Consider the following 104642-nt stretch of genomic DNA (forward strand, 5'->3'; position numbering starts at 1 on the left):
TTCAGAGGCTCTTGCCCGTCGGACGTGAAGTCCGCCGTGCATCCTGAATCCGGCTTTCCGATTTCACTAAGCGTATTCACAGCCGCCCTATGCGCCCCCGGGGAGATACAAAAGAACCCGGCCGCCCGGGGAGACACAAAGACGCTCCCGGACGCAGACATCCGGCCGTCCGTTGAGCCGGGACTCCCACAGGCCGCCCTTACGACTGCCCGCTCCTACTTTACTACAACCTGATATTCGAGTTTCAAGCACCATGTCTAGGAAGCCACAGATCATGCCGGAAAACTACGCAAGAAGGCAAAAACCTCGCCCTAATCTAACCCAGTCCAACCTGAACATGGAACCCAGCATGCTGTAACAAAGGGAGGAGAGGAACGGGGCGGGGCCTTGGGGGCAGGGGGCGGATTCCGCGGGGGAAAATCGCTTGAGGCCGGGCCTTAGAACAGGTTACGCAGATGACGGGAGAACCTCGCAGTTACCTGTTCTTAGGCCCGGCCGAAGCGATTTCCCCCCGCGGAATCCGCCCCCTGCCCCCAAGGCCCCGCCCCGTTCCTCTCCTCCCGCCCCCTTCAGCAAATCCGAAAATTGTCGATTGGCTTCCCTAATAGGAGTGTGCTATAATCAGAAATAGAAAGTGAGGTGCCTTATGGAGTTTACGCATTTGCACGTCCATACGGAGTATAGTCTGCTGGACGGTTCGAATAAGATAAAAGAGTATGTGGCCCGGGTGAAGGAACTGGGGATGGACAGCGCGGCGATCACGGACCATGGGGCGATGTATGGAGTGATCGATTTTTACCGGGCGGCACGGGAAGCCGGGATTAAGCCGATTCTGGGATGCGAGGTATATGTGGCTCCGAATTCCAGGTTTGATAAGGAGACTACCGGCGGGGAAGACCGGTATTATCATCTTGTCCTGCTGGCGGAGAATAACCAGGGATACAGTAATCTGATGAAGATTGTTTCCAAGGGGTATGTGGAAGGTTTCTATTACAGGCCCCGGGTGGATATGGAGGTGCTGCGGGAATACCACGAGGGGATTATCGCGCTGAGCGCGTGCCTGGCCGGCGAGGTGCAGCGGTATATTCAGAAAGGCCTGTATGAGGAAGCGAAGAAGACCGCTTTAAAATATGAAGATACCTTTGGCAAAGGGAACTTTTTCCTGGAACTTCAGGATCATGGGATTCCGGCTCAGAAGACGGTGAATCAGCAGCTAGTCCGGATGAGCCAGGAACTGGGAATAGAACTGGTCGCTACCAATGATGTGCATTATACCTACGCGGAGGATGAAAAGCCTCACGATATATTGTTGTGCATCCAGACCGCTAAGAAGCTGGCGGATGAGGACAGAATGCGCTACGAGGGCGGACAGTATTATGTCAAATCTGTGGAGGAGATGGAGGCGCTATTCCCCTATGCCAAACAGGCGCTTCTGAATACCCATAAGATCGCAGAGCGCTGTAATGTGGAGATCGAGTTCGGGGTTACGAAGCTGCCGAAATACGATGTGCCGGAAGGGTATACCTCGTGGGAGTACCTGAATAAGCTGTGTTTCGACGGCTTTGCCAGGAGATACCCCGACGATGACGGGACCCTGAAAAAGAGGCTGGAATATGAGCTGGATACGATTAAAACCATGGGGTATGTAGATTATTTCCTGATCGTGTGGGATTTTATCAATTATGCGAAAAAAAATGACATTATGGTGGGGCCGGGGCGCGGCAGCGCGGCCGGCAGTATCGTCTCCTATTGCCTGGAGATTACGAATATTGATCCGATCCGCTATAATCTTCTGTTCGAGCGGTTTCTGAATCCGGAACGGGTATCCATGCCGGATATAGATATTGACTTCTGTTTTGAACGAAGGCAGGAGGTTATCGATTATGTGACCAGGAAATACGGGAAGGACCGGGTGGTGCAGATCGTTACGTTCGGTACCATGGCGGCCCGGGGCGTGATCCGGGACGTGGGCCGGGTCATGGACCTGCCCTATGCCCTGTGTGATACCATAGCGAAGGCGATCCCCATGGAACTTGGGATTACGATTGATAAGGCGCTGAAGACGAACCCGGAGCTTCGCAAGATGTATCAGGAGGACGACCAGGTGCGAAACCTGATTGACATGTCTAAGAGGCTTGAGGGCCTGCCCCGCCATACCTCCATGCATGCGGCCGGAGTGGTAATCAGCCAGAAATCGGTGGATGAGTATGTACCGCTGTCCCGGGCGGCGGACGGTTCCATTACCACGCAGTTTACGATGACGACGCTGGAGGAGTTAGGGCTTCTGAAGATGGATTTCCTGGGCCTCAGGACCCTGACGGTGATCCAGAACGCAGTGAAGATGGTGGAAAAAGGCCGGCATCTTCAGCTGGATATGGAAAAAATAGATTACAATGATCCCGATGTGCTGGCCTCTCTGGGGACCGGCAAGACGGACGGGGTGTTCCAGTTGGAAAGCGGCGGGATGAAGAGCTTCATGAAAGAGCTTAAGCCCAGGAGCCTGGAGGACATTATCGCCGGTATATCGCTGTACCGGCCCGGGCCTATGGATTTTATCCCTCTCTATATTAAAGGAAAGAATTCGCCTGAGAGCATTACCTATGACTGCCCGGAGCTGGAATCCATTCTGGAGCCCACCTACGGCTGTATCGTCTACCAGGAGCAGGTTATGCAGATCGTGCAGAAGCTGGCCGGTTATACGCTGGGGCGAAGCGACCTGGTGCGCCGGGCCATGTCCAAGAAAAAAGTGGCGGTCATGGAGAAGGAGCGCAAGAACTTTGTCTACGGAAATGAGGAAGAAGGGGTTCCCGGCTGTATCAACCGGGGGATCCAGGAGAAGACGGCGAATAAAATATTTGACGATATGATCGATTTTGCCAAATACGCGTTTAATAAGTCCCACGCGGCTGCTTATGCGGTGGTGGCCTACCAGACCGCGTATCTGAAATATTATTATCCGGTGGAATTCATGGCCGCACTGATGACGTCCGTCATCGATAATCCGGGAAAGGTATCGGAATATATCCTGACCTGCCGCCAGATGAATATCCAGATTCTGCCGCCGGACGTGAATGAGGGCGAGACGCATTTCTCTGTTTCAAACGGAAAGATCCGCTATGCGCTGTCCGCAATCAAAAATGTGGGCCGGCCGATCATTGACGCGCTGGTGGAAGAACGGGAACAGAATGGCACCTTCGCGAACCTGAAAGATTTTCTGACCAGAATGGCCGAAAAGGACATGAACAAAAGAGTAATTGAAAATCTGATCAAGGCAGGCGCGCTGGACAGCTTAGGCGGCACCAGAAAGCAGTTTATGATGATCTACGTGCAGGTGTTGGACAGTGTCAATCAGGAGCGGAAGTATTCCATGACCGGCCAGATGTCCCTGTTTGATCTGGTGGAGGAGGAAGATAAAGAGGCGTTTGAGATTCAACTTCCGGATGTGGGTGAATATTCCAAGGAAATGAAGCTGGGATTTGAGAAGGAAGTGCTGGGCGTGTATATTAGCGGCCATCCTTTGGAAGAATATGAGGAGAAGTGGAGAAAGAACATTACCCAGGTTACGACGGATTTTATGCCCGATGAGGAATCCGGCGCGGCGAAGGTGAGGGATGGGGCGAAAGCGATTATCGGCGGTATGATTACCGGTAAAACCGTAAAGCCTACCAGGACCAATACCATGATGGCTTTTATCCAGATCGAGGATCTGGTGGGCACAGTGGAGGTTATTATCTTTCCCAGGGATTATGAAAAATATAGCTCATTACTCATAGAGGACAGCAAAGTCTTCGTCTTGGGACGTATTTCCGCGGAGGAGGAAAAAGCCAGTAAGCTGATCTGCGAGAAGATTATTCCCTTTGACACCATACCCAGAGAGCTTTGGGTGAAATATCCCGATCTGGACGCCTTCCGCGCGGGGGAACAGGACCTGTATGATACGCTGCGGGATTCCGACGGACAGGACCGGGTGGTGATCTACGTGGAGAACCCCAAAGCGGTAAAACGGCTGCCTCCGGCCAGGAATATCAGGATCAATCCGGATCTCCTGAGCAGTTTAACTACAAAATATGGAGAAAATAACATTAAAGTTGTTGAAATGAGTATTGAAAATAAAAAAGAAATCCTTTAGAATGGAAAGGAAATGTGAACAAATTAACGAAAGATAGTTCGAAATATATGGGAGGAATTCAGCATGGCAAAAGAGTTATCCTCCGGGTCCGCAATGCCCGGTATTGAAGGCAATAAGGAAATCAAAACAATCGGAGTCCTGACCAGCGGCGGCGACGCTCCCGGAATGAACGCGGCGATCCGTGCGGTTGTCAGAAGGGCAATCGACCAGGGAAAGACAGTCAAGGGCATTTTAAAAGGATATAACGGCCTGTTAAACGAAGAAATTATCGATATGGATAAAAGAAAAGTGTCCGACATTATCCAAAAGGGCGGCACCATTCTCTATACCGCGCGCTGTTCTGAGTTCCGGACTCTGGAAGGGCAGCAGAAGGGGGCAGAGGTATGCCGTAAGCACGGCATCGAGGGCCTGATCGTCATCGGCGGGGACGGTTCCTTCCAGGGAGCCCAAAAGCTGTCCGCGCTGGGGATTAATACCATCGGTGTGCCCGGAACCATCGATCTGGACATCGCATGTACGGAATACACCATCGGATTCGACACCGCGGTGAATACCGCCATGGAAGCCATCGATAAGGTGCGCGACACCTCCACGTCCCACGAGCGGTGCAGCATCATCGAGGTAATGGGCCGTAACGCAGGATATATCGCGCTGTGGTGCGGGATCGCCAACGGAGCGGAAGACATCCTGCTTCCTGAAAAATATGACTATGACGAACAGAAACTGATCAATAATATTATCCGCAACCGGAAACGGGGCAAAAAACACCACATCGTAATTAACGCCGAGGGCATCGGACATTCCGAGAGCATGGCGAAGCGGATCGAAGCGGCTACCGGAGTGGAGACCAGAGCCACCATCCTGGGCCATATGCAGCGCGGCGGCAGCCCGACCTGCAAAGACAGAATGTACGCGTCCATCATGGGAGCCTACGCCGTGGATCTTCTGTGCGCAGGCAAGACCAACCGGGTCGTTGGTTACAAAAACGGCGATTATGTGGACTTTGATATAGACGAAGCCCTGGCCATGAAAAAAGATATCCCCGCTTACCAATACGAAATCAGTAAGGCGCTGTCAAGATAATGATAACAAGTACGCATAACCAGCAAGTCAAACATGTCATGCAATTAAATAAAAAACCCCGGCTTCGGAAGGAAGAAGGGGTTTTTGTCGTAGAAGGTTTTAAGATGGTAAAGGAGGCCCCGAAGGACCGTATCGTGAAGGCCTATGTAAGCGCGTCGGCGCTTTCGGACCCGTCTGGCCGGACCCTTCTTGCGGATCTCCCCTTTGAGGAGGTGGAGGACCAGGTGTTTACGCAGATGTCCGATACACAGACGCCTCAGGGCGTCCTGGCCGTCATCAGGCGGCGGGAACCGGATCTCGAGCAGATGTTGAAGCAGCCGGATCCATTTTTATTGCTGATCGAAAACCTTCAGGATCCGGGCAATTTGGGAACCATGATCCGGACGGCGGAGGGGGCTGGCGTCACCGGGATTCTGATCAGCCGCGAAAGTGTGGATCTGTACAATCCCAAGACCATCCGTTCCACGATGGGATCGATTTACCGTGTCCCCGTCCATATCACGGACAGCCTGACCGGTCTCGTTCCCCTGCTGCATCAGCGCGGAATTCGGACCTACGCCGCCCATCTGCGGGGTACGAAGTCCTACACGGAGGCTGACTATCGGACGGGAACGGCTTTCCTGATCGGCAATGAAGGCAACGGACTGACAGAAGAGTTAGCCGATGCGGCGGATCAGTATATCCGAATTCCGATGGAGGGACAGGTAGAGTCCCTGAATGCCGCCATGGCTGCCGGAATATTGATGTATGAAGTTAAGAGGCAGAGAACGGGTAGAAATCTGTAGGAAACGGCAGGAGTGAGATGATATAAATACTTGTTTCTTCCTATATAAGATAGTCTATATAAAAGGTCAGAATCTGATTGGTGGAATAATAATTTGGTAATTTATGTCAACTAAACTTTCGGTTACCCTGATCCGGCACTTACGGGATCGAGAGTAGTAGTTTAACCACTTAAAATTGTAAATTTTTATGGTTTAAGAACCTGACAGGAATTAAAAAATATATTAAAAATAGAACATCATAAAATAGCATGTATATAGTCATGTTCACTATTTAAATATATTACATATAGGCGGTATGCTGTCAGTGCGTAAGGACTTTCCGCCAGACAAAATGATAAGGGGGGATACAAATGGCAACTGGTTTCTTATTTATAGCATTGATTATTTTTGTGATCGTTGCGCTGGGCTGCGCCGGAATAGCGATATATTTTTCAAGAAAAAAATAAAGCGGGATTATTCGCCGGAATGATTTCAGGAAAAGCTACTTTATGCCATATATTTACGGATAAATTTCATATTATGTTAACAATTAACAAAGGCCCATAATTGGGCCTTGTCCTGTCTTTCTGTATAAGTCCGTATAATAAAATTTGCGGAATATTTGTAACACATTTAGAAACCAATCATTTTAGAATCTGGATTTTTCATAATTGTAAGGAATACTGGTGCCTACTACTACGTCCTCTATCTTATCAAGAATCAGCCAATCATCCATATTTCCCTGGTGGTCAAATTCCATAGACGGTATGGCCCGGACGTCTTCAAACGAAACAAGACACAAACATTTTTTATGCCAGCGGGCCTTTTGTTTTTCAGTTAAATTCAGCATAGACTGATACTCATCCAATATTCTGGAAATCTCCTCATCAGACAATTTTACATAATTTTTGACATCCTTCACTACCGCGCAGGCGGTAATCTGTTTTGTCCCCTTCTCCATAAAATAGAGCTTTTCTCCGGGAAATACCCTGCTGTGAGGAATTTTTCTACCCGCCGCCCCACGGACTACCATTGTTTTTGTACCGGCTAAAATCTTATCCAGAACTTTTTCGCCCTTTGGGCCGGCGTTATCACAATAAACCAAGTGAACCATTTTTTGCCCTCCTTTCCACCACGATACATTCGCTGTTGATATTCCAAAATCGAATCAGTATGATTTAGCTGCAGTTCACAATATTTATATCGTACCACCAATTTAGCTGAATTTCCTCTCATTTTCTGCACGATATAGATAGTATCAAATAATTGACTTAAGAATCATATTTCCCAAAATCTTAAGAATCATCCATTTGAAAATAAATAGCGGCGGCCGGTAAGATCGCTTCTATTCGTCTTAATACCCTCAAAATCCGCAAAATTCCCGCCCGCAAAAACGTACAATCCCATCCTAAAACAATCGGCTTTTCTCTTTTCTGTTATTACCCCTCCCCCAGCCAGTGCATTGAAAAAGAACGGGCCAAACCTGCCCGTCCGGTATCCGTTTTGTGATTCAGCCGGAACTTCATTCCGACAGCTTCCCAAAACGAGCGCTCGTTTTTTGTAGATAATCACCCCTTGACAAATAAATTTAACTTTGCTATTATAAGTCCGTAATAAATTTAATAAAATTGTAACAATTGTAATAAAAACGCAATTGTTCAGGAGGACACAATGAAAGCGAAATGGACGAAAACCCTGGCTTGTGTGATGGTTTGCACATCCTGCCTTGTGGTTCCATCTATGGAAGCGCTGGCATCCGGGGGATTGGCCGGAATCCAGAGAGATCTGGTTTCGGTCAGCACATCAGATATTACGCCGAAAACTGTGGTACTACCGACAGCAACACCAGAAATCAAACCAACCGCGTCACCGGAGACAGAGAACGGTGATAAAGTTATGGCCCAGGCAGGGGTGGCCGCCGAACTTGCTCAAAGCACACCGGCTCCCCAGGACGCGCAGGTTCCCGCACCAACAGAAACGGGCGGCCCGGCGGACGGGGCTGTGACAGGAGCAGAGGATGCGCCGGCCATAGAACCGGCGGGAGAGACATCCGAATGGTCCAACCGCCTGATGGCGAAAGTGGACGAGTCGCTGAATATCCGAGCAGAGGCCAGTGAGGAATCGGAACTGGTCGGCAAATTATTCAAAGGCGGAGCAGCGGACATCCTGGAGCGGGGAGATGAATGGACGAAGATCTCGTCCGGGTCGGTGGAAGGCTATGTAAAGAATGATTACGTAGCGTTTGACGCTGAGGCGGAAGCTTTAGCGGAAGAGGAAGCAGTTACAACGGCAACGGTCAATACCGAAACCCTGAAAGTCCGTTCCGAGGCCAGCACGGAAGCATCCGTACTTGGACTTGCGGCAAACGGGCAGCAGTATACAGTTACCGGTCAGGATGATGAGTGGGTAACCGTAGAATTCGGATCAGAGCAGACCGGTTATGTGGCGAAAGAGTATGTTACCGTAGAAGTAAAGCTCGGTGAAGCGAAATCTGTAGAACAGATCGCAGAAGAGCAAAGAGCTGCGGAAGCAGAAAAAGCAAAACAAAACGGGAAAAACGTAACGCAGAAAGAAGCCGTATCCGCAAACGCAGATGAAGCGACCATACTGGCGGCGATCATACAGATGGAAGCCGGGAATGAAAGCTTCGAAGGCAAGCTCGGTGTGGCAAGCGTAGTGATGAACCGTGTGAGAAGCGGCAGATATCCGGGATCTATCAGCGGAGTCGTATACCAGAGCGGACAGTTCCCTCCGGCGCACAGCGACCGGATGCAGAGCATCATCGCCAACGGACCCAGCGGTTCCTGTATGGAAGCAGCGCAGGCAGCCATCGGCGGGGCCGATAACGTAGGAGGAGCCACCCAGTTCCGTCCCGCAAGTTCCGGAGCAGATGGAACGGTTATCGGGAATCACGTTTTTTGGTAACGCTTTGAAATATAAATAATAAAAATTGGAAACCCTATAGAAACCAACACTGGTTTTTATAGGGTTTTTTCAGTCTTAAGAAAAGCGCACGCCCTGTATCCGGGCATCTCTCAATTATGTAAAGTCTTATTTAAAAACATTGTAATTCAAAACAAATTATAGTAAGATAAGGGGAAAGGAGTGATGGACATGGACGCAATTATTTGGCTGGCATTATTTGTGGTACTTTTGGTCATCGAGATCATTACGCTGGGGCTTACTACGATATGGTTTGCGGGCGGTGCGCTGGTAGCTTTTATCGCGGCGGCGCTGGGAGCGAATCTGGGGATCCAGCTGGCCCTGTTTTTTATGGTATCACTATTCTTACTGTTTGTCACAAGGCCGATCGCGGTAAGGTATTTTAACAAGGATCGGGAGAAAACGAATGTGGATAGTCTGATCGGCGAGAAAGGCGTTGTGCTGGAGGCGATCGATAATATACACGGTTTAGGGGCTGTCTCGTTAAATGGCAAAGTATGGACGGCCAGAACCACGGATAACGCGGTCACGATAGAGAAGGATGAAATCGTTACGGTGAACGCTATTGAGGGTGTGAAGCTCATAGTAGAAAAAATAGAAAAGAAAACGGAGGAATCAACATGCCAGGAACAGGAGTAGGAGTAGGAATTTTAATTGTAGCTATTGTTATCATATTGTTGCTTGTTTTAGCATCCTGTGTAAAGATTGTGCCGCAGGCTCAGGCCAGGGTTCTGGAACGTCTGGGGGCTTATCAGGGTACTTGGGGCGTGGGCATTCACTTTAAGGTGCCGTTTATCGACCGCATCGCCAAAAAGGTGACATTGAAAGAGCAGGTTGTGGATTTTGCGCCGCAGCCGGTTATCACGAAGGATAACGTAACAATGAGAATTGACACGGTCGTATTTTTCCAGATTACGGATCCGAAGCTGTTTGCTTATGGTGTGGAGAATCCGATTATGGCGATTGAGAATCTGACCGCTACGACTCTGCGTAATATCATTGGTGATCTGGAACTGGATCAGACCCTGACTTCCAGAGAGATCATTAACGCGAAGATGAGACAGTCCCTGGATGAAGCCACAGACCCGTGGGGCATTAAGGTAAACCGTGTGGAACTCAAGAATATCATTCCGCCGGATGCGATCCGCGACGCCATGGAGAAACAGATGAAGGCGGAGCGTGAACGCCGTGAATCTATCCTTCGTGCGGAAGGTGAGAAGAAGTCCGCGATCCTGGTGGCGGAAGGCCAGAAGGAATCTGTAATCCTGCAGGCGGAGGCGGAGAAGCAGTCCGCGATCCTGCGGGCGGAAGCGAAGAAGGAAGCCACCATCCGCGAAGCGGAAGGCCAGGCGACTGCGATCCAGAAGGTACAGCAGGCCAATGCCGATGGTATCCGCTTTATCAAGGAAGCCGGAGCGGATCAGGCGGTTCTTCAGATCAAGAGCCTGGAAGCATTTGCCAAAGCTGCAGATGGAAAAGCCACAAAGATTATCATTCCGTCCGAGATTCAGGGAATTGCAGGGCTGGTAAAATCGATTACCGAGGTTGCCGGTGACAAAATACCGGAATAAAAACGTAAGCTTAAGGGGTGTTCCGAAATTTGCAGCCGCATATTTTGGGACGCCCCTGTTTTAGATTCTGCAAAGGTCTGTATAGTTGCGCGTAAAGGAGGCGGCATCATGGTACCGGTGATAGATCTGACGAAAGAGTATGGTATCGTACTGGAGGGCGGCGGAGCCAGAGGGGCTTATCAGGTGGGAGCCTGGCGGGCGTTGGCCGAGGCCGGGGTGAAGATCAGCGCGGTGGCGGGAACCTCGGTGGGGGCGTTAAACGGAGCCCTGATCTGTATGGGGGATATCGATAAGGCGGAGCATCTGTGGAGGGAGGTCTCTTATTCCCAGGTTATGGATGTGGACGATGTGTTGATGTCGCAAATATTTATGGGGACCGCGGATCCCATAGAGACCATGAAGGAAATGATGCGTCTGCTGAAGGACGGCGGCGCGGACATCACGCCTCTTCGCAAACTGATCGAAGAAAATGTGGACGAGGAATATATTCGAAAAAGCCCGGTAGCGTTCTATCTGCTTACTTTTTCCATCTCAGAGTTAAAGGAACTGGACCTGGGGATCGATGAGATCCCGCCGGGTATGTTAAACGACCTGCTCATTGCCAGCGCATATCTGCCGGTGTTCAAGACGGAGCGGCTCCACGGGAAGGTGTATATGGACGGAGGCATGTTTAACAATGTACCGCTCCCGTCGCTGGTCAACCGGGATTATAAGGATATTATCATGATCCGGATCTTCGGCCCGGGCAGAGAGAAGAAGGTGAAGATCCCGGAAGACACAACGGTTTACAGCATTGAACCCCGGGTTCATCTGGGGAACATCCTGGATTTCGACCACCGCAAGAGCGTCCGGAATATGAAAATAGGGTATTATGACGCGAAACGGCTGCTCTATGGCCTGAAAGGAATGATTTACTATATTGAACAAACACAGGAAGAGTGTTATTATTTAAAGCAATTGGTGAATTTGAAGCCGGAGACGCTGTACTTTGTATCGGAGGCTTACAAACTGGACAAGGACCCGGCGCTGCTTCACAGGAATTTATTTGAAGTGATACTGCCGGTGGTCGCATCGGAGTTAAAGCTTGCGAAGAACTGGACCTATGACGAGCTCTATCTCACGATGATGGAGGCCACGGCCAAGCTGTTCCGCATTCAAAAATATAAAATATATACCGATACGGAGCTTCTGGAGTTGATTCGCAGCAGAGCCGGGAAATTAGACACACTAGAAGAAATTCCGGTATTCGTCTATCTGATACTGGACATACCGGGGGAAGAATAGGAAGGAGAACACGATCATGGATTTAAAAGGAAGAAATTTTTTAACGCTGAAAGATTTTACGCCGGAGGAGATTCAATACCTGATCGACCTGGCAGCTGATTTAAAAGCGAAGAAAAAGCAGGGAGAGACGGGAGAAAGCCTGAAAGGTAAAAATATAGCGCTGCTGTTTGAAAAACCGTCCACCAGGACCAGATGCGCGTTTACGGTGGCCTGCGTGGATGAAGGAGCCCACCCGGAATATCTGGGAAAGGACGATATCCAGCTGGGACACAAGGAAAGCGTGGAAGATACGGCCCGGGTTCTGGGACGTATGTTTGACGGCATCGAATTCCGTGGATTTAAGCACGAAACCGTAGAGAAACTGGCGCAGTACAGCGGCGTGCCGGTATGGAACGGCCTGACCGATACTTATCACCCGACCCAGATCCTGGCCGACTGCCTGACGATGCAGGAGCATTTCGGTTATCTGAAGGGATTGAATTTTGCCTATCTTGGGGACGGAAGAAATAATATGGCCAACAGCCTGATGATCGGCTGCGGGAAGCTGGGCATCAACTGTAAGATCGTGGCTCCGAAGAGCTTGTGGCCGGAAAAAGAACTGGTGGAGTTATGTCAGGGCTATGCCAAAGCCGCGGGAAGCACATTGGAAGTCACCGACCAGGCGGACGCCGTTCAGGGAGCCGACGTGCTGTACACCGATGTATGGTGCTCTATGGGAGAGGAAGAGAAAGCGGCCGAGCGGGTCGGCCTGCTGAAACCCTATCAGATTAACAAAGCCATGATGGAAAAGACAGGGAAAGAGTCTACCATCTTCATGCACTGCCTGCCGGCGGTAAAAGGCAATGAGGTGACGGAGGAGGTATTCGAATCTCCCGCGTCCGTGGTATTCGATGAGGCGGAGAACCGGATGCATACCATAAAGGCAGTCATGGTGGCGACTCTGGGAGAGCGGTAACGGATGAGCGGTACAACCAGAAGCAGAGTGCTGGCGGCACTGCGGGAAACAGAAGGATATCTATCGGGCCAAGAGCTTTGTGAACGCCTTCAGATCTCACGGACAGCCGTGTGGAAGGCGGTTCAGAAACTGACCGAAGACGGATACCGGATAGAGGCTGTGCAGAATAAGGGTTACCGGCTGTTGTCCCTGCCGGAGACTCTGTCGGCGGAGGAACTGGAAAGCCGCCTGAAAACCCGTTGGCTTGGGAAAAAAGTTTACGCGTATGAAACCGTGGATTCCACCAACAACCGGGCCAAACAGCTGGCCATGGACGGGGCGCTGAACGGCTCGGTGGTGCTGGCCGAGATCCAGACGGCAGGCAAGGGAAGACGCGGCAGAAGCTGGTGCTCCCCTCCCGGCAGCGGAATCTGGATGTCTTTGATCCTGAAACCGGAATTCATGCCGGAGTGCGCGCCTATGCTGACGCTGGTCATGGCCCACAGCGTGGCTATGGGAATACGGGAGACCACAGGGTTGGAAGCGTTTATCAAGTGGCCCAACGATGTGGTAGTGAACCGGAAAAAAGTCTGCGGCATTCTGACGGAGATGAGCGCTGAGGTGGACTACATCCATCACATCGTGATTGGCTGCGGCATCAATGTCAATATCGCCGGCTTCCCGGATGAGATCGCACAGACGGCGACTTCCCTGTTGAACGAGGCTGGCAGGACATTTTCCCGGGCTGCGGTGGCGGAGCGTGTTCTGGAATGGTTTGAAAAGGATTATGAAATCTTTATAAAGGACCTGGACCTGACCGGCCTGAGGGACACATATAACGACCTGCTGGCGGGGCGAGACGGTATGGTCCGCGTACTGGATCCCAAAGGGGAATATAACGGCATATCCAGAGGCATCGATGCGCGGGGGGAACTGCTGGTGGAACAAGAGGGCAAGACGCTTCGGAAGGTGTACGCCGGGGAAGTGTCTGTCCGCGGAATCTATGGATATAGTTGAGAGCGGAAGCTGTGGAGATAGAAGGAGAGTAGTCATGGGACAACCGGAAAATGTAGTTCTGTGCGGCGCAAGCGCCTATGAGAGGAAATACTACCTCAATGAGGAATTCGAAGCGCTGCCGGACTCCATCAAAGACGAGTTAAAAATCATGTGCGTCCTGTTTACGGAAGACGTGGGCGGGATTCTGACTCTGCGTTTTACGGAGGAGGGATCTCTGGAATTCGTGGTGGACGCGGACGAAGGAGACCTGCTGTACGACGAGATCGGCAGCGCCCTCAAGATCAAAGATATACGGCGGACCAGGCAGGATCTGCTGGAATCGCTGGAACTGTTCTATAAAGTATTCTTTCTGGGACAGGGAATCGATATGGAAGTGGAGGAGTAAGGCCTATGCTGTTAGTAATCGATGTGGGAAATACAAACATCACCCTCGGCGTATTCGACGATGATGAGCTGATCGGTACGTTCCGAATGACGACCAAGCTGCCCAGGACATCCGACGAATACGGAATCTTTATCTGCAGTCTGATCGAGCACCGGAACCTGAAAGTACCGGATATCACCGACATCATCATCGCGTCCGTAGTGCCGGACATCATGTATTCCCTGACCAGCGCGATCATCAAATACTTCAAAGTAACCCCGATCGTAGTGGGCCCCGGAATCAAAACAGGCATCAAAATCGTAACGGAAAATCCAAAAGAAATCGGCGCCGACCGGATCGTGGATGCGGTGGCGGCCTATGAACTATATGGCGGTCCGGTCCTGGTCCTGGACTTCGGCACGGCCACGACCTACGACCTGATCACCGGGGACGGCGCGTTTATCGCCGGCGTCACCTCCCCCGGAATCCGGATCTCCGCAAAAGCGCTGTGGGAAGACGCGGCTAAGCTTCCGGAGATCGAGATCAAGAAACCCGAATCCATCCTGGCCAAGGAAACCATAACCAGTATGCAGGCCGGGCTGGTATACGGCCACATCGGCCAGACGGAATACATTATCCGGCACATGATCCGGGAATCGGGGCTTAACAATGTAAAAGTGGTAGCCACCGGCGGCCTGGGCAAACTGATCGCCGACAGCACCGAATGCATCGACATATACGAACCAATGCTGACCTTACAGGGATTGAGATTAATCTATGAAAAATGTAAAAACAGATAACACAGCGTTCATAGCAGGCCAAACGGAACAGGGAGGCTCTTGCGTTAACAAAAAGAAAAAACTGCTCATCGGAAATGTAGAGCTTAAAAACAATTTGATTTTGGCACCAATGGCAGGGGTAACAGACCTGCCATTTCGATTGCTTTGCAAGGAGCAGGGCGCCGGTCTTCTGTGCATGGAGATGGTCAGCGCCAAAGCCATCTTCTATAAAAATAAAAACACGGAGAACCTGCTTCGGATCCATCCCGACGAGCCTCCGGTATCCCTACAGCTCTTCGGTTCCGATCCGGTGATCATAAGCGAGATGGCCAAAAAGATCGAACACCTGCCATTTTCCATCCTGGACATCAACATGGGCTGTCCGGTACCCAAAGTAGTCAACAACGGGGAGGGCTCCGCCCTGATGAAAAACCCCGCTCTCGTAGAGCAGATCTTAAGCCGCACGGTGAAAGCGATTCAAAAGCCGGTCACCGTGAAGATAAGAAAAGGTTTTGACGACGCCCATATAAACGCCGTGGAGATCGCCAAGATCGCGGAATCCTGCGGGGCCGCCGCCATCGCCGTCCACGGCCGCACCCGGGAACAATACTACTCCGGCAAAGCCGACTGGGATATCATCCGGCAGGTCAAAGAAGCCGTCCGCATCCCCGTCATCGGCAACGGCGATATTACCACCCCAGAGAGCGCCCTGCAGATGCAGAAGGAAACCAACTGCGACGCCCTTATGCTGGCTCGCGGAGTCCGCGGCAATCCCTGGCTCTTTCGCCAGATCCTCACCTTCCAGGAGACCGGCGTGACACTTCCCAAGCCTACCCAGGAAGAAATCAAAACCATGATCCTGCGACACGCAGCCCTGGCCTGTGAATACAAAGGCGAGAACACCGCCATCCGCGAAATGCGCAAACACGTGGCCTGGTACACTGCCGGAATCCCTCATTCCGCCGAGCTGCGCCGCCACTCTAACGACATGGAGACTCTGGACGACCTGAAACGTCTGTTGGCGTTCTGAACATTCTACACATATAATCCCCTCCGGACAAATATACTAGCAGTAATAAAACGATCCGGAGCATGATAGAATGACGAACGGCTATGCTTATACGTATCTGATAACGGCCGGGCAGAATCAGGATATCCCGGTCCCTGCTTATCTGGAATGGCTTCCGGGAAAGCTTGGGAATTATTTTCGGGAAAAATATCTATACAAAAAACTGCCGGTGCGAAAGGAACAGATGGAAGTTCTGCAAGTGGAAGGGCAGAAGCTGACCCTTCCCTATACATACGAGAGCTTGAAAAAATTTCCAAAGGAAGATATCACCAATATTTTAAACCGTATAATAATGCGGGAAGGCGTGCAAAATATCGTGGTGGAAAAAAAGCTGGAACCCTATCTGGACGATTCCCTGCTGATCGACGGCCGGCTGCTGCCCTATCTCATGATCCGGGAAGGGACGGAGTGGATCTGTAACAGGCACCATATTGACCGGAGAGGATTTCAGCCGGTGGTAGTGGACTCCGGGGACTCGGATACGGAATACGTGCTGGCGCAGATTGGACAGGACCTGAACTTTTTGACGATCTTAACCAGCCGGCCCGAATTCTTCGAAGAATATGTGGAACAGCTATACGCCCAGACCGGCCTGATGGCAAGCGTACTTACGAAACCGCTGTACGGACAGATCCAGGGTAATGTGGTATTGGACCTTAATAAGGCTGCGGACCGGGATTACCGCTACTATCCGCAGAACGCCATTGTGTTAGAACTGACCGGGATGGAGAAAAAGCGGCGGGATATTATGGCGAAACGGCGGGATATCACCTTTTACAACCGTTTTGATATCGCGGACCGGGATAAGATTATCGACAACCGTCTGCTGCAGGCGGCCCTTTGCGGGGAGTGTACCTGGATCAGCAAATGCGAACTGGAAAGCATGCGCCCGGAGGCGGAGGAGTTCCATCTGAAGATACGAAGGTTAAGTTCGGAAATGCGTTAAAACATTGGCTTGACAAGGGTTAGTCTATGGGCTATAATATCATGATTGTTAAAGTAAAATAAATGCAGTTGCGGAGCAAAAATCAACAAGTTAGATAGATACAGGAGGGTGTAGATTACGATGGAAGAAAAGAAGAACCTACTAACCTATGCAGGTCTTAAGAGCCTGGAAGAAGAGCTTCAGGACCTGAAGGTGGTGAAGCGTAAAGAAGTAGCGCAGAAAATCAAAGAGGCCAGAGAGCAGGGGGATTTGTCTGAGAACGCAGAATATGACGCAGCCAAGGACGAGCAGAGGGACATCGAGGCCAGAATTGAAGAGATTGAGAAAATCCTCAAAAACGCGGAAGTAGTCGTGGAAGACGAGGTGGATCTGGATAAGATCAACGTAGGATGTAAGGTGAAGGTCTACGACGTGGAGTACGAAGAAGAGATGGAGTTCAAGATCGTAGGTTCCACGGAGGCTAACAGCCTGGAAGGCAAGATCTCCAATGAGTCCCCGGTAGGAAAAGCGCTGCTCGGCGCTAAGGTTGGCGAGACGGTATCCGTGGAAGCCCAGGCCGGATGTATCCAATATAAAATATTAGAAATCCAGAGATCCAACTAAGGAGTGAAAAATTTTGGCTGAACAAAAGAATATACAGGAACAGGACATCAATCAGCTGCGGAAGATCCGCCGGGAAAAACTGGAAGAATTACAGACGAACGGAAAAGACCCGTTCCAGATCATGAAATATGATGTAACGCATCATAGCCAGGAAGTGAAAGAACATTATGAGACGCTGGAAGGCACGCAGGTATCGGTGGCGGGCCGCATTATGTCCAAGCGGGTAATGGGAAAAGCGTCTTTTTGTAATGTGCAGGATCTGAAAGGTAATATCCAGTCTTACGTAGCCAGGGACAGCATCGGGGAAGAGGCCTATAAAGATTTCAAGAAGTATGATATCGGAGATATTGTAGGGATCAAAGGGGAAGTCTTTACCACGAAGACCGGAGAGATCTCCATCCATGCGGCGGAAGTAACCCTTTTGTCCAAAAGCCTGCAGATTCTGCCGGAGAAGTTCCACGGGTTAAAGGACACGGATATCCGTTACCGCCAAAGATATGTGGATCTGATCATGAACCAGGAGGTCAAGGATACCTTTATCAAGCGGTCGAAGATTATCAGCACGATCCGCAGGTTCCTGGACGCCCAGGGATTCATGGAAGTGGAGACTCCCATGCTGGTATCCAATGCCGGCGGCGCGGCGGCCAGACCTTTCGAGACGCATTTTAACGCGCTGGATGAGGACTTAAAGCTTCGGATTTCCCTGGAACTCTATCTGAAGAGACTGATTGTGGGCGGGCTGGAGAGAGTCTACGAGATCGGAAGAGTATTCCGTAACGAGGGGCTGGACACCAGGCATAACCCGGAATTTACCCTGATGGAGTTATATCAGGCATACACGGACTACAATGGAATGATGGACCTGACGGAGAACCTGTACCGCTATGTGGCGCAGGAAGTGCTGGGCACCACGAAGATCGTTTATAACGGGGTCGAGATGGATCTGGGCAAGCCTTTTGAACGGATCACCATGGTCGACGCGGTTAAGAAATATGCGGGTATCGATTTTGACGAGATTAAGTCCGAGGAAGAGGCGAAGGCGCTGGCGAAAGAGCGGGGGATCGCTTTCGAAGCCCGCCATAAGAAGGGCGATATTTTAAGCTTGTTCTTCGAGGAGTACGTGGAGGAACACCTGATCCAGCCTACCTTTGTGATGGATCATCCGGTGGAGATTTCACCGCTCACCAAGAGAAAACCCGGCAACCCGGATTATGTGGAGCGTTTTGAGTTCTTCATGAACGGCTGGGAGATGGCCAACGCTTATTCCGAGTTAAACGACCCGATCGACCAGAGAGAACGGTTCCGGGCGCAGGAGGAACTGCTGGCCCAGGGCGATGAAGAGGCGAACCATACGGATGAGGATTTCCTGAACGCGCTGGAGATCGGTATGCCCCCTACAGGCGGGATTGGGTATGGGATTGACCGGATGTGTATGCTGATGACGGATTCTTCTGCGATCCGGGATGTATTGCTGTTCCCCACGATGAAGTCCTTAGATGGTGTAAAATCTAAAAATGATGTAAATACACAGGCTGTTAAAGAAGATTCTATATCAAAAGCAGAGCCGGAGAAGATTGATTTTTCAAAGGTAAAAATAGAGCCGTTATTTGAAGAAGATGTCGATTTTGAAACATTTTCAAAGTCAGATTTCAGAGCCGTAAAGGTACTTGAGTGTGAAGCAGTTCCGAAGTCTAAGAAACTGTTAAAGTTCGTTTTAGATGACGGTTCAGGCGAAAACAGAACGATTTTAAGCGGTATTCACGAGTACTATGAGCCGGAAGAACTTGTTGGAAAGACTTGTATCGCAATCACAAACTTACCTCCCCGTAAGATGATGGGCATTGATTCCTGCGGTATGCTGATTTCAGCAGTTCACGAAGAGGATGGCAGAGAAGGGCTTAACCTTTTGATGGTTGACAATAGAATACCGGCAGGTGCAAAACTGTACTAAAACGTGAAGCCCTTCGTTTGCTAACAAATTTATAGCAAATTTATAGCTAATGATGTAGGAATGTGTGCAGAGGTATAAAAATCGCATATTTTATAAAAGTTACAGCGACAATTTCGTAGAGGAGTTGTCGCTGTTTTTAAAACTTTGAACTTTAAGGAGAAGGTACATATATGAATATTTTTCAGATTGGAACGATTGTAGTTCTTGCAATATTTTATATGGTGTACATAGGAAAAATGCTTTCCCAAAGGAAAAAGGGAATCCAAACAGACCAGATAGCAAAAGGGAAAAAACATACATCGGTATTTCTCATCGAAGTAATTATGAAATGTGCAACTTACGGTATCGTACTTGTGCAGCTAATTAGTGTCATGATTGATTGGAACTGGATGCCGGCAGGTGTAAGATATATTGGATTTGTCATTGCATTACTTGGAGATGTGATCTTTTCAATATCCGTCCGGACAATGAAAGACAGTTGGAGAGCAGGAATTCCGGAGAATGATAAGACGGAAATGGTTACAGAGGGAATATATGCAATCAGTAGAAATCCTGCGTTTTTGGGATTTGACCTGATGTATATAGGAGTAATGCTGATATATTTCAATCCGATTATGATTGCTTTTACTGTATTTGCTGTCATAATGCTCCATTTGCAAATATTGAGCGAAGAAAAGTTTTTGCCGACAGTATTTGGGGATGAATATGAGGAATATAAAAAAACGGTATTTAGATATTTAGGCAGGAACTTCTCAAACCATATTAGCCGCCAAAAATGAAAAAACATTGATTTTGGCTAATAGAATCGATATAATATGGCGGGTTCCTATCTTTATAAAGATCAGGAAGATAAGTATGATTATGTGGCTGAAGTATTTGATACGTTGATTGTGAGGGATATACGGAAAAAATATAAGATAAGAAATACAGCTTATGGATAGAATTGTGGATTTTCTTATGGATAATGTATCGAATCTTTCCTCGGCACGTAACATTACAAATATCTTGGGAAGTCTGCATGAAAAGACAAATCATACAACAGTCGGCATGTATATGCAGTATCTTTGTAATGCTTTTGCGTTTTATAAAGTCAGAAGGTATGATATTAAGGGCAAAAAATATTTTTAAAAATAAATAAACGAGCCAGCTGGTTGCAAAGACGCCAGATGTCTCGTTTTTTGTCTTTCATAGATCCCGGCCTGCCCTGGCCTCAAATAAAAAAGCGGGGTTAAATTAAAAAATTCAAAAAGCCATCATATGCTGACCGCGGCATAAGGCTGCCGGAAAGAATCTTAGCTCAGATCGGCCATACATAAGAGGCCGATTTCGCTCTCTTCATTATCTACGGCATAACCCTGTTCACAACTTTTTCGTAAATCAGATATATTCGAAATTTAGAGAGTTAAACTTTGAGTGGGAAAATATTGGAAAGTATGATATATTATGAAGCGATGAGTGGTATTAGTATTCATAGGGTAGACGTAAGACAATGACAATCTCATATAAGGGACTATAAAAAATTTAGATTGACAAAAATTTGCAAAGAAAAGCTTGGATTGTAATATTGGAGATGTGTTAAGTTTAAATAAGGATAATGAATCTTAAATTTTCAAGTAGCTATAAATGTGTAATTGGGTAATTGATGTTTACCCAATTCAAAAAATGTTGGGGGGTATCTTATGCAGAACAATTTTTTGAAAAAGTAGGACGAATATTGGAGCAGGCTCGTTCTAATGCAAAAACTGCTGTATTTGTCGATGGTTTATGCTTATTATGAAATCGGAAAAAATATTATTGAAGAAGAGCAAAAGGGTAATGAAAGAGCCGATTACGGAAAATATATATTAAAGGGCTTGTCTGAGTATTTGACGGAAAATCATGGTAAAGGATTTTCGGTTGAAAATTTAAAGCTGATGCGTAGATTTTACAATGTATATTCAAAAGATATGATCGGAGAAACAGAGTTTACCCAATTCAAAAATCTGCCTGCAACGGATAACGGAAGAAAGTTTTTCCTAAGTTGGTCACATTACATTAAGTTGATGAGAATCGAAAATGTTGATGAAAGACATTTATATGAAATAGAAGCTGCTAGGAATGACTGGAGTCTTACGGAGTTTAAAAGGCAGTTTGATACTTCGTTGTATGAAAGGCTGGCACTTAGCCGGGATAAAGAAGGTGTGAAGAAATTATCTACAGAGGGACAGGTTATAGAAGAACCTCAGATTTGGTAAAAGACCCTTATGTGCTTGAGTTTTTAGGGCTGCCGGAATTAGTACAGTACTCAGAAACAGAGTTGGAGAAGCATATTATTGATAATTTGCAACAGTTTCTTCTTGAATTGGGTAAAGGTTTTACTTTCGCTGGCAGGCAGGTTCGATTAACATTTGAAGAAGAGCATTTTAGATGTGACCTTGTATTTTATAATCGTCTGTTGAAGTGTTTTGTATTGTTTGATTTGAAAATTGGTGAATTGAAGCATCAGGATATCGGGCAAATGCAGATGTATGTGAATTATTATGATAGAAAAGTAAAGTTGCCGGATGAGAATAAAACAATCGGTGTGATTTTGTGTAAAGATAAAAAGAAGTCTATTGTAGAAATGACTTTACCGGAAGATAACACACAGATTTTCGCAAGTAAATACCAGACGGTATTGCCAAGTAAAGAGGAGTTACAGAGACTCTTGAATGCTACCAACTAAATAGTGTCTCAGAGGTGGAAGGATGTATTTAATATGGTAGAAATTTCAAAACATGATTGGAAGTTGTTTCGGGAGAGAGTTCCGCAGTGGCAGGAGCGTTACATGGAGCGGCTGACAAAGGAATATATCGATCTGCTAAGTTCACCGGGAAATGCATCTGATCATTTCTGGGAACTTGAGAAAAGGATAAAACAGGACAAGAAGAATCCAGGTGTATTGATTGAAATGAGAAGATCAACTGCTATCTGGGATATAGCAATCTATGTTGGGAACAAAGTTATTACATTAGATGAGCTGGAGGGCTTCAGTGAGGATCTGATTGATGCGGTGAAGCTGATCTTAAGCAGATAGGTATTATTTATACTTTTAAAAACAGTTTGCATGTTATGAACGACGTATAGCATTCGAAAGGATTTAATTATGAATATACAGATTTTCGGTACAAAGAAGTGCAATGATACAAAAAAAGCGGAGCGTTTCTTCAAGGAGCGTGGCATCAAGTATCAGTTTATTGATATGAAAGAAAAGGGTATGAGCAAAGGAGAGTTTACTTCTGTTGCTCGGGCTAATGGCGGAATAGAAAAAATGATTAACTGGGAAGGCAAGGATCAGGATACGCTCGCATTGCTCAAGTACATTGCCGATGAGGATAAATTGGAGAAGATTCTGGAGAATCCTCAAGTGATCAGGACACCGGTTGTCAGAAACGGAAAGCAATCCACGCTAGGCTATCGGCCGGAAGTGTGGAAGGGATGGAGCTAACCAGGAAGTACTTCTGGCCCCAAGTTAAGCCGGCGGTGAATCTAACGTATCTCGGCAGGACGCAGCTGTATTAAGCGGTCGCGGGAATATATTTTATAAAAAAAATAAACGAGCCAGCTGGTTGCAAAGACGCCAGTTGGCTCGTTTTTTGTCTTTTCATAGATCCCGGCCTGCCCTGGCCTCAAATAAAAAAGCGGGGTTAAAATAAAAAATTCAAAAAGCCATCCCCCTCATAACTTCTCAGACACCTCATGGGCAATACGCTTTAAAGCAGCCAGGTTCCGCTCGTGATTCTTCCACATACGCGGCGCGGGACCGGATATGCTGATCGCGGCATAAGGCTGCCGGAAAGAATCGTAGATCAGATCCGCCATACATACGAGGCCGATTTCGCTCTCTTCATTATCGACGGCATAACCCTGTTCTCTGATTTTCTGGATTTCTGCAAACAGCGCGTTCCCAGAACTTATCGTTGTGTCGGTAAGCCGGGTAAACTCGGTCTCATTGATATACTCCTGAATGCGCTCATCGGAACACACGGACAGCAATACCTTTCCCGAGGCGGTGAGGTGAGCCGGCCTGCTGTAGCCGATATAAGAGCCCATCTGCAAAGAAGTATTGGTACTGACCACCTTGTCAATAAACACAATATTCAAACGGTCTTTCCATATAGAAATGTGGGCGGTTTCTTCCGCTTCGTTTGACAACCGTTCCAGATAAGGGTGCGCCAGCTGAATGATCCCGCAATCTTTCTCCACAATCTTACCCAGGGAAAAGAGCTTGAGGCCCAGCCGGTATCTGCCGGTTTCCATACGTGTAATATAATTTCGGCTTTCTAATGTATATAAAATTCGAAAAACTGTACTTTTCCCGATGCCGGACAAATCTACAATTTCATTAATTCCACTCTCAGGATTCTGCGCAATGATCTCTAATACAGTAAGCGTATTTGCCGCGGATTGAAGTAAATACCGGCTGTCATTTTCAGTCGCGTCCATGAAATCATCTCCTATTTTTTTAAATGTCTGTAATTATAAATATATCTGATTTACGAAAAAGTAGCAAGCTAATTGCGGAAATATATTGAAAAATGTCGCCTGGAGCGGTTCTTCCTCGGGTTTGGGTATGCCCGCTGCTTAAGGCAGGAATGCGTATCGGTGTCCCGGGATGCTCCGGGCAGCCGGATTCATTTGTGTTTCACGGGGAGCGCGGAGGGCTTGCGCTGGCACCCGCTAAGTGGAATCGAAAAGCCGGGTTCAGGAACCGCGCCTATTCACCAGGAACACCTGATGTGTTCCCGGTTCAGAGGCTCTTGCCCGTCGGACGTGAAGTCCGCCGGTCATCCTGAACCCGGCTTTCCGATTCCACTAAGCGGGAGCACAGTCGCCCTATGCGCTCCCGGGGAGACACAAATGAATCCGGCTGCCCGGTACATCCCGGGACACCGATACGCATTCCTGCCTTAAGCAGCGGGCGTACCCAAACCCGGGGAAGAACCCCTGGAGTGGATCTGCCCCTTTTTAGCAAGTTCACTCTCATTTTCCCCGGCAGCCGGAAATAAAATGAAGGGAGGCAATAAATAGAAGAAATAAATAGTTGAAATCTATCTAAGAATATGCTATTCTGAAACAAAAGATTCGAATAAAGAAATATAAATTCGCATAAAGAAATAATAAAAGAAAAAAGAATTTAAGGAGGATAAAACGGATGAAAAAAATTGTAGCCATTAACCTGGGTTCTACGTCGACGAAAATTGCCTATTATGAAGATGAGAACTGTGTCTTCAAAGACAATATTAAGCATAGCCCGGAGGAACTGAATGATTTTGCGACGATCTGGGATCAGCAGGATTACCGGACGGAGAAGATCGTAAACTATCTGAATGAAAAAGGGATTCACATTTCCGGCCTGGATGCGGTCGTGACCCGCGGAGGACATACGGAGCCGATCGTGGGCGGGGTATACCGGGTCAGTGAAAAAATGCTGGAACAGTCCGGCAGCGAAAAATACGGGAATCACGCCACGGATGTGGGCCTTCGCATCGTCAAGGAATTTTCAAAACAAGGCCCCCAGGCCTTTACCGTAGATCCTCCCACGACGGATGAGTTTGAACCGCTGGCCCGTTACAGCGGTATTCCCTTTATAGAGAGACGCAGCAGCTTCCATGTATTGAACCACAGGGCGGCCGGCATGCAGTACGCCAAAGATATCGGGAAAAACTATGAGGATTTGAATCTGGTCGTAGTCCATATGGGCGGCGGGATCAGCATCGCGGCTCATAAAAAGGGAAAATTGGTAGACGCGAACAATGCCATCGACGGCGACGGTCCGTTCTCAACGAACCGGTGCTGCACGGTGCCCATCGGCGATTTGATCAAGCTGTGTTATTCCGGGGATTATACCTATCCAAAGATCCGCAAATTAATCAACGGGCAATCCGGCCTGATGGGCTATGTGGGGGAAAATGACGCCAAAATAGTACAGGACCGGGCATTGGCCGGCGATGCGAAGTGCAAAGAGGTCATGGAAGCCATGTGTTACCAGATCGCAAAAGAAATTGGCGCGGATGCCACCGTCCTGAAGGGGAAAGTAGACGCGATCGTATTTACCGGAGGGATGGCCTATTCGGACTGGATCGTGGGAATGGTTTCCGACTATGTCGGTTATATTGCGCCCATAGCGGTATATCCGGGCGAATATGAGATGCAGTCTCTGGCTTTGAATACATTAGCTGCGTTAAACGGTGAAAAAGAAATTAGAGAATTAAAATAGGGGGCGTCGTTATGTTTCATAATTTTAAAGAAGTTGAAAAGTATATTTTAGACCAGGGGATAAAAAAGCGTCTGGCGTTAGCCAATGCCCATGATGAGGATGCATTGGAGGCAGTCGTCATGGCCGTAAGAAAAGGGGTCGCAGATGCAACTCTCATCGGGGTATCGGAAAAAATACTGGCTATCCTGGATAAACTGGGGGAGGATTCTGCCAGGTATGAGATCATCGACTGCAAAAATGAGAGAGAGGCGGGACAAATGGCCTGCCAGATGGTAAAGGAGCAGAAAGCGGATATGCCCATGAAAGGCTTAATGCAGACCGCCACCTTTATGAGATGCATTCTGGATAAAGAAAGATATGGTTTCGTTCCCGAGGGCTCCCTGTTAAGCCAGGCGACCGTGATGGAGTATGAGGACCGCCTGATGATCGTCACTGACTGCGCGGTGAACGTATCGCCGGATTATAATGATAAAGTGAAGCTTGTTAAGAACGCGGTGAAATTGGCAGGGAAGCTGCGCATCGATTGTCCGAAGGTAGCTGTGGTGGCGCCTGTCGAGACCGTGAATCCCAAGATGCCCGCCACGGTAGACGCGGCGCTTTTGAGCAAAGCTGCCGAACGGGGACAGATCAAAGGCTGTATCATCGACGGGCCTTTGGGAATGGATAACGCCATATCGGAAGAGGCAGCCAGGCACAAGGGAATTCACAGCCCGGTGGCCGGCCATCCGGATATTATCCTCATGCCGGATCTGTGCGCCGGAAATATATTTACAAAAACCATTTATTACTTCGCGCATCTTATATCGGCAGGGACGCTGACAGGTACTTCCTGTCCGGTGGTTATGACCAGCCGGACGGATTCTCCGGAAGATAAATTTAATTCCATATTAATCGCGATTATGCAGTGCTGATAAGACCGATTTCAAGGCCGGGTTTTTACCCGGTCTTTTTTTGTGAAAAAGAGCATAGAGTATCCCAGGCGCAACTGTTATATTTGACTTAAAAACGATATAATTCTCTATACGAATTAAAAAATCAACAAATGAAACGCCTGAATCTTGTAAAAATTATCTAATGACATATTTTACCTATTATATTATAATAACCATAAGTTCAAATAACGAAGTTAAAATTCGTATAAAGAAATAAAGGAGGCAATAAAAATGCACAAGGTGAAATTTTACGGAATAGGGGGGCAAGGCGCGGTTACAGCTGCCAAGATTTTATCCATAGCTGTATCACTGCATCAGAATGAGTACGCAATTACGGTTCCTGCCTATGGTCATGAACGAAGGGGAGCTCCGGTGTTTGCGCACATTATTGTGGATGATAAACCCGTTTTGCTGAATTGCTATGTGTACGAACCGGATATCGTAGTTGTATTTGATGAAAACCTGATCGATATGGGTGTGAATGTGGGCGAAGGCTGTACGGAAGATACGGTATTGGTCATCAATTCAGGCAATGAGGAAATGATTCAGCGCTACAAAGATACATATGGATTTAAAAAAGTATACGCATGTAATGCGACGGAAGCGGCCATGAAAAATATCGGATTAAACATACCGAACAGTGCAATGCTGGGAGCCCTGGCTCATAGCGGCGTGGTTGAGATCGAGGCGGTCATCAGCGCCGTAACGGAAAGTTTTGGAAAGGTTGGTGAAAAGAATGGAAAAGCAGCAAAATATGCCTACGAACACACCCGCGAAGCGTAGAGTACTGGGACCCTGCTCCCACATTTTGGTAGCGGCGAATACCGGAAGCTGGCGAATGGAACGGCCGCAGGTAGACGAAGAAGCCTGCATCCGCTGCGGTATCTGCTCGAAGTACTGTCCTACCGCATGTATCACGGTTAACAAAGAGGGGTGTCCTCTGGAATTCGACTGGCATTACTGTAAGGGCTGCGGTATCTGCGCAAATGAGTGCCCGCGGCAGGCATTGTCCATGATACCGGAAGGGAGTGGTGAATAATGGGAATTAAAATGTTTGACGGCAATGGCGCCGCGGTGGAAGCGATCCGTCTGGCCCGTCCGGGAGTGATAGCGGCTTATCCGATCACCCCCCAGAGTTCCATTGCGGAGCATCTGGCGGACGCGGTGGCGGAAGGGGCGATTAAAGCAGAATATATCCGTGTGGAATCCGAGCATTCCGCCATGTCTATTTCTATCGGAGCGCAGCTGACCGGTGTCCGGGTGGCGACAGCCACCGCTTCCGTAGGTCTGGCGCTGATGCATGAAGTATGCGGCGTAGCGGCCGGATGCCGTGTACCCATCGTGATGCCGGTGGTGAACCGTTCGCTGGTGGCTCCCTGGTCTTTGTGGTGCGATCACTCCGACACGATGGCGGAGAGGGATACGGGCTGGCTTCAATTCTACGCATCCACGGTACAGGAAATTCTGGATCTGCAGCTTTGCGCGTACCGGATCAGCGAACATGAAGATGTGATGATCCCCTCGATGGTCTGTTTCGATGGATTTTATCTGTCCCATTCCATGCAGAGAGTGGATACCCCGTCTGATGAAGAGGCATGGGACTTTGTGAAACCGTATGTGAAGAAAAATATGTACCTGGATACGAAGGATGTGATGTTTATCAATGATTTGTGTCCAACCGTCGAGCATACGGAGATGAAATATCAGCAGATGATGGGCTTTCAGAGTGCGGCTCAGGTATCGGATGAGATATTTGAGGAATATGAGAAACGGTTTGGCAGAAAACTTCAGCAGGTGGAAGCCTACCGCCTGGAGGACGCTGAGGTGGCTGTGGTGACGATCGGTTCCATGTCCGGCACCGGAAAATATGTAGTGGAGCAGCTGAGAGAAAAAGGGATAAAGGCCGGTCTTCTGAGAATCTGCATGTTCCGTCCGTTCCCGGACCGGAAGATCCATGAAGCCCTGAAGAATATTCCGGTAATCGGCGTAATCGACCGATCCTGCGGTCTGGGCGGCGCCCAGGGCCCGGTTTGTTCGGAAGTAAAAGCGGCGATGTACGGTGAGAGTTCGAAGATTTACGGTTATATCGGCGGGATTGCCGGACGTGATATATCAGACGGTTCCTTTAGGAAGATTTTTAATGAGCTTCTAAAGATCAAAGATGGGAAAGCCGATACGGTTTCTACCTGGTTTGACGTAGAAGAGAATGCCATGAATATAAGGGAGGTGGAGACAAATGCTAACGTATAATACGCAGCCAAAGGGCTCGGTTTCACAGGGCATCAATACCTGTCAGGGCTGTATGATTGATGTCATATTCAGAAATGTCCTGGAGATTATGGGTGAAGATACGGTACTGGTGATCCCTCCGGGATGTTCCGCACAGTTTTCCGGCTGCGGTCCCGAGGCCTCCGTTACGGTACCCGGTATTCAGGGAAATCTGGAGAATTCCGCGGCGATCGCCGCCGGAATCGCCGCCGGATTCAAATATCAGGGAAATGACCATACACAGGTCGTGGCCATCGCCGGCGACGGCGCAACCGTAGATATCGGGCTTCAGTCCCTGAGCGGAGCCATGGAACGTAATGATAACATTCTGTATATCTGTTATGATAATGAAGCGTATATGAACACCGGCATTCAGGGGAGCAGTTCGACGCCTCTTGCGGCAAGCACCACAACGACTCCGGCCGGAAAGCCTGTCAACAGCAAGGATCTGATGCAGATCGTGATGGCTCATCATGTACCGTACGCGGCTTCCGCCTCCATCGCCAACCTGCCGGATCTTCGGAAAAAGGTAAAGAAAGCAAAAGAGATCAAAGGGTGCCGGGTTCTGCATATTATGAGCCCTTGTCCTACCGGCTGGGGATATAAAATGTCCAAAACCGTGGAGGTCGCCCGGGAAGCCATACAAAACGGGGCCTGGGTCCTTATGGAATATGAGGACGGTAAAGTAAAGCTGGGTAAAAAGCCTTCTCAATTAGGTGATGTTGAAAAGTACTTCTCCATGCAGAAGAGGTTCAAAGGGGTAACGCCAGAGGAGAAGGATGAAGTCGGCAGGCATCTCATCGAGAGATACGAGTACCTGGAAAAGCTGGCGGCACTTTAAACGATTCGGAGGGTTTTAAGTATAGGAGGAGGCTCATATGAGTAAAGCAAAAAAAATATATCTTCAACTGATTATTGTGGTCGTTTTTTATGTGATCTGTTCTCACATAACGCCGCCAAACGGACTGACAGATACCGGCTGGAAGGCATTGCTTCTTATGATCTGCTGCGTGTATACCTGGGTTACGGAGTTTATCCCAATCGGTATATCCGCGTGTTTCCTATTGATGCTACCGGCATTTTTACATATCGACAGTACCTCAAACGTACTTGTGAACTTTGGAATCACCACCATGTTCTTTGTCATGGGCGCATTGATTATTGCGAAAGTATTTATTGATACGGGCCTTGGGTACCGGATATCTCTGTATATCACCCCATTGCTTGGACCTAAAAGCAAAATGGTTCTCTTAAGCCTGATGCTCTGCGGCGGCCTTATTTCTTCCGTATTGGTTGATATCCCCACCGCCATCATTCTTGCCGGAATTGCCCTGCCGCTGTTAAAAGAAAGCGGCTGCGAGCCCGGAAAGAGTAAATACGGCAAGGCGGTTATGATGGGTATTCCGATCGCAGCTGCTCTTGGCGGTATCGCAACGCCGGCGGGAAGCGGGCTGAATATCCTGACCATTAACCTGTTAAACAATGTGGCGGGCGTAAATATTACCTTCGCCCAGTGGACTCTGATCGGAGCGCCGATCGCGCTTGTGCTGCTGTTTGTGGCATGGTTCGTTATCTGCCTGATCTACAAGCCGGAGATCGAAACGGTGAAGGGTCTGGATGATATTAAGAAGAAAAGAGCCGAGCTTGGCCCTATGTCCAGGAACGAAAAGATTTTCCTGATAATCTTCATATGCGTTATGGTTCTCTGGTTTACGCAGTCCATGACCGGTATTGAGACGGCCTTTGTATCCCTTCTCGCCGTGTGTATTTTCTTCCTTCCCGGAATTAACCTGATTAACTGGGAAACAGCCAGAGACGCGGTCAGCTGGGAATCTGTCCTGCTGATGGGATCGGCAAACGCGCTGGCCATGGTTCTGAGTACCCAGGGTACCGCGGAATGGATCTCCAACAGCATTTTGGGAGCGGTCAGCGGAGCCTCTCTGGCGGTATTGCTGATGGTGGTGACCGCATTTGGCATCTTCAGCCATCTGCTGGTTCCGGTAGCCAACGCGGTACTGGCCGTATGTGTTCCGATTGTAGTGGTACTGGCCGGTTCTATCGGCGTGAACCCCTTATACTTAGTTCTTCCTTTGGGATTTACGGCATCGGCGGTATTTATCATCCCGCTGGATCCGATTCCGCTGACCACTTACGGATACGGATATTGGAAACTGTCGGAGATGGCGAAACCAGGACTTATTATTTCCCTGATCTGGATACCTGTATGTGCCGTCGGCATATTGCTTGGCAGAGCGATCGGAATTATTTAGGCCGTACTAACGGCATTTGAGGAGATTGAGGGGAACCCCAGTCTCCTTACTTTTTCAGATTACAGACACTTGATTAGGAACAGCCGCCACGACATTAGAAAAGAGGTTCCGGCTGAACGATAAAATGGAGGAAACTATGTCAGAAATAAAGATAAGGGATCTGCGCTCAGCGCTGGACAAATTACGGCGCATGGAAAACGAACTGATGGAGACCGGCGTACAGGTGGACCCGGAAGCGGAGCTGTCCGGTGTCTACCGCTATGTAGGCGCGGGCGGAACAGTTATGCGTCCGACGAAAAAAGGCCCGGCGGTGATATTTAACAATGTAAAAGGCCACCCGGACGCGCGGGTGGCGATAGGCGTTCTGGCCAGCCGGGAACGGGTGGCGGCCCTGCTGGACAGCAGACCGGAGGATTTGGGACATTTACTCCGGGACAGCGCGGACCATCCGATTGAACCGGTTTTGACAGAGGAGAAGCCGGCCTGCCAGGAAGTGATACATTATGCGTCGGAAGAGGATTTTGATTTATACAAATTAATTCCCGCGCCGACCAATACACCGGATGACGCGGGGCCTTACATCACGCTGGGCATGTGTTACGCGACCCATCCGGACACGGGCAGATCCGACGTTACGATTCACCGCTTATGCATCCAGGGGAAAGACGAATTAAGCATTTTCTTCACCCCGGGAGCCAGACATATCGGCGCCATGGCCGAGAGAGCGGAAGCATTGGGACAGAGACTGCCGATATCCGTCAGCATAGGCGTCGATCCGGCCATTGAGATCGCGTCCTGCTTCGAGCCGCCTACCACACCGTTAGGATTTGACGAGTTATCCATCGCGGGCGCGTTGCGAGGAGAGGCGGTTAAGCTTACCAACTGCCTGACCGTGAAGGAGCGCGCCATCGCCAATGCGGAGTATGTCATAGAAGGAGAGGTGCTTCCGGGAATCCGCGTGCGGGAGGACCAGAACCGGAACACCGGATACGCCATGCCGGAATTTCCGGGGTATACGGGAGCCGCCAGCGACCAGTGCTGGATCATTAAGGTCAAAGCGGTTACGCACCGCCGGAATCCGATTATGCAGACCTGTATCGGGCCAAGCGAAGAACATGTCTCCATGGCCGGCATTCCGACGGAGGCAAGCATCATTGGAATGATTGATAAGGCAATGCCGGGAAAACTTAAGAATGTCTACTGCGCGTCCGCGGGCGGAGGCAAATACATGGCAGTCCTGCAAATTAAAAAAACAGTGGCGTCAGACGAGGGAAGACAGCGTCAGGCAGCGCTGCTGGCGTTCTCCGCCTTCAGCGAACTGAAGCACATTTTTCTGGTTGATGAGGATGTGGACTGTTTTGATATGAATGATGTGCTCTGGGCTATGAATACCAGGTTCCAGGGAGACGTAGATATCATTACCATTCCGGGAGTGCGATGCCACCCCCTGGACCCGTCTAATTCTCCGCTTTGTACGCCCTCTTGCAGGGATCAGGGCATCGCCTGTAAAGTCATTTTCGACTGTACCGTGCCGTTTGACCAAAAGGAGAGATTTATCCGTTCCCGCTTTATGGAACTGGACCCGGCGGACTGGATACCGGAATAGGTAATAAAGAGAAAGGCAACACCGGAAACGGACAAAATAAAAAGAGAAATAAAAAAACCGGGGGACAGATAACATGAAAGAGATTATCGTGGGCATTACAGGAGCCAGCGGAATAGAACTGGGACTGCATATACTGCGGGCCCTAAAGAGGCAGAACGCGCAAGTCCATCTGATTATATCGGAAGGCGCCCGCTGCACCATGCGGGAAGAAAGCAATCTGACGGAAGAAGAGTTTCTGCGTACCGCGGATTACATATATGAGGAAAAGGAACTGGGAGCCGCGATCGCGAGCGGCAGTTTTGTAACCGATGGCATGATTGTGGCACCGTGCAGTATGAAGACTTTATCCGGCATTGCCAATGCCTACGATGAGAATCTGATCATCCGCGCCGCGGACGTCTGCCTGAAGGAAGGGAGAAAAGTAGTCCTCCTGCCAAGAGAGATGCCCCTTGGAAGAGCCCATCTGAAAAATATGCTGGCCTGCGCGGAATACGGATGCAGTATCATCCCGCCTATGCTGAGTTTTTACATGAAAGATACCTCGATGAGGGCGCAGTTAGATCACATCACAGGAAAAGTGCTGATGCAGTTCGGAATGACCTATGAAAAATTTCATGGCTGGCAAGGCCCTGTCCAGGGATAAACATACAATACAACATAAGCACACAACACAAGCATAAAACACAAGCATAGGAGAAGACGCATGCCGCAAGCAGAATTTCGATATGAAGAAGAACAGCTGAAAATAGAGATACAGTGGATGGGAGAAGATCTCTGCATCCGGTTCTATGGAGGCGACCGGGGGCACATAGGCAGCATAGCCATGGCGGAGCCCAGGCCCAGCCTGACCGGAAGCGGACAGACATCCGCCACCGTTTCCGTCTACACATATTCCGGGCACAAGGATGACATCGTCGCGTCTTCCGTGGCCCGGGAAGTAGCGGCGGAATTAAACAGAAAATGTGTTGTGATAGTCGGCATACATTATGACCATTTTACCCAGGAGCGCCTTGCGGCGGTGAACAGGATAGCCGCCCAGATACCGGTTATGGCAGAAGAAGCCTATGGGGCAATCCATTGACTAAGCCAGTGCGAATGGCTGCAAAAATCAACAGGGTACTTGATAAAATCAAGTACCCTGTGTATAATTTACTTAGAAATAATCAAAAGACATATTCCGGTCTGATGATTGCGCTTCGGATAACTACATAATTTATAGTTATGCGCTATCCTCTATGCAGGTAGAGGATAGCTATTTTTATATAGCTATGAACACTCAGTGCCCGCATTTTAGGCAATTACGTGCGATGCATAAAAAAATGTCAGTTAGATTTTTTCGGGCGCTGCTATTTAATCTGCGTGTTAGCAATATAAGCAAGTGCCGCAAAAACCACCAGTATTAATGGCAAATATGAAGAGAGAAGGCATTACATGAAAAAAGTATGGAACAACAAGCTGATAAAGAACAAGTATGGGCAGGTACGATCCGGGTGGCTTATTCTGGCTGTAATGGCTGCATACAACCTCATCATGTATGCCCTAAGCTACCTATTGATCGAAACCCTAAGAAAAATCCTGACCTCCACAGGAGACATCAACGCGGCCACGGGAGAGCTATCACAGTTCGCGGGCTGGATCGACAGCACAGCATTGCCGATCCTATTACAAATCATAACCGAAGCTGTGCTGATACTGGTCCCCATCATCATGTGGAGAAATATCATGAAACGTCCGACCCGTGAATTAGGCCTGACTACCGCGGGGACTCCCAAAAAAGACTGCCGGGCAGGGATGTTGCTGGGCATAATCTCCTGTACAATCGTATTTCTTATCACGATAACGGTCGGCGGAGGCCATGTAGTTTCATGGGTACCCCGTATCACAGGACCGGCAATCATATGGATCCTGATCTTTATCCTGGTAGCATTTGGAGAAGAGATCCTAACCCGGGGCTTTATCATGAGCACCCTGAGGCGAACCCGGAACATCTATATCATCCTGCTGGTGCCATCCGTCATCTTTGGCCTGATTCATCTATCGAACCCGAATGTAACCCTGCTCTCCGTAACAAATATCATAATTTTCGGAATCCTTTTCTCCTACATGTACATCAAATCCGGCAACATATGGATGTGTATCGGATATCATTTCACCTGGAACACCTTTCAGGGCATCATCTACGGCATGCCGGTCAGCGGCCTCAACGTTCCCGGATTCATCACCACCGAATTCACCCAGAACAACCTCCTGAACGGAGGAGGATTCGGTATAGAAGGCGGAATCCTGACAACCATAGTAAGCATACTGGGCATAATCTTCATCAAATATTACTACAGAAATTCCGAATACGATTTCATTAACAACAACCAGAAACCAAAAGAAAATCGAAAGGGACCAAACTCATAACATACTCAACGAAAAGCCCATAAACTCCACAAACCCCATCCAAACTCATCTAAATACCTCCTTTAACCGCTCAAAAAAACAGGCAGCCTGCTTCCATTAAAAGAATGCAGGCTGCCTATTCCTATCGAAGTATCAGCATGTGTAATTATGTTCCGTCTAACCTTCAAAAGGCGGACGAGGATAAGGGAAACCTAGAGAAGATAAGTATGGCAGAAAAAGGTAGACTATGATATGATAAAAAATAACAGTTCTATTTATTTTAATTAGTAAAAGTATTATAACAGGTACATAAAATTCCAGAAAAGGGGAATAAGAAAATGAAACGCTCAGAGATAAACGAAATCATCCGCTACATGGAAAAATTAGCCAAGGACAACGGGTTCCATCTGCCGCCCTTCTGTAATTGGACGCCGGAAGAGTGGAAGACCAAAGGACACGAATACGACGAGATCCGCGATAATATGCTGGGCTGGGATATTACGGACTACGGCCTGGGCGATTGGGAAAAGGTAGGATTCGCCCTGGTGACCATCCGAAACGGAAATCAGAACAATCCCAAATATAAAAAGGTCTACGCGGAAAAGCTTCTTATGTTAAAAGAGGGACAGCACTCCCCCATGCATTTCCACTGGATCAAATCCGAGGATATCATCAACCGCGGCGGCGGCACACTGATTATCCATATGTACAATGACAAAGACGGCGAACTGGATACCAGTGATGTACTCATCAACGCGGACGGACGTTCCTACACCGCACCGGCGGGAACCGGGGTTGAATTAAAGCCCGGAGAGAGTATTACGATCTGGCCCCACCAGTATCACGACTTTGATATCATGCCCGGAACCGGGGATGTCCTGATCGGTGAAGTATCCATGTGTAACGACGACAACACCGACAACCGGTTTTACGAGGATATGGGAAGATTCCCGGAGATCGAAGAGGACGAGGCTCCGTACCGGCTGCTCTGCTTTGAGTATCCGGCTGCGGAATAAAGGATAGAACAGAAACGTAAAGCGCGCAAGGATAACAAACGTTATATGGCCCTGCACACATACCGGCGTAAGTGTGCGGGGCGGTTGTGTGTCTAAAGGGCCGATGATATGGGAAATAAGAGAAAAGACAAATGGAACCGGGTGGACGTCCAGGTCTGTATATACACTGCCATATTGGTGCTGATCGCCAGTGGGATGATCTTCATGATCGGATACCGCGCCACCTATGATGGCATGATCCGCTCTCTGGAGAAACGTTCGGATTCCATCTATCAATATGTAGAACAAGATCTGGACAAAAGCACATTTTACGAAATAGAAGACTACAATGGCCGTGAAAATCCCAGTTATAAAAGCATGAAAGAAAAACTGGAAAATGTAAAAGCGGCCACAGGCGTCATGTATCTGTACACGGCGAAAAAGACAAATTCCGGGGACCTTATCTACATTGTGGACGGTTTAAGCTATGACAGTCCCGATTTTCGGAATCCGGGGGACCCCATCGAGCATGAGATATGGGCGGAGATGGAAACCGCCCTCCAGGACCGGATCGTCTATCCGGACGACATCAAGCACACCGGCTGGGGCGATATCTTCGTGTGCTACTACCCGGTCCATGACAATAATAAGGTAGTAGGCGTTCTGGGCATCGAATTCGACGCCTACAGCCAGTACCACACATATAGAACGCTGCGCATAACAGCCCCGTTCATCGTCCTTTTGATCTGCCTGATCTCCGCTGCCGTATCCGTCAGGATATTTAAAAGGATTTCCAATCCTTTATATAAAGATTTTGCCAACACAGACTACCTTACGGGGCTGAAAAACAGGAACTCCTTCGAGATAGACATTTCCAATCTGTCGACACGGATGCGCGGGCAGAGCCTGGCATTTATCTGTATGGACCTGAACAGCCTCAAAGAGATTAACGACACATATGGCCACACTGCCGGAGACGATTACATACGCCGCGCCGCAGAAGCGATCAGGTATGCGGTGGGAAAATCCCATTCTGCCTACCGGACGGGCGGGGACGAATTCGTGATTCTCCTTAACGGTCCGGCTGACCAGCTCCCGGCCCAGGTCCGTATGATCCTTAGCAAGATCCATACCTATCTGGACCAGGATAACCAAAAAAATGAAATTCAGCTGTCCATAGCTACAGGTTCCGCGCAATATGACCCTTCCCGGGACCAAACACTGACCGAGGTTTACCGCCGCGCCGACCAACTTATGTACGAAACCAAAAAGGCTATGAAATCAAATCAGGAATAGAGCCATACTACAATTTGTGATAAATTCATTAGGATTGATTAATGATTGATTATTCGGATTGTTCCGTAAGAAAAAGCCTTGACGAATTCCTTCCGTATGTGCTATAGTATACTAGCGAATGGAAGTAGAGGCTTTTTTTTTATGCCTAAAAAACGAAATTAAGTGGAGGTGGAAGTTGTGCGCGTTAAGATCACATTGGCATGTACGGAGTGTAAACAACGTAATTACCACATGACAAAAGAAAAGAAGAACCATCCCGACAGAATGGAAACGAAGAAATACTGTAAATTCTGTAAGGCGCATACGTTACACAAGGAAACCAAATAATCCTGGGTAAAACGAAAAAAGGAAGTGAGATCATGGGAGATACTGCAAATACAGAAAACACCGCTCCGGCGGAAAAGCCTGTAAAAACAGAAAAGTCCGATAAGAAGGACAAAGCTCCGAAGAAGAGCTGGTTCAAAGGATTGAAAGCAGAATTCAAAAAAATCATTTGGCCGGACAAACAATCACTTATGAAACAGACCGCTGCGGTTGTATCCGTATCAGTCGTCCTGGGATTAGTTATCGCGGGCCTGGATTTAATTATCCGGTACGGTGTGGATTTCCTAGTAAAGTAAGGACAAGGGTGATTTTATGTCAGAAGCAAACTGGTACGTTGTGCATACCTATTCCGGGTATGAGAACAAGGTAAAAGCCAACATTGAAAAGACCATTGAAAACCGGCATCTGGAGGACCAGATTCTGGAAGTCCGGGTTCCCATGCAGGATGTAGTTGAAGTCAAAAACGGTGCTAAGAAGTCGGTACAAAAGAAGATGTTTCCGGGCTATGTGCTCATCAACATGATAATGAACGATGATACGTGGTATGTAGTCCGTAATACCAGAGGAGTAACCGGATTTGTCGGCCCTGGCTCGAAGCCTGTACCGCTCACTGACGTAGAGATGCGGCCTTTGGGGATCAAGTCGGAGGATGTGCTTGTGGACTTTACGGAGGGCGATACGATTATCGTCATCGGCGGAGTGTGGAAGGATACGGTTGGTGTCATCCAGTCCATGAACCACAGCAAACAAAGCGTGATCATCAACGTGGAACTTTTTGGCCGGGAAACCCCGGTGGAGATCAGTTTCACAGATGTGAAAAAGATGTAACAGCAGACAGGGTCTGGTTTCGGCCAGATCGTGGGAGGGTAAGGGCATGTGCCGCTGCTCCCGATAATACCACAATTTTAGGAGGTGCCTGACATGGCAAAAAAAGTAACAGGTTATATTAAATTGCAGATTCCTGCCGGAAAAGCTACCCCGGCTCCGCCGGTTGGTCCTGCTCTTGGACAGCACGGTGTTAATATTGTACAGTTCACAAAGGAATTCAATGCGAGAACTGCGGATAAGGGTGATTTGATCATTCCGGTAGTGATTACCGTATATGCCGACAGAAGCTTCAGCTTCATCACGAAGACTCCCCCGGCAGCAGTATTGCTTAAGAAAGCCTGCAATCTGAAATCCGGTTCCGCTGTACCGAATAAGACGAAAGTAGCTACCATCTCCAAAGCAAAGCTTCAGGAAATTGCGGAAATGAAGATGCCTGACTTAAATGCAGCAAGCATAGAAGCAGCTATGAGCATGATCGCAGGAACAGCCCGCAGTATGGGAATCACAGTTGAAGAGTAGGCATACCCGTCAATTGAGAAGTAAACTTATCACGTGGGAGGGTAAGGGCATGGACCCGAACTCCCGATACTACCACTAGGAGGTTATTGGAATGAAACGAGGAAAAAGATATCAGGAAGCTGCGAAATTAGTAGACCGCAGTGTACAATATGATACCGCAGATGCGATTTCTCTGGTAAAGAAATCCGCAGTTGCAAAATTTGACGAGACCATCGAAGTTCACATCAAGACCGGTTGTGACGGACGTCACGCAGACCAGCAGATCCGTGGAGCGGTTGTACTGCCTCATGGAACCGGAAAACAGGTTCGTGTTCTGGTATTTGCCAAGAACGAAAAAGCAGACGAAGCACGCGCAGCAGGCGCAGAATTCGTAGGCGGAGACGAACTGATCCCGAAGATTCAGAATGAAGGCTGGTTCGATTTCGACGTAGTTGTCGCTACTCCGGACATGATGGGTATCGTAGGCCGTCTGGGCCGTGTACTTGGACCGAAAGGTTTAATGCCCAACCCGAAAGCCGGTACGGTTACTATGGACGTTACCAAAGCCGTACAGGATATCAAAGCAGGTAAGATTGAATACCGTTTGGATAAGACCAACATTATCCACGTGCCGATTGGGAAAGCTTCTTTCTCAGAAGATCAGTTAGCAGACAACTTCCAGACGCTGATGGATGCAGTTGTAAAAGCGAAACCGAGCGCATTAAAAGGTCAGTTCTTAAAGAGCGTTACCATGACTTCCACCATGGGACCTGGAATCAAACTGAACACCGCGAAGTTAGCTTAAATCGCAGTTGACATCCTATATAAATAATGCTATACTAGCAAAGCAATCACTGCCGAAGACAGCAGGTGCCGTAAGGCGTAAGGGCAACCACCTGCCGAGGAGAATGATTTCTAATGATTAGAATGAATTTGGGCCTCTTTTGTCTAAGGACAGAGAGGCCTTTTCTTATTCGAGAAGACGGCAGTAAAAATCTATAAGGAGGTGCACACGTTCAATGGCAAAAGTTGAGTTAAAACAACCCGTAATCGAAGAAATTGCAGGGCAGATCAAAGACGCACAGTCGGTTGTACTGGTCGACTACCGTGGTTTGACGGTAGAAGAAGACACCAGACTGCGTAAAGAGTTAAGAGAAGCAGGCGTTACTTATAAAGTATATAAGAACACCATGATGAACTTTGCGTTCAAGGGAACGGATTTCGAAAGCCTGGCCCCCAATCTGGAAGGACCCAGCGCGATCGCGATCTCTACCACAGATGCGACTGCTCCCGCAAGAGTATTGTCAAAATTTGCAAAGACTGCTCCGAAGCTGGAATTAAAAGCAGGCGTAGTAGAAGGTACTTATTATGATGCAGCAGGCATCGAAGAGGTTGCCAAGGTTCCGTCCAGAGACGAACTGCTGGCAAAATTCCTTGGAAGTATCCAGTCTCCTATCGCAAACTTTGCCCGTGTTATTGATCAGATTGCGAAAGCAGGCGGCGCAGAAGCAGCTCCCGCTGACGCGGAAGTAAAAGCGGAAGAACCTGCGGCAGAGGCAGCAGCCGAAGCTCCCGAAGCTCCCGCGGCTGAAGCTCCTGCAGCTGAATAATCGGGAACAAACCGGGCGTATGCAGTATATTGTATAGATACCGGTGAGAAATGGACTTGCATTCACAGAAGTGAAAGAGTAAGAAGAACTGCCGCCATGGCAGGATCAGTAAAAATAAGCTTAATATCATAAAATAATGGAGGGAATAAAAATGGCAAAAATGACTACCGCTGAATTTATCGAAGCGATCAAAGAGTTATCCGTACTGGAATTAAATGAATTAGTAAAAGCTTGTGAAGAAGAATTTGGTGTATCCGCAGCAGCAGGTGTTGTGGTTGCAGCAGCAGGCGGAGACGCAGGCGCAGCAGCAGAGGAGAAAACTGAGTTCGACGTAGAGTTAACCGAAATCGGACCGAACAAAGTTAAGGTTATCAAAGTTGTTCGTGAAGTAACCGGTCTGGGCCTGAAAGAAGCAAAAGACCTGGTTGACAACGCTCCCAAGGTAGTAAAAGAGGCTGCTTCCAAAGAAGAGTCTGAAGAAATCAAAGCGAAACTGGAAGCGGAAGGCGCGAAAGTTACCCTTAAATAATTATTTGCGTATTAGAACCCCGGCGGGATACTGCCGGGGTTTTTCTGTAGAGGGGAATTTGCCCATGACGCGCCGGAAGTATTCATTGCTTTTAACACGCTGCGGATTATAATAAAAATATACCCGGGCTATCCGGGAGAGTTATTTTGCCATTTGAGAGGTAAAAAGTGCCGCATGCAGATAATAGCCATTCTAGCTGTTAAGATAAGAATAATTTAACAGGCCACATAAAGGGATAGCGGGAAAACGGTATTATAAGGCAGTATAATACTAAGGCAATAAGAAGGTTAATGCAGGTAATGAGAAGGTTAATGCAGACAAATATTAAATAAGGTTAGGTGATGTCTAAATGGGCGCAAAGAGGGTTGTTGGAATTGATTTTGGCACCAGTACGTCTGTGGTGCGGGTAAAACGGTATGAACAGAGCGGACTTCCGCTGGGAGACAGGCTGGCGATTTCCAATGTTATCTTTGACGGGTACGAAAGCGTTCCCACCCTGGTGCAGATCCCGGAGGATGTGGTGATTGTACCGGAACTTAAGCTTCCTGACGAGGATTATGAGTTTGGCCGCTTCGCGGCCAGTGAGCAGCCGGGAATGAGAACCTGGAGAAACTTTAAGACAGAGCTGGAAAGCAGTGACAAGGAGACCCGAAACCGGGCACGCTGGCTGACGAGCCGGTTCTTTGAATATCTCTACCGGCAGTACCGCCAGCAGATTCTGCAGTTAGGGGACAGCGGGGACGAGGAGATTGTCTATGTGAGTTACCCGGCGAAATACGGGCCGGCTGAGCGGGAATTCATGATTTCGGTGGCTACAGAAGCCGGCTTCCGCAATGTGCGGGGGATCACGGAACCGGAGGCGGCGGTCAAGGCTTTGATGGTGCAGGGGGAAAAGGACCTGCGGGAACAGAAGCTATTGCGTGAGGAGGGGCCGTCCTATCTGCTGTTCGCGGATATGGGAGCGGGGACGACGGACTTGGCGGTCTGCCGGTATGAGAAAGGGCGCACAGAGATTATCACGACCTGGCCGGATGACAAGACGCCCATCTATTTCGGAGGGAAAGAGATCGACGGGATCCTGTGCGGATATGTGGAGGACTATTTGAAAAAACACGGCGATATCGTCCCCGCCTATTTTGCGGATCATTTCAGAGAGAAGTATATCGAAGCAGTAAAGACCTGGAAGGAGGTGACGGTATCCCGGAGCCTAAAGAGGGGAAGGGAGGTTCCATATTTTGAAGCGGTGAAGAACCCCTACCCGTTATTGCCGGACTTCTCCCCGGCGATCAGCCGCACAGAGCTGGAAAAGACAGCGGGCGGGTATTTAAAAAACTTTGCGGTGCTGATCAATGGATGCCTGCAGGAAGCGTCGAAGGCGGATGCGGATTTTCCAGGCGGAGAGGGGATCGACCTGGTGCTGCTGACAGGCGGGCACAGCCAGTGGTACTTTATACCGGAGATTCTGACGGGAAAAGCGGTGAATTTGGGTGAGGTTTCTCTGCCAAAGATCCAGGCGGAACCGTCCCGGATCAGGATCAGCGGAAAGCCCCAGGATACCGTAGCCGTGGGGATGGTATACGGACTGCTGCGGGAGGCGGTGGAAGCTCCTGGAAAACCGGTCGGGAAGCGGGATGAAAATTGGGATGAGAATCAGGTTGAGAAACGGCCGGACACGGAAATCGGACAGCACTCAGTAAAAGCGGCCGCCACAGTAAAACAGACACAGTCCTTTCATAGGCCGATAGCTGCTGCCCGTCCGTCTAATGGTATATTGACTAAAGACCTGGCAAAACAGATGTTTTCCGGCAAGATGGCCATCATTGTACCGGATGGGTTTACGGAGATTGGGGAGGAAGCCTTTAATTATTTTCTATCCAATACGGTGAAGGGGACATTGGGGAATCTGTTCGCGAAGAACCCACCCAGCCCGACTTCGGTACAGCTGCCGAAAGGATTGCGCCATATTAGAAAGTCCGCCTTTGAACACTGTGTCGATCTGTGGTCGGTCGATCTGCCGGACGGACTGATTTCTATAGGAAATATGGCTTTTGAAGACTGTAAAAGTCTGCGGGACGTTACGATCCCGGACAGCGTTAAAACCATTGGAGCCCGCGCTTTTGCCGGATGCGCCAGACTTGGTAAGATTAACATTCCGGCAGGAGTGACAGAATTAGGCGCACAGGCCTTTTATGCCTGTGAATATCTGGAAAATGTCGCCATTCAAAGGGGAACTCAAATAATTGGAGAGTCCGCCTTTGCGATGTGCAGAATGCTGAAATCTATTTCCCTCCCTGAAGGTATCCGCGTGATCGGAGCCTCCGCATTCTCCGGCTGCACCTGGGGGGTGAGAGATATTAAACTTCCCGACAGTGTGAGGGAGATCGGGCATTCGGCCTTCAGTAATTGTAAAGCGCTGGGAACAATCGAGATCCCCGAGGGTGTTCGGAGTATCTCTTGGGAGACTTTTAAAAACTGCACAGGCTTGAGTAATATTACGATCCCGGACAGCGTGAGGGAGATCGGAAATAATGCGTTTCTGGGTTGCAGATCTTATCTGACTATCTGCTGCCACTCAGGCTCCTTTGCAGAGTCCTATGCCAGAGAGCATGGTTACACAATAAAGTTGGTCTGATGAACAAGGGGGACATGTCCCAAACCGAAAAGGACACGGAATGGACATGTCCCAAACTGAAACGGACATGTCCCAAACCGGAATGGACATGTCCCAAACCGGAATGGACATGTCCCAAACCGGAATGGACATGTCCCAAACCGAAATGGACATGTCCCGAACCGAAATGGACATGTCCCAGAATGATTAAGCGGAGTGGTACTTGCCGGTCATCGTCCGGATGGTAATCCGGATGATGCCGGTGTTTTTAACGGCCGCATCCGGTATGGGAGCCTCCGGCATATGTTCGATATATTTTGCGGCCAGCCGGCAGAGTATCTCGCGTTTCAGGCTGTAGGAATCAACGATCTGCGCATCGCCGGTTATAATGACGCTTTGATAGGCAGTATCTGCTTTGCAGGGCGTGGGGATGCTGCTGGTCAAAAGCGCGTCCAGCCGGTCGATCTCGAAGCAGACTTTAGGATTCCGGTTGATATGATCGAGCTTCTGCCCCTGGGAACGGCCGTGAAGATAGATGGCATTTTCGTAGTAGAGAAAGTGCACAGGAGCCGTGTAAGGATAGCCGTCGTCACAGAGCGTGGTTAAACGCCCTACAAGCTCTTCTGAAAGTAAGGTTTTCATTTCATCCATACTGAGAGGGAATTTTTGCATTCTGGGCTGCATGTTTTGTCTCCTTTCATGAAGCATCACCGAAGATATCCGGGATATCGTACAGCGTCATGGGAAAGTTCTCCTTATTTTATCATAGAACACGATAGATTGTGAACTCCAAAACAATATAGGGAATAGCGCAGATAGAAACATTTCCTTAAACTTCGCCGGTATAGAAATTACCGTTTACAGGTATGTGAATCCGGTTTTTTGTCTATCATCTTTTAAATAGAAGAAATACTATGGCCATATTCCGTCCAGAGATGAAAACGCCATAAAATCAGGCGGAAGACGGAGCCGGCCGACGGGAATTAAGAGCAAAAACAGGTTTGAAAAATTATAAAAATAAAGCTTGACACAAAAAATTCCCTGTGTTATCATGAAAAATGCACTATTGTGGTGACATATGCCTTCTATCTCTATGCCCTTTTGGAGGTGTATTGGTAGTACCAGGAAAACAGGCATTTAAAAATAAGCAAGGGGTGAAACGTCAATGGAGAAAAACAGAATACGTCCGATGCAAAGCGGCAGGAACGTCCGGATGAGCTATTCAAAACAAAAAGAAGTTCTGGAAATGCCCAACCTCATTGAAGTTCAGAAGGACTCTTACCAATGGTTTCTGGACGAAGGTCTGAAAGAAGTTTTTGAAGACATCTCTCCAATCGCTGATTACAGCGGTCAGTTGAGCTTGGAATTCGTAGATTTCGTTTTGTGCGAAGACGATGTGAAATATTCCATCGAAGAGTGCAAAGAGCGGGATGCTACTTATGCGGCGCCCTTAAAGGTCCGCGTGCGACTCTATAATAAAGAGAACGACGAGATCAACGAGCATGAGATTTTCATGGGTGATCTTCCTCTCATGACAGAAAACGGAACCTTCATTATCAATGGAGCGGAACGTGTTATTGTCAGCCAGTTGGTTCGTTCTCCCGGCATTTACTATGCGATCGGTCACGATAAGATCGGAAAAAGACTGTATTCTGCCACTGTGATTCCCAACCGTGGAGCATGGCTGGAATATGAGACAGACTCCAATGATGTTTTCTATGTCCGCGTGGACAGAACCAGAAAGGTGCCCGTAACCGTACTGGTGCGTGCGCTGGGATTCGGCACCAATGCGGAGATTATAGATCTGTTCGGTGAGGAACCGAAAATATTGGCTACATTGACGAAAGATACTGCTGAAAATTATCAGGAGGGTCTCTTAGAGTTATACAAAAAGATCCGTCCCGGCGAACCCCTGGCTGTTGAAAGCGCAGAAAGCCTTATCACCAGTATGTTCTTCGACCCCAGAAGATACGACCTGGCGAAAGTCGGCAGATATAAATTCAATAAAAAGCTGGCGCTCAAAAACCGGATCAGAGGAAAGGTTCTGGCTGAGGATGTAGTGGATGTCAACACCGGAGAGATTCTGGCGGAAGCCGGCATGGAAGTTACCCGCAGCCTGGCGGACGATATCCAGAATGCCGCGGTTCCCTTCGTGTGGATGCAGGGGGAAGAGCGCAATGTAAAAATCCTCTCCAATATGATGGTGGACATCACCAATTTTGTGGATGTAAAACCGAAAGAAGTAGGAATTACAGAATTAGTATACTACCCGGTATTGAAAAAAATACTGGAAGAAAATAGCGATTTGGAAGATATTAAGGAAGCGATCCGCAAGAATGTGCATGAACTGATTCCGAAGCACATTACGAAGGAGGATATCCTGGCTTCCATCAATTACAATATGCATCTGGAGCATGGCTTCGGAAATGACGACGATATCGACCATTTGGGCAACCGTCGTATCCGCGCCGTGGGCGAGCTGCTTCAGAACCAGTACCGGATCGGTCTGTCCAGACTGGAACGTGTGGTGCGGGAGCGTATGACGACCCAGGATCTGGAGGGGATCTCTCCCCAGTCCTTAATCAATATCAAACCGGTGACCGCGTCTGTGAAGGAATTCTTCGGAAGTTCCCAGCTGTCCCAGTTCATGGATCAGAATAACCCGCTGGGTGAGCTGACTCATAAGAGACGTCTGTCTGCATTGGGGCCGGGCGGCCTTTCCAGAGACCGTGCCGGATTTGAGGTCCGTGACGTACACTATTCCCATTACGGAAGAATGTGCCCCATCGAGACGCCTGAAGGTCCGAACATCGGATTGATCAACTCTCTTGCAACCTATGCAAGAATTAATGAATATGGTTTTATCGAAGCTCCTTACCGGAAAATCGATAAGAGCGACAAGCAGAACCCCATCGTCACCGAGGAAGTAGTCTACATGACCGCGGACGAGGAGGACAATTACCATGTGGCGCAGGCCAATGAGCCTCTGGACGCCGACGGACATTTCATCCATAAGTCGGTATCCGGCCGTTACCGCGAGGAGACGCAGGAATACGAGAGAAGCATGTTCGATTACATGGACGTATCCCCGAAGATGGTATTCTCCGTGGCTACCGCGCTGATCCCTTTCCTGGAAAATGATGATGCTAACCGTGCGCTGATGGGTTCCAACATGCAGCGTCAGGCGGTGCCGCTGCTGACTACGGAAGCCCCGATCGTGGGTACCGGTATGGAAGCTAAGACGGCGGCCGACTCCGGTGTCTGCGCGATCGCGAAGCATGCCGGCGTGGTGGAGCGCTCTGTTTCCAACGAAGTGGTGGTAAAATGCGATGATGGGACCAGAGATGTCTATCATCTGACCAAATTCTCCAGAAGTAACCAGAGTAACTGCTATAACCAAAGACCCGTGGTATTCAAGGGTGACCGGGTAGAAGTAGGGGATATCCTGGCGGACGGACCGTCCACCAACAATGGAGAAATCGCGCTGGGCAAGAATCCGCTGATTGGATTCATGACCTGGGAAGGTTATAACTACGAGGACGCCGTCCTGTTGAGCGAGCGTCTGGTACAGGAAGATGTATATACTTCTGTCCATATCGAAGAATATGAGGCGGAAGCCAGAGATACAAAGCTGGGGCCGGAAGAGATCACCAGAGATGTTCCGGGCGTCGGCGATGATGCGTTAAAGGATCTGGATGAGAGAGGTATTATCCGGATCGGCGCCGAGGTACGTGCGGGAGATATCCTGGTCGGTAAGGTTACCCCTAAGGGAGAGACCGAGCTGACCGCTGAGGAACGGCTTCTGCGGGCGATCTTCGGTGAGAAAGCAAGAGAAGTCAGGGATACTTCCCTGAAGGTTCCCCACGGCGAGTACGGTATCGTTGTGGATGCCAAGGTATTTACCAGAGAAAACGGCGATGAATTATCTCCGGGAGTGAATCAGGCGGTGCGGATTTACATCGCGCAGAAGAGAAAGATCTCCGTCGGCGATAAGATGGCAGGCCGTCACGGTAACAAGGGTGTGGTTTCCCGTATACTTCCGGTGGAGGATATGCCTTTCCTGCCCAACGGACGCCCCTTGGACATCGTATTGAACCCTCTGGGCGTGCCTTCCCGTATGAACATCGGACAGGTTTTGGAGATCCATTTAAGCCTGGCCGCAAAAGCGCTGGGATTCAAGATCGCGACGCCAGTATTCGACGGAGCGAATGAAAATGATATTATGGATACGCTGGAACTGGCCAATGACTATGTCAATCTGAGCTGGGATGAGTTTAAGGAGAAGCATGGAGATGAGCTTTTGCCGGATGTGCTGGATTATCTCTATGAAAACCGCGCTCACAGGAGCGAGTGGAAAGGTGTTCCGATCTCCAGAGACGGTAAAGTCCGTCTGCGGGACGGCCGGACCGGTGAATTCTTCGACAGTGCGGTAACGATCGGACACATGCACTACCTGAAGCTCCATCACCTGGTAGACGATAAGATCCATGCCCGTTCCACAGGCCCTTACTCCCTGGTTACGCAGCAGCCTCTGGGCGGAAAAGCTCAGTTCGGCGGACAGCGTTTCGGTGAGATGGAAGTTTGGGCGCTGGAAGCATATGGCGCCTCCTATACCCTGCAGGAAATCCTGACTGTGAAGTCGGATGATGTGGTAGGCCGTGTGAAGACTTACGAAGCGATCATCAAGGGCGACAACATCCCTGAACCCGGAATTCCGGAGTCCTTCAAGGTTCTGTTAAAAGAGCTGCAGTCCCTGGGCCTGGATGTCCGCGTACTGCGCGATGACAAGACCGAAGTGGAGATTATGGAAAGCACCGAGTACGGTGAGACAGATTTGCATTCAATCATTGAAGGCGACAACGGATTTGAGCCCGCTGCCAATGAATCCTTAGGCGAGTACGGATTCAGCAAGCAGGAATTTGATGATGGAGAGCTGGTAGACGTCGAGGAAGAGGAAGAGGATGAAGAAGAACTGTTCGAAATCGACGAAATCCTTGACGAAGAATAGAAGGAGGTACCCATAAATGCCGGAAACGACAAGCAGTGAAGCATATCAACCGATGACCTTTGATGCGATTCGAATCGGATTAGCGTCTCCCGAGAAGATCCGGGAATGGTCCAGAGGTGAAGTGAAAAAACCGGAAACAATCAATTACAGAACATTGAAACCGGAAAAAGACGGCTTGTTTTGTGAAAGAATTTTCGGGCCCAGCAAAGACTGGGAGTGCCATTGTGGTAAATACAAGAAAATCAGATACAAAGGCGTTGTCTGCGACCGATGCGGTGTTGAGGTAACCAAAGCATCCGTCCGCCGCGAGCGTATGGGCCACATCGAGCTGGCGGCTCCCGTGTCTCATATCTGGTACTTTAAAGGAATCCCCAGCCGTATGGGACTGATCCTGGATCTGTCACCCAGAACGCTGGAAAAAGTATTATATTTCGCCTCCTATATCGTATTGGAAAAAGGCGAGACCGATCTGCAGTACAAACAGGTCCTGACCGAGAAAGAATTCCAGGAGGCCAGGGATAAATACGGCAGCAAGTTCCGTGTCGGCATGGGCGCGGAAGCGATCAAAGAGCTTCTGGAAGCCATCGATCTGGAAAAAGAAGCCGCCGACCTGAAGAAAGGCTTAAAGGAGTCCACCGGCCAGAAACGCGCCAGAATCATCAAGAGACTGGAAGTCGTGGAGGCGTTCCGGGAATCCGGAAACCGTCCGGAATGGATGATCATGACAGTGATTCCGGTAATTCCCCCGGATCTGCGTCCTATGGTACAGCTGGATGGCGGCCGTTTCGCCACCTCCGACTTAAACGACCTGTACCGCAGAATTATCAACCGGAATAACCGTCTGCAAAGACTTTTGGATCTGGGCGCTCCGGATATCATCGTCAGAAATGAGAAGAGAATGCTCCAGGAGGCTGTGGACGCTCTGATCGATAACGGCAGAAGAGGCCGTCCGGTAACCGGTCCCGGTAACCGCGCGCTCAAGTCTCTGTCCGATATGTTAAAGGGTAAATCCGGACGTTTCCGGCAGAACCTGCTGGGCAAACGTGTAGACTACTCCGGGCGTTCCGTTATCGTGGTGGGACCGGAGCTTAAGATCTATCAGTGCGGTCTGCCCAAAGAAATGGCCATCGAGCTGTTCAAACCTTTCGTTATGAAGGAGCTGGTGTCCAACGGCACCTCTCACAATATAAAAAATGCCAAGAAGATGGTGGAACGTCTCCAGCCCGAAGTATGGGATGTACTGGAGGAAGTCATCAAAGAGCATCCGGTTATGTTAAACCGTGCTCCTACGCTGCACCGTCTGGGTATCCAGGCATTTGAGCCGATCCTGGTAGAGGGTAAGGCGATTAAACTGCATCCCCTTGTATGTACCGCTTACAACGCGGACTTCGACGGCGACCAGATGGCTGTCCATCTGCCCCTGTCCGTGGAAGCGCAGGCGGAGTGCCGTTTCCTCCTGCTCTCCCCCAACAACCTGCTGAAACCTTCCGACGGTGGTCCTGTGGCCGTTCCGTCTCAGGATATGGTGCTCGGGATCTACTATCTGACCCAGCACAGACCCGGCGTGTTAGGGGAAGGCAAGTGCTTTAAGAATGTAAACGAAGCGATCCTTGCTTATGAAAATAAAGCGCTGGATCTGCACGCTATGATCAAAGTCCGAATGACGAAGAAGATGCCCGACGGCAGAATCGTCACCGGCAATGTGGAATCGACCCTGGGCCGTTTCCTGTTCAATGAGATCCTGTCTCAGGATCTGGGCTTTGTGGACCGGAGCATTCCGGAGAACGAGCTGAAGCTGGAAGTGGATTTCCATGTAGGCAAAAAAGGCTTAAAACAGATATTGGAGCGCGTTATCAACACCCACGGCGCGACCAAGACTGCGGAAGTGCTGGATGATATCAAGGCAATGGGATATAAATATTCTACCCGTGCTGCTATGACGGTATCCATCTCCGACATGACGGTTCCTCCCCAGAAGCCGGAACTGATCGAAAAAGCGCAGGATACGGTGGATAAGATCACCAAAAACTATAAACGTGGTCTGATTACGGAAGAAGAGCGTTACAAAGAAGTAGTTGAGACCTGGAAAAATACAGATGACCAGCTGACCGAAGCACTGCTGTCCGGCCTGGATAAGTATAACAATATCTACATGATGGCCGACTCCGGAGCCCGTGGTTCCGATAAGCAGATCAAACAGCTGGCAGGAATGCGTGGTCTGATGGCAGATACGACCGGACGTACCATCGAGCTGCCCATCAAGTCCAATTTCCGTGAAGGTCTGGACGTACTGGAATATTTCATGTCCGCCCATGGAGCCAGAAAGGGTCTGTCCGATACGGCGCTTCGTACCGCTGACTCCGGTTACCTGACCAGACGTCTGGTAGACGTCTCCCAGGATCTGATTATCCGTGAGGTAGACTGCTGCGAGGGCAAAGAGATCCCGGGCATGTTCGTAAAAGCGTTCATGGACGGTAAGGAAGAGATCGAAAGCCTGCAGGAGAGAATTACCGGCAGATACGCTGCGGAAACCATCGTGGACGCCGAAGGAAATGTTATTGTAAAAGCAAACCATATGATTACGCCCAAACGGGCAGCCAATGTGGTGAATAACGGTGTGGATGAGAAGGGCCGGCCTCTTGACAAGGTTAAGATCCGTACGATTCTGACCTGTAAATCCCATATCGGTATCTGCGCGAAGTGCTACGGCGCCAACATGGCGACCGGAGAAGCCGTTCAGGTCGGTGAGGCGGTCGGTATTATCGCCGCTCAGTCCATCGGCGAGCCCGGTACACAGCTGACCATGCGTACGTTCCATACGGGCGGTGTGGCCGGTGATGATATCACACAGGGTCTTCCCCGTGTCGAGGAGCTTTTCGAGGCCAGAAAGCCGAAGGGCCTCGCGATTATCTCCGAGTTCGCAGGCATCGCCACCATTAAAGATACCAAGAAGAAACGTGAGATCGTCGTCAGCAATAACGACACCGGCGAGTCCAAAACCTATCTGATCCCTTACGGTTCCAGAATCAAGGTGACAGACGGCCAGGAACTGGAAGCCGGAGATGAGCTGACCGAAGGTAGCGTAAATCCCCACGACCTGTTAAAGATCAAGGGCGTCCGCGCGGTTCAGGATTATATGATCCAGGAAGTACAAAGAGTTTACCGCCTGCAGGGTGTGGAAATCAATGATAAGCATATCGAAGTCATCGTCCGCCAGATGCTTAAGAAGGTCCGTATCGAGAATAACGGAGACGCGGAATTCCTTCCGGGTACCATGGTTGACGTGCTGGATTACGATGAGATGAACCAGAAGCTGACGGAAGAGGGCAAAGAGCCCGCGGAAGGCAAGCAGATCATGCTGGGTATCACCAAAGCATCCCTGGCGACGAATTCCTTCCTGTCGGCAGCATCCTTCCAGGAGACCACCAAGGTTCTGACCGAGGCGGCGATCAAGGGCAAGGTTGATCCGCTGATCGGATTGAAGGAAAATGTTATCATCGGTAAGTTAATCCCCGCGGGTACCGGCATGAAGCGTTATCGGAACGTGAAGCTGGACTGCGATATGGATGAGTATGATGATATCGAGTTGTCTGAAGATTATGAGGAACTGGAAGAGATCGAGGAAGAATTGATCTCTGTAGAGGAAGAATAAATAGATCCGGCCGGAATCCGCTGATGCGGGGAACGGCCGGTTTTTTTGCGAGGGCCGGGAGGAGAGCGAAACGGCGCTGCCTTGCGGGTGCGGGCGTGCTAACTTAGCGTTCTTCCTGAGGGGCTTCGCATGTCCGCTGCTTAGAGCCTGGAACCGCGGGCGGTATACAGGGACGCTCCGGGCGGCCGGGTTCTTTTGTATCTCCCTGAGAGCGCGGAGGGCTTGCGCTGGTATCCGCTAAGGGGAATCGAAAAGCCGGGTTCAGGAACCGAGCCTATTCACCAGGAACACGTGATGTGTTCCCGGTTCAGAGGCTCTTGCCCGTCGGACGTGAAGTCCGCCGGTCATCCTGAACCCGGCTTTCCGATTCCCCAAAGCGGATACACAGCCGCCCTATGCGCTCCCAGGGAGATACAAAAGACCCCGGCCGCCCGGAGCGTCCCCGGATACCGCCCGCGGTTCCAAGCCCTAAGCAGCGGGCCTACGAAGCCCCCGGGAAGAACACTAAGTTAGTGCGACAGCCTCTGGTGAATAGGCCCGGTCATCCTGAACCCGGCTTTCCGATTCCACTTAGCGGTCACCAGCACAAGCCCACCGTGCTCCCGGGGAGACACAAAAGAAACCGGCTGGAGACACATAAGAATCCGGCTGCAGGGAGCATTCCGGGACACCGATACACACACCGGCCCTGAACAGTGGACATACCCCAACCCGAGAAAGACTCTCAAAAACGGCCGGGGGCTTTTTTTATTTTATGGAAAAGTGTTCCTATGGAATAAAAAGAATAGGAAGATGCTGTTTGCACTTTTGTCTATAAATGACAAAAAAATAAACATTTCGGATAAAAATAGGCATATATAACCAAAAGCCAATCTTCTATAATGACATTATCGATTGAAACAAGTATAGGAGGAACAGGGATGAAAAGAAAAATATTAGCACTTTTGCTGGGGGTGGCAATGGCGGTTACGGCCGCGGGCTGCAAAGGATCAGACGATGCGGCGGCCGGTACGGGTAAAGCTACTGCGGACGCTGCCGAAAAGGGAAATGACGCGGATGCGACGGGAGCCGGTGAAGACAAGCCGGAGACGGTTCTTACCTTCATGGCCGTGGGTGGCTCCAATGAGCAGGCGTTTACCGATGTGGTTACAGCCGCCGCCGATCTTTTCAATGCGGGCAATGACTTTAACGCGAAGATCGAGCTGGAGTGGTATGAAAATGAGCAGTATAAGACAAAGCTCGCTACCCTTATGACCCAGAATGATGTGACGGATATCTTCTTCACCTGGGAGGCTGGCTTCATGGAGGATTATGTGAACAGCGGCAAGGTGTATTCTCTCAGTGAAGGACTGAACGCTGACAGCGAATGGATGGGACGCTTCAATGACGGTGTCTTTGATGCGGTTACTTTTGATAGCCAGATTTATGCGGTTCCCATGGGCCAGGCGATTGTACCGGTTTACTACAACACCCAAATGTTCATGGATAATAACGTGGAGGTCCCCACGACCTGGGAGGAGTTCATGAATGCGGTCAAGACCTTTAAGGACGCGGGGGTGGTTCCGGTCTCCATGGCCTGCCAGGATGCTTGGGTACCCGGACAGCTGCTGCTGGAATTATCCGGCGGAGCCGCGGGCAAGGAACTGTTCGACGACATCGTAACCGGCAAAACCACCTGGGATGATCCCCGCTATGTGGAAACCGGAGAATTGCTCCAGGAGATGGTGACGGCCGGCGCATTCCCGGAAAGCTTCTTGGGACTTGCCTATGATGAAGGAAGAAGCCTGTTCACAAGCCAGAAAGCGGCTATGTACCCCATGGGAACCTGGGATACGTCGGCGGTGATCGAGGGGATGGGCGGCACGGATCATATAGGGGTATTCCTGCTTCCGGCAAAGAACCCGGAATACGGCGACGTACATATCGCGTCTGTGGAGAAGTTATTCGCGGTCAGCGAAAAGTGTGAAAACAAAGAAGCGGCAATGGCGTTCCTGAAATTGTTATCCGATCCTAAGATCCAGGAAAAATACATAGTGGACTGTGGAGCGCTCTCCGCCACAAATCTGCAGATCGACGAATCTAAGGTAGATCCGGTAACCGCTCAGATTATGAAGCTCCAGGGACAGGTGAAAAAAGCCCTCACTCCCATGGACCGGCAGTTCGGGGCAAATGTGGGAGGAGAATTTAATAATATCTCTCTGGCCATCGCCGGAGGCAAAGATGCAAAGGAACAGTTCACGGCACTGCAAAAATATGCGGAGCAGGAAGCCGAGCAGTAACAGGCGGTAGAAATGGGCCGGCAATCTGTAGTCAGAACCGCAGATTGCCGGCTCTCTTTACCGGAAAGGAGAAAAAGGATGGATAAGATCCTCAGCAAAAAAAAATATATTGCATTGTTTGTGGGACCGGCTTTCCTCATGTATCTATTATTCGGGCTGATTCCGATCCTGTATAATCTTTATTTGAGCCTCTTTAAAACCAATTTATTAGGGGATTCCACTTTTGTGGGGCTGAAAAATTATATTCACCTGTTTCAGGACCAGTTCTTCCGGCAGGCGGTAGCCAATAACCTGAAGTTCGTACTCGGGTCCTATGCGGCCCACATGCTGCTGGCACTGCTGTTGTCCAACATTTTATTCCAGAAAATAAAGGGCAGCAGATTGTTCCAAAGTGTTTATTTTATGCCCTCGGTTATATGCGGCACGGCCATCGGAATGCTGTGGACCTTTATCTACCACCCGGACTTTGGACTGGTAAACGGTTTCCTAAAGGCGGTAGGCCTGGAATCCAGTGTCCGTATCTGGCTGGCGGATGAGAAGACGGTAATTCCGGCGCTGATCGTCGTCACTATGTGGCAATTTGTGGGATACCATATGGTGATACAGCTTGCGGGCATGAAGAATATCGACGCGGTTTTGTATGAGGCGGCTTCGATAGACGGCGCCAGCCGCTGGCAGCAGTTTACCAGAATCACCTTCCCTCTGATGAAGCCTATCCTGAAAATCGATTCGGTGCTGATCGTAACCGGATCGCTGAAATTATATGATCTGGTGGCCGTAACCACCTCAGGAGGCCCGAATCACGCCAGTGAGGTGTTATCCACCTATATGTTTACCCAGGGATTCAAAGCCTTGAAATTCGGTTATTCCAGTACGATCGCCACCATGCTGCTGGTATTGTGTATCGGCGCGACGCTGATCATCAACCTGGTATTCTCCGGCAAAAAAACGGATTACTAGGCGGGAGGAAAGTATGAATAGACAAAGGGTATTGACTATATTAAAATATATGATATTGGTTTTATTTTTGATCGCCTGCCTTTATCCGCTGCTCTGGCTTATTATGAACTCTTTTAAGACACAGGAGGAATTATTTACGAATACCTGGGGATTTCCCCACGTATGGACCCTGGAGAATTATAAGCATGCGGTGGTCGACGGCAAGATCGGGATCTATTTCCTGAACTCTGTGGTGGTAAGCGTTATATCTGTAGCCGGGACCATTGTTTTGTCGGTCATGGCTTCCTATGGGGTGACGCGGTTGAAATGGAAGCTTTCCAAGACAACGCTCAGCATTTTTTTACTGGGACTGATGATCCCGGCCTATGGTTCCGTGATTCCTCTGTATTCCATATTTAATAAAATGGGAATACTCAACACCTATCTGGCCGTAATCATTCCCCACATCACCTTTGCGCTGCCCACCGCAATCTTTATCCTGACCGGTTTCTTCATAGCCGTGCCAAGGGAGCTTGAGGAGGCGGCCATCATAGACGGCTGTTCCCTGTTCCAGGCGTTTCGCAGAGTGGTAACGCCGGTGGTGGTTCCGGGGATTGTGACGGTTACGGTTATTTCTTTTATCAATATCTGGAATGACTTATTGTTCTCCCAGATCTTCCTGACGGATAAAAAGAAAATGCCGCTGCCGATCGGGCTGACGGAATTTCAGGGGATTTATTCCACGGATTATGTGGGGATGATCGCGGCGATCGTGATCACGGTAATTCCGGTTATTATCGTATATGTCATATTGCATGAAAAAATCATAGACGGCATGATCGCAGGCGCTGTGAAAGGATAGGCGCGCCCGGAAAAAGGGCGGGCAGCTTGGCGGGTGAGATACCCGCATGGGGGGAAATTCATGAAATTGCTCATAGTCGATGACGAAATGATTATCCGGCAGGGCCTGATGGCTCTTCCATGGGAGAAGGCGGGGATTACGAAGACGAAGGTGGCGGACAATGGGGTGGACGCTTTGAAACTGATTTCCGATTACCATCCGGATATTATCATCACAGATATCCGGATGCCGGGACTGGACGGTCTTCAGCTGGCCAGAGAGATCGCCTCCGGGGAACGCAGCTGTAAGCTGATCCTGCTGTCCGGATACGGCACCTTTGAGTACGCGAAACAGGCCATCAATACCGGCGTGTTTGATTATCTGCTGAAGCCGTCAAACCCGGATGAAATCCTGGAGACGGTGCGCCGGGCGGTCAAAGAACTGGGGCAGGACTCGGCGCGCATACGCAGGGAAAATATGGAACAGGCCAGGGACGAAGTGTTTTCCGCCGGCGGTGACGGCGGGATCAAATGGATATTGGACTATATAGAAAAAAACTACATGAACGAAATCACCCTGACCTCCCTGGCCGAATATACGCATTTCTCCACGACATATCTGAGCAGGCTGATTAAAAAGGAGACCAATTACAATTTTACAAAGATTCTGGGCCTTATGCGGATGCTCAAAGCGGCAGAACTGCTGGCCAACACGGACCTGAAGATCTATGCGATCTGCGGAAAGATCGGTATCAACGACCAGCGTTACTTCAGCCAGATGTTCCGCAGGACCTTTGGCAAAACGCCGATGGAATACCGCAGCTGCTGTGCGGGCAGATCGGAAGGCAGTCTGATGGAATTTATCCGAAGCAACAGCGGGGGAGAGGTATGAAAAGAACGCTGGAAAAAATAAAACGTTTCTTTGGAAATCTGCCGATCCAGACCAAGCTGATTGTCATAATGATAGGTTTGGTTTTTCTTTCCGTGGTTTCCTTAGCCACCTATTTTTATAAAACTTCCTCCACGCTGATACTTGATAATTCCAGACATTATATACAGAATACTATGAGCCAGATTGGCAAAAATATTGATCATAATATCGAATCCATCGACAAGGTATTATTCGACATCTCCACCAACCGGGAGATCCAGGAGCGGTTAAAGCTGGTTAATCAAAATAAGCTGGATGCCTATGAGGAGGTTGAAGTCGGTAATGATATTAAAAATAAACTGATCAGCCAGATTACAAAGGAAAGCGTCATAGGCGCGGCCTTTCTTTACCGGCTGGACGGAACCGTCTATGTGACCAAGGATACCAACTATCCGGAACCATTGGAGCTTCCCAAAGGAGTTATCTTCGATGCGAAAGGATCGAATGTATGGTTTGATCCCGATCCCTCAATATCCGTGATTCCGGTTGGAAAAATGATATACAGTCTTACGAATCAGAAACCTTTGGGATATATTATCCTATATGTGGATGCGGAATATATTGAAAATGTGTTCCAAAATATTGTGTTTACGAAAAACGACCAGATATTTCTGGTGAACTCCGACGGCGGTATCCTGCTGGGGGATTCGGGCGGGGAGCCCTTTTCTATAGAGCTGCTCTCAGATAAGCAGGGGGACGGCCTGGTGCGGCGTGTCAGGATAGCCGACGTCAATAAGCAGGTGTGCTCCGTTGCTTTAAAAAACGTGGACTGGATGCTGGTCAGCATCTCGGAGGATGAGAAATATAATGAGCAGCTTCGAAATCTGCAGCAAATAACCATAGGCCTTCTCGTACTGATCCTGGCGGTCATTACTGTGTTGAGCATCTGGGTGGCGCGCGGGATATCCCGTCCGGTAAAGGAGCTGGCCAATGCGATGGGACAGTTTGCCAAAGGGGATTTTGATATCCATACCACGGAGAAATATAATGACGAGGTGGGACAGCTCCACAAAAGCTTTAATAAAATGGTTACCGACATGAAGAGCCTGGTCCATGATGTGTATGAGGAGAAGAGCCTGAAGCAGCAGGCGCAGATCAAGGCGCTGCAAATGCAGATTAATCCCCATTTTCTGTATAACACGCTGGACACGATCCATTGGCTGGCCAACCTACACCAAGAGACGGATATCGCGGAGGTGTCAAGGAGTCTGGGCTATCTGATGCGTTTTTCATTGAGGGAAGAGGAGCTGGTCAGCTTCGAGGAAGAGCTGGATGCGGTGGAAGCCTATATGCGGATTCAGAAATACCGTTACGGCGATTCCCTCAAAATAGACATTGATGTGGAAGAAGAAGTCCTGTATGAAAATGTACCGCGCCATATCATGCTGCCGCTGATTGAAAACGGAATTGAACATGGCCTGTCAAAAAAGCAGGGGGAGAAGCAGATACGGATCACAGGACGGATGTTAAAAGAGAGCATCCTGATTAAGATAAGCGACAACGGCATCGGGATGAATGAGGAGACGGTACGCCATATCCTGGAAGACCCGATCGACAGGAAAAAGGGAAAGCACATGTCCATCGGTGTCCAGAACGTGCATAAACGTCTGAAGCTGCGGTTTGGAGAGAGCTTTGGTCTTAGGATTCAGAGCAGGGAGCAGGAGGGGACCTGTGTGACGATAGAAATTCCCATTGAGGAGGAAAATCATGAAATTTTATAAAGATCAGCCGGGTGTCTGGTGTCTGAACCGGGGCTGGAAATTCAAGGAGACGGATTGTAAGGATCTGCCGTGCGGTATACGGCATGATGATATTTATGATTATACAAAGGCGGGCGGCGCCAAGGGCCCTGCGGAGCTGTCCTTTGATGATTCGGACTGGAAGCCGGTGAGCCTGCCCCATGACTGGGTGACGGGAAAGTCCTTTGATGCACAGGCCTCCCCGAATCACGGCTATAAAAAGCGGGGGACCGGATGGTACCGGCTCAAATTCCGGCTTTCGGAAGAAGACCGGAATCAGCAGATCCTTTTGGAATTTGAGGGCCTAAGCAGCAAAGCCTTTATCTATATAAACGGTACGCTGTGCAAACGGCAGTTCTATGGCTATAACAGCTTTTGCGTGGATATCACCGATATGGTCTGCTTCGCTCCCGCGGTCAACCTGCTGGCGGTCAGGATCGAAGCGGACGCCTGGGAGGGCTGGTGGTATGAGGGGGCAGGAATCTACCGGAATGTCTGGATGGTCAAAAAAAGCCCGGTTCATATCGCATACCAGGGAGTATATGTAAAACCGGAACAACAAGCGGACGGTACCTGGAAACTGGACGTAGAGACAGAGGTTGAAAACAGCTTCGGACAGGAGCGGGAGATGAAGCTTGAGGCGGCCCTGTATCTGGATGGGAATAAGAAGCAGGAGCTCCCCTGTGTGAGCGGGACTGTGCCGGGATATGAGAGAATCCGATATCATCAAAGTATCATCGTGAAGCAGGCGGATATCTGGAACACAGAGAATCCGGTCCTCTATGAAGTGCGGTCGGTCTGCAGCGTAACGAACGGGGAACAAGCCGCCGGGCCGAATGAGATCACCAGTCCGGACACCAGCTTTGAATCACAGGATTATCTGAATACAAGATTCGGCTTCCGCACGATCCGCCTCGATGCAGACACCGGATTCTGGCTCAACGGTGAGAATATGAAATTAAGGGGCTTCTGCTGCCATCAGGATCATGCGGGGACAGGAGTGGCGGTTCCCTATGCGCTCAAGGAATACCGGATACGGCGTTTGAAGAAGCTGGGAGCAAATGCTTACCGGTGCGCCCACAATCCCGACCCGGAGATCCTGGACATCTGTGACCGGCTGGGAATGCTGGTGATGGAAGAGAACCGGACATTTTCCTCCGATGAGGATACCCTGGCCCAGGTGAGGGGGATCATCCGCAATGCCAGGAATCACCCCAGCGTGATCCTGTATTCCATTTTCAATGAGGAGCCGTTACAGGGGACGCTTCGCGGCGGACGCATGGCGGGCAGGCTTCGAAGGGCGGTTCACGAAATGGACTCCACAAGGCCGGTGTTAGGAGCCTTTAACGGAGGCTATCTGGAAGAAGAGGGCGCGGCCCTGTCTCTGGATGCGGTGGGAATCAACTACAACCCGATGCGCTATGATGAGTTTCACCGAAAGTTTCCTAATATACCGCTGGTGGGATCTGAGACGGCCAGCGCCTACATGGTCCGCGGTGAATATGAGAACGACGAAGAACGTCATAAGATCGCAAGCTATGATGAATCCTGCGCGCCCTGGGGCGATACGCACAGGGACGCGTGGCGGTGGATCATGGAGCGGCAGTTTGTGGCGGGCGGTTTTATCTGGACCGGATTTGATTACCGGGGAGAGCCCACCCCCTTTGAATGGCCCTCTGTGGCAACCTTCTTCGGAACCTACGATTCCTGCGGATTTCCCAAGGAAGCCTGTTATTTATATCAGGCATTCTGGACAAATGAGCCTATGGTGCATCTGGCGGCGCCGTGGGGACAGGGGAGTATGCCCGGCGAACCGGTGAAGGTGCTGATCATATCGAATTGTCAGGAAGTGGAAATTACGGTAAATGGCCGGCTGGTTCAGAGGAAGCCGGCAGACCGGTACCAACCGGAACTGATCCATGTTCCCTATGAGAGCGGCAATCTGAAAGCCGTAGGATTCAGGGACGGGAAGCCGGTGGCGGAGCATACGCTTACGGCGGCCCGGAAGGCTTATGCGCTGCGGATCGAAACCAGCGGCACGCAGCTTCGGGGAGATGGTTTGGACGCCCTTGTCGTTAATGTCTGTGCGGTGGATGAGGAAGGAAATGTGGTTTCGGACGCGGACCAGACCGTATCCTTCGAAATAAGCGGAGGCGCTGAACTGATCGGCACCGGCAACGGAGATCCCAACTCTCACGAGCCGGATACCGCTCCATACCGGAAACTGTTTCACGGTTACGCCCAGGCAGTGATACGAAACTGCGGCTTAGATACCGTTTATATCCGCGTCACGGCGGAGGGATTAAAGGAAGACAGCGTGTCCCTTCCGGTGCGGCGGATACCGCATATCCCGTATGTGGAAGAGGCGAAAGACACGGTAGTGGAAGGCTGGAGGATGTATCACCAGCTTCTTGACCGGCGGCCGGATACCCTGTTTAGCGCCGATGTCAACGATAGAAACAGCTTTGAGCCTATCGAGTTTCACGGCAGGCCTCAGAGCGAGTTTACCGGGAAGCTGAACAAATTCGGGGTTTATCAAACCCGGCTGTCCCTAACGGAGAACCATGGAAACAGATACCTGTATTTCCCGGATATCAAAGGCCAGGTCTGGGTTTACCTGAACGATGAACAAGCGGCAGAGCGGGTTTTGCAGACCTTGGGAGCGATGAAGGTGGAGATACCGGCCGCGTTTGGCAAAACGGGAATCTGCACCGTGGTCATTCGCAATCAGAATACGGAAAACAGGGAGGCGGGTATCTGCGCCCCGGTAATTCTGAGTGAGGACAACGGTTTAACACCGGAAGAATAAGGGAACTGCGGCAAAGGGTGCGGCAAAAGCTTAAAAATCCCTGGTAAAGATATCGCTCTTGTGGAGAAGATCCTCCACCGTGTCGAATCCAAGCCGATGAAGCAGCTCTATCACATAGGGATTTTCAAGAGGAGTGTAATAGGCGGCGTCATCGCCGTAGGCCTCCACATGCCTGCGTCCCTCTTCCCGGTTGAGTATCGCTTTGGGGCCGCCCACGCAGCCGCCCACACAGCCCATGCCCTCGAAGAAATTACCGTCGATCTCACCGTTTTCCAGCTGTTGAATCATGGCCCGGCAGGCCGGCACACCGTCGGCCTGTCTGGTGCGCACCGCGATATTCCGGTGGGGGTTTAACTGTTCCACGGTGGACTTCACCGCCTCGCTGACTCCGCCGGTGTGGGCATAGATCCTGCCTGCCCGGGAGGAGTGATCCTTCTCGCTCTCAGGCAGAACGCCGGGATCGATGTCAGCCGCCTCAAAAACATCCCGGATTTCCTGAAAGGTAAGGACATAATCCACGGCTCCGGCCAGATCCGGTTCCCGGGCCTCGCTTTTCTTGGCGATACACGGACCGATAAACACGGTAACCGCTTCCGGGTGCAGTTTCTTGATCACGCGGCCGCAGGCGATCATAGGGGAGACCGCGCCGGGCACATGGGGCATGAGATCCCGGTAAATCTTCCGGATCATGGCGATCCACACCGGACAGCAACAGCTGGTCAGCTGATAATCCCCGTCATGAAGAATATTCCTGTCGAACTCTAACGCTTCCTTTAAGGTCAGAATGTCCGCAAAGAGAGCCACTTCCACCATCCCGTCAAAGCCCAGAGCCTTGAAAGCGTTTCGCAGCTTTCCGGGCGTCACATCCTCGCTGAACTGGCCCAGAAAAGCCGGCGCCACTAAAGCGTAGGCTAATTTCCCCTTATCCCGAACGGCTTTTAACGCGGGAAGAATATCCCTGCTGGCGGTGAGCTTGTCCGAATGACAGGCCTCGATACAGGCGCCGCAGCCGGTACACAGATCGGGGTCGATGACCAGCTTTCCATCCGGCCCCGGAACGATTGCATCAAATACGCAGCTCTTCTCACAGGCCTGGTCATACTCACATTTCTCACAGGATTCGGTACGCAGCACCGGCGGATATTTTTCCGGGTAGAGCAGGCAGTCCAGATGCCCCGCTTCGTGCTCCGGCAGCGGTTTCCCATCCGGTTTCAGAGTTTGTTTCAACACTTCCCGATATAATTCTTCAAAAGTCATGGTCACATTTTCCTTTTTCTTATTTTTTTACTTTATAAATTGTTTAGCAGTGCAGACTGTGCAGAAACGGAGGGTCAGGCCGTTATCTTTTCTTGATACCGATATTTTGTATCAATAATGGATTTGCTATACGTGGCGGGAATGGAATAAAATAAAATGTCCGGGCGGATAAATCATTTACCATCCTTCACCCCCGAGTAAGGCTTCCGCAAATGCAGCGCCCCAAAAGCCAGCAGCAATATCACATAAAGCACACAGATAATCCCTGCTGATATTCCCATAACGATCAGATCCAACGGAATCGAAAGTTTTTTTAATACAGAGTAACTCAATAGACCGCCTCCTATGGCGATAAGAATCGAAATCACCGGTTTCACCACCCAGTCGTGCAAAGGAAAGTCCATGGCCGCCTCCCGGTTCAGCACGAACATTCCCATAAATGTCAGCACAAGCTCGCTGGCCAGAACGCCCCACAGGTATCCCTGAATCCCATAGCGGGGAACACAAAAGAACACAAAAGCAATCCGTACCCCCAGCCCGAACATATTAAAAAGGAAAGTGGTGGTAGTTTTGCCCAATCCGTTCATAATACTGAACAGGGTAGTGGTAAGATAGAGAAACGGGCAGATCCAGGCCAGAGTCACGATGAAACTGCCGGCCATCTCATTGTTGAAAATAAACAACCCCATCTCATCCCCAAAAGCCAGAAATACGCCGGTGCACATGATCCCGAGAATCAGACAGTACTTGATCGTATTTTCTATGGTCCTTGCGATCATGCGGCGGTCATTCCTGGCTTGCGCCTCAGCCACTGCGGGCAGCAGCATCACGGAGACGGAGTTGGTGATGGCGGAGGGGAATAGAATCAGCGGCATGGACATGCCGGTCAGCACGCCGTACACACTGAGGGCTCCGGTGTTATCCATTCCGAATAGTCGTAGCTGTCCCGGTATGAGGATTGCCTCCGCGCTCTGCAGCAGGTTGATCAATACCCGGTTGGCGGTCAGGGGCAGCGAGAGGGTGATAATATTGCGCAGCTGTGAGAACGGGGCGACTGTCCTTGAGGACTGAACCGGATTCCGGTGGAAATGGTAACCCAGCGCGGTCAGGGAGTATAAGGTGGAGACCAGTTCCCCCACCGCCAGCCCGATCACGGCGATGGAAGCGGTTACGGCAAAGCCTTTCTCCAGACAGATCAGGTACAGCAAGTAAACGCAGGCCACCCGCACCACCTGTTCGATGAGCTGGGTCATGGCGGGGACAGAGGTCTTCTGCAGCCCGTAATAATAGCCGTTGATACAGGCGTGGATGGAACCAAACGGAATGGAAATAGCTGTGATCTGCAGCAAAACCGAACATCTGGGTTCGCCCAGCATATGTACGGACAGCCACGGTGCGTATTGGAACAACAGGTAAGCGGCCAGAAAAGACAAAGCGGTGGAAAGGCCCAGGCCTACATACAGGGTGTCCTTGGCGCTGCGGTCGTCACCGGTGGATACCTTAGCGGCCACGAAGCGGGAGATGGCAGTCTGGATCCCGGCCACGGTCAGGGAGAAGCAGATCGAGTGAATGGGGAAAATCAATTGGTAAATTCCCATCCCTTCCGCACCGATCGTATGTGATAAGAATATTCTATAGAAGAACCCGATGATTCTGGTGACCAGTCCTGTGATGGTCAAAATAAGGGTTCCGCGGATCAGCATGTGCTTTTTCATAGGAATCTCCAAAGTTGTAATCTATGTAAATATATTCTTTCAGACGTCTTGACAGAACACCGAAAGGGTGATATTCTTAGAACGAAATCCGAGTAATTTACTGGGAATTGAGGTGAAGCCTATGAAAATGTCCACGAAAGGACGATATGGTTTAAGGGCGATGATAGACCTCGCGGTCCACAGCGAAGAGGAAGCGGTATCCATCGCAAGTATCGCCGCCAGGCAGGACATATCGGAGAGCTATCTGGAGCAGCTGATCGCGAAGCTTAAGAAAGCGGGAATCGTCACCAGCACCCGGGGAGCATCCGGCGGCTATAAGCTGGCCAAACCGGCGCAGGAGATCTCCGTGGGAGATATCTTAAGAGCGCTTGAGGGGAGCTTAGACCCGGTGGAATGTCCGGGAATCAGCGACGAAGGCGGCTGCAGCGGAGCGGGAGCCTGCGTAACCAAATATGTCTGGCAGCGAATTAACGACAGCGTCAATAAGACGGTGGATGAGATCTATTTAAGCCAGTTGATAGAAGAAAGCAAGACAAAGCAATGTGACAACCAACCCCAGGACTATCTCAAGGGATGTAAAAATTAAGGAGTGAAAGGGCCATGAAAAAATTAATTTATTTAGATAATGCTGCGACAACAAAGACGGCGCCGGAAGTTATGGAGGCCATGATTCCCTATTTTACGGAATATTACGGGAATCCATCCAGTGTGTATGATTTTGCCGGAATCAGTAAAAAAGCTCTGGATGAAAGCCGTGAAACCATTGCGAATGCCCTGCATGCCAAGGAGAATGAGATCTACTTTACCGCCGGCGGCAGTGAAGCCGACAACTGGGCGTTAAAAGCCACAGCCGAGGCATATGCGGCTAAAGGAAAACATATCATCACGACCAAGATCGAGCACCACGCCATCCTGCACACCGGGGAATACCTGGAAAAGTTAGGTTACGAGGTAACCTACCTGGATGTGGATGAATTCGGAGTCGTGAAACTGGATCAGTTAAAAAAGGCCATCCGTCCGGATACTATATTAATTTCCGTGATGTTTGCCAATAATGAGATCGGAACCATACAGCCCATCAAAGAAATCGGCGAGATCGCCCATGAGCAAGGAATCCTGTTCCACACAGACGCGGTCCAGGCCTTCGGCCAGGTGCCCATCGACGTGGACGAATACCATATCGACATGTTAAGCGCCAGCGGCCATAAATTAAACGGGCCGAAAGGGATCGGTTTCCTGTACATCCGAAAGGGTGTAAAAATCCGTTCCTTTGTCCACGGCGGAGCCCAGGAGCGCAAGCGCCGGGCCGGTACGGAGAATGTCCCCGGCATCGTGGGCCTTGGAAAAGCGGTGGAGCTGGCGGTAAATACCATGGAAGAACGCACCGCAAAGGAAAAGGAACTTCGGGACTACCTGATTGACCGCGTGTTAAAGGAAGTGCCTTACACGAGGCTGAACGGACACCGGACCAACCGCCTTCCCAACAATGCCAACTTCAGTTTCCAGTTTGTAGAAGGGGAATCCCTGTTAATCATGCTGGACATGGACGGCATCTGCGGTTCCAGCGGATCAGCCTGTACTTCCGGCTCCCTGGACCCGTCCCATGTATTGCTGGCCATCGGCCTGCCTCATGAGATCGCCCACGGTTCCCTGCGTCTTACCCTAAGCGCGGAGACCACGAAGGAAGACATTGATTTCGTTGTGGAATCCATTAAGAAGATAGTCACAAAACTGCGGAGCATGTCGCCTTTATATGAAGATTTTATCAAGCAGAATTAGAGAATCGCACAGCGGCCTTCAAATAGACACGCTGATGAATGGAAAACAGAATCACAGATTAATTTTAGAAGAAACCGGAAAATAAATGCCGGGCGCCGCGCCTGTCAGGACGTTCTAAGAAACGGCGGGTACCGCAGGCGCAAGGCCGGGAAAACAAAGATCAGGAGGAAATAACTATGTACTCAGAAAAAGTGATGGATCACTTCCAAAATCCCAGAAATGTAGGGGAAATAGAAAATGCCAGCGGTGTCGGCACGGTTGGTAACGCCAAGTGCGGCGATATTATGAGAATGTACCTGGATATCGACGATGACGGAATCATTCGGGACTGTAAATTCAAAACCTTTGGATGCGGGGCAGCCGTAGCCACCAGCAGTATGGCCACAGAACTCGTCAAAGGCAAGACGGTCCAGGAAGCCCTGGAAATAACCAATAAAGCCGTTATGGAAGCCCTGGACGGACTTCCTCCGGTAAAAGTCCACTGTTCCCTGCTGGCGGAGGAAGCCATTCATGCCGCTCTGTGGGATTACGCGCAAAAGCACGATATCAAAATAGAGGGTCTGGAAAAGCCCAAATCCGATATCAGTGAGGAAGAAGACGAAGAAGACTACTAAAGCCGGAGGAGCCTCCATGGATAGAAAAAAAGTAGTGGTAGGCATGTCCGGAGGTGTAGACTCCTCGGTTGCCGCCTACTTATTAAAAGAGCAGGGATACGACGTGATCGGCGTCACCATGCAGATCTGGCAGGAAGAAGACAGAGGCTTACAGGAAGAAAACGGAGGCTGCTGCGGCCTAAGCGCTGTGGACGATGCCAGAAGGGTAGCCCAAAGCCTCGGCATTCCCTACTATGTCATGAACTTCCGGTCCGAATTCCAGAGACACGTGATCGACTATTTCGCAGAAGAATACACCCGGGGCCGGACCCCCAATCCCTGCATCGCCTGCAACCGCTATGTCAAATGGGAATCTCTGCTAAAGCGGAGCTTAGACATCGGCGCGGACTACATCGCCACGGGGCATTACGCCCGCATCACCCGGCTGCCAAACGGCCGGTACGCGATCCGCCGTTCCGCCACCGCGGCCAAAGACCAGACCTACGCGCTCTATAATCTGACTCAGCAGCAGCTCGCCCACACGCTGATGCCGGTAGGCGAATACACCAAAGATGAGATCCGCGATATCGCCCGGAAGATCGGGCTTCGGGTAGCCGCCAAACCGGACAGCCAGGAGATCTGTTTCGTGCCGGATCAGGACTACGCCGGGTTTATCGAAGACTACACCGGCAGAAAATTCCCTCCGGGGAATTTTGTAACAACGGACGGAAAAATCATAGGCCGTCATGCCGGCATCATCCATTACACCGTGGGCCAGCGGAAAGGCCTGGGCATCGCCATGGGCCGCCCGGTCTTTGTGACCGAGATCCGTCCGGAGACGAATGAAGTCGTGATCGGAGAGAGCGGGGACGTCTTCTGCGCCACGCTGACTGCGGATCACCTGAACTTTATGTCGATCCCTGGTATGGATACCGGGGAAGAACTGGAAGTTACCGGAAAGATCCGTTACAGCCATCAGGGCGCGCCCTGCCGTATCAAAAAAGTGGATGACGGCCATATCCAATGTAACTTTGCAGCCCCCCAGCGGGCCATTACCCCGGGACAAGCCGTAGTCTTCTACGACGGAGACTGTGTGCTGGGCGGAGGAACGATCCTCAAAAGAGGACCGGAAGCCTGACGTTTACCCTCCTCTGACTCTATGGGTGCTAAGATTACATTGGTGATGGCGGAGCATTCTGACCCATTTTGGCCAGAGACTCTTGCCCGGGTCTGGGTGTGCGCGGTGTTTTGGGACAGGGACTGCGGCGGTATGCGGGGACGCTCCCGGCGGCCGGGGTCTTTTGTGTCTCCCGGGGAGCGCGAGGGCTTGCGCTGGCAGCCGCTAAGGGAAATTGAAAAGCCAGGTTCAGGAACCGAGCCTATTCACCAGGAACACATGATGTGTTCCCGGTTCAGAGGCTCTTGCCCGTCGGACGTGAAGTCCGCCGGTCATCCTGAACCTGGCTTTTCGATTTCCCTAAGCGGCTGCTCAGCCGCCCTATGCGCTCCCCGGGAGACACAAAAGACCCCGGCCGCCGGGAGCGTCCCCGTATACCGCCGCAGTCCCTGCCCCAAAACACCGCGCACACCCAGACCCGGGCAAGAGCCTCTGGCCAAAATGGGTCAGAATGCTTTTTAATCGCCTTTTTTGTTTTATGTAAAAGAAATTACATATAGATGTATAAGGAAAGTAAATGCAAAAATGGAAAGTTTCCTTGACATTTTTGAATAATCCGTTATAATTATAATGGAAAGCAAACTTTCCATAAGGAGTTCCATAAGGAGTTCCGTAAGAAGTTCCATGAGAAGATTTATAAGGAGTTCCGTAAGAAGCTTCATGAGAAGATTCATAAGAAGTTCCATAAGAAACTCTATAACAGGTACCATAAGAAACTCCACAAGGAGGAAAGCGGGTTTGAAAAATCGTTTGGAGGAAATCCGAAAGGAGAGAGGCATCAAACAGGAAGAGCTGGCGGCTGAGCTTGAGGTTTCGAGACAGACGATCGGGTCGCTGGAAAATGGACGGTATAATCCATCTATCCTGTTAGCTTTTAAAATCGCCCGGTATTTTAATATGAGTATCGAAGAGATCTTCCTGTATGAGGATGATTAAAATTAAGTAATAGGATCTCCGCTAATACTTATATATGATACGGGCGGACAATTCAGTGAACCTATTTCCGTAGAATTTATGGCGCAGTATATGCGCTGCAGGAGGAAAAGATGAAGAAAGCAAAACATACCATCATAATGTTTTCAGGACTAATTTTACTGATTGCAGGCCTTTGTTTTATTAAGATCTTCACGGAACCCCAAGGGTTCATGCGGACCCTGCCCTATCTATGCATCGGTATCGGCTGCGGAATGTTCTCCTATGGCTTGAGTAAGATAATCAACAAAAGAGCTCTTAAAAAAGATCCGGTATTAGCCAGACAAATGGAAATCGAGATTAACGATGAAAGAAACATAGAGCACGCTAACTTGTCAAAAGCAAAGGGGTTCACAATGATGACCTACGTTTTCTCGGCCCTCCTTTTAGTCTACGCCTTCATGGGCGTATCCCCCAAAATACTTTTGCCCTTTGTAATCGCATATCTGTTTGTTCAATTCTACGCCCTCTACCATCGGCTGAAAATTGATAAAGAACAATAATTGTATATAGATTTCTCCCGATTGTGTCACCTCATTTCTTTTTTCCCAAACCGTTTTGCGGCTAACACAAGGGAGAGTGTAAAAATCATGATGGCGCAGGGAACAAAGGGAAAAAGCCGGAACGCTGTATTTGCGCTCTTTGCTGTAAACTCATGCAGAGAACAGGACACCAGATAACCGCTATAACAATAGGGGTAGAGAAACCATACCGGCGTTGCCCCGGCCAGCAGACCGGGAATTACCAGAAAAAGGTTTAATCCTACGGAAATCAGCGGCTTTTCGAACAAAACCGTAAGCGCCCACATAACCGCTACACAGGGGAGCATCGTCAGGAACAGTCCCAAACACCATTTCAACAAGTAAAACAGGGGCATTGTTTCCCTTATGCCGGATGCAGCAGTTGCAATCCATCCCGCAACGATAAATGTGACAAAGAATACTACTATTTCCATGAAAAGATAGAACACCGGTACACAGAATTTTGCAAGAGACAAGGTTTGCCGATTGACCGGCAGAGCCAACATCTTCAGAATCCCATTGTTCTGTGTTTCTCTGCCTGCTATCATCACACAGACGACGATCATACTAAATGGCAGTAAATAATAGGCATATAGCAATGCGCTCTGAATGAACATGGCAGGCCACGCATTTGTGTATTCTGGTGTGAAATACATACTCAAATTAGAGACACCGGAACATACCACCAACAGCGGCGCTATGAAAAGCAGCGGTATGATCCTGGAACGTTTCACTTTCGTAAATTCAATCATTAACAGTTCCAAAAAATTCATGATAATCCCTCCTATTCATAACGCAGATTTTTTGCCATCCATAACCCTATGCCAAGGAACAGAAGCGTTTCCATCAGCGCGATGCCGATCACTGTCACATCCGGCCGGGCGCTCATGGAAACGGCCGGCTTTAACATCACAACGAATGGGTCGATCAGGAAGAACCCTGTTTTAGTTGTACCGAAAGCCATTCCGCTCAAAAATCCGGCCACACCCACGCCAAGGGGAATCCACATATTTTCGGAGCGTGATGAAACCAACAGCTCGAAAGATAATACAGGCATAGAGGTAAGAAAAGAGTATAGGGTAAACTTGATAAGCGATCCCAAATCAAACGTTCCCGGCGGCAAATCTGTCATACCGATTTTCATAAGAGCCAGATTTTGCAAAACAATCGCAAGAAAAAGCATGACGGTCAAAATCATAAACTTGCACAAATACATCTCCGTTACGCTGACAGGGAGCAAATACATCTTTTTTACTGCGTTTCCCTTAAACTCCATGTTGTAGATCATACAGGCAGCTGCTAGGATGCCAAACATATTCAAAATCATGATCACGCCATAGAGCTGGGTCAGCAAAACATCCGTCGGAGCCAGCGGCAGGCTCAACAGGGTATCTCTGCGAAACAGGAAATTCACAAAGGCGTACGCTGCGCCTAAGATGCCAGTGGTGAACAGAACCGGAATAATTCCGGTTCGTTTTTCTTTTTTTAGTTCGATTGACAATGTTCTCATAAATGGGCCTCCTGCTTTCTTAAGGCATTGTCTTTCTCTACCATAGACAAGAACATATCTTCCAAATTATCCGCCGCGAAGCCGGAATGCAAAGCATTTTGCCGCAGCTCATCCATGCTCCCCTCAAACAGCAGACGGCCATGATTCAAAATGCCGATGTCATCTGCCATCAGTTCAATTTCAGACAACAGATGGGAGGAAATGAGTATCGTACAATCGCAGAGCGCAGGCAGAGTTTTAATCAGCTTTCGGATTTCGTGGATGCCGGACGGATCAAGGCCGTTTGTGGGTTCATCCAGAATCAGTATCGGCGGCCTGCCTAAAAGCGCGCCGGCCAAACCAAGACGCTGCTTCATGCCGAGAGAATACTTTTTTGCCAGGCGGCCGCCAAATTCAGACAGACCCACCAGTTCCAACGCATCTTCCACAGCGCTTTTCGGCAATCCCAAAATCTTGCGGATAATATCAAGGTTTTCCCGCCCTGTCAGGTTCGCATAGAACGAAGGGGACTCGATAAAGGAACCAACTTCTCTCAAAATAGAAAGCCTGTCCTTCGGAAAGTGCATCCCGTCAATGATAAAGCTGCCTCTTGTAGGGGCTGTCAGGCCCAGCAGCATTTTCATAGTGGTGGATTTTCCGGCTCCATTGGGGCCAAGGAATCCGTAGATACTGCCTTTCCTGATATGAAGTGAAACGTTGCCCACGGACGTAAACTTTTTATATTTTTTCGTCAACCGTTCCGTTGTTATAATATAATCCATAGAGACATCTCCTTTCGATGTCTCTATCTTAGCTTACCAACCTGACAGCTACATTCCCGTATCCTTACTTTTACCTTACTTTTTTACTGCTCCACCCGCAAAATAGATCCGGTATGATATAATATCTTTGGCGGAGGGATTGCTATGGAAAAAACTTTTCTACAAACAAAAAAGGTTATGCTCGTCGATGACGAACCCGATTTATTAAAAATGGTATCCGCCATTTTAGCGGATGACGGATTTGAAAATATTGTTGCTGCCGCCACCGTGAAAGCCGCCGTCAACGTTTGTAAAGAGGAAAAGCCTGATCTATTGATTCTGGATGTCATGCTTCCGGATGGGGACGGTTTTTCTTTGATGCGGCAGATACGGCAATTTACCAATGTCCCGGTTATATTTCTGACTGCAAAAGATGAAGCGGCTGACAAATTAGCCGGATTGGGACTTGGCGCGGATGACTACATTGTAAAGCCATTTCTTCCGCAGGAATTGCTATTGCGCGTTTACGCAATTCTGCGCCGATGCTATAAAGAAGAAAGCAATATCATAAAGCTGGAAGGATGTACGGTGGATTTCAGCCGGGCCGAGGTAAAACGAGATGGAAAGACGATTCCCCTCACTGCAAAAGAACATGTCCTCTTAGAAACACTTGCCCGGAATGAGGGAAAAATAGTTACGCTGGATGCGCTTTGTGAAGCGCTATGGGGAGATAACCCCTTCGGATATGAAAACAGTCTGAACGCTCATGTACGGCGCATACGGGAAAAAATCGAAGTCAGCCCATCAAAACCCGTTTCCCTTATTACCATAAAAGGGCTTGGATATAAATTAAACATAAGGAAGTAAGGCTATGAAATCATTTACCAGATATTTTTCAAAATATTTCCTATCCTTTTTGTCGTTGATCTTCCTGCTGGTGATTCTCAATGTAATTGTGTTTGCGGGAACCTTTTATGGAAACATTACAAAAGATTATGGGGACAGTTCCCCACGCAGGCTGTTAGAAGAAACCATAGCGGACAGTTCAGCATCAGGAATATCTGATACGGCGCGAGAAAAATTGAGATCACATAATATATGGGCGATGTTTTTATCTCCTGACGGACAATGCAGGTGGGCGGTGGATCTGCCGCCGGGATTACCTGCTCAATACACCATACAGGATGTGGCTGTTTTTTCAAAAGGCTATCTGCAAGATTATCCTGTGTTTGTTTGGGATGATGCAGAGGGGCTGTTAGTGCTGGGTTATCCGAAAGGAAGCTATATCAAAATCACAGGCAACTATTACTCCAGAGACATGTTTAAAGCCATCCCACTGTACTTTGCAGGTATTCTCATATTAGACCTGCTCCTGCTGTTTGCCGCATATTATCTATCTAAAATAAAAGTCGTAAAAGATACCGCGCCCCTTGTTTCATCGATCAAAGCATTGGCTGACGGAAAAACAACTTCATTTTCTGTAAAAGGCGAATTGTCGGAGGTAGCGGAGAGCATAAACAAGGCGTCCCAAATATTGAGCAGACAAAATGAAGCAAGAGCAAATTGGATCAGCGGTGTTTCCCACGATATCCGCACCCCCCTCTCCATGATTATGGGATATGCGGAACGAATCACAACAAACAGCGATGCCGGCCCAGCCATTCAAGATCAGGCCCGGATCATACAACGGCAAAGCAAAAAGATAAAAACACTTATAGAAGATTTGAACCTGGTATCCAAGCTGGAATACGAAATGCAGCCCCTTCAAAAAGAGCAGATACGCCTGTCCAAACTCATACGCTCCTATGCCGCAGAATTACTTAACTCCGGAATCCCTGATGCCTACACAGTTGACATTGACATCGCACCGGACACAGAAAATACTATGATGGAATGCGATACCCGTTTGATTACACGGGCAATCAGCAATCTTGTACAAAACAGCATCAACCAGAATCCACAAGGCTGTAAAATTCAGCTCGCCCTCAAAAATGTCAATGGATGTCTCACGTTAATAGTTGCCGATAACGGCATAGGACTAACACCCGAAAAACTGCAGGAACTAAAGAAAAAGCCGCACTACATGGAAAGCACAGATGAAAGACTAGATTTGCGGCACGGCTTAGGACTTTTGCTCGTGCGCCAAATCGTTGAAACACATAACGGTTCCATGAAAATAGACACGATCCCAAATCAAGGCTATAAAACAATGATATCCTTTCCGTATATTCATCAACCTCCCCCACCTAAGGCCACTGTCCATTAAATCCCCAGTCACGCCTGCCGCCCCATCATACTACCCACCCATCACCAATGCCGCCTCCCGCCCCCACCGCCTAGTAATAAAAGGAACGAAATGGATGCTGGGATTCGGCTGGGGATTGGATGGAGGGCCGGCCGGGGGCGTTTGTGTCTCCTGGGGTGTGCATAGGGCGGCTGTGCATCCGCTTAGGGGAATCGAAAAGCCAGGTTCAGGATGCCCGGCGGACTTCACGTCCGACGGGCAAGAGCCTCTGAACCGGGAACACCTCAAGTGTTCCTGGTGAATAGGCTCGGTTCCTGAACCTGGCTTTTCGATTCCCCTTAGCGGATGCCAGCGCAAGCCCTCCGCGCACCCCAGGAGACACAAACGCCCCCGGCCGGCCCTCCATCCAATCCCCAGCCGAATCCCAGCATCCATTTCGTTCCCACTTTATTCCCCCTTGCCACCCAGTGAAAATGTGGTACAATGGAACAGAATACCAACGAGAAAGTGGAGTTGATGATATTGACATTTACGAAGAAAGACTGGATATTTTGTATCGCTCTGACGCTTCTGTACGCCTGCATTGCCCTCACCAATGTCGGTTCCAATAAAACGCCGGAAAACGGCTACACCCTGAAAGAGGGCGGAGCGCCTGCGGTGATTGGTTTTGAACAGGAAGAAGATATCGCGCAGATCTGGGTATATTCCGGCATCTCGGAAGGGAACCTGAAGGTGACTTCAGAGGACGGCCAGGAGCTTGACTATGAGCAGAAGTTTGGAAAGATGTACCGCTATGCGAATATCGGCGGGGATTTTCATACAAAACAGCTGACTTTTTCCTCGGAGTCCGGGGACCTTGAGATATTGGAGATCGTGTTCTGGAATGCCCAGGGAGAACAGATCCGGGGCTATCTGGCGGCCGGAGACCCGGAAGCCTCGAACCTGCTGGATGAATCGGACCATGTGCCCAAGCGGCCCACGTTTACGGACGGGATGTATTTTGACGAGCTTTATCATGCCAGGACGGGATACGAGTATATTCACGGTATGGAACCTTATGAGACCGTGCATCCGCCGTTAGGTAAGGTGCTGATATCCTTCGGAATCCGTATGTTCGGCATGAATCCGTTTGGATGGCGGATTATGGGAGTGATGTTCGGAATCTTTATGGTACCGGTTATGTATGTATTTGGAAAAAGGCTGTTCAAAAAATCCGAATACGCGCTGCTGGCCTCATTTTTATTCACCTTTGACTTTATGCATTATACTCAGTCCAGGATTGCTACCCTGGATGTGTTCGCAGTGTTTTTTATACTGCTGATGTACTATTTTATGTATGAATATTATACGATGGATTTTTACCGGGACGGCTTAAAGAAGACCCTGCGGCCGCTGGCGCTCTCGGGTGTGTTTTTTGCGATCGGGGTGGCGGTAAAATGGATCGGAATCTATGCGGGAGCCGGTCTGGCGGTGATATTCTTCACATCGCTTATCCAACGGTATCTGAGATACCGGCGGCTTAAGACGGCCGGGGATGAGTCCGCTCCGGAAATGGGACGGATATTTAAAAAGAATGCCTGGATACTGATCGGATGGTGCGTCCTGTTCTTTATCGCGCTGCCCATCGGGGTTTATCTGCTGGCTTATATTCCATATTTTAATATCGGCTATGACCTGAAAGGAATCTGGGACTGCCAGGTGACCATGTACAGCTATCACTCCACGCTGGAGGCGACGCATCCCTACCAGTCTCTGGCAATCGAGTGGCCTTATATACTGCGGCCGGTCTGGTATTTTATGGGGGCTTTTGAGCCGGAAGGCTCGGTGGCTACGATCTCTGTCATGGGGAATCCCGCGGTCTGGTGGATCTGTTCTACCGGCACGATAGTGCTGATCGCGGCTTTATGCCTGCGGAAAATAAAAGGGAATCCGGCGATCTTTGTGTCATTGGTGGGTATAGCCTCCAATTTTGTGCCGTGGCTGCTGATCCGCCGCTGTATCTTTATCTACCACTTCTTCGCCACCGTACCGTTTATTCTGCTGGGCACGGTCTGCCTGCTCTTTGAGCTGGAGAAAAAGTATCCAAAGCTGGCCTGGGTCAAGTGGGCCTGGATGGGTCTGGCGCTGGCGCTGTTTATTCTGTTTTTCCCGGTGATCTCCGGAGTGGAATGTTCCACCGCGTATTCCGATGCGCTTGAGTGGCTGCCGGGCTGGACGTTCCGGGGAGTCTGATTATGAAATACGAGAGAATGGAGCCGGCCGAATTCCTGGAGCGGCCCAACCGTTTTGTGGCCTATGTCCGGACCCGCGCGGGGAGGGAAGTCTGCCATGTGAAAAATACGGGAAGGTGCGCCGAGCTGTTGGTTCCGGGAGCGGATATCCTGGTGCAGAGAACTGATCGGCAAAAGCGTAAGACTGCGCTGGATCTGATCGGGGTATATAAAGGCGGGCGGCTGATCAATATGGATTCCCAGGCGCCCAATCAAGTGGCGGAAGAGTGGATACGGGAGGGCGGGTTGTTCAAAGACGCTTCCTTTATCCGGCGGGAAAAGAAATATCACAATTCAAGATTTGATCTTTATATAGAAGAAAAGGGAAGAAAAATCTTCCTGGAGGTAAAAGGAGTGACGCTTGAGCAGGATGGAACCGCCATGTTCCCCGATGCGCCCACAGAACGCGGCATCAAGCATCTGAATGAACTTTGCGACTGTATCCGGGAAGGCTATGAGGCTTATGTGCTTTTTGTGATACAGATGGAAGGGGTAGCTTGTTTTACTCCGAATATGGCGACCGCGCCGGAGTTTGGACAAGCGCTGTTACGGGCCCGAAAGGCCGGAGTACATCTGTTGGCACGGGACTGTGTCGTTACGACGGATACGCTGAAAATCCGGGATGAGGTGAAAATAAAGCTGCCCCCGGATAGGTAAACAGGATGGGGGTGTCTCGGGCCGGCGCTGCGGGACACCCTCCTCCTGGCTTATAGAATGGAGAAGCTATGGAATTAACCGATATTGTAAAACCGCTGCTTACATGGTATGACGGCAATGCCAGGATACTGCCCTGGCGGGAGGACGCTTCCCCTTACCGGGTATGGGTTTCCGAGATTATGCTGCAGCAGACCCGTGTGGAAGCGGTAAAACCATATTTTGAACGATTTACCAGGGAGCTTCCGGATATACAGGCGCTGGCGCAGGTACCGGAGGACCGGCTGCTGAAGCTGTGGGAAGGACTGGGATATTATAACCGGGTCCGGAATATGCAGAAGGCGGCGCGGAAGGTGGCACAGGAGTTTGCGGGGGAGCTTCCGGCGGACTATGAACAGCTGTTAGCTCTTCCTGGGATTGGTTCTTACACGGCGGGTGCGATCGCATCCATCGCCTATCAGATCTGCGTTCCGGCTGTGGACGGCAATGTATTGCGGGTAGTCTCCCGTTTGACGGCCAGCCGGGATGATATTTTAAAGCAGTCGGTAAAAAAGAGGATGGAACAACAGGTGGGAGCGGTCATTCCGGCTGAACGGCCGGGAGCTTTTAATCAGGCGCTGATGGAACTGGGAGCGATGGTGTGCGTGCCGAACGGCATGGCCAGGTGTGACGGCTGTCCGCTGCGGGAACTCTGCGAGGCCAGAAAGCAGGGGATTGTCATGGAGCTGCCCCGAAAGACCCCGAAGAAGGCCAGAAGGCTGGAAGACAGGACGGTACTGGTGGTCCGGGACGGTGATAAGGTGGCCATACACAGAAGGCCCGGTAAAGGGCTGCTGGCCGGTATGTATGAATTCCCCAATGTAGAAGGCTTTTTGACCGATGACGAGGTGTTGGCATTTCTAAAGGGAAGAAAGCTGTCCCCGATCAGGATTCAGAAGCTGGAGCCTTCGAAACACATTTTCAGCCATATCGAATGGCATATGATCGGCTATGTCGTCAGAGTGGAGGAGCTGGAAGAGATGGATGCCTCCGACTGGATTTTTATCGAACCCCAGGATACCGGGAGGGACTATCCGATACCGGCGGCCTTTGGAGCTTATACGAAATATTTGAATATAAAATGGGGATTGGATAATAATTAGAAGAAAAAGGAAGTGATATCTGTGAGCGAGGCGATCTATTTCAACGGAGATATTCTGACTATGGAGGGCGACGTCCCCCGCTATGTGGAGGCTCTGTTCATACGGGATGGAAGGATTCTGGCCACCGGAACGAAGAGTGAGATGACGAAGCTTGTGGGTAAGGATACGAAATTGATGAATCTTCAGGGAAGGACCTTAATGCCCGCCTTCCTGGACCCCCACAGCCATATCACGGCCTGCGCCGAGATCTTGAATCAGGCCAGGCTTGGCAGCGCGTCCAGTTTCGATGAGCTGGCCGGCAGCCTGAAGAAGTTTCTGGAAAAAAATCCTCCGGCCCCCGGGGAATTCCTCATGGGGTTTGGTTATGACCACAATAACCTGGAAGAGGGGATGCATCCGACCAGAGAAGTGCTGGACCGGGTAAGCGCCGACATACCGGTCATAGCGGTCCACGCTTCCGGGCACATGGCGGTGCTCAATACGGCGGCCCTCTCAATGCTTGGGATCGGCGCGCAGACACCGGAGGTGCCGGGCGGGCGGATCGGGCGGGAAGCGGATGGGAAGACGCCGGACGGTTATCTGGAGGAAAAAGCCTTCATGACATTTTCTTCAAAGATTCCCAGGCCCTCTGCCGAATCCGCAATGGATGCGCTGGAAAAAGCACAGGATATGTATGTAAGCTATGGAATCACCACGATTCAGGACGGTTTGACCGAGGAGGCCTCGTTTGCCCTGTTAAAAGAGGCGGCCGCGGCCGGCAGGTTAAAGACAGATATCGTCTGCTACGCGGATCTTTTAAAAGCGCCCGGGCTGGTACAAAAGGAACCGGAATATGACCGGCGTTATCACCGGCATTTGAAGATCGGCGGATATAAGATCATCTTAGACGGCTCTCCCCAGGGGCGTACCGCCTGGCTGTCCAAACCCTATGAGGATGCGAAGGACGGGTACAGCGGGTATCCGGTCTATACGCAGGAGCAGGTGGACACTTACGTGGAGCGCTCTAAGGAGGAAGGCCGCCAGCTGCTGGTCCACTGCAACGGGGACGCTGCGGCGGAACAGATGATCAGGGCCTGCCGGAAGCCCTCGAAGCTTCGTCCGGTCATGATTCACGCCCAGACCGTACGCAGGGATCAGCTGGTGAGGATGAAGGAGCTGGGGATTATCCCGTCCTTCTTTATCGCCCACGTCTACCACTGGGGTGAGATTCACAGGAAAAACCTGGGTGAAGAGCGCTCAGAGCGGATCAGCCCTGCCAGGGAAGCTGCGGATCTGCAGATGCCCTACACCTTTCACCAGGACACACCGGTCATCGAGCCGGATATGCTTGAGACGGTCTGGTGCGCGGTGAATCGGAAAACCAGAAGCGGCCGGACGCTGGGAGCGGAATATGCGGTTACTCCCTATGAGGCTTTGCAGGCGGTAACCTGTTACGCGGCTTTTCAGTATTTTGAGGAAGACGATAAGGGAACTCTAAGCCCGGGTAAACTGGCGGATATGATTATATTGTCCGAAAATCCTCTTAAGGCGGAACCGGATGAGATCCGCAGGATACGAGTTCTGGCGACGCTGAAAGAAGGAGAACTTCTGTATGAGGCGCCGAAAGAGACAAAGCAGGACCTGTAATGGGACCGTAAAAGGGTCTTGGAAACAGGAAAAGGAAGTTAAGAACTTTTTAAGTAAATATGAATGTTCATTAATTTTTGGAAAAGTCCATTGGAATATCGGTGAAAAGCCTTTATAATGCAGTTAGTATTGTTCGAGCAAATGAATGCATAGGGGGATCAGGAAAAAATGAAATTATTGTCGATAACAGTGCCCTGCTATAACTCTGAAGGATATATGAAACGATGTATCGATTCTCTTTTAGTTGGGGGAGAGGAGATCGAGATACTGATCGTGGATGACGGCTCCACGGACGGCACCGGGCAGATTGCGGATGAATACCAGACGCGGTTTCCCGGTATCGTAAAAGCGATCCATCAGGAAAACGGGGGACACGGCGAAGCGGTGAACTGCGGTCTTAGAAATGCCGCCGGACTGTATTTTAAGGTGGTGGACAGTGACGATTGGGTGAATGAAGCGGCTTATAAGAAAATCTTAAGTGTCCTTCACCAGATGGCGGGAGGCAGGACAACTCTGGATATGCTCATCAGCAATTTCGTCTATGAAAAGCAGGGCGCGGTTCATAAGAAGGTTATGCGTTATAAGACGGCCTTTCCCGTGGACGAGCTGTTTGGCTGGAAGGACGTGATGCACCTTCACAGGGGCCAGTATATTTTGATGCATTCGGTCATCTACCGCACACAGCTGCTCCGGGAATGTGGATTGGAGCTGCCCAAGCACACTTTTTATGTGGATAACATTTTCGTATATCAGCCGCTGCCCTATGTAAAGACGATGTACTACCTGGATGTGAATTTTTACCGGTATTTTATCGGCAGGGATGATCAGTCGGTAAATGAGGACGTCATGATCCGGCGGATCGATCAGCAGCTATTGGTCAACCGGATCATGATCGACGCCTATGACGTGTTCCGTATTCCCAACCGGAAACTCAGAAAATATATGACGAATTATCTGGAAATCATGATGACGGTATCCTCCATCATGCTGATCCGTTCCGGAACGGAAGAAAATCTGAATAAGAAAAATGAATTGTGGAAATATTTAAAACAGCAAAACCTCAGGCTGTATATCAAACTGAGATTCGGACTTCTGGGAAGGGCCTGTAACCTTCCGGGAAAGGGTGGACGAAAGCTTTCCATCGCGGCTTATAAAGTCACGCAGCATTTCTTTGGATTTAATTAAGTTTCCCCCTTTTCAAAAGGTGTCATCTATGTTACTATTATGTGGTATTAAAAACTACATAACGTGGTAATTATTTTGGAGGAAATTTATGAGCTATAAAATCATTGTCGACAGCTGTGGGGAATTACCTGAAAACTTAAAAAAAGATCCGCATTTTGAGACGGTATCCCTGTCTATGGATGTGGATGAGTATCATATAGTAGATGACGAGACCTTCGATCAGGCCGATTTTTTAAAGAAAGTGGCGGCCAGCCCTAACTGCCCGAAGTCTTCCTGCCCGTCTCCCAAGAGATATGTGGAAGCCTTCGAAGGGGAAGCGGAGCATGTGTACGCGGTTACTCTCTCCGCGGAACTGTCAGGTTCCCACAACAGCGCGGTATTGGCTAAGAAATTATATAAAGAGGAACACGACGACAAGAAGATATGGATATTCAATTCCCGTTCCGCATCCGTTGGGGAGACCCTGACGGCCATGAAGATACAGCAGTGCGAGGAGGAGGGAATGCCCTTTGAAAAGGTAGTAAAAACCGTGGAAGCGTATCTGGATTCCATGAATACCTTTTTCGTACTGGAGTCCCTGGAGACTCTCCGCAAAAACGGCCGCCTGACCGGCGTTAAGGCTCTGGTAGCCAGCGCATTGAACATCAAACCGGTTATGGGAGCCACGAACGAGGGAACGATCTATCAGCTGGGCCAGGCCCGCGGGGTGAGAAAAGCCCTGATGAAGATGATAGAACAGATCGGGGAAAAAACACCGGATATTAAGAACAGAGTTCTGGGAATCGCCCACTGCAACTGTCCGGAACGGGCGTTAGAAGTCAAAAAGGAAATCATTGCCCGCTATATGCCCAAAGGCATCTTTGTGGTGGACACAGCCGGGATCAGCAGCATGTACGCAAACGACGGAGGCATCATCATCGCTGTCTGAGACGGCGCAGCATTCGCAGCCCAATAAAGTATCAAATAGAAAGCAAAAGCCGCAGGAATCCATGTTCAAGCGGCTTTTTCGACATTCATTCACAAATATCAAAAAAATGTATGATAATTCAATGAAAACGCTTGACAATAAAGGAAAATATGATATTATAAAAACAGTAATAGTTACTAATATTAAACTAAATGATATAGGAGGATTTTACCATGAAAAAATATGTATGTGATCCGTGTGGTTATGTTTACGATCCGGAGGTTGGGGATCCGGATAATGGAATTCAGCCTGGTACGGCTTTTGAAGACCTTCCGGAAGACTGGGTCTGCCCGATCTGTGGAGTAGGCAAAGAATTATTCTCCGAAGAGTAAAGAGCTGCAGGAATCGGCGGAATAAAGAGCAGAACTACATAAAAGCTCGGAACTGTATAAGAGCTTAGAGCTACATAAGAGTTTATAACGCATAAGAGTTCAACAAAAGCCAGCGGTATATATCCGGCGAGAGGATATATACCGTTTTTATTCCTTAGGAAAGCGCGCCTATGAACTAAAAACTCTTTTTTAATAAGGGAATCAGGCCCCGGTCTATTTGCATAACAGAGGATTGAAAATCCTAGAATATCGGGCCCCTGAATTTCACAGGAGAATCTGGACAGATCTCCGGGAATAGTGTATACTGATACGAGATAAACAGCCAAAGCTGTTGGAACTTATGTACAAGGAGAGAAATAGGATGAGCCAGGAAAAAGTGGATCGCTATAAGAAAGAAAAGGCGAACAGACAGAAAATATTAAAGAAACAAAAAGTAGAACGGATAGTCTTAAAGGTTGTTGCGGTTGTCATTTTGGTTGCTGCTCTGGGCTGGGTTGGCTTTTCCGTTTACGATATCGTTCAGAAACGGCCTGTGGAAACTGCCTATGTGGATTTGTCTGCTGTGGACAACTATATGAATGGGCTCGAGGAAGAGGGAGAAAATTAATAAGAATTTCTTTAAATTCCACTGCATTTTTGTCATAATGTTTATCAATTTTGTAGTATAATAATTACAGAATTATGGCGGTGGTGAAAGTGCATGACTCTGTATGAAAGTATATTTGAGCGGCGGTCTGTCCGGAATTTCCGGATGGATCCGTTAAATGAGAAGAGTATGAGCGGAATCAGCCGATATAAAGAAGAGCTGATTCCGCTTTTTGCGGAAATTGATACAAAAATAGAGATTATCTCCAACTTAGACAAGCAAGCCGGTATCAAGGGGATGTTTACGGTAAAGGCCCCTTATTATCTGCTGTTTTATTCCGAAGAACGGGAAGGATATCTGCAGAACGCCGGTTATATGGCGCAGCAGATGGTCTTATACCTGTTCTCCAGGGGGATCGGCAGCTGCTATCAGGGGATGGCCAGACTGACAGAAGGGGAAGTCGACAGGCAGGGCCGGATACTGACGCTGGTGATCGCCTTTGGCGAGGCGAAAGGGGAACTGCGCAGGAAACCTGCCGATGCCAAAAGGCTGGATCTTCAGGAACTTTGTGTCTTCAAAGAGGAGCCCGGCCGCAGTGAAAGGGAACTGCTGGACGCCGCGCGTCTCGCGCCTTCTGCGATGAACGGCCAGCCCTGGAGGTTCGTGGTGTATGGGAACCGGATCCATGTGTTTATGAGAAAATCAGGGCATTTCACCTACAGAAGCCGGAAGTGGGAACGGGTGGACATGGGAATCGTCCTAGCGCATTTGATGATTGCCATTGATGATCTTTGGATTGACGCGGTGATGAGCCGGCTTGAGAATATTACCCATAAAACCGTGCCGAACAATGAGTACGTGATAAGCGTCGTGCTGGGAAAATAATTTTGGAGTTGAGGGAGTTTATTAAAAAACTTTTATTTAAAAACAGAGAAAAAATTTAGAAAAATTGTTGACAAATTTGCTATCCTATAGTATATTAAATACTGCGTCTGGCAGTGCCGGATGCAATAAGCGCGAGTGGCTCAGTGGTGGAGTATCGCCTTGCCAAGGCGAGGGTCGCGGGTTCGAATCCCGTCTCGCGCTTTTTTTATTTTATAAAAGCCGTTGGGTTTCCGGAGGGAGATCCGGCGGCTTTTGATATATCCCGCAATAAAAATTTTTTAAAGGAGGGAGAGCGTGAAGTGGATGAGATTTTGATGAGCTGTCCATTGTTTGCGAATATGGAACCCGATGAAATTACCGGCCTGTTAAAATGCCTGGGGGTAGAAAAAAAGAAATTTTCTAAGAACCGCATGGTATTTACGGCCGGGGATGAAATCCAAAGCGTTGGGATACTGCTGGAAGGAAAACTGCAGATTCTGAAAGAAGATTTCTGGGGAAACCGCATGATTTTGGCGCAGCTTGAACCGGGCGAGCTGTTTGGCGAGGCATTTGTCTGCGGAAGGATCAAGGAGCTTCCGGTTACTATACTGGCTGCCGACGACAGCCGGATATTGCTTCTGGATTACGCAAGAGTGATAACTTCCTGTCCGGCTTCCTGCGAACATCACAGCAGACTCATCCGAAATATGGTACAGATTCTGGCCCGAAAAACCATAGAGATGAACCGGAAGATCGAGATCGTTACGCAGAGAACCATTCGGGAAAAAGTGCTGGCCTATCTGTCCGGGCAGGCGCTTCAAAGGGGCAATCCTTTTGACCTGCCTTTTAACCGGCAGGAAATGGCTGATTATCTGGCTGTGGACCGTAGCGCCTTATCCAATGAGCTGGGAAAGCTGCAAAAAGAGGGTAGAATCCGGTTCCAACGGAATCATTTTCAGATTTATACTTAAAGATAGGGGAAAGAATATGAAACTAATCTTAAGTGATAGAGCGTTAAATATTTCCATTGATAACAGCAGTGGCACGATTCAATATATAGACCTGACACAATTAAACATTTCAAACTGTACCGGATGCTTTGGCTGTTGGACGAAAACACCGGGAAAATGCGTCATCCGGGATGATGCGGTAAAGGTATATCCATATATTGCGCAAAGTGATACCTTGCTTTATATCAGCCGAATAAAATACGGAGGATATGATACGGTGATGAAAACAATGCTAGAACGTTCCATTCCGGTCCAGCAGCCGTTTATACGCCTCGTGAATGGCGAGACGCATCACGTTCAGCGCGACGTAGCATTAAAAAAGGCAACGATTATTGCGTACGGGGACATTGGAAGCGGGGAGAGGGATGTATTTAAAAAGCTCGTGGCCCGCAACGCGTACAATATGAATTTTGATAGCTATCAGGTCCTTTTTGTCCGTGAAAAAGAGTTAGAGCAAACGGTGAGAATGGAGGTATCCAAATGGGAAAAGTAATGATCTTAAACGCAAGCCCAAGAGCGCCCAGATCTAATTCTAAACGTTACGCAGAGATTTTTTCAAAATATGATCCATCAGGCTGTGAATATTATAATATTACGAAGTCCAATCACAAAGATCTGTGCGCAAAAATAGAGGCGTTTTCCGATGTCCTGTTTGTATTTCCCCTTTATGTGGACGGGATTCCCTCAACGCTTCTTCAGTTTTTAAAAACGCTGGAAGATCACGCGCCCCGGTCAAAACCTGTCATATCCGTATTGATAAACTGCGGATTTATCGAGTGGGAACAAAACGACGTGGCCATATCGATGATAAAACTATTTTGCGGGCAAAACGGTTATGCTTTTGGATCAGCTTTAAGCATTGGCAGCGGAGAGGCAATCTTAGACACGCCGTTCAAATTTCTAGCAGACAAGAAAATAAAAAAATTTGCTGCATCAATAGATAAACAGAAATATGGATCTTTCCATACGGCGATGCCTCTTACGAAAAGGGTTTATATTAATGCATCCACGGATTATTGGATCAGGTATGGCAAGAAAAATGGCATTACCAGAGAACAGATGGAAAGTATGAAGATAGAATAAAACCATTTGGCCGGAAATAGAATACGTTTCTTTACAAAACAGGATAACAAATAGCGCAATTTATCCGCAAACTATTGACAAACTTAACTGTAACTTATATAATTACATATAGAACTGAAACTAATAAATATACAGTTAGGGAAAAGGGGAAGAAAAGATGGGAAATTACGATGCGGTTATCATTGGTTTTGGAAAAGGCGGAAAAACACTGGCTCAGGAGTTAGCTGCTGCCGGGAAAAGAGTAGCGCTGATCGAGCGGTCCGAGAAAATGTTTGGAGGTACCTGCATTAATGTGGGATGTATTCCTTCCAAATCCCTGGTACATAGCGCGGCCTTATCCCGGGATATGGGCGGCAGCTTTGAAGAAAAGACCCACCGGTATGAGCTGGCCATCGCGGAAAAAAACAAGCTGACTGCAAAGCTTCGGCAGAAAAATTACAAAAAGCTGAATGATCTGCCCAATGTAGAAATCTACGTGGGAGTGGGAAGCCTGCGGGACGCTCATACGGTCATCGTAGAAAGGGCCGGGACAACAGATGAGCTGAAAACGGACCTGATCTTCCTCAATACAGGGGCCAGCCCTTTCATTCCCCCGATTCCGGGTCTCAAAGAGAGCAAATACGCTTATCTGAGTGAAACGCTTCTGGATCTGGAGCGGCTGCCCAAACGGCTGGTGATTATAGGCGGAGGCTACATCGGAATGGAATTCGCATCCATGTATCAGAATTTTGGTTCCCAGGTCACCGTCATTCAGGACGGCCCGGTCTTCCTGCCAAGAGAGGATGAGGAGATCGCGGCAGCTGTCCTGCAAAGCTTAAGAGACAGGGGAGTCAGGGTTCTGTTATCCGCGAAAACGACAAAGGTTACCGACATGGATAATCATGCGGTTCTCAATGTAACTGCTCAGGACGAAGAGGTCACCATACAGGCGGAAGCCATTCTCGTCGCCACCGGCAGAAGGCCGAACGTGGCCGGGCTGAATCTGGAAGCAGCGGGTGTGGAACTGACAGAAAGAGGCGCGGTCAAAACAGATATCCACTTAAGAACCACCGCACCCAATATCTGGGCCATGGGAGATGTAACGGGAGGGCTTCAGTTTACCTATATTTCCCTGGATGATTACCGGATCGTAACCTCTGCCGTTCTGGGAGACGGCAGCCGCACGACGAAGAACCGGGGAGCGGTACCCTACAGCGTATTCCTGGATCCTCCTTTCTCCCGCGTGGGGCTTAGTGAAAAGGAGGCCGGGGATAAAGGTTATGAGATTAAAATCATGCGCCTTCCCGCCATGGCGATTCCCAAAGCCCAGGTATTGCAAAAACCAACCGGAATGCTGAAAGCCGTCATCGACCAGCGCACCGGCCAGATACTGGGCGCCCATCTGTTCTGCGAGGAATCCTACGAGATGATCAATCTGATCAAACTGGCCATGGACGCGGAAGTTCCTTACACGGTTTTGGGGAACGCGATTTATACTCATCCCACTATGAGCGAGGCTTTTAATGATTTGTTTCGGGGGTAAAGTTTGGAAAACGGACCGGGGCTTGGGGCTGTAAAAGGGCCGGTTTTGGTACGGACAGCAGGGCGGCAAAAGCCGTGTGCAAAGTACGTTCGGGGGCTGCCTGTCTTCCGGGCGAAAACGGACCGGTATCCGCGGCTGTGGGCTTGCGCCGGCGGCTGCTAAGTAAAAACGGACCGGTGGATTCAGGAACCGGGGCTATTCACCAAGAACGCTTGAGGCGTTCTCGGTTCAGAGCCCCTTGCGTGTCGGCGGGGAACGCCGCCACGCATCCTGAATCCACCGGTCCGTTTTTACTTAGCAGACGCACGGCCGCCCAATGCCGTGGATACCGGTCCGCTTTCGCCCGGAAGGCAGGCAGCCCCCGGACGTACTTTGCACACGGCTTTTGCCGCCTTGCTGTCCGTACCAAAACCGGCCCTTTTACAGCCCCAAGCCCCTGCACTGGTGCAGACTTTTGCGGTTGTGGATTGGCGGGGGGGATGGTACACTGTCATTATAAACTTTTTAGTGATGGGGGATTGAATAATGAAATTGACGGTGTTGGCGGATAACAATACGTTTATCGACCAGTATTATTTAGGGGAACCGGCGGCTTGTTTTTATCTGGAGGACGGGGATCAGAAAATCTTGTTTGACGCGGGATATTCTGACGTTTTTTTAAAGAATGCGTGTAAGATGGGAATAGATTTGACGAAGCTTGATAAAGTGGTTATATCACATGGGCATAATGACCATACCGGCGGTCTTCGGTATCTTAGCGAATGGATGGATACTTCACGGTTAGAGCTGATTGCACATCCGGAAGCCTTTTGGGAAAAGGAGTACGACGGGGAGTCCATCGGCGCTCCTTATCGGGAAGAAGAGCTTCGGAAACGATTCTGCGTCAACTTTACATCGGAACCGTACTGGGTTTCTTCCAACCTGCTTTATTTGGGGGAGATCCCCGCATATAATGATTTCGAGCCCCGCAGCCAGATCGGATGGAAATATAATTCCAACGGACGTATCCCGGATCTGGTTACGGAAGACTCGGCTTTGGCTTACAGGGGAAAAGACGGTTTGTTCGTGATCACCGGATGCTCCCACAGCGGTATCTGTAATATCGTTGAACATGCCCGGAAAGTAACCGGGATCCATAGAATAACAGGTATTTTAGGGGGATTCCATTTGTTTCAGGAAAACGAGCGGCTGGAAAATACGACCGCTTACCTGAAAAGCTTACAGCTTGAAAACCTTTATCCCTGCCATTGTGTTTCGTTCCGGGCAAAGGCCGGTATCCATCAAACAGTCCCGGTAACTGAAACGGGAGTCGGTATGACTATTTCGTTATGAGCGCTATCGCGCTGGCCCGCCGGCTAACACCTGTTTTATACACCGGATCAGCTCATCATTCTGAGCGGGGTTCATAAAACAGAACCGCACGTATTTATTGTTCAGGAACGGGAAGGTGGAACAGTTGCGGACCATCATACAGTTGCGGATACAGGAGTCGAAGATATCCTGAGCGGTTACGGAGTCTTCTAGGATCCGGAACAGCAGAAAATTCGCGGTGGGTTCGTAGACCTTCACCGTATCCCAGCTGCTTAATTCCCGGTAGATCCGGCTGCGCTCGGCGCTGATCAGCTGCCTGGTGGCCTTTATATAATCCGTGTCCTGGAACATGAGCTCTCCGGCGGCTTCAGCCAGAGCGTTGATGGTCCAGGGATTTTTGCGGTTATTGATCTTTTTGACCAGATCGTCGTTGCCGGTGATGGCGTAACCCAGACGCAGGCCCGGTGAGGCGTAGAATTTGGAGATGCCCCGCAGGATGACGATGTTGTTGTAGTATTCCGTCAGAGGCACCGCGGTGACATCCAGGCCGTCCGGCGCGAACTCCACATAGGTTTCATCTACCATCACATAGATGTCATGCTGCTTGCACACGTCCAGGATCCGGCGCATGTCGGAGCGGGTGATGGATGTGGAAGTGGGGTTATTTGGATTACAGATAATCAGCAGGTCAATGCTCTCGTTTAATTTGCCGCAGAAATGTTCCACGTCCAGTTTAAAATCTTCGCTCTCCTGCAGCGGATAGTACAGTGAAGTTCCTCCGCCCAGGGATACTTCCCGCTCATATTCCGAATAGGTAGGCCCGATGATGAGGGCTTTTTTGGGGTGCTCGATCTGTATGAACAGGGAGATTAATTCGGTTGAACCGTTACCTACGATGATATTGCCGAGGTCTGTCCCGGCATAGCGGGCGATACATTTCCTGAGTGAGGTGTATTCCCGGTCCGGGTAAGAGGTGATGACATCAATCTTCTCCGCCAGGGCCTCCCGAAGCTTGGGAGAGATGCCCAGAGGATTTACGTTGGCGCTGAAGCTTACGATATCCTCCTTGCGAATCCCGTATATAGAAGCGATTTTTTCCAGATCGCTGCCGTGAAAATGATCTACATGTTTAATCATAAGATAACATCTGCCTTTCCGGCCGCACGTATATCTTTTGTTGCGCGGTATTGTTTTAAAGTGTATAATTTACTATAGCGTGATTCTAATAAAAAAGCAACTGTTTCTAAGGCTTGGAGTAAGGCTTGGTGATTGCATGATCGGACGAATTGAACAGATGGCCAGAGGGGTTTTCCGGTATGAAGCCCTGAAGCTTGTAATGCCGGAGGAACCGGTAAAAATCGTGTTAAAAAAAGCGGAGACCTATACCGGTAAGTTTTCCATGAAGGAGGAAAATGACCGGCTGGTGAAAGGCGAAGTGTACTCCTCTTCGCCGAGAATGCAGGTTCTGACCCCGGAATTTAGGGACAGTACGATTGAGATTGATTACATATTTGACGCTGCGGGCATGTTGGATAAAGAAGAGGCGGCCGGCAGTTTCTGGGTGATCTGTGATGCGGGTGAATATGAACTGCCCTTTCAGGCGTCGGTGAGACAGCCGGCGGCGGGCGGGAGCGTACTGCCTGCGGATACGCTGGAGGCCTTTGTAAAACTGGCGGCCGAAGATTACGAGGAAGCTTACCGGTTTTTTGTGCGCAGGGATTTTGAACAACTGCTCAACGCAGAGGATCAGAAGTACCGGGAGATCTACCGGGGCTGTCTGAAAACTACGATGGAAAAACAGGTGCTGGAAGGGTTCCTGGTAGCGGCCGGACTGAAACCAAATGCCCGGATTTCCATCGACAGCTATAAAATCCGATGCTACCGGTCGGATACCAAAGAAGAAAAGGTGCTGCCGATCCGAAAAAGCGTGCCGGGGTATCTCAATGTCCGGGTATCTGCGGACGTGCCCTGGTTAATCCCGGACACATCGCTGATCCATTCCGGAACTTTTCATAATGATTTATATGAGCTGCATTACCGGATTGATTCCGGTTCGCTGCACAGCGGTAAAAATTTTGGAAAGATTACCCTGGAAGCTCCGGGACAGGAGCTTGTGTATGAGGTGGAAGTGGCGGAAGCGGTATATGAGGACGTCCGCCGCAAAAGAGAACGCAGGCTGGAAGTAAAGCGGCGCCAGGTACGGCTTATGCAGCTGTATATGGACTTTAAACAGCGGAAAATACCGTTAAAGACCTGGACGGACCACTCCAGGGAAGAGATCGAATGGCTGGAAAAGGCGGATGATAGAAATGTATTCTACGTCCTGGTGAAGATCCAGTTATTGCTGGCGGAACGCAATAATGAAGAGGCCAGGCATATGCTGAACAAACTGGACGGTAACGCGGAGATCAAAGCGCAGCCTGAGGCCAGGGGGTATTATCTATATTTACAGAGCCTGTATTCCCGGGACAGAAGCTATATCAATAAAGTGTCGTACGAGGTCAAGGAGCTCTGCGGGAAATGCCCGGGCAGCTGGAAGCTGTTGTGGGTATTGCTCTACATGGATGAGAACCTGGAGCGCAATCAGGAGCGGAAACTGGAGCTGATCGAACAGCGCTTTCTGCAAGGCTGCGCAAGCCCTATGATATATCTGGAAGCTTATGATCTGATCCGGAAAAATCTGGGGCGGCTCAATAAGCTTAAAAACTTCGAACTGCAGATACTAACCTTTGCCGTGAGGCATGGCGTAGTTACGAGAGAGATCGCGGAGCGGGTATCTATGCTGGCGGCCAAGTATAAGAAATACGAGGAGATTCTATACCGGATCCTGGTCTACTGTTACCGGGAATTCGAAATGAAAGACACGGCGGCGGCGATCTGTTCCCTGCTGATCAAAGGGAACGTGACGGATACCGGCGCGTTTGAGTGGTATGCGCTGGGAGTGGAGCAGGAGCTCAAGATTACCAGGCTGTATGAATATTATATGTATGCCCTCCCGCAGGACTACGCCCAGGCCCTGCCGCAGCAGATTCTTTTGTATTTTGCCTATTACAGCCAGCTGGACTACCGGAAGAGGGCGCAGCTCTATGCGAATGTGATCCGTTACCGGGAGCAGAATCTTCCGGTATATCAGAAGTTTGTGCCGCTGATGGAGCGCTTTGCCCTGGAACAGCTGATGGAGAGACGGATCAATGAGAATTTGGCCGAGGTATACCAGCATGTGCTGAAGGAAATACAGTTTACAGGGGAACTGGCGTGGGCGCTGGCGGATGTGCTATTCACCTGCAGGCTAAACACGGATGATACGAAGGTAAAATATGCCACTGTGATCCATCCAGGGCTTGACAAAGAACGCCGGGTGCCTGTCCTGCAGGGGACGGCCTATGTCCGTCTGTATACGAAAAATGCGGTGATTCTGCTGGATGATGGGGAGGAGCACTGGTGTGAGGCGTTAACACCTGCCCAGTGTATCCGCGTAATGAAGAACGGCGATTTCCTGGATAAATGCAAGGAACTGGCAGGCGGCCACATGGGTATCCTGCTGCATGTCTGTGAAGAGCAGGGCAGGCCGCTTTGCTATAATGATGAAACGATCGCGTTCTATGAAGCGCTGTCGGTTCAGCCGGGAATCAGCAGTTCATTTAGCAGGCAGCTTCGCAGCGGTATCTTGGATTATTATTATGAGAACAGGGAAAGCCGGGACCCGGATGGTTTTCTGGATACCTTCGGAAATGAGAAGTTCCCGGCAAAAGAGGCCCATAAACTGACGGAGATCCTGATCGAACGAGGGAAATACCCGGAAGCTTATACGGCGGTCAATGCCTATGGTTATGAGAGAATCCCCCTCCGGATGCTGGTGAAGCTGTGCGCCCGGCTGGTTATGATGAATGACTATGAACAGGACCGGTATCTGCTGGGCCTCTGTGCTTACGTATGGGAAAACAGCAAGTACGATCTGGTGATTCTTCAGTATCTTCTGGCCTGGTTAAAAGGACCCCAAAAGCAGCTGTTTGAGCTTTGGAACTGCGCCCGGAAGTTTGAAACCGATACCTATGAATTCGAAGAAAGAGTGCTGATGCAGATCCTGTTCACGGAACAGATGAGCGAACAGGGCGACGCCATGTTTCTGGATTACTGCCGGAAGGGGCCGAAACACAGGCTTGAGTCGGCCTACCTGGCATGGGAATCCTGGCTTTATATCATGCAAGGAAAGAAGCCGGGTACGCCGGTTATGGAGCTGCTGGCCAGGGAGTACCGGCGGAAGGAAAGACTGCCGGATATTTGCCTTTTGGCGATTCTTACCTGGGCAGGTGAAGCAGAAGCGCTGTCGGAGGAAGAACAGAAAACGGCGCTTGAGATTATAAGAGCATTTGCAGACAGGGATATGTATTTTGCCGTATACCAGGAATTGAAAAAAAAGATCCGTATGCCGCAGGAGCTATCCAGAAACGCTTATCTGGAATACCGGACGGATGAGAAGAGCTCCGTTGTCGTTTCCTATAAGATAAACAGCAGGGATACCAGGGAAGAAGCTTACTTCTGTGAAGAGATGAAACACATGCTGGAAGGGATTTTTGTAATCGGAATTCCAATGTTCTATGGGGAAACGCTGCAGTATTATTTTACCGAAATCAGGAGCGACGGGACAAAGAGTAATTCCGATATCCGATTTTACCTGCAAGGCGGACCGGATACGGTTGCGGCCGGCATGAAGTTTGATATGCTGAACGCGGTGCTGATGCTGGAAGAGGAAAAGCGGCAAAACAGCGTACAAAAAGACGGGACAAAGAGCGCTCATCCGGACAAGCTGGCGGACAGAATGAGGGAATACCAGGAAGTAAAGATGCTGACCGAACATTTATTTGAGCTGAAGGAATAGCGGGGTGACACGTTTGGCGGAACTGCTAAGAAGACATTTTGGATGCAATATAACGGAAGAGGATATCCGGCTGAGCTTTGTGGGCAGCGACGGGGAGCCCATGACGGTTGAGATACCGGCCAACCATGAAAAAGAGGACTGCGCGGTGGCGGGTGCGTGCGAACCGGAACAGGTGCAGGCTTTCGTTCTGACGGCCAAAGACCCGGAATCTGACGCCGCGGCGGAATGTGTGGAAAAAATAAAAAGCGCCGGGATACCGGACACGGCAATCTACGTGCAGGATTATCTGGAAAGCTTTGTGCACTTTGTGGTGCATCAGGAGCCGGACCTGTGGACTCACGCGGTTGTTCTGTTTACGCTGGAGCAGGGAGTGCTGAGAAGCTATGAGATGATTATGAAACGCCAGACCAGGCCGTATCTGGTGCAGGTTTTTCCGGGGCCGGTGAAAGTGTTTGACGGGGACGACGGTATGGACGAGGCGTTTGCGGAGCTGGCTATGAATTATTTCCGAAAAAAACTGGTGTCTTCCGTGTTTCTGGCCGGGGAAGCGTTTGAAGGAAACTGGATGAAACGTTCCTTGAAGGTACTGTGCGCCGGCAGAAGGGTATTCCAGGGAAAAAATCTGTTTTCCAAGGGAGCCTGCTATGCGGCCCTTAGCTTTACAAAGGAGAAAAGGGCGTCCGGCGGGGAGGAAGTGCCGTTTATCTATCTGGGCGAACGGAATACGAAGAGCTTTATCGGTATACTGACCGAGGCGAGGATCGGAAGAGAGTGCAGAGAAGTGATGTCTGCGGGGATTTTTTGGAGAACCTGCCATGTGGTGTGCGAGGTGATCGCGGACGATGCCGAAGAAATCGCCCTGGTGGTCCAGTCGGCTTATACGGGAGAATCCAGGCAGGAAGTCATCCCCATTCCGGGCCTTCCCAAGCGGCCAAAGCGTACTACGAGACTTAAGCTTACCTTTACCTGCAAAAGTGTCCGATGCTGTCATGTGCTGGTGGAAGATGCCGGGTTCGGTGAATTCTTTGCGCCCAGTGGGCTGAGTTGGGAACAAGACATTTCTATATAGGAGGAGACGGCGATGGGTGGAATCTGGTTATGCCATGGGAAGACAGCGGCGGTTCCATATTATGTGGAACAGGCGGATGTCAGGCTCTATTCCTATGAAGAAGTGTGTTATTTCATATATCATAATCTGTACCTGTTCGGGCGGGAGATGCTGACGGAGAGCTTTGTGCGATGGCTGGAGAGGGATCTGGAACTGCCGGGGCTTGCAGGAGATATCCGGGAGATGGTCAGACAGAATACGGAACTGGTACATATCATGGAGCGGATCTTCGAGGACGCCCCCTATCTGAATGCCCAGGAGGTTCAGAAGGCCGCAAAAATGCTGCGGACAATCCTGAACGAGCCTGAGAGCGTCAAACGCAAAAAAAGAGGCGACCGGTATGTGGAGCTGCACCGCTATGAGGCCGGGATCAGGGAATACAGACAGATCATTAAGGAGGAGGGAGCCGAGGCTTACGATGGCTTTTATGCCCAGGTGTACCATAATCTGGGCACGGCCTGCGCCAGAATGTTCCGGTTTAAAGAGGCCTCCGAGTATTATATGCAATCCTACCGTCTGAAAAAAGATCCGGAAGTCATGCTTGCGTTTACGGCAGCGCTGCGTCTGGGGCTTCCGGCAGAGCTTTACGCCGGATTGATTCAGAGAGGACAGGCCACGAAGCAGCAGGCGGATGAAGTGGAAAAACGGCTTCAGGAACTGCGGGAGCTGAACCGGTCGGGGGCAGAGGCTCAGGAATTGGAGCGTGTGCTTGCCCGGGCCGGTGAGGATGAGAGGGGAGAGCTTTTAGCCATAACTGGTGATTGGAAGCGGGAATTCAGGAAAAATATTCAAGGCGCTTGCGTCGGCAGCCGCTAATGTGAATCAAAAAGCCGGGTTCAGGATGCCCGTCGGATGTGAAGTCCGCCGGTTGTCCTGAACCCGGCTTTTCGATTCGAAAGTTTCGACTTTGATCGATTCGAAACAAAAATTAAATAAAATATGAACGAGATGTGAATAAAAACGGGAAATATGTAGAGGGGAACCAATTATTGGAAGATTGAATAAATCATTTTGGGAAAAAGAAAAAACTTGAAAAAGTGCGAATAGAAGGATGGAGACTGGCAAAATACACAAAAAACGAATGACGTTTTTAGACAAATAGGCAAATTAGCCTGTTTGTTGATTTATTTTGTTGACAATACTGCCGAAGGAAATTATAATAATCACAAACGAAAGCAAATGCACATTCTAGACATAATTGCAAAAGTTTGTTCATGATTCGCGGAGGTGGAAAGGTGAAGGAAAAGTTTTTAGAAATATCAAACGTAAGTAAAACTTTCCCTGGTGTGAAGGCGCTTGATAACGTCAAGTTTGACATCGTTCCCGGTGAGGTACATGCACTGGTTGGTGAGAACGGTGCCGGCAAATCGACATTGATCAAAATCCTGTCCGGTTTCCAACAACCGGATTTGGGAGCCAAGATAGTGATCGAGGGAAAAGAAACAAAGTTAAACGGTGTTATGGATGCCATCCGTCAGGGTATATCGGTTGTATATCAGGATTTCAGTTTGTTTGGCAACCTGACGGTTGCGGAAAATATCGGTATCAATGAGATTATCGAGAAAAACCGCCCGGTACTGAAGTGGAAAGAAATCAATGAGAAAGCGGTTAAGGCACTGGCTATCGTAGGCGCCGAGATCGATCCGAAAGAAATCGTTGAGAACCTTTCCGTGGCAAAACAGCAGATGGTCGCGATTGCCAGCGCTGTTGCGCAGGACGCCAAAATGATTATCCTGGATGAGCCTACATCGGCATTGTCCAGAAACGAAGTGGAAACATTATATGACATCATTGATAATCTGAAGAAAAAGAACATTGCGATCATGTTCGTAAGCCATAAGATGGAAGAATTATTCCATGTTTCCGATCGCTTCACGATTTTCCGTGATGGACAGTATGTGGATACGGTGAACGCCAAAGATGTTACCGAGGATGATCTGGTATCGATGATGGTTGGCCGTAAGGTAGAGATCAAGAGCTACGCGAATCTGGAAAATAAAGGCCCGGTTGCCTTAAAGGTAGAGGGGCTTTCGAAGAAGGGTAACTTCAAGGATATCAATTTCGAGCTTCACGAAGGTGAAGTGATCGGCATCACAGGTCTGGTAGGCGCCGGACGCAGTGAGATGGCACAGGCGATATTTGGTATCAATCCTCCGGACGCAGGTAAGGTTTACGTGCAGGGCAAAGAGGTACATATCAAATCACCGTCGCAGGCGTTGCAGCACGGGATCGCTTATATCCCGGAGAGCAGACAGACCCAGGGACTGGTGCTGCCGAAGACGATTGAAAGTAACATTACTCTTCCGGTACTGAAAAAATACAGAAATAAAATAGGATTAATCGATCGTAAGACTCAGCGTGCATCCGTTGATAAATGGGTAGATATGCTGGATGTCCGTCCCAATGACCCGGATATGCTGGCGATGCAGCTCTCCGGCGGTAACCAGCAGAAGGTAGTTCTGGCAAAATGGATTTCTACCGAGGCTAAAATCCTGATCGTGGATGAGCCTACGAACGGTGTCGATGTCGGCGCAAAAGCGGAAATTCATCAGATTATCAGAAAACTGGCCAGTGAGGGCACGGCGGTAATCGTTATCTCTTCGGAGCTTCCTGAAATCTTATCTGTCAGCGACCGGATATTAGTCATGCGTAAGGGCAGAATTGCAGGAGAATTCCTGAATAAAGACCTGACGCAGGAAATGATCATGAGTAAGGCCGTTGTTTAACGAAAAGATAGGGAGGTAAGGAAACGTGAAGAATTTCGCTAAGAATTTTGTGAAAAGAAAAGAATTCGGTATTATACTGATCGTCGTGATCTTGTCCGTAATTCTGACATTTTTGAGCAGCGCATTTTTGACCGTAACCAATATCATGGACTTTATGAAGAGTAATTCCGTATATGGTATTATGGCATTCGGTATGCTGCCGGTCTTGATTTCCGCCGGTATTGATCTGTCGGTATCCGCGACGATCGCACTTAGCGCTGTGGTAATAGGTAAGTTTATGCTGGCTTTCCCGAATTCCAATCCGGTTATCGTAATTCTGGTAGCTATGATTGTGGGAGCGGTAGTAGGTGTGGTCAATGGATTGATTATCACCAAGTTTAATATTCCTCCGATCGTTACGACGCTGGGCGTTATGACGATCGTAAACGGTGCGGTTCTTCTGGGAACCGGCGGCGCCTGGATTTCCGGCCTGCCCCAGTGGTGGGTAAGCTTTGGATCCTTTAAGCTCTTTGGAATCATTCCGACACAGCTCTTCATGCTGATCTTTGCCGGATTGGTAACATGGCTGATCCTGAAGTTTACGCTGGTTGGCCGTGGTATCTACGCAGTGGGTGGCAGCCAGTCTTCCGCAGTCCGTGTTGGATACAATGTAAACCGTATTTTGATTTTTATCTACGCTTTCTGTGGTATGATGGCTGGACTGGGAGCTGCGGCTCATATCTCCATCGTCGGTCAGGTTGACCCGAATACCTACACCGGATATGAACTGGACGTTATTTCCACCGTTGTATTAGGCGGCGCCAGCGTTATGGGTGGTACGGGTACCGTATTTGGAACGACCTTGGGCGTAATCCTGATGGCAGTGCTGAAAAACGGCCTGATCCTTGCCAGAATCCCCAACTATTGGCAGAAGGTTGTTATGGGTCTCGTAATTATTATAGCTGTATCTGTAGACGTTATTAACCGGAAACGTGAACAGGCGAAACTTGTTCGTGTCGATGTTGAGGAATAGGAGGAATTGATAAAATGAACTTTTTTAAAAATTTGAGATCCAAACATTCCAATGAATTGACATTAGCAATTATCTTTATCGGTATTTTCGTACTGATGAGTATTCTGTCGCCGGATAAGTTCCTTTCCGGAAACAATATAAAGACCATGATGTTCCAGATGCCGGAATTCGGCCTTATGGCTATCGCCATGATGATCGCGGTTCTGACCGGCGGGATTAACCTTTCTATCACCACAGGCGCCGCCCTTTCCAGTATCGTATGCGCGTTTATTCTGTCCAGTGAGTTCAGCCAGAATAACAATGCGCTGGGTATCGTCTTAGGACTTATTGCCTGTATGGCAGTGGCAGTCATCTGCGGTGTGATCAATGGTTATGTAGTTGCCTATATCGGCGTTGCCGCTATGCTGGTTACCCTGGGAAGCAAGACGTTATTTGAAGGCTTGGGCCTTGCCTTTACAAAGGGCGGTTCCATCTCCGGATTCCCGGAAGCATATTCCTTCCTGGGCAACGGTTCGGTGCTGGGTATTCCTTTCCCCATCATTCTCTACATTGTGGTTATTATCGTCAGCTATCTTCTGATTGAGAGAAGCGCCTGGGGTACGGAAGTGTACATGGTGGGCTGCAATGAGATCGCAACCCGGTTCTCAGGAATCAACACGAAGAAAACGCTGCTGAAGGTTTATATCTACTCCGGTGTTATGTCAGGTCTTGCTTCCATCCTGATTTCTTCCAGATATAATTCCGCTAAGACCGATTACGGTTCTTCTTATATGATGCAGGCAGTTACCGCGGTTGTATTGGGCGGGACCAGCATCTCCGGCGGACATGGTACGGTGGCAGGAACAGTTCTTGCAGTCGCTATCGTACAGGTTATCTCCACAGGATTGAATATCCTGGGCGTAAACCGCTATATCATCAATATCATTACCGGCGGTATCCTGATCGTAGTTCTGGCCCTTCGCTATATCACAAAAGTGATGGAAGATAACAGAAAGATCAAAGAAAGAGCGGCAGCTACCGCGAAATAAGCCGACAAACAGGCTCGAAGACAGCAGGGAGGCCTGGTCCTCCCGCAGTCTTTACATAAAATGAGCAACAATTTCATTCAAAAAAAGGAGGAAATGAAATGAAAATGAAAAAGTTACTTAGTTTAACACTGGTAACAGCAATGGTTGCTACCATGTCCTTAACAGGATGCGGAAGCAAAGAAGAAGCTCCGGCTGAGACTCCGGCGCCCGCTGAAAGCGAAGCACCTGCGGCACCTGCAGAGAGCGCAGCTCCGGCTGAAAGTGAAGCACCTGCTGCTTCCGGCGAAAGCTATGATATCGTAGTTATGCCGAAACTGATTGGTATCCCTTACTTCAACCAGACCGGTGAGGGTGCTGAAAAAGCTGGTAAAGACCTTGGCGTTAACGTAATCTACAACGGACCTACTACAGCTGATGCTGCAGAGCAGGTTAAAATGCTTGAAGATTATATTACACAGGGCGTAGACGCTATCTGTGTAGCTCCTAACGATCCCGCTGCTCTGGATCCGGTTCTGAAAAAAGCAAGAGAAGCCGGAATCAAAGTTCTTGACTGGGATACTCCTGCAACCGAAGATCTTGTAGACGCTTCCATTCATCAGATTTCTGATAAAGAACTTGGCGAGCACTGCGTAGATAAACTGGTTGAGTACATGGGAACTGAAGAAGGCGAATATGCAATCATCACCGGTGGACTTTCCGCTGCTAACTTAAATGCATGGATCAAATATGCAAGAGAATATGCAGAAGAAAAATTCCCGAACCTGAAATTAGTTGCAGATCCCTACCCGACAGATGAGAAACAGGATGTTGCTCTGTCTACTGCTAAAGACGTTATGAAAGCTTACCCGGATCTGAAAGGATTCATCTGTATGTCCACACCGGCTCCTATCGGAACCGCTCAGGCTGTTCGTGAGTTAGGATTACAGGATAAAGTTACTGTAGTTGGTACCTGCGTAGAAGAAGACTGCCAGGATGTATTATCTGATGGCTCTCTGGATTGCGGTATGCTGTGGAATACCCAGAATCTTGGATACTTAACCGTTGCTTGTGCTAAAGCTCTGCTGGATGGCAATACCTTATCTAACGGTGCTACCATCGATGGTTGGGACAGCCCTCTGGTAATGGAAAATGACAAGATCGTCGTTATGGGGCCTCCGGATGACTACGAGAAAAAATAATGAATAAGATTCTAAGGTAACTGCATGTTGCAACAATAGAAACAAGCTTGCGGCTGATCTATTGAAATGAATCTCTAAGAGGTGGATTTGCTTCTTGCAATCCACCTCTTATTCTATTATAGTAAGAAGAGGAAGTTTTTTGTCGAAAAGTTCCGGATCTTTGGAAGAGAGGCCGGATTATTTGGAAGAGTAATTTTTACCGTTTTCAGCGGTTCGGTGAAGATAAAAACGGGTTAAAGGAGGAGCATGCATGGGTAAAGTGCTTGTTATCGGCAGTATTAATATGGATATCGTCATTAGCGTGGAACATATGCCGGTTGGTGGAGAAAATGTGTATGTAAACGATGTGGAACTGATCTGCGGAGGAAAAGGCGCGAATCAGGCCGGAGCAACTGCGAAGCTGGGGCTGGATACCGTATATTTCGGGTGTGTGGGCCAGGATGAGAATGGAAAACGGCTCATTGATACGCTGCAACAGAGTGGAATCGATACCAGCTATATGAAAGTGAAAGACGGCGGAAGCGGACAGTGCTATATCATAGTGGAAGGCGACGGCCAGAACCGGATTCTGGTATCCCCGGGCGCCAATGAGAAAATGACGGTAGAAGATATTGATCAGGTTATCCTTCCTTTGATACCGGAGTTGGATATGATTCTGACACAGCTGGAGATTCCTTTGGAATGCGTCGAGCGGATTGTGCAGCTTGGAAAAGAACATGGAGTGAAAGTATTTGTGGATGCCGGCCCGATCCGTGGGTGCAAAGCGGAACAGCTGCGCGGAGCCTGGTGTATCAGCCCCAATGAGACGGAGCTGGGAGCCCTGGTGGAGCGCAAAGTGCAGACGGAAGAGGAGATTGTAAAGGCGGCGGAAGAGCTTTTGGCATTGGATGTGGAATGCGTGCTGGTGAAGCTGGGAGGCAGTGGCTGTCTCTATATCAGCAAGGATGAACGGATACGCCAAAAGAGTTATAAGGTGAATGTAGTGGACACTACGGCAGCGGGCGACAGCTTCAGCGCGGGCTTCGCGGTGGGTGTTCTTGAAAATAAAAGTACAAAAGACGCGATCGATTATGCGACCAAGTGCGGTGCGATCGCAGTGACTAAGAAGGGGGCGAGCCCCAGTCTTCCGACAAAAGAAGCGGTTATGAATTTTGAAAAAGAGTACCTGAGGAACGAAACTTTGTAGGGCTGATATATGGAAGGGTGTCTTTGGTGTTTCAAATAGAGAGATTAGAGAAAATTAAGCAAATACTCACGGAACAGAAATCGGCGGATGTCATTTGGCTGAGCAGCTATCTGAAAGTGTCGGAAGTGACGATACGGCGGGATCTGGAAAAGCTGGAATCAGAAGGCTTTTTGAAGAGAACCTATGGCGGAGCGATTTTGAATAATGATACAGCCGGTTCTTCCCAGACGGGACAGGCGCAGCAAATGCAGTCGGTAGTTAAACCTGTGCTGATTTCGGATTCTGCCAGGGATCTGGGCGAAATCTGCCTGACGCTGGTGGAAGATTATGATGTAATTTTTCTGGGCCGTGGAGAGAGCAATCGCGCTTTGGCGGAACGATTATATGAACGCACGGGGGTTGTTGTATTTACCAACAGCCTGATGGTGCTGCAGATCATGGAGCATGACCGGAAGAACAAGGTGATTCTGACCGGCGGCGAAGTGGATTATGTGAAAAAAGTAATGAGCAACAGCAGTATAGGGATTCCTTTTCCGGATATTCGGGTAAACAAAGCCTTTCTTCATATACAGGGCGCTGACCTGGAATATGGCCTGACGGTGAATGAACAGGAGGATGCCTGGATCTACAGAGAGATCAAAAGCAAGTCCAGAAACATGGTTGTCATCATGGAGGGGAAAGTGTTTGACAAGATCGGACTGATTAAAGTGGATGATATCTGCGGCGGAGATTATGTAGTGACGGACAGCAGCATACCGGAAGACTATAAAAGATGTTTTTATAAGAATGGTATTCGTTTGCATCAGAAATTTGATTTGTAGGAATAGGGACACGGGACATGGTATTTAAAATTTCGGAGATTTGCAAGCAGTATGGGGACAACATAGTATTGGAGAATATTACCCTGGAATTGCAGGGGGGAAAAGTACACGGAATCCTGGGCTATAACGGCGCGGGCAAGAGTACGTTAGGCAAAATCGTCGGAGGCGTAATACAAAAGGACTCCGGCCATATGCATCTGGACCGCATGGAATGCAGCAACTGGGATGTACGCAGAGCCATGCGGTCAGGTGTGTTTATCGTAGACTATCATTCGACGCTGCTGCCGGAATTGACGGTTCGGGAAAACATGCTCTACGGCCTGAACAGCATAAAAGACGGCAGTCCGTTAAGTGTCATAAGAAATAAGAAAAAGATCGTTCAAAGGCTTAAAAGCGAATTAGAGTATTATGGGCTGGAGTGCAATATGGACTGGCAGATCAGCCAGGTTTCCAACTCTATGCGCAATATCCTGGAACTTCTCCGCATCAAGCTGTTTTCGCCAAAGGTTGTGGTGGTGGATGAAATTGACGCGAATGTGAATGAGTTCTATCGGGACCGGATTAAGAAAATTATTAGGGATATGGCGGGCGACGGAGTAGCCGTCCTATATATTTCCCATCAGATACAAAGGGTGATGGAAATCTCCGATGAAATCAGCGCGATCATGGATTCGCATCTGGTGGAAACGGTGAAAGTCGCCGATATGAAACCTGAAAATGTGATAGAAATGATGTTCAAGATCACCAATGAACATCCCCCGAAGACGATTGTAAAGCCCCAGGCGAAGATCCTGGAGTTAAAACATATCAGCAATAACGTGATCAGCGATTTTTCCCTGTATGTGCGGGAGGGGGAAATCGTAGGCGTGGTAGGATTGGAAAAAGAAGGGCCGGCTTCCTTCGGGGAACTGCTGTTTTCGGATAAATATCATCCGAAGCAGGGAGGGGACGTGCTGTTCCGGGAAAAAGAAATAAGACTGGTTACCCCGCAGGATGCGATGAAAGCCGGAATTATTTTCCTGGATTCCAACGTGATCGACCAGTATCTGTTTCCAGGGCAGACGGTGCGGGAGAACATGCTCCCGTTTGCCATCCGGGTAAAGTGCAGGGATCTGGAAACACAGACGAAAATCTGCCAAAGCTATCTGGACAAGCTTTCGATCAAAGCAAAGCCGGAGGATAAAATAGAACATATCAGTACCGGCCATCAGAAAAAGATACTGATTGCTAAGAATATCTTATCCGAAGGGGAAGTTTTTATATTTGCAAATCCTACGGACAATATAGACACCGTATCCAAAATTGACATTTATAATATTATGAATGAATTGAAGATGCGCGGCCGTGGGCTTATTCTGATCTCCAATGATTATCACGAGGTCGCGGGCATCTGCGATGTGATTGTTGTGGTGGAAGACGGAAAGGTGGTGCGCAAGTTTAATAATTACGCGCTCCATGAAAAGGAATTGATTGCCTGGAGCGGGCAGGAAGAGGAGCATGATATTTGAAGACTACGGGGGGATTTCTTGGATCTTCCTCGGGGTTGGGTATGCCCGCTGCTTAAGGACAAAGGACAGGGATGCTATATGGGAGGGCTCCCGGCCCGCCGGGTTCTTTTG

General features: G+C 49.4%; 89 protein-coding genes, 1 tRNA gene, 1 pseudogene and 1 other annotated feature. Of the genes and pseudogenes, 82 read left to right on the plus strand and 9 right to left on the minus strand.

Translation table 11 applies throughout. From position 1 onward, the window contains the following. The 4 genes from KTH89_RS11690 to KTH89_RS11705 all read left to right on the plus strand — a co-directional run. A partial coding sequence (locus tag KTH89_RS11690) for a hypothetical protein (protein WP_238721832.1) occupies positions 1 to 234 on the plus strand: 234 nt, incomplete at its 5' end. Between the two features lie 412 nt (positions 235 to 646). Continuing rightward, positions 647 to 4129: a DNA polymerase III subunit alpha gene (locus KTH89_RS11695; protein ID WP_238721833.1), complete on the plus strand. Its 3483-nt coding sequence runs from the start codon at positions 647 to 649 to the stop codon at positions 4127 to 4129. 63 nt (positions 4130 to 4192) lie between these two features. Continuing rightward, complete coding sequence (pfkA, locus tag KTH89_RS11700; protein ID WP_238721834.1) at positions 4193 to 5212, plus strand: 6-phosphofructokinase; 1020 nt, start codon at positions 4193 to 4195, stop codon at positions 5210 to 5212. Further along, the gene (locus KTH89_RS11705) at positions 5212 to 5997 is read left to right on the plus strand and encodes a TrmH family RNA methyltransferase (RefSeq protein ID WP_238721835.1); all 786 of its coding nucleotides are present in this window, start codon (positions 5212 to 5214) and stop codon (positions 5995 to 5997) included. The genes pfkA and KTH89_RS11705 overlap by 1 nt, the downstream gene beginning before the upstream one ends. 628 nt (positions 5998 to 6625) lie before the next feature. Here the strand turns inward: KTH89_RS11705 and KTH89_RS11710 are convergent. Next, a complete protein-coding gene (locus KTH89_RS11710) occupies positions 6626 to 7090 on the minus strand; it encodes a hypothetical protein (protein ID WP_238721836.1) in 465 nt (154 codons plus the stop codon). Positions 7091 to 7647: 557 nt separating this feature from the next. Here KTH89_RS11710 and KTH89_RS11715 point away from each other — a divergent pair. From KTH89_RS11715 to KTH89_RS11790, 16 genes and pseudogenes are all read left to right on the plus strand, one after another. Beyond that, positions 7648 to 8901 (plus strand): SH3 domain-containing protein, encoded by a 1254-nt coding sequence (locus tag KTH89_RS11715; protein WP_158344918.1) that lies wholly within the window; start codon positions 7648 to 7650, stop codon positions 8899 to 8901. 189 nt (positions 8902 to 9090) lie between these two features. Further along, a complete protein-coding gene (locus KTH89_RS11720) occupies positions 9091 to 9558 on the plus strand; it encodes an NfeD family protein (RefSeq protein ID WP_158344921.1) in 468 nt (155 codons plus the stop codon). Further along, entirely contained in the window at positions 9540 to 10490 is a 951-nt protein-coding gene (locus KTH89_RS11725; protein WP_158344923.1) for an SPFH domain-containing protein, read from the plus strand. The genes KTH89_RS11720 and KTH89_RS11725 overlap by 19 nt, the downstream gene beginning before the upstream one ends. A 108-nt stretch (positions 10491 to 10598) precedes the next feature. Continuing rightward, positions 10599 to 11774, plus strand: coding sequence for a patatin-like phospholipase family protein (locus tag KTH89_RS11730; protein WP_238721837.1), 1176 nt, complete (start codon positions 10599 to 10601; stop codon positions 11772 to 11774). Between the two features lie 16 nt (positions 11775 to 11790). Next, positions 11791 to 12729 carry an ornithine carbamoyltransferase gene (argF, locus tag KTH89_RS11735; protein WP_158344927.1) on the plus strand — a complete coding sequence of 313 codons (939 nt, stop codon included), beginning with the start codon at positions 11791 to 11793 and terminating at the stop codon, positions 12727 to 12729. Between the two features lie 3 nt (positions 12730 to 12732). Beyond that, entirely contained in the window at positions 12733 to 13725 is a 993-nt protein-coding gene (locus tag KTH89_RS11740) for a biotin--[acetyl-CoA-carboxylase] ligase (RefSeq protein ID WP_238721838.1), read from the plus strand. Positions 13726 to 13759: 34 nt separating this feature from the next. Continuing rightward, entirely contained in the window at positions 13760 to 14110 is a 351-nt protein-coding gene (locus KTH89_RS11745; RefSeq protein WP_158344931.1) for a DUF6145 family protein, read from the plus strand. 5 nt (positions 14111 to 14115) lie between these two features. Then, entirely contained in the window at positions 14116 to 14889 is a 774-nt protein-coding gene (locus KTH89_RS11750; RefSeq protein ID WP_158344933.1) for a type III pantothenate kinase, read from the plus strand. 61 nt (positions 14890 to 14950) lie between these two features. Beyond that, entirely contained in the window at positions 14951 to 15898 is a 948-nt protein-coding gene (dusB, locus tag KTH89_RS11755) for a tRNA dihydrouridine synthase DusB (RefSeq protein WP_275061788.1), read from the plus strand. A 70-nt stretch (positions 15899 to 15968) separates the two neighbouring features. Beyond that, complete coding sequence (locus tag KTH89_RS11760) at positions 15969 to 16883, plus strand: hypothetical protein (RefSeq protein WP_158344937.1); 915 nt, start codon at positions 15969 to 15971, stop codon at positions 16881 to 16883. 120 nt (positions 16884 to 17003) lie between these two features. Further along, the gene (gene greA / locus KTH89_RS11765) at positions 17004 to 17486 is read left to right on the plus strand and encodes a transcription elongation factor GreA (protein ID WP_158344939.1); all 483 of its coding nucleotides are present in this window, start codon (positions 17004 to 17006) and stop codon (positions 17484 to 17486) included. A 10-nt stretch (positions 17487 to 17496) separates the two neighbouring features. Further along, positions 17497 to 19437 carry a lysine--tRNA ligase gene (gene lysS / locus KTH89_RS11770; protein WP_238721884.1) on the plus strand — a complete coding sequence of 647 codons (1941 nt, stop codon included), beginning with the start codon at positions 17497 to 17499 and terminating at the stop codon, positions 19435 to 19437. A gap of 170 nt (positions 19438 to 19607) precedes the next feature. Beyond that, on the plus strand, positions 19608 to 20216 hold the full coding sequence (locus KTH89_RS11775; RefSeq protein WP_238721839.1) for a methyltransferase family protein: 609 nt from the start codon (positions 19608 to 19610) through the stop codon (positions 20214 to 20216). Between the two features lie 863 nt (positions 20217 to 21079). After that, positions 21080 to 22141, plus strand: a pseudogene (locus KTH89_RS25220) (PDDEXK nuclease domain-containing protein). A 33-nt stretch (positions 22142 to 22174) separates the two neighbouring features. Continuing rightward, positions 22175 to 22492, plus strand: a complete 318-nt coding sequence (locus KTH89_RS11785) for a multidrug transporter (protein ID WP_238721840.1) — start codon at positions 22175 to 22177, stop codon at positions 22490 to 22492. A gap of 69 nt (positions 22493 to 22561) precedes the next feature. Continuing rightward, positions 22562 to 22903: an arsenate reductase family protein gene (locus KTH89_RS11790; RefSeq protein ID WP_238721841.1), complete on the plus strand. Its 342-nt coding sequence runs from the start codon at positions 22562 to 22564 to the stop codon at positions 22901 to 22903. 230 nt (positions 22904 to 23133) lie between these two features. Here the strand turns inward: KTH89_RS11790 and KTH89_RS11795 are convergent, their stop codons facing one another. Then, the gene (locus KTH89_RS11795) at positions 23134 to 23901 is read right to left on the minus strand and encodes an IclR family transcriptional regulator (RefSeq protein ID WP_238721842.1); all 768 of its coding nucleotides are present in this window, start codon (positions 23899 to 23901) and stop codon (positions 23134 to 23136) included. Between the two features lie 709 nt (positions 23902 to 24610). Between KTH89_RS11795 and buk the strand changes: the two genes are divergently transcribed. The 21 genes from buk (at position 24611) to KTH89_RS11900 (ending at position 43848) form a co-directional block, all read left to right on the plus strand. After that, positions 24611 to 25675 (plus strand): butyrate kinase, encoded by a 1065-nt coding sequence (buk, locus tag KTH89_RS11800; RefSeq protein ID WP_158347531.1) that lies wholly within the window; start codon positions 24611 to 24613, stop codon positions 25673 to 25675. An 11-nt stretch (positions 25676 to 25686) separates the two neighbouring features. Then, on the plus strand, positions 25687 to 26586 hold the full coding sequence (locus KTH89_RS11805) for a phosphate acyltransferase (protein ID WP_238721843.1): 900 nt from the start codon (positions 25687 to 25689) through the stop codon (positions 26584 to 26586). Positions 26587 to 26838: 252 nt separating this feature from the next. Beyond that, on the plus strand, positions 26839 to 27390 hold the full coding sequence (locus KTH89_RS11810) for a 2-oxoacid:acceptor oxidoreductase family protein (RefSeq protein ID WP_158347527.1): 552 nt from the start codon (positions 26839 to 26841) through the stop codon (positions 27388 to 27390). Between the two features lie 55 nt (positions 27391 to 27445). Further along, a complete protein-coding gene (locus KTH89_RS11815) occupies positions 27446 to 27646 on the plus strand; it encodes a 4Fe-4S binding protein (protein WP_317251469.1) in 201 nt (66 codons plus the stop codon). After that, complete coding sequence (gene porA / locus KTH89_RS11820; RefSeq protein WP_238721844.1) at positions 27646 to 28857, plus strand: pyruvate ferredoxin oxidoreductase; 1212 nt, start codon at positions 27646 to 27648, stop codon at positions 28855 to 28857. Before KTH89_RS11815 ends, porA begins: the two co-directional genes overlap by 1 nt. Beyond that, positions 28844 to 29716, plus strand: coding sequence for a thiamine pyrophosphate-dependent enzyme (locus KTH89_RS11825; RefSeq protein ID WP_238721845.1), 873 nt, complete (start codon positions 28844 to 28846; stop codon positions 29714 to 29716). Before porA ends, KTH89_RS11825 begins: the two co-directional genes overlap by 14 nt. A gap of 37 nt (positions 29717 to 29753) precedes the next feature. Further along, on the plus strand, positions 29754 to 31145 hold the full coding sequence (locus KTH89_RS11830) for an SLC13 family permease (protein WP_238721846.1): 1392 nt from the start codon (positions 29754 to 29756) through the stop codon (positions 31143 to 31145). Between the two features lie 136 nt (positions 31146 to 31281). Continuing rightward, positions 31282 to 32751 (plus strand): UbiD family decarboxylase, encoded by a 1470-nt coding sequence (locus KTH89_RS11835; RefSeq protein WP_238721847.1) that lies wholly within the window; start codon positions 31282 to 31284, stop codon positions 32749 to 32751. A gap of 73 nt (positions 32752 to 32824) precedes the next feature. Then, positions 32825 to 33394, plus strand: a complete 570-nt coding sequence (locus tag KTH89_RS11840; protein ID WP_158347517.1) for a UbiX family flavin prenyltransferase — start codon at positions 32825 to 32827, stop codon at positions 33392 to 33394. A 60-nt stretch (positions 33395 to 33454) separates the two neighbouring features. Next, positions 33455 to 33832, plus strand: coding sequence for a prenylated flavin chaperone LpdD (gene lpdD / locus KTH89_RS11845; RefSeq protein ID WP_238721848.1), 378 nt, complete (start codon positions 33455 to 33457; stop codon positions 33830 to 33832). Positions 33833 to 34182: 350 nt separating this feature from the next. Beyond that, positions 34183 to 35157 (plus strand): CPBP family intramembrane glutamic endopeptidase, encoded by a 975-nt coding sequence (locus KTH89_RS11850; RefSeq protein ID WP_238721849.1) that lies wholly within the window; start codon positions 34183 to 34185, stop codon positions 35155 to 35157. Positions 35158 to 35474: 317 nt separating this feature from the next. Beyond that, a complete protein-coding gene (locus KTH89_RS11855; protein WP_158347491.1) occupies positions 35475 to 36152 on the plus strand; it encodes a D-lyxose/D-mannose family sugar isomerase in 678 nt (225 codons plus the stop codon). A 108-nt stretch (positions 36153 to 36260) separates the two neighbouring features. After that, complete coding sequence (locus KTH89_RS11860) at positions 36261 to 37427, plus strand: GGDEF domain-containing protein (protein ID WP_238721850.1); 1167 nt, start codon at positions 36261 to 36263, stop codon at positions 37425 to 37427. Between the two features lie 177 nt (positions 37428 to 37604). Continuing rightward, the gene (gene rpmG / locus KTH89_RS11865) at positions 37605 to 37754 is read left to right on the plus strand and encodes a 50S ribosomal protein L33 (protein WP_158347487.1); all 150 of its coding nucleotides are present in this window, start codon (positions 37605 to 37607) and stop codon (positions 37752 to 37754) included. 32 nt (positions 37755 to 37786) lie between these two features. Continuing rightward, complete coding sequence (gene secE, locus KTH89_RS11870) at positions 37787 to 38047, plus strand: preprotein translocase subunit SecE (protein WP_158347485.1); 261 nt, start codon at positions 37787 to 37789, stop codon at positions 38045 to 38047. Between the two features lie 16 nt (positions 38048 to 38063). Next, positions 38064 to 38579: a transcription termination/antitermination protein NusG gene (gene nusG, locus KTH89_RS11875; RefSeq protein ID WP_238721851.1), complete on the plus strand. Its 516-nt coding sequence runs from the start codon at positions 38064 to 38066 to the stop codon at positions 38577 to 38579. Between the two features lie 93 nt (positions 38580 to 38672). Next, the gene (gene rplK, locus KTH89_RS11880) at positions 38673 to 39098 is read left to right on the plus strand and encodes a 50S ribosomal protein L11 (RefSeq protein ID WP_158347481.1); all 426 of its coding nucleotides are present in this window, start codon (positions 38673 to 38675) and stop codon (positions 39096 to 39098) included. A gap of 91 nt (positions 39099 to 39189) precedes the next feature. Next, positions 39190 to 39882, plus strand: a complete 693-nt coding sequence (gene rplA, locus KTH89_RS11885; protein ID WP_158347479.1) for a 50S ribosomal protein L1 — start codon at positions 39190 to 39192, stop codon at positions 39880 to 39882. A gap of 34 nt (positions 39883 to 39916) precedes the next feature. Next, positions 39917 to 40057: a sequence feature (ribosomal protein L10 leader region), on the plus strand. A 39-nt stretch (positions 40058 to 40096) separates the two neighbouring features. After that, complete coding sequence (gene rplJ / locus KTH89_RS11890; protein ID WP_158347477.1) at positions 40097 to 40687, plus strand: 50S ribosomal protein L10; 591 nt, start codon at positions 40097 to 40099, stop codon at positions 40685 to 40687. Between the two features lie 151 nt (positions 40688 to 40838). Further along, entirely contained in the window at positions 40839 to 41216 is a 378-nt protein-coding gene (gene rplL, locus KTH89_RS11895; RefSeq protein ID WP_158347475.1) for a 50S ribosomal protein L7/L12, read from the plus strand. A 349-nt stretch (positions 41217 to 41565) separates the two neighbouring features. Beyond that, a complete protein-coding gene (locus KTH89_RS11900; protein WP_238721852.1) occupies positions 41566 to 43848 on the plus strand; it encodes a leucine-rich repeat protein in 2283 nt (760 codons plus the stop codon). A 186-nt stretch (positions 43849 to 44034) separates the two neighbouring features. Here the strand turns inward: KTH89_RS11900 and KTH89_RS11905 are convergent, their stop codons facing one another. Then, positions 44035 to 44511 (minus strand): pyridoxamine 5'-phosphate oxidase family protein, encoded by a 477-nt coding sequence (locus tag KTH89_RS11905; protein WP_238721853.1) that lies wholly within the window; start codon positions 44509 to 44511, stop codon positions 44035 to 44037. A gap of 481 nt (positions 44512 to 44992) precedes the next feature. On the opposite strand from KTH89_RS11905, the gene rpoB reads away from it, so the two are divergent. From rpoB to KTH89_RS11945, 8 genes are all read left to right on the plus strand, one after another. Further along, complete coding sequence (gene rpoB / locus KTH89_RS11910) at positions 44993 to 48835, plus strand: DNA-directed RNA polymerase subunit beta (protein ID WP_158347469.1); 3843 nt, start codon at positions 44993 to 44995, stop codon at positions 48833 to 48835. A gap of 16 nt (positions 48836 to 48851) precedes the next feature. Further along, a complete protein-coding gene (gene rpoC, locus KTH89_RS11915; RefSeq protein WP_158347467.1) occupies positions 48852 to 52487 on the plus strand; it encodes a DNA-directed RNA polymerase subunit beta' in 3636 nt (1211 codons plus the stop codon). 920 nt (positions 52488 to 53407) lie between these two features. Beyond that, positions 53408 to 54766, plus strand: a complete 1359-nt coding sequence (locus KTH89_RS11920) for an extracellular solute-binding protein (RefSeq protein ID WP_238721854.1) — start codon at positions 53408 to 53410, stop codon at positions 54764 to 54766. Between the two features lie 78 nt (positions 54767 to 54844). After that, a complete protein-coding gene (locus KTH89_RS11925) occupies positions 54845 to 55726 on the plus strand; it encodes a carbohydrate ABC transporter permease (RefSeq protein ID WP_238721855.1) in 882 nt (293 codons plus the stop codon). Between the two features lie 13 nt (positions 55727 to 55739). Beyond that, the gene (locus KTH89_RS11930) at positions 55740 to 56567 is read left to right on the plus strand and encodes a carbohydrate ABC transporter permease (protein ID WP_238721856.1); all 828 of its coding nucleotides are present in this window, start codon (positions 55740 to 55742) and stop codon (positions 56565 to 56567) included. A gap of 60 nt (positions 56568 to 56627) precedes the next feature. Then, positions 56628 to 57437 carry a response regulator transcription factor gene (locus KTH89_RS11935; RefSeq protein ID WP_158345021.1) on the plus strand — a complete coding sequence of 270 codons (810 nt, stop codon included), beginning with the start codon at positions 56628 to 56630 and terminating at the stop codon, positions 57435 to 57437. Continuing rightward, positions 57434 to 59197, plus strand: a complete 1764-nt coding sequence (locus KTH89_RS11940) for a cache domain-containing sensor histidine kinase (RefSeq protein WP_238721857.1) — start codon at positions 57434 to 57436, stop codon at positions 59195 to 59197. Before KTH89_RS11935 ends, KTH89_RS11940 begins: the two co-directional genes overlap by 4 nt. Further along, positions 59184 to 62024, plus strand: coding sequence for a glycoside hydrolase family 2 TIM barrel-domain containing protein (locus KTH89_RS11945; RefSeq protein WP_238721858.1), 2841 nt, complete (start codon positions 59184 to 59186; stop codon positions 62022 to 62024). The genes KTH89_RS11940 and KTH89_RS11945 overlap by 14 nt, the downstream gene beginning before the upstream one ends. A gap of 30 nt (positions 62025 to 62054) precedes the next feature. On the opposite strand, the gene KTH89_RS11950 is transcribed toward KTH89_RS11945, so the two are convergent. Then, positions 62055 to 63281 carry a [Fe-Fe] hydrogenase large subunit C-terminal domain-containing protein gene (locus KTH89_RS11950; protein ID WP_238721859.1) on the minus strand — a complete coding sequence of 409 codons (1227 nt, stop codon included), beginning with the start codon at positions 63279 to 63281 and terminating at the stop codon, positions 62055 to 62057. 173 nt (positions 63282 to 63454) lie between these two features. After that, the gene (locus KTH89_RS11955; RefSeq protein WP_238721860.1) at positions 63455 to 64996 is read right to left on the minus strand and encodes a putative polysaccharide biosynthesis protein; all 1542 of its coding nucleotides are present in this window, start codon (positions 64994 to 64996) and stop codon (positions 63455 to 63457) included. A gap of 121 nt (positions 64997 to 65117) precedes the next feature. Between KTH89_RS11955 and KTH89_RS11960 the strand changes: the two genes are divergently transcribed. The 6 genes from KTH89_RS11960 (at position 65118) to KTH89_RS11985 (ending at position 70020) form a co-directional block, all read left to right on the plus strand. After that, on the plus strand, positions 65118 to 65582 hold the full coding sequence (locus tag KTH89_RS11960) for an RrF2 family transcriptional regulator (protein WP_158345035.1): 465 nt from the start codon (positions 65118 to 65120) through the stop codon (positions 65580 to 65582). 14 nt (positions 65583 to 65596) lie between these two features. Then, complete coding sequence (nifS, locus tag KTH89_RS11965) at positions 65597 to 66775, plus strand: cysteine desulfurase NifS (RefSeq protein ID WP_158345037.1); 1179 nt, start codon at positions 65597 to 65599, stop codon at positions 66773 to 66775. A 176-nt stretch (positions 66776 to 66951) separates the two neighbouring features. After that, positions 66952 to 67389 (plus strand): Fe-S cluster assembly scaffold protein NifU, encoded by a 438-nt coding sequence (gene nifU, locus KTH89_RS11970; protein ID WP_158345039.1) that lies wholly within the window; start codon positions 66952 to 66954, stop codon positions 67387 to 67389. A 16-nt stretch (positions 67390 to 67405) separates the two neighbouring features. After that, entirely contained in the window at positions 67406 to 68506 is a 1101-nt protein-coding gene (gene mnmA / locus KTH89_RS11975; protein ID WP_238721861.1) for a tRNA 2-thiouridine(34) synthase MnmA, read from the plus strand. Positions 68507 to 69283: 777 nt separating this feature from the next. Further along, complete coding sequence (locus KTH89_RS11980; RefSeq protein WP_158345043.1) at positions 69284 to 69481, plus strand: helix-turn-helix transcriptional regulator; 198 nt, start codon at positions 69284 to 69286, stop codon at positions 69479 to 69481. Positions 69482 to 69591: 110 nt separating this feature from the next. Next, positions 69592 to 70020, plus strand: coding sequence for a DUF6442 family protein (locus KTH89_RS11985; RefSeq protein ID WP_238721862.1), 429 nt, complete (start codon positions 69592 to 69594; stop codon positions 70018 to 70020). Between the two features lie 26 nt (positions 70021 to 70046). Here the strand turns inward: KTH89_RS11985 and KTH89_RS11990 are convergent, their stop codons facing one another. The 3 genes from KTH89_RS11990 to KTH89_RS12000 are packed head-to-tail and all read right to left on the minus strand — an operon-like array spanning position 70047 to position 72309. After that, positions 70047 to 70811 (minus strand): ABC transporter permease, encoded by a 765-nt coding sequence (locus tag KTH89_RS11990; protein WP_238721863.1) that lies wholly within the window; start codon positions 70809 to 70811, stop codon positions 70047 to 70049. Between the two features lie 11 nt (positions 70812 to 70822). Next, entirely contained in the window at positions 70823 to 71548 is a 726-nt protein-coding gene (locus KTH89_RS11995; RefSeq protein ID WP_238721864.1) for an ABC transporter permease, read from the minus strand. Continuing rightward, complete coding sequence (locus KTH89_RS12000; protein ID WP_238721865.1) at positions 71545 to 72309, minus strand: ABC transporter ATP-binding protein; 765 nt, start codon at positions 72307 to 72309, stop codon at positions 71545 to 71547. Before KTH89_RS12000 ends, KTH89_RS11995 begins: the two co-directional genes overlap by 4 nt. A 144-nt stretch (positions 72310 to 72453) precedes the next feature. Here KTH89_RS12000 and KTH89_RS12005 point away from each other — a divergent pair, with 144 nt between their 5' ends. From KTH89_RS12005 to KTH89_RS12085, 17 genes are all read left to right on the plus strand, one after another. Then, positions 72454 to 73155, plus strand: a complete 702-nt coding sequence (locus tag KTH89_RS12005) for a response regulator transcription factor (RefSeq protein WP_238721866.1) — start codon at positions 72454 to 72456, stop codon at positions 73153 to 73155. Positions 73156 to 73159: 4 nt separating this feature from the next. Then, positions 73160 to 74554, plus strand: coding sequence for a sensor histidine kinase (locus tag KTH89_RS12010; protein ID WP_238721867.1), 1395 nt, complete (start codon positions 73160 to 73162; stop codon positions 74552 to 74554). Positions 74555 to 75016: 462 nt separating this feature from the next. Further along, positions 75017 to 76765, plus strand: coding sequence for a phospholipid carrier-dependent glycosyltransferase (locus tag KTH89_RS12015; protein ID WP_238721868.1), 1749 nt, complete (start codon positions 75017 to 75019; stop codon positions 76763 to 76765). A gap of 2 nt (positions 76766 to 76767) precedes the next feature. Further along, positions 76768 to 77460 carry a DNA/RNA nuclease SfsA gene (gene sfsA, locus KTH89_RS12020; RefSeq protein ID WP_158345060.1) on the plus strand — a complete coding sequence of 231 codons (693 nt, stop codon included), beginning with the start codon at positions 76768 to 76770 and terminating at the stop codon, positions 77458 to 77460. 68 nt (positions 77461 to 77528) lie between these two features. Then, positions 77529 to 78599 (plus strand): A/G-specific adenine glycosylase, encoded by a 1071-nt coding sequence (mutY, locus tag KTH89_RS12025; RefSeq protein WP_238721869.1) that lies wholly within the window; start codon positions 77529 to 77531, stop codon positions 78597 to 78599. A gap of 21 nt (positions 78600 to 78620) precedes the next feature. Beyond that, positions 78621 to 80225 (plus strand): amidohydrolase, encoded by a 1605-nt coding sequence (locus tag KTH89_RS12030; RefSeq protein WP_238721870.1) that lies wholly within the window; start codon positions 78621 to 78623, stop codon positions 80223 to 80225. A 168-nt stretch (positions 80226 to 80393) separates the two neighbouring features. Next, the gene (locus KTH89_RS12035; RefSeq protein ID WP_158345066.1) at positions 80394 to 81410 is read left to right on the plus strand and encodes a glycosyltransferase family 2 protein; all 1017 of its coding nucleotides are present in this window, start codon (positions 80394 to 80396) and stop codon (positions 81408 to 81410) included. Between the two features lie 88 nt (positions 81411 to 81498). Continuing rightward, positions 81499 to 82338: a DegV family protein gene (locus KTH89_RS12040; RefSeq protein WP_158345068.1), complete on the plus strand. Its 840-nt coding sequence runs from the start codon at positions 81499 to 81501 to the stop codon at positions 82336 to 82338. Between the two features lie 212 nt (positions 82339 to 82550). Further along, positions 82551 to 82709, plus strand: a complete 159-nt coding sequence (rd, locus tag KTH89_RS12045; RefSeq protein WP_158345070.1) for a rubredoxin — start codon at positions 82551 to 82553, stop codon at positions 82707 to 82709. Between the two features lie 361 nt (positions 82710 to 83070). Further along, positions 83071 to 83316 (plus strand): hypothetical protein, encoded by a 246-nt coding sequence (locus KTH89_RS12050; protein WP_158345072.1) that lies wholly within the window; start codon positions 83071 to 83073, stop codon positions 83314 to 83316. A gap of 93 nt (positions 83317 to 83409) precedes the next feature. Further along, a complete protein-coding gene (locus KTH89_RS12055; RefSeq protein WP_238721871.1) occupies positions 83410 to 84180 on the plus strand; it encodes a nitroreductase family protein in 771 nt (256 codons plus the stop codon). Positions 84181 to 84309: 129 nt separating this feature from the next. Then, positions 84310 to 84381 (plus strand) — tRNA-Gly (locus KTH89_RS12060). Between the two features lie 98 nt (positions 84382 to 84479). Further along, a complete protein-coding gene (locus KTH89_RS12065) occupies positions 84480 to 85130 on the plus strand; it encodes a Crp/Fnr family transcriptional regulator (protein ID WP_238721872.1) in 651 nt (216 codons plus the stop codon). Positions 85131 to 85146: 16 nt separating this feature from the next. Further along, a complete protein-coding gene (locus KTH89_RS12070) occupies positions 85147 to 85662 on the plus strand; it encodes a flavodoxin family protein (protein WP_238721873.1) in 516 nt (171 codons plus the stop codon). Next, positions 85650 to 86252 carry a hypothetical protein gene (locus tag KTH89_RS12075; protein ID WP_238721874.1) on the plus strand — a complete coding sequence of 201 codons (603 nt, stop codon included), beginning with the start codon at positions 85650 to 85652 and terminating at the stop codon, positions 86250 to 86252. Before KTH89_RS12070 ends, KTH89_RS12075 begins: the two co-directional genes overlap by 13 nt. A 157-nt stretch (positions 86253 to 86409) precedes the next feature. Then, on the plus strand, positions 86410 to 87774 hold the full coding sequence (locus KTH89_RS12080; protein WP_238721875.1) for an FAD-dependent oxidoreductase: 1365 nt from the start codon (positions 86410 to 86412) through the stop codon (positions 87772 to 87774). Positions 87775 to 88299: 525 nt separating this feature from the next. Then, the gene (locus tag KTH89_RS12085; RefSeq protein WP_238721876.1) at positions 88300 to 89106 is read left to right on the plus strand and encodes an MBL fold metallo-hydrolase; all 807 of its coding nucleotides are present in this window, start codon (positions 88300 to 88302) and stop codon (positions 89104 to 89106) included. Between the two features lie 3 nt (positions 89107 to 89109). Here KTH89_RS12085 and KTH89_RS12090 read toward each other — a convergent pair whose 3' ends face one another. Then, positions 89110 to 90222 (minus strand): pyridoxal phosphate-dependent aminotransferase, encoded by a 1113-nt coding sequence (locus KTH89_RS12090; RefSeq protein WP_238721877.1) that lies wholly within the window; start codon positions 90220 to 90222, stop codon positions 89110 to 89112. Positions 90223 to 90358: 136 nt separating this feature from the next. On the opposite strand from KTH89_RS12090, the gene KTH89_RS12095 reads away from it, so the two are divergent. The 10 genes from KTH89_RS12095 (at position 90359) to KTH89_RS12140 (ending at position 104531) form a co-directional block, all read left to right on the plus strand. After that, positions 90359 to 93964 (plus strand): DUF5717 family protein, encoded by a 3606-nt coding sequence (locus KTH89_RS12095; protein WP_238721878.1) that lies wholly within the window; start codon positions 90359 to 90361, stop codon positions 93962 to 93964. 4 nt (positions 93965 to 93968) lie between these two features. Next, complete coding sequence (locus KTH89_RS12100) at positions 93969 to 95033, plus strand: DUF5716 family protein (protein ID WP_238721879.1); 1065 nt, start codon at positions 93969 to 93971, stop codon at positions 95031 to 95033. Between the two features lie 12 nt (positions 95034 to 95045). After that, positions 95046 to 95888: a hypothetical protein gene (locus KTH89_RS12105; RefSeq protein WP_238721880.1), complete on the plus strand. Its 843-nt coding sequence runs from the start codon at positions 95046 to 95048 to the stop codon at positions 95886 to 95888. A 419-nt stretch (positions 95889 to 96307) separates the two neighbouring features. Next, on the plus strand, positions 96308 to 97798 hold the full coding sequence (locus KTH89_RS12110; RefSeq protein ID WP_238721881.1) for a sugar ABC transporter ATP-binding protein: 1491 nt from the start codon (positions 96308 to 96310) through the stop codon (positions 97796 to 97798). 25 nt (positions 97799 to 97823) lie between these two features. After that, positions 97824 to 98810: an ABC transporter permease gene (locus KTH89_RS12115; RefSeq protein WP_158345096.1), complete on the plus strand. Its 987-nt coding sequence runs from the start codon at positions 97824 to 97826 to the stop codon at positions 98808 to 98810. Positions 98811 to 98824: 14 nt separating this feature from the next. Then, positions 98825 to 99838 (plus strand): ABC transporter permease, encoded by a 1014-nt coding sequence (locus tag KTH89_RS12120; protein ID WP_158345098.1) that lies wholly within the window; start codon positions 98825 to 98827, stop codon positions 99836 to 99838. A gap of 98 nt (positions 99839 to 99936) precedes the next feature. Continuing rightward, the gene (locus KTH89_RS12125) at positions 99937 to 101016 is read left to right on the plus strand and encodes an autoinducer 2 ABC transporter substrate-binding protein (RefSeq protein ID WP_158345100.1); all 1080 of its coding nucleotides are present in this window, start codon (positions 99937 to 99939) and stop codon (positions 101014 to 101016) included. 250 nt (positions 101017 to 101266) lie between these two features. Beyond that, a complete protein-coding gene (locus tag KTH89_RS12130; RefSeq protein ID WP_238721882.1) occupies positions 101267 to 102202 on the plus strand; it encodes a ribokinase in 936 nt (311 codons plus the stop codon). Positions 102203 to 102228: 26 nt separating this feature from the next. Then, positions 102229 to 103023 (plus strand): DeoR/GlpR family DNA-binding transcription regulator, encoded by a 795-nt coding sequence (locus KTH89_RS12135; protein WP_238721885.1) that lies wholly within the window; start codon positions 102229 to 102231, stop codon positions 103021 to 103023. Positions 103024 to 103040: 17 nt separating this feature from the next. Next, a complete protein-coding gene (locus tag KTH89_RS12140) occupies positions 103041 to 104531 on the plus strand; it encodes an ATP-binding cassette domain-containing protein (RefSeq protein WP_158345106.1) in 1491 nt (496 codons plus the stop codon). Positions 104532 to 104642: the final 111 nt, after the last annotated feature.

Origin of the sequence: Diplocloster agilis (assembly GCF_019042275.1) — a bacterium.
Classification (GTDB): domain Bacteria; phylum Bacillota; class Clostridia; order Lachnospirales; family Lachnospiraceae; genus Diplocloster; species Diplocloster agilis.

Excerpts from the sequence above, each read along its gene's own strand:
- KTH89_RS11695 (WP_238721833.1), top strand. The coding sequence starts at position 647 with ATGGAGTTTACGCATTTGCACGTCCATACGGAGTATAGTCTGCTGGAC.
- pfkA (WP_238721834.1), top strand. The coding sequence starts at position 4,193 with ATGGCAAAAGAGTTATCCTCCGGGTCCGCAATGCCCGGTATTGAAGGC.
- KTH89_RS11705 (WP_238721835.1), top strand. The coding sequence starts at position 5,212 with ATGATAACAAGTACGCATAACCAGCAAGTCAAACATGTCATGCAATTA.
- KTH89_RS11710 (WP_238721836.1), bottom strand. The coding sequence starts at position 7,090 with ATGGTTCACTTGGTTTATTGTGATAACGCCGGCCCAAAGGGCGAAAAA.
- KTH89_RS11715 (WP_158344918.1), top strand. The coding sequence starts at position 7,648 with ATGAAAGCGAAATGGACGAAAACCCTGGCTTGTGTGATGGTTTGCACA.
- KTH89_RS11720 (WP_158344921.1), top strand. The coding sequence starts at position 9,091 with ATGGACGCAATTATTTGGCTGGCATTATTTGTGGTACTTTTGGTCATC.
- KTH89_RS11725 (WP_158344923.1), top strand. The coding sequence starts at position 9,540 with ATGCCAGGAACAGGAGTAGGAGTAGGAATTTTAATTGTAGCTATTGTT.
- KTH89_RS11730 (WP_238721837.1), top strand. The coding sequence starts at position 10,599 with ATGGTACCGGTGATAGATCTGACGAAAGAGTATGGTATCGTACTGGAG.
- argF (WP_158344927.1), top strand. The coding sequence starts at position 11,791 with ATGGATTTAAAAGGAAGAAATTTTTTAACGCTGAAAGATTTTACGCCG.
- KTH89_RS11740 (WP_238721838.1), top strand. The coding sequence starts at position 12,733 with ATGAGCGGTACAACCAGAAGCAGAGTGCTGGCGGCACTGCGGGAAACA.
- KTH89_RS11745 (WP_158344931.1), top strand. The coding sequence starts at position 13,760 with ATGGGACAACCGGAAAATGTAGTTCTGTGCGGCGCAAGCGCCTATGAG.
- KTH89_RS11750 (WP_158344933.1), top strand. The coding sequence starts at position 14,116 with ATGCTGTTAGTAATCGATGTGGGAAATACAAACATCACCCTCGGCGTA.
- KTH89_RS11760 (WP_158344937.1), top strand. The coding sequence starts at position 15,969 with ATGACGAACGGCTATGCTTATACGTATCTGATAACGGCCGGGCAGAAT.
- greA (WP_158344939.1), top strand. The coding sequence starts at position 17,004 with ATGGAAGAAAAGAAGAACCTACTAACCTATGCAGGTCTTAAGAGCCTG.
- KTH89_RS11775 (WP_238721839.1), top strand. The coding sequence starts at position 19,608 with ATGAATATTTTTCAGATTGGAACGATTGTAGTTCTTGCAATATTTTAT.
- KTH89_RS11785 (WP_238721840.1), top strand. The coding sequence starts at position 22,175 with ATGGTAGAAATTTCAAAACATGATTGGAAGTTGTTTCGGGAGAGAGTT.
- KTH89_RS11790 (WP_238721841.1), top strand. The coding sequence starts at position 22,562 with ATGAATATACAGATTTTCGGTACAAAGAAGTGCAATGATACAAAAAAA.
- KTH89_RS11795 (WP_238721842.1), bottom strand. The coding sequence starts at position 23,901 with ATGGACGCGACTGAAAATGACAGCCGGTATTTACTTCAATCCGCGGCA.
- buk (WP_158347531.1), top strand. The coding sequence starts at position 24,611 with ATGAAAAAAATTGTAGCCATTAACCTGGGTTCTACGTCGACGAAAATT.
- KTH89_RS11805 (WP_238721843.1), top strand. The coding sequence starts at position 25,687 with ATGTTTCATAATTTTAAAGAAGTTGAAAAGTATATTTTAGACCAGGGG.
- KTH89_RS11810 (WP_158347527.1), top strand. The coding sequence starts at position 26,839 with ATGCACAAGGTGAAATTTTACGGAATAGGGGGGCAAGGCGCGGTTACA.
- KTH89_RS11815 (WP_317251469.1), top strand. The coding sequence starts at position 27,446 with ATGGAACGGCCGCAGGTAGACGAAGAAGCCTGCATCCGCTGCGGTATC.
- porA (WP_238721844.1), top strand. The coding sequence starts at position 27,646 with ATGGGAATTAAAATGTTTGACGGCAATGGCGCCGCGGTGGAAGCGATC.
- KTH89_RS11825 (WP_238721845.1), top strand. The coding sequence starts at position 28,844 with ATGCTAACGTATAATACGCAGCCAAAGGGCTCGGTTTCACAGGGCATC.
- KTH89_RS11830 (WP_238721846.1), top strand. The coding sequence starts at position 29,754 with ATGAGTAAAGCAAAAAAAATATATCTTCAACTGATTATTGTGGTCGTT.
- KTH89_RS11835 (WP_238721847.1), top strand. The coding sequence starts at position 31,282 with ATGTCAGAAATAAAGATAAGGGATCTGCGCTCAGCGCTGGACAAATTA.
- KTH89_RS11840 (WP_158347517.1), top strand. The coding sequence starts at position 32,825 with ATGAAAGAGATTATCGTGGGCATTACAGGAGCCAGCGGAATAGAACTG.
- lpdD (WP_238721848.1), top strand. The coding sequence starts at position 33,455 with ATGCCGCAAGCAGAATTTCGATATGAAGAAGAACAGCTGAAAATAGAG.
- KTH89_RS11850 (WP_238721849.1), top strand. The coding sequence starts at position 34,183 with ATGAAAAAAGTATGGAACAACAAGCTGATAAAGAACAAGTATGGGCAG.
- KTH89_RS11855 (WP_158347491.1), top strand. The coding sequence starts at position 35,475 with ATGAAACGCTCAGAGATAAACGAAATCATCCGCTACATGGAAAAATTA.
- KTH89_RS11860 (WP_238721850.1), top strand. The coding sequence starts at position 36,261 with ATGGGAAATAAGAGAAAAGACAAATGGAACCGGGTGGACGTCCAGGTC.
- secE (WP_158347485.1), top strand. The coding sequence starts at position 37,787 with ATGGGAGATACTGCAAATACAGAAAACACCGCTCCGGCGGAAAAGCCT.
- nusG (WP_238721851.1), top strand. The coding sequence starts at position 38,064 with ATGTCAGAAGCAAACTGGTACGTTGTGCATACCTATTCCGGGTATGAG.
- rplK (WP_158347481.1), top strand. The coding sequence starts at position 38,673 with ATGGCAAAAAAAGTAACAGGTTATATTAAATTGCAGATTCCTGCCGGA.
- rplA (WP_158347479.1), top strand. The coding sequence starts at position 39,190 with ATGAAACGAGGAAAAAGATATCAGGAAGCTGCGAAATTAGTAGACCGC.
- rplJ (WP_158347477.1), top strand. The coding sequence starts at position 40,097 with ATGGCAAAAGTTGAGTTAAAACAACCCGTAATCGAAGAAATTGCAGGG.
- rplL (WP_158347475.1), top strand. The coding sequence starts at position 40,839 with ATGGCAAAAATGACTACCGCTGAATTTATCGAAGCGATCAAAGAGTTA.
- KTH89_RS11900 (WP_238721852.1), top strand. The coding sequence starts at position 41,566 with ATGGGCGCAAAGAGGGTTGTTGGAATTGATTTTGGCACCAGTACGTCT.
- KTH89_RS11905 (WP_238721853.1), bottom strand. The coding sequence starts at position 44,511 with ATGCAGCCCAGAATGCAAAAATTCCCTCTCAGTATGGATGAAATGAAA.
- rpoB (WP_158347469.1), top strand. The coding sequence starts at position 44,993 with ATGGAGAAAAACAGAATACGTCCGATGCAAAGCGGCAGGAACGTCCGG.
- rpoC (WP_158347467.1), top strand. The coding sequence starts at position 48,852 with ATGCCGGAAACGACAAGCAGTGAAGCATATCAACCGATGACCTTTGAT.
- KTH89_RS11920 (WP_238721854.1), top strand. The coding sequence starts at position 53,408 with ATGAAAAGAAAAATATTAGCACTTTTGCTGGGGGTGGCAATGGCGGTT.
- KTH89_RS11925 (WP_238721855.1), top strand. The coding sequence starts at position 54,845 with ATGGATAAGATCCTCAGCAAAAAAAAATATATTGCATTGTTTGTGGGA.
- KTH89_RS11930 (WP_238721856.1), top strand. The coding sequence starts at position 55,740 with ATGAATAGACAAAGGGTATTGACTATATTAAAATATATGATATTGGTT.
- KTH89_RS11935 (WP_158345021.1), top strand. The coding sequence starts at position 56,628 with ATGAAATTGCTCATAGTCGATGACGAAATGATTATCCGGCAGGGCCTG.
- KTH89_RS11940 (WP_238721857.1), top strand. The coding sequence starts at position 57,434 with ATGAAAAGAACGCTGGAAAAAATAAAACGTTTCTTTGGAAATCTGCCG.
- KTH89_RS11945 (WP_238721858.1), top strand. The coding sequence starts at position 59,184 with ATGAAATTTTATAAAGATCAGCCGGGTGTCTGGTGTCTGAACCGGGGC.
- KTH89_RS11950 (WP_238721859.1), bottom strand. The coding sequence starts at position 63,281 with ATGACTTTTGAAGAATTATATCGGGAAGTGTTGAAACAAACTCTGAAA.
- KTH89_RS11955 (WP_238721860.1), bottom strand. The coding sequence starts at position 64,996 with ATGAAAAAGCACATGCTGATCCGCGGAACCCTTATTTTGACCATCACA.
- KTH89_RS11960 (WP_158345035.1), top strand. The coding sequence starts at position 65,118 with ATGAAAATGTCCACGAAAGGACGATATGGTTTAAGGGCGATGATAGAC.
- nifS (WP_158345037.1), top strand. The coding sequence starts at position 65,597 with ATGAAAAAATTAATTTATTTAGATAATGCTGCGACAACAAAGACGGCG.
- nifU (WP_158345039.1), top strand. The coding sequence starts at position 66,952 with ATGTACTCAGAAAAAGTGATGGATCACTTCCAAAATCCCAGAAATGTA.
- mnmA (WP_238721861.1), top strand. The coding sequence starts at position 67,406 with ATGGATAGAAAAAAAGTAGTGGTAGGCATGTCCGGAGGTGTAGACTCC.
- KTH89_RS11985 (WP_238721862.1), top strand. The coding sequence starts at position 69,592 with ATGAAGAAAGCAAAACATACCATCATAATGTTTTCAGGACTAATTTTA.
- KTH89_RS11990 (WP_238721863.1), bottom strand. The coding sequence starts at position 70,811 with ATGAATTTTTTGGAACTGTTAATGATTGAATTTACGAAAGTGAAACGT.
- KTH89_RS11995 (WP_238721864.1), bottom strand. The coding sequence starts at position 71,548 with ATGAGAACATTGTCAATCGAACTAAAAAAAGAAAAACGAACCGGAATT.
- KTH89_RS12000 (WP_238721865.1), bottom strand. The coding sequence starts at position 72,309 with ATGGATTATATTATAACAACGGAACGGTTGACGAAAAAATATAAAAAG.
- KTH89_RS12005 (WP_238721866.1), top strand. The coding sequence starts at position 72,454 with ATGGAAAAAACTTTTCTACAAACAAAAAAGGTTATGCTCGTCGATGAC.
- KTH89_RS12010 (WP_238721867.1), top strand. The coding sequence starts at position 73,160 with ATGAAATCATTTACCAGATATTTTTCAAAATATTTCCTATCCTTTTTG.
- KTH89_RS12015 (WP_238721868.1), top strand. The coding sequence starts at position 75,017 with ATGGAACAGAATACCAACGAGAAAGTGGAGTTGATGATATTGACATTT.
- sfsA (WP_158345060.1), top strand. The coding sequence starts at position 76,768 with ATGAAATACGAGAGAATGGAGCCGGCCGAATTCCTGGAGCGGCCCAAC.
- mutY (WP_238721869.1), top strand. The coding sequence starts at position 77,529 with ATGGAATTAACCGATATTGTAAAACCGCTGCTTACATGGTATGACGGC.
- KTH89_RS12035 (WP_158345066.1), top strand. The coding sequence starts at position 80,394 with ATGAAATTATTGTCGATAACAGTGCCCTGCTATAACTCTGAAGGATAT.
- KTH89_RS12040 (WP_158345068.1), top strand. The coding sequence starts at position 81,499 with ATGAGCTATAAAATCATTGTCGACAGCTGTGGGGAATTACCTGAAAAC.
- rd (WP_158345070.1), top strand. The coding sequence starts at position 82,551 with ATGAAAAAATATGTATGTGATCCGTGTGGTTATGTTTACGATCCGGAG.
- KTH89_RS12050 (WP_158345072.1), top strand. The coding sequence starts at position 83,071 with ATGAGCCAGGAAAAAGTGGATCGCTATAAGAAAGAAAAGGCGAACAGA.
- KTH89_RS12055 (WP_238721871.1), top strand. The coding sequence starts at position 83,410 with ATGACTCTGTATGAAAGTATATTTGAGCGGCGGTCTGTCCGGAATTTC.
- KTH89_RS12070 (WP_238721873.1), top strand. The coding sequence starts at position 85,147 with ATGAAACTAATCTTAAGTGATAGAGCGTTAAATATTTCCATTGATAAC.
- KTH89_RS12075 (WP_238721874.1), top strand. The coding sequence starts at position 85,650 with ATGGGAAAAGTAATGATCTTAAACGCAAGCCCAAGAGCGCCCAGATCT.
- KTH89_RS12080 (WP_238721875.1), top strand. The coding sequence starts at position 86,410 with ATGGGAAATTACGATGCGGTTATCATTGGTTTTGGAAAAGGCGGAAAA.
- KTH89_RS12085 (WP_238721876.1), top strand. The coding sequence starts at position 88,300 with ATGAAATTGACGGTGTTGGCGGATAACAATACGTTTATCGACCAGTAT.
- KTH89_RS12090 (WP_238721877.1), bottom strand. The coding sequence starts at position 90,222 with ATGATTAAACATGTAGATCATTTTCACGGCAGCGATCTGGAAAAAATC.
- KTH89_RS12095 (WP_238721878.1), top strand. The coding sequence starts at position 90,359 with ATGATCGGACGAATTGAACAGATGGCCAGAGGGGTTTTCCGGTATGAA.
- KTH89_RS12105 (WP_238721880.1), top strand. The coding sequence starts at position 95,046 with ATGGGTGGAATCTGGTTATGCCATGGGAAGACAGCGGCGGTTCCATAT.
- KTH89_RS12120 (WP_158345098.1), top strand. The coding sequence starts at position 98,825 with ATGAACTTTTTTAAAAATTTGAGATCCAAACATTCCAATGAATTGACA.
- KTH89_RS12125 (WP_158345100.1), top strand. The coding sequence starts at position 99,937 with ATGAAAATGAAAAAGTTACTTAGTTTAACACTGGTAACAGCAATGGTT.
- KTH89_RS12130 (WP_238721882.1), top strand. The coding sequence starts at position 101,267 with ATGGGTAAAGTGCTTGTTATCGGCAGTATTAATATGGATATCGTCATT.
- KTH89_RS12140 (WP_158345106.1), top strand. The coding sequence starts at position 103,041 with ATGGTATTTAAAATTTCGGAGATTTGCAAGCAGTATGGGGACAACATA.